Origin of the sequence: Micromonospora inyonensis (assembly GCF_900091415.1) — a bacterium.
Taxonomy (GTDB): Bacteria; Actinomycetota; Actinomycetes; order Mycobacteriales; family Micromonosporaceae; genus Micromonospora; species Micromonospora inyonensis.
The window spans coordinates 1,472,360-1,587,702 of sequence record NZ_FMHU01000001.1 but is presented as its reverse complement, the minus strand read 5'-3'; the positions used below and the strand labels follow the sequence as shown (position 1 = coordinate 1,587,702).

The following is a 115,343-nucleotide window of genomic DNA, read 5'->3' as shown; positions in this document are numbered from 1 at the left end:
CACCTCCCAGCTCGGCACGGCTGCCGTCGCGTCGCTGCGCGGGCCCGCGTACTCCATCAGGACCAGGGCGATGTCGTCGTCCAGCCGGCCATTCACCCACTCGACCAGGGCGGTCTCCAGCGAGGCCAGCCCGTCCGCCACCGTTCCGTGCCCGAGCAGCCGCCAGGCCCGGTCGGCGGTGGGGAAGAACTCGCCGTCCCGGCGGGCCTCGCCGAGACCGTCGGTGAAGAGCAGCAACCGGTCGCCCGGTTCCAGCCGCTCCACCCGGGGCTGCACCACGGGCATGAAGCCGAGCGGGGGCGCGGGGGCGGGTGGTTCGAGCGGGATCACGCATCCCCGGCGCAGCAGCAGCGGCGACGGGTGCCCGCAGTTGACGATGGTGAGCGTCCCGCCCCGCTCCTCGACCACCGCGGCGGTCACGAAGTCCTCGTCGCCGACGCTGCGCGCCACCGCGCGGTCCAGGTCGGACACGACCGCCCGCAGGTCAGCCCGCTCGTGTGCCACGTGCCGGTACGAGCCGAGCACGATGCTGGCCAGCCGGACCGCGTCCAGGCCCTTGCCCCGCACGTCTCCGATGATCATTCGCACGCCGTACGGGGTGTCGATCGCCTCGTACAGGTCGCCGCCGATCTCGGCGGTGGCCGTGGAGGAGATGTAGCGGGCCGCCACGGCCAACGTCCCGACCTGCGGGCCGAGCGGACGCAGTACCGCCTGCTGGGCGACCGACGCCAGTTTGGACAACTCGGCGATCTGCCTGGCCTGCCGTTGCCGCACCCCGGCCACCACCGCCACCAGCGCGGTCACCAGCGCGATCGCGGCGACGTTGGTGGCGGTGTCCAGCGAGACGCGCGGCTCGGAGAACGCGAACGCCACCGCGCCGGCGGTGGCCGCCGCACCCACCGCGAGCACCACCCGCCAGGTGGCGAAGACCGCCGCGAGCACCGGCGCGGCGGCCATCAGCCCGAGGTAGTGCGCCCCGTTGCCGTCGGCCGCCTCGACCGCCCAGATGAACCCGAGCAGAACGAGAGCCGCGCCGAGACCGGCGCGGGATCCGGGGCTCAGCGGACTACGGAGCCGCTGGAAGGGATGCGTGAGTACGCAGCACAGCATGCCCTATGGAGGTTGATCAGCGCATGATCCTGGCCCGTCGTCCGAGCCGTTTCTGACCGCACGGACCGCGGTGACCAGCCGATACGCGAGCCGACTCAGCCGAGCACCGCGTAGGAGACGGTGAGGTGGCCGAGGTCGAGGGGGGCGATCGCGCCGAACGCCGCCCGGGACAGATCGATGCAACGACCGTCGATGTACGGCCCCCGGTCGTTGATCCGTACGGTCACCGAGGCCCCGGTGGCGGGGTTGGTCACCCGTACCCGGGTGCCGAACGGCAGCGTCTTGTGCGCGGCGGTCATCGCCGACGGGTCGAACGTCTCGCCGTTCGCGGTCATCTGCCCCTCGGCGTAGAAGGACGCGCCGCAGGTCCCGCTCTCGACCACCGTCGGGGCGGCCCGCTTCGGCGCGGCCGGCTTCGCGGTGGCCCGCTTCGACGGCGTCGAGGTCACCCGGGCCCGCGGCTTACCCCGCGAGGCGGCGGTCGGGCGGGTGGGTGTGGGGCCGACGGTCGGCGACGCGGCGGTCTCCGGAGACGGGCTGACCGACGACGAGGACGGAGCGGGGCTCTCCGGCGACGGCGGAGCCGGCGTCGCCACCACCGGTCCCGACCCGGCGAGATCCGGTTCCGCCGAGGTCAGGTGCACCGCCCCGACCGTTCCACCGACGGCCACCGCCACGGCGACGGCCGCCGAGGCCGCGATGCCTGCGGGCGAGGAGAACATCCGGATCCGAGGGTGCCTGCCAGCCATCGACCAGTCCTTCCGGTTACTTACAAAACGGTTCGTACCGTAGCGAGAGAAGCACTTCGGAAGTCAACCTGATCATAGGTATATGTCATATTTCGCGGGGATACGTATGGCCGATCATCCGAGGCAGAGTCGCACCGCCGGGCCCCGACAGCAGACGGGCAGGATAGTGCGATGTCCACCGAGCTGAGCCAGCGCCTCGTCCAGCTGTTCCGCTGGTCGGACCCCGGTCCGGAGAGCAGCCATCTGGTCAGCGACATCTCCGGCTGGTGGCGCGACCCGTCCGTCCTCGCCGAGATCGGCCCGGCGCTGGTGGCACCGTTCCGCGCCGCCGCACCCACCGTCGTCGTCTCGCCCGCCGTCACCGGCCTGCTCCTCGGTCCGCTCGCCGCCACCGCACTCGGGGTGGGTTTCGTCCCGGCGCACAAGCCCACGGACGGACAGCAGCCGCCCGGCCCGACCACCTGGGCGCAGAGCACACCCGACTTCCGGGGCCGTCGGGTCACCCTCGGCGTCCGCGACCGCCACCTCGGGCCGGGCGACCGGGTGCTGGTGGTCGACGACTGGCTCGCCACCGGGGCGCAGGTCCGGGCGCTCTACCAGCTCTGCGCGGCCCGGGGCGCGGAGCCGGTCGGCACCGCCGTGGTGGTCACCGACTGCCCGTCGCAGGTCAACGCCGAACTGCGCGTCCGGGCCCTGCTCGACGCCGACCGTCTCGGGAGCTGACCTCCCGGCCGGCCTCCACGTCCGCCGGGACGGGCTGCCGGCACGGGCTGCCGCAATTCCCGCGACGGCCGGGCGGTGGGTCGCGTAGCCTCGGCGGAATGTGGCCAAGGATCGGTGACCTGCGCAGTCTCGCCCTCGGCACGCCCGGCCCCATGCGGAGCGACCTCAACAGCCTCGTGCTGGCCGGAGTGAAGACCGCCACGACCGGGCTGCTCAGCGAGTACGCCACGGAGGGCGAGGAACTGGAGTACGTCGGCGAACGGCTGGCCCTGGTCGACGACCACGACGCACTGGTCGGCGTCGTCGAGGTCACCGCTGTGGACGTGGTCCGCTTCGCGGACGTGAAATGGGACTTCGCCCGCTCAGAGGGCGAGGGCCACCGGGACCTCGACGAGTGGCGCGCCGGTCACCTCCGCTTCTGGGCCGGCGAGGGGAGCACGGTCACCGACGACACGCCCGTCGTCTGCGTCCGCCTGCGGCTGGTGTCGGCCGGGACGGGTGGCATCGCCACCGGCGACCTGGGCACCTGACCGGTCCCGCCGGCTGGCCCGGCCGGGCGTCAACGGCCGGTTGCCCTCACGGGCTGACCAACGGGTGGCTCAGATCCGGCGCAGCTCCGGCAGGCGTTCCGCGACCTCGGCGAGCACGTTCTCGTCCCCGGCGTACCAGCTGCTCAGCCGGGGCCAGTGGGTCACCACGTCGGTGAACCCGAGCCGGGCGGCCCGCTCGACCGCTTCGGCGAAGAAGTCCGCGCTGGTCATGGAGAAGACCGGGGCAGCGTCCAGCGACAGGTACCGGTCGAGGGTGGCCGGGTCACGTCCGGCCTCGTCCAGGGTCGCGTCCATCCGGGCGCAGAGCGCCGCCACCGACTCCCACCAGGTGTCCAGGTCGTCTCCGCCGGTGCCGGTGGTGACCCAGCCCTGACCGAACCGGGCGACCAACCGCATCGAGCGCGGACCGTTGGCGGCGACCACGAACGGCACCCTCGGCATCTGCACGCAGCCGGGATTGTTCCGGGCGTCCACGGCCGAGAACCACTCGCCGCGCCAGGTCACGCCGTCCTGCCGGAGCACCAGGTCGAGCAGTTCGGTGAACTCGCCGAACCGGTCCACCCGACGCCGGGGCGGCAGGGTGTCCCCGCCGAGCACGGTGGCGTCGAACCCGATGCCACCCGCGCCGATGCCCAGCAGCAGTCGCCCGCCGGAGATGTCGTCCAGCGTGGTCACCTGCCGGGCGAAGGCGGCCGGGTGCCGGAAGTTGGGCGAGGCGACCAGCGTACCCAGCCGGATCCGCGAGGTCACCAACGCGGCGGCGGTCAGCGTCGACATCGAATCGAACCAGGGGCCGTCCACCAGGTCACGCCAGCCGAGGTGGTCGTACGTCCAGGCGTGGTCGAAACCCCAGTCCTCGGCCTGCCGCCAGCGCCGCTGCGCCTCGGACCAACGCTGGTCGGGGAGGATCACGATGCCGATGCGCATGATCACACCCTACGGCCTGCGATTTCCGGCCGACCTGCCGCCCGGCAGCTCCGAAAGGGGGTCACCCGACGGCGAGGACGACCTGGCGTGGCTGGTGGAACTCGTGGACGACTTCGATCAGGCCCACGATGTGCGCGTTGAACTCGTCCAGTTCCTCGGCCGGTACCCACAGTTCGAGGATGGTCTTCCCGCCGGCCTGCCGCACCGGGTAGCGACTCACGAACTGCGCGTCCACCCGGAAACGGGTGACGTAGCCGGCACCGGACGCCGGCACGTTCCAGTCCCGCGCGATCATGATCGCGTAGTCCTCGTTCAGGACGGGGTAGAAGATCGGCTGTTCCGGCAGGCGTGGAGGCCAGCAACGCCACCCCGACCCGCGTATGAGGGCCAACTCCTCCGGGCCGGTCGGACGCCACAGCACCATCGTGCCGTCACCGCTGCTCATGTCGACCTCACCACTCGGAATCCTCGTGAGGCCGAACGGTACCGACGGATCGACCAGCGGCACCACCGCATTCACCGCACCGGGGTGGGCCGATGATGGCTCCGGCCCGGCCTCGAACCGGTCGACCAGGAAAAAAGCTAGAGCCAGGATCGGACACGCAGCGGGCACGCGCGCGCCGGAAGCCGCAGCAACGACCGAGGCCCGCCCAGGAAACGTGTCCTGAGCTGGGGCCTCGTGGTGGAGCGGGTGACGGGAATCGAACCCGCACTGTCAGCTTGGGAAGCTGATGTTCTGCCATTGAACTACACCCGCAGGCGGCACCACTGTACCTGAGCGGCTCGCCGTCCGCACCAAGGTACCCCTCCTTTACCCGCCCTCCCTCCGACCGAAGCTGCGGGGAAGTCGCACGGCCGCTTCACGCGAACGGGACCGGGCGGGCTGAGAGAGCCACCTACCGAAGACTTCGCTGTCCGCCGATCATCGACACGCCCGACATCAGGTCCGACGATCGCCACGTCTGAAGAACGGCCTTGAGCAACGCCTCAGCAGCGGTTGTTCACTGGAAGCTACGACGGTCCCTGGCTGCCGGGACTTCCGGCCCTGTCACACCCGTCGATGGCCTGGTCGGATGCAGCTATGACCGGGTACCTGCGACGGCTTGCGCGGCAAAGGCCGATCGGCTGTTTCGTCGTGCTGGCCTACCTGCTGTCGTGGAGTTGGTGGCTGCCGATCGCGCTGCGCGGCGGCGTGGTCCGCCCCGGCGACGCGTGGCCGACGCACCTGCCGGGGCTGCTCGGCCGCTGCTGGCGGCCCTCGCCATCACGGCGGCCATCGGAGGTGGACCGGCCCTGCGCCGCTACGGCCACCGCCTGCTGCTCTGGCGGGGAGGCTGGCGGACCGTGCTGCTGGTCCTCAGTCCGCTCATCCTGCTCGCAGCGGTCCTGCTCGGCCAGCGAATCGCCGGGAGCGACTGGCCCGCCGGCGGAGCTCTGTTCGCGATCAGCGGCACGGCTGCTGGGGCACTGCCGGTCCTCGCCGCGCTGGTCCTGGTCAACGGGCTCGGCGAGGAGGCTGGCTGGCTCGGGTTCCTCCAAGAGCGGCTCCAACGGCGGTTCGGGCCGACCCGGGCCGCTCTGCTGACCGCGCTGGTATGGGCGGGGTGGCACGCGCCGCTCTTCGTGATCCTGGAGAGTTTCCGCGGCTTCGACCTCGTCACCCTGGTCGGGTTCTTCCTCGGCATGGCGGCGGGTGCGCTCGTGCTCGCCTACGTCTACAACCGGGCCGGCGGCAGCGTCATCGCCGCAGCCTGCTGGCACGCGGGGTACAACCTGGCGTCCGCGACCCCGGCCGCGCAGGGCCTGGTGGCGGCGGTGGTGACCACCGGCGTCATGACCGCCGCCGTCATACTGCTCGTCGCTGGCTTGCGTTCGACCCGCCACGGCACCCCACCGCCGTTGCTCGGTGGCCGGCCGTCGGCCCCCGACCCGGCATCCGCACAACGCCCGGTCCACGGCGAAGGGCCAGTCCATCAGGCGAGCTGACCGTCGCTGCGGGCCGGGCCGGCGGAGGCGGTCGCACCCACAACCGCCGGCCGTGGCTGGCCCTGCTCGCCGTCCCAGACGGGGCACTTCCGGCCTCCGCCGGTATTGGCCAACATGGACGGACGCCGACACCCTCTCGGCCACCACCCTCAGGGGATGCCCGCGCCCTGCACTGCATCGGTGGGGATCCGTTCGTTGTCTTCAAAAGGCCCACGGCGTGACGCTGAAGGCTTCACCGACCGGACGCGCCAAACCGTTACCGCGCGGCAACAGATGGCCATTCTCAAATGTGTCTATCAGCTGTAACCTCTGCCACACGTTCTCAGCCGCGGTGTGACAGACCCCACGTCACGCCGGCAGAAAGAGGTGGACACATGGGACTTCGTCCCAACCTGCTGACCCGGCGTGTGGCCGGAGTCGCAACCACGACCCTCGCCCTGCTGCTCAGCACGGCGGCGGTCGGCGTCGCCCCTGCGGCGGCTCACGCGGGCCACCCGGGCCACGCGGACGAGGCCTGCGCCGAGCCGGCCGACACCCACTCCGACGCAAAGATCAAGGCCGGTGGCGTCGCCAAGCACGAGCCGAACGAGCTGACCGCGACGCAGGTCCGTGAGCGCGAGGCCGACCTGGCCGCCGCGCTGGCCGCACGGGCCAAGCGGACCGACCTGAAGCAGGGTCCGGCGGCGACGGCCTCGATCACGATCCCGGTCGTGGTACACGTGATCCAGCGGGACAGCACCCGGGCCGGGGGTAACATCCCGGACTCGATGGTCAGCTCCCAGATCAGCGTGCTGAACCAGTCCTTCAGCGGCGCGACCGGCGGTACGGCCACCGCGTTCGCCTTCCAGCTCCAGAAGATCAACCGGGTGACCAACCCGTCGTGGTACCCGATCGTGCAGGGCTCCTCGGCCGAGCGCTCGATGAAGACCTCGCTCCGCGAGGGCGGCAAGGACACCCTGAACATCTATCTGGGTGAGCTCAGCGACGACCTGCTCGGCTGGGCGACCTTCCCGACCCGTCGGCTCAGCAGCATGGACGGCGTCGTCGTGCTGAGCGAGTCACTGCCGGGCGGTACCGCCACCAACTACAACCAGGGCGACACCGGCACCCACGAGGTGGGCCACTGGCTGAACCTGTACCACACCTTCCAGGGCGGCTGCGCCAGCTCGGGCGACAGTGTCTCGGACACGCCGGCGGAGGCGTCGCCGGCGTTCGAATGCCCGACCGGCCGGGACACCTGCTCCACCGCCGGCCTGGACCCGATCACCAACTTCATGGACTACACGTACGACTCGTGCATGTACCAGTTCACCCCGGGGCAGGCCAGCCGCATGCTGACCGCGTGGAACGCGTACCGCGCCGCCTGACGTGCCCGACGCACCCGATGCCGGCTCCGTCCCGCGGAGCCGGCATCGGCGTGTCCGGGCTCAGGCCGCGGCCCGGTGCGCGGCCCGTCGTCGCCCGGTCCGTCCCGGTACGGCCGGCTGACCGGCCGCCGAAGTGTCACTCGCCCGGGGATCCAGCCAGACCTGCACCGCCGGGCCGCCCTGCCGCGCACCGGGAGCCTCCACCCCGACGTGATCGCGCCGGGCGAGCATGGCCACGTCGACGGTGAACTCGAACAGCCGCCAGTCCGCCCGGGGCTCGGCCCGGAAGTTCTCCGCCAGCCGGGCCACCCGGGCGTGGTCGGTGACCGGACGGGCGTGTCCGGCCACGTACGCCTCGTCGTCGCTCTCCTCCGGCGGGAACGAGTGCAGCGCGTACCGCCCGTCGCGCTCCAGGTCGCGGCGCTTGGGCGAGTCGATGACGAAGCAGAAGAGCCCCTCGTCGGTGATGACCGGGGAGACCGGATGGACCCGGGGGCCACCGTCGGCCCGGACCGTGGCCAGGTAGCCGAAGCCCGGGCCGTACTGCTGCATGAGAAGGCGGATCGCGTCGGCGAGGCGGGGCTCGTCGGCGGCGAACTCGGACCAGGAAGCCATACCGACATCCTATCGAACACGCGTACGAAAACGCAGCCCGACGCGCTGGTCACCCGCCGGATCGTGGGGCCGATGGTCCTCGCTATGGTGGTGCGATGCTGCTCTCCGACCGCGACCTCGTCAGCGAGATCAAGGCTGGCACGCTGGCGCTGGAACCGTTCGAGGCGAGTCTGGTGCAGCCCTCCAGCATCGACGTACGCCTGGACCGGCTCTTCCGGGTCTTCAACAACCACCTCTACACCCACATCGACCCGGCGCGGCAGCAGGACGACCTCACCTCGCTGGTGGAGGTCCCCGAGGGGGAGCCCTTCGTGCTGCACCCCGGCGAGTTCGTGCTCGCCTCCACGCTGGAGGTCATCTCGCTCGGCGACCAACTCGCGGGCCGGTTGGAGGGCAAGTCGAGCCTGGGCCGGCTCGGCCTGCTGACCCACTCCACCGCCGGTTTCATCGACCCGGGCTTCTCCGGTCACGTGACGTTGGAACTCTCCAACGTGGCCAATCTGCCGATCACCCTCTGGCCCGGCATGAAGGTCGGTCAGCTCTGCATCTTCCGGCTCTCCTCGCCGGCCGAGCATCCGTACGGCTCCGCCGTCTACGGCTCGCGCTACCAGGGGCAGCGTGGGCCCACCCCGAGCCGGGCCTGGCGGAACTGGCGTACCTGGCCCACCCGCTGAACGTCGCGCCCCCCGCCACCCCTCGGTCCGGTGCTGGCGATGGTGTTCGCTCCGCTTCGTCAGGTGCCTGCAGGGGACCCCTGCTACACAAAAAGCGGTAACAGGGGTCCCCTGCTACCACCTCAGCCCGGCCGACCGTAACTGTGCACCGGGCCGTCGTCGACGCGCTTCATCTTCACCGGCGCGCCGGCCCGGGAGGCGTGCACCAGCCAGCCGTTGCCGACGTACATGCCGACGTGGTGCAGGTCGGCGTAGTAGAAGACGAGGTCGCCGGGGCGTAGCTCGTTCCGGCTCACCGGGGCGGTCGCCCGCCGCTGCTGGGCGGCGTTGTGCGGCAGTCTGACCCCGGCCCGCGCCCAGGCGGCGAGGGTGAGCCCGGAACAGTCGTACGCGTTCGGCCCCTCGGCCCCCCAGACGTAGGGCTTGCCGATCTGGGCGCAGGCGAAGCCGACGGCCCGGCCGGCGGCGCCGCCCGGGTAGACGGCAGGGCAGGGGGCGGGGCGCAGGCTGGTGCCACCACCGTCACCGTACGCCTTCAGGCGCATTTTCTGCAGGCGGGCGATGTCAGCGTCGATCTGCCGCCGCTTGGCGTCCAGTTGGCGTTCGGCCTGACCGAGCTGTGCGATCAGCCGGTCGAGCGGCGCTTTGCGGGCGCTGAGCTGGTCTCGCAACCCGACCACGTGCCGGATGTCGTCCTGCTGCCGGCGGGCGAACTGGTCGAGCAGTTCGAGCTGGTGGACGACGGTGGCTGGCGACGGGTTGGCCAGCATGGCGTTCAGGGCGGAAGCGTTCTCCCCCTTGTACGCCCGCACCGCGAGCCCGCCGACCTTGCTCATCGCCTGGTCGATCTGGCGTCGCAGCGGCTCGATCCGGGCGGTGAGGGCCGCCGCCTGCCGCCGTTTGGCGGCGAGCGCCTGCCGGGTGGCGTTGTGCTGTTCGATGACCGGCTCGAGGGCGTTCCACTCCCGGTCGATCTGGCGTTCGATCTCGGCTACCGAGGGTTCGGCGCGGGCCGCGCCGGCACCGCCCGTCACGAGGACGGCGGCTCCGGCGAGGACGGTGATGACGGTGGTGAAGCGGGACCAGCATGGACGCGGCGCAGCCGTCGTCCGGGCAGCCGTGGCCGACCGGGCGGACGGTGGCCGCGGGGCATGGTGTGCCACCGGGCTCCGTACTCCTTCTTCCGTTGACCGCCTACCGGGTTAGCTGACGGGTTCGGGCGGGAAGGGAGCGCCCTACCTGGCGTACGGATTCACCCCGATGGTGCTGGTGGTTCCCCGGCTCGCTCTGCTGTGGTGACGTTTCTCGTTGTGGCGACGTGCGTCGTGCGACTCGGCGGTGTCGAGCCGTCGCCGCCTCCGAATGGCGGACCTGTCACCGGCTCGGCAAGTGCCGAGACTAGGGACGGCCGTCGTCGATCCGCAACACGCTTCGCGGGAGTGCCACCTGCCGATTTCCGACAGTAACCACTGTGGGTGCCGTTCGTTGGCCCATCGCGACGGGGGTCCTCGGCCACTGGCCGGGGACCCCCGTCGTCAGGATGGATCGGTCAGTACGGGCGGCGGAAGCCCGCGACCGGCATGTGGTTGATGCTGGCCACCTGCACCGGCTTACCGGCCCGGGGGGCGTGCACCATGATGCCGTTGCCCAGGTAGAGCCCGACGTGATGCAGGTCGCTGAAGAAGAAGACCAGGTCACCGGGGCGGGCCTCGGAGCGGCTGATCGACTTGGTCTCGCGCCACTGCGCGCCGGTGAAGTGGGTCAGGTGGATGCCTGCGGCCTGGTAGGCGTACTGCGTGAGCCCGGAGCAGTCGAACGAGTTGGGCCCGGTGGCGCCCCAGACGTACGGGTCACCGACCTGGGCGCAGGCGGTCCTGATGGCGGTGTTGGCCTTGCTGCTGACAACGCCCTTGATCAGCGGGCAGCCGGGGGCGCTGACCGCAGTTTTCGGCATGGACGCCCGGAGCCGCTTGATCTCCGTATCGATCTTGATCTTCTTCGCCGCCAGGTCCTTCTCCTGCTGGGTCTGGCTGGTGATGAGGGCGTCGAGCTTCTGCTTCTCGGCTTCGTACCTCGCCTGGATCGCCAGCACGCCCTGGAGCTCCTTGCGCTGGTGGGCGGCGAGTCGGTCGAGCATGCCCATCTGCTCCGCCAGGGTGCCCGGCTTCGCGCTGACCAGCAGCGCGCCGATCTCCTGCGATGGGCCGGTCATGTAGTGCCGGGAGGCCAGGGCGCCGATCCGGTTCATGGCCACGTCGCTCTGCAGCGCGAGCGGCTGGATCTTCTTCTCCAGGTCGGCCGACTTCTTCACGTTGACCTTGAGCTGGCTGCGGACCTCGTTGTACTTCTCGATCGTGGGCTCCAGCTGCTCCCACTGCTTGTCGATCTGCGCCTCGATCTCCTCGGGAGTGGGCGCGGCGTGCGCGGGAGCAGCGAGCAGTCCGGTGCCGACCACGACGGCGGCGGACAGGGTGACCAGGGTACGAACGAACCGACGGAGCCCACCCGGACGAGTGGGGAGTCGATCCGGTGCGTGACGCTGAGGGGGCAGGGTTGCCACCGGCACGAACTCCTTTGGCGACCAGACCACCGGGCGCCCCGCGAGGGAGAGGATGGCGGGGCAGACGATCCACAGCGGCCGGTGCCCCACATTAGGGAAGCCGCGGGGCGATATCAAGGCGAGGGGGTCTCGTTTCATGCTCCGGCGACCACGCGGGCACCCTTCGTACCGATTCCGCCGACGATGGCGGCCAGGACATCGTCGAGGGTCACCACACCGAGCGGTCGCCGTCCGTCGCTGACCAGCACCATGTGCCGTCCCTCGCGGCGCATCGAGAGCAGCAGGTCGGCCAGGGTACGGTCCAGCGGCACCACGGCCAGCGGCCGGTACACCTCGGCGGGCACCGGGGCACGGCGGCTCGCGCCGACGTACCCGAGCACGTCCTTGACGTGCACGAAGCCGCGCACCCGCCGGCGCTGCACCACCGGGAAGCGCGACCGTCCGGTACGGGTGGCCAGCACCTCCAGAGAGGCCGGTGAGACGTCCTCGGTGACGGTGGTCACGTGGACCACGGCTGAAAACGTCGGTGGCGGTACGGGCGTGCAGGGCGAGCGCCCCGGTGATCCGGGCGTGTGCCGTGGACCCGCGAACGGTCTCGGCTCAGCCGGCGACCGGCTCGGCCTGCTGGCCGTCGCGGTTCTGCTCCGGCCTCACCGAGCGGAGCAGCACGCTCGCCACGTCGACGACCTCGACCTGCTCCCCGGCCCCCTTGCCGTTGACCCCGTCGTTCAGCATCGTCGAGCAGAACGGGCAACCGACCGCGATGGTCTTCGCGCCGGTGGACATCGCCTCCTCGACGCGGTCCACGTTGATCCGCTTACCGATCCGCTCCTCCATCCACATCCGCGCCCCACCGGCACCGCAGCAGAAGGAGCGCTCGCTGTTGCGCGGCATCTCGGTGACGCCCTCCGAGGCGGAGGAACCGAGCACCTCGCGCGGCGGGGCGAAGACCCGGTTGTGCCGGCCCAGGTAGCACGGGTCGTGGTAGGTGACCCCGCCGTCGACGGGCTGGACCGGGGTGAGCTTGCCGGTGGCGACCAGGTGGGCCAGGAGCTGCGTGTGGTGCACCACCTCGAACTCGCCGCCGAGCTGACCGTACTCGTTGCCGAGCGTGTTGAAGCAGTGCGGACAGGTCGCGACGATCTTGCGCCTGCTCTTCTCGCGGCCGTCGAACGCCTCGTTCAGGGTCTCCACGTTCTGCTGGGCGAGCATCTGGAAGACGAACTCGTTGCCGATCCGGCGGGCCGGGTCACCGGTGCAGGTCTCCCCCTCGCCGAGGATGGCGAAGGAGACGCCGGCCTCGTGCAGCAGCGTGGCGACGGCACGGGTCGTCTTCTTGGCCCGGTCCTCGAACGCGCCGGCACAGCCGACCCAGAACAGGTACTCGAAGTCCTCCGCCTCGCCGACCCGGGGCACCTCGAAGTCGAGGCCCTTGGTCCAGTCCTCCCGGGTGTTCTGCGGAGCGCCCCAGGGGTTGCCCTTGTTCTCCAGGTTGCGCAGCATCACGCCGGCCTCGGAGGGGAAGCTCGACTCGATCAGCACCTGGTAGCGCCGCATGTCGACGATGTGGTCGACGTGCTCGATGTCGACCGGGCACTGCTCGACGCAGGCCCCGCAGGTGGTGCAGGACCAGAGCACGTCCGGGTCGATGATCCCGCCCTCCTCGGCCCCGCCGATCAGCGGCTTCTCCGCCTCGGCGAGGGCGAGCACGTCGACGTGGGCGAGTTGGGCCGCGGTGGCCTTCTCCTCGCCGGTGAGGTCCTTGCCGCCCCCGGCCAGCAGGTACGGCGCCTTCGCGTACGCGTGGTCGCGCAGGCTGAGCACGAGCAGCTTCGGTGAGAGGGGCTTGCCGGTGTTCCACGCCGGGCACTGCGACTGGCAGCGACCGCACTCGGTGCAGGTGCTGAAGTCGAGCAGGCCCTTCCAGGTGAACTGCTCGACCTGGGCCACCCCGAACTGGTCGGACTCGGGGTCGGCCTCCTCGAAGTCCAGCGGCTTGCCGTTGCTCGTCATGGGGCGGAGCGCGCCGAGACCGGAACCGGCCCGGCCCGGGTCACGCTTGAAGAAGATGTTGAAGAAGGCCAGGAAGCGGTGCCAGGCCACCCCCATGGTCACGTTCAGCGCGATCACGATGAGCCAGGTCATCGAAATCATGATCTTGATGAGGGCCGCGACGCTGACCCCGGCCTCCCAGTTCGGCAGCAGCGCGCCGACGGCGTGGCTGACCGGGGTGGCCCAGGTCGGGTACTCGAAGTGGTCGGTGGCGACCTTGAAGCCCCGGATCAGGAAACCCATGATCAGGACGGCGAGAACCACCGCCTCGACGAAGTAGCCCTGCCACATGGTCGAGCCGGTGAACCGGGAACGTCCGCCAGTCCGGCTGGGCCGGTTGCGGATCCGGATCGCGATCAGCACCACGATGCCGACCACACCGAAGATGGCGATCAGCTCGGTGACCAGCCCGTAGACCGTCCAGCCACCGATCAGCGGCAGGCCGCCGGTGGGCGAGACCACCTCGAAGTACGCCTCGAGGACCAGCAGCGACAGGACGACGAAGGCGACCATGACGAACCAGTGCGCGGCACCGACCACGCTCCAGCGCAACATGCGGGTGTGCCCGGCCGTCTCGGCCAGCATCGTCCTCGTCCGGGTGACCGGGTCACCGAACCGTCCGGGGTCCGGCTGCCCGAGCCGGACGACTGCCACGATGCGCAGCACCGCCTGTACGGCCACCCACACCGCCAGAGCGGTGATGGCGGCGGCGAGGATCGTCGTGACGAGCTGGACGCTGCCCATAGCGTTGGCCTCCACGGTCTGCTGCCTGGCGAGCGGTTCGGCGACCGGCGTCGGGATGTCGCGCCGCCGGCTGCCCACCGCGACCCTGACCTGACCGGTCGATGACCTCGCTCCGCTCGGTCATGCAGTGCAGCCTACGCTCAAGGTTACCCGGTAGTAACGTGAGGAACCTCGCACCGGGCTGCGCTGCCCTGCGGACACCTTAGAAGGGCCGTCCGACCTGCGCAGATCGGGGGTTCCGCGTGGTGACATGTCGCGCCCGCGCACCACGGTCGGGCCACGGCGGAGACGCCATGGTCAGGCCACGGCGTGGTCCCGGCCACGCCGGAACCTTCGGGGGCGCGGACCGGGACGCCGAGGACCGCTGGCGCTCAGCGCCAGCGGGAGAGCACGATCAGCGAGGCGACCATGGCGCCGAAGCCGACTGCGAGGTTCCAGTAGCCCCACGTGGCGACCGGGTAGGCCTGCTCGGAGAGGTAGTAGACCACCAGCCAGCCGATCCCGAAGACGATCAGCGCGATCGCCAGGAGCGGCAGCCAGACCGGGCTGGGCTTGCGCGTCGCCGCGGTGGTCGTCGGACGCACGTCCGTCGGCGGGGTGTACACCTTCTTCTTGCGGACCTGTGACTTGGGCACGACGCTCTCCAGAGGGAATACGACCTCGTCCGGCCTGACAACCGGGCGCGGGGGCGACGGTCCATGGCCAATAATGTTTCGAAAGCTAGCGTAGTCCGGAAGACCCGTTGAGGCCATGAACGGGGTCGATCGAATGCAGGTAGTGACCGAAAAGAGCGGAACTGGTCGGGTGCCGAGCCCGTCCTGACGGGTGACCACGGGAAGGAGCGCGCGGTGGAGTACACATCCGGCGCGGCGTCCTGGCAGAAGGTGCTCCGGCGGGCCGTGGCCGGACTGCTGCCCCGACGACCGCGCCAGCGACGTCCGGGGTGGTCGCTCGGCGTACCCCTGATCGCCGCCGCGGCCGGGCTGCTCTTCACCACCACCGCCACCACCGCCGGGGGCACCGCCCTGCGCGAGGACCGCCGGCCGCAGCTCACCCAGCTCATCGACGACACCCGGGAACGGGTGGCGGCGCGGGAAACGGAGGCGGCGCGACTCCGGGCGGACGTGGAACGGCAGACCGAGGCGCTCGCCGACACCGACCAGCCGATCGCGGCGGAACGTGGCCGGGCGGCGGCCGGCCGGCAGTCCGCCGGGTTCACCGCGCTCACCGGCCCGGGGGTCACCGTCGAACTCGACGACGCCCGGCGGCTCGAGAGCCTGCCCGAAGGGGCGAGCAACGACGACCTGGTCGTCCACCAGGGGGACGTCCAAGCGGTCGTGAACGCGCTCTGGGCCGGCGGCGCGGAGGCCATGTCAATCATGAACGTCCGCGTCCTGACCACCAGCGCGGTACGCTGCGTAGGTAACACCCTGCTCTTGCACGGCCGGGTGTACTCCCCTCCATTCAAGATCGTAGCAATCGGCGACCCCGCTGCGCTCCAGCAGGCCCTCGCCGCTTCTGAGGGAGTCCGGTTGTTCAAGGACGCGGTCGACCACTACCAGCTCGGCTACCGCGAGACCGTCTCCACGGTCAGCGTGCCGGCCTTCGAGGGTTCGACAACGCTCCGCTCGGCGAAGGTGCCCCGGTGACCGGGACGTCCGACGACCGGCGGGGGGAGCGCCCGGGTTGGCACCAGGCCGGTCACCCGGAGGAGCCCACCGCCGTCCTCCCCCGGGTGGACCGCCCCAGCGGCCCGCGAGAGCCCGCCGCCGGGCGCTGGCCGGACCCGGTTCCGCCGCGGCCCAGCGCCCCGCCCGTGTCCACGGCTCCGCCCGCCGCTCCACCCCGATCCGCCCGGCCACCGGTGCCGCCGCCGTGGGCACCGCCGACCTCCCCGCCGCCGGCCCACCCGTCCGCGCCGCCACGCTGGCCCGGTAACCCGTCCGCTCGCCCCGCCGCTCCCGGCCCCGGCCGACGTCCGGACCCGGCCGGTACGACGGCGCCGGCCAACGACCGGCCGCCAGCCGGCACGGCCGCGCCGGCCAGCCACCGGCGACCGGGCGGCGACATCGAGGGGCCGACCGTGGTCATCACGGCGCTCGGCCGGCGCGCAGCAGCCCCGGGTCCCGACACGACGGCCCTGATGGGCGCCGTTCCGCCTCTCCCGGCCCGCGACGACGAGCCGGCCACCACCGGACCCGACACCGCCCCACCGCAGCCCCGCCGGGGTGAGCGGGTGGTGCAGCTGCGCCCGGAGCAGACCGACGGGGGCTACCGCAGCGTCTACTCGGAGCTGACCCGTCCCACGGTCTGGTCCCGGCTGCGCGGCGGCATCCGGGTCAGTGGTGAGGTCCTCATCACCTTCGGCCTGGTGGTGCTCCTCTTCGCCGGGTACGAGGTGTGGGGCAAGTCCGCCATCGTCGACGCCCACCAGAACGACCTCAGCCAGCAGCTGGAACAGTCGTGGGGCCCGCAGGGCGACCCCACCGTGGCACCGTCGGCGACCCCGAGTCCCCGCACGACGCCGGCACCGGTGAACGGCAAGCCGATCGCCGGGCTCCACATCCCCAGCCTCGACAAGAACTGGATCGTGGTGGAGGGCGTCACCCAGAAGGACATCCGGTACGCGCCGGGGCACTACCCGAAGAGCGCCATGCCCGGTGAGCTGGGCAACTTCTCCGTCGCCGGCCACCGCAACCGGGCCACCTTCTGGCGGCTGGACGAGCTGGACGACGGTGACGCGATCGTGGTCGAGACCAAGGAGAAGTGGTACGTGTACCGCGTCTCCCAGACCCGGATCGTCAAGCCGTCGCAGGTCGAGGTGGTCGCACCCGTCCCCGGCAGGCCGGGGGCCAAGCCGACCAGGCGGATGCTCACCCTCACCACCTGCAACCCGAAGTTCGACAACTACGAACGGCTGATCATCCACGCCGAGATGGAACGCTCACAGGACAAGTCGGCGGGTCGCCCGGCCGAACTGGGGGGCTGAGGTCGTGTACGCGTGGATCTGGCGGAAACTCCCGTTCGGCCTCCCCGGCAAGCTGGTCGGCTCGGTGCTGCTCGCCTCGGCGACGGTCGCGCTGCTCTGGTACGTCGTCTTCCCCTGGGCCGAACCGCTGCTCCCCTTCGACGACGTGCAGGTCACCCAGGACGCCGAGGTGCCCGGCGGCCCGGCCGGGGGAGACCCCGGGGTGCCCGGTGGCGAGCCGCCCGGTGACGAGCACGACCTGCCGTACGACACGGAGCAGAACAACACCCCACCCCCCTCTCCGGACAGGTGAGTCGATGCGCGTACTGGTGATCGACAACTACGACTCGTTCGTCTTCAACCTGGTGCAGTACCTCGGCCAACTCGGCGTGGACTGCGAGGTGCGCCGCAACGACGAGATCGACATCGACGAGGTGGGTCGGATCGGCGCGGCCGGCATCCTGCTCTCCCCCGGTCCGGGCAGCCCGGACCGGGCCGGCATCTGCCTGGACGTCGTCCACCGGTACGCCGGTGAGCTGCCGATCTTCGGTGTCTGCCTCGGCCATCAGGCCATCGGCGAGGCGTTCGGTGCCACCGTGGCCCGCGCCCCGGAGCTGCTGCACGGCAAGACCTCGCTGGTACGGCACTCCTCGACCGGTGTCCTGGCCGGGCTGCCCGACCCGTTCACCGCCACGCGGTACCACTCGCTGGCGGTGCTCCCCGAGACCCTGCCGGACGAGCTGGAGGTGACCGGCTGGACCGGTTCCGGGGTGGTGATGGCGATGCGCCACCGCACCCTGCCCGTGGAGGGGGTCCAGTTCCACCCGGAGTCGGTGCTCACCGAGGGCGGCCACCTGATGCTGGCCAACTGGCTCGCCACCTGCGGCTTCACCGCAGCCCGGGAGCGTGCGCCGGAGCTGGCCGCCGAGGTCGATGCCCGCCGCCTGGCCGCCTTCGCCACCGTCTGACGGCCCGGTGGGCCCGGCCCGGCCGGGTCGGTCCGGGGAGGGTTCTCCCGTCTCGCCGGGCCGGTGTCAGCTCCAGGAGGAGTCGTCGCGGGGCGGCATGGTCGGGAACGGCAGGCTGCCGCCCCGCCCACCGTCGGTCGGCGTCGGGGTCGGGGTCGTCCCGTCCGTCGGCGGCGTGCCACTCGGGTCGGGTTCGGGCGCCGGCTGGCTGACCGTGATGGTCACCGTCTGCCCCCGGGCCAGCGACGACCCGCCCTTCGGGGTCTGGTTGGTCACCCGCCCCGCCTGGTCCTTCGGCACCTCGTCGCCCTTGCGCACCTTGACCTCGTAGCCGGCCTCGCGCAGCTCCTCCTTGGCGTCCTCCTCGCTCTCGCCGACCACGTCCGGCACCTGGCGGACGTTGCCCCGGGAGACCTCGACGACGACCTTGCTGCCCTCCGGGACGCTCTTCCCTGAGGTCGGGGTGAGCTTGACGACCAGCCCCTCGGGCTCGTCGCTGTTGACGTCCTTGCGCTCCGGAACGAGCTTCAGTGCCTTGAGCTGCGCCTCGACGTTCTCGTAGCGGGATCCCTCCAGGTTGCCCGGGATGGTGACGACCGGCTTGCCGCCGCACATGTGCAGCGTGACCGTCTCGTTCTCGTTGATCTTCTCGTCGGCCGGCGGATCCTGCTCGGCGACGGTGTCCTTCTTGCAGTCGCTGCTGAGCACCGGCGTGCCCACCTCGTACCGCAGCTTCGCGGCCGTCAGGTCGGCGATCGCCGCCTGCTGGCTCTTGCCGAGCAGGGTGGGCACCTGGACGGTGGTCTCCCGGTTCTGGAGCAGGAGCAGGCCGGCGACCAGGGCGATCACCGCGAGCACGCCGAGGCCGGCGAGGGTGGCGATCACCCAGGACGAGGCGCGGCGTCGGCGCGGGTCGCCCACCCGGGCGGGAATCTGCCGGGTCTGCGGGGCGGTCGCCGCAGCCGGGAAGGCGGCTGCCGCAGGTGCGGGCCCCATCGCTGCCGTCTCGTCCTCGCGGAGCACCGGCGTGGCGGCCACCGGACGCCCGGCGGCGGCCCGGAGGAGGTCGGCCCGCATCTCCCCGGCGCTCTGGTACCGGTTGAGCGGGTTCTTCGACAGCGCCTTCAGCACGATCGCGTCGATCGGGGGGGTGACGTCCGGGTTGATGTCGCTCGGCGTCGGCGGAGCCTCCCGGACGTGCTGGTAGGCGACGCTGACCGGGCTGTCCCCGACGAACGGCGGATGGCCACAGACCAGCTCGAACAGGACGCAGCCGGCGGCGTAGACGTCCGACCGGGCGTCCACCGCCTCGCCCCGGGCCTGCTCCGGGGAGAGGTACTGGGCGGTGCCGATCACGGCGCTGGTCTGGGTCATCGTGGTGGCACCGCTGGCCAGCGCCCGGGCGATACCGAAGTCCATCACCTTGACCTGGCCGGTCAGGGTGAGCATCACGTTGCCGGGCTTGATGTCCCGGTGGATGATGCCGTGCCGGTGGCTGAACTCCAGCGCCGCACACATGTCGGCGGTGATCTCCAACGCCCGGCGGGGCTGGAGGCGGCCCTCCGCGCCCAGCACCTCCTTGAGCGTCCGTCCGTTGACGAACTCCATGACGATGAAGGGCAGGGTCTCGCCGGTGGGGGCGGTCTCCTCGCCGGTGTCGTAGACGGCGACGATCGCGGGGTGGTTGAGCGAGGCGGCGTTCTGCGCCTCCCGGCGGAACCGCATCTGGAAGGTCGCGTCGCGAGCCAGGTCCGCCCGGAGCATCTTGATCGCGACGTCCCGGCCGAGCCGCAGGTCGCGACCGCGGTGCACCTCGGCCATACCGCCGTAGCCGAGGAGCTCGCCGACCTGGTACCTGCCACCCAGCAGGCGGGCCTGCGCAGTCATCGCGTCTGTCGTCCTTCGCTCGTCGTCGTCCCGTCGCCAGCCGGCACGGGCAGTCCCACCCGACGGTACGACGACGGGGTGCCGCCGTCATCTCCGCTCTCCGTCGGTGCTGCAGACGTCACGTTCGGTGACGGGAGCAGGCCGGCCGAGCTGGCCGTCGAGTCGTCGCCGTCCTGCATGCTGTAGGAAATCACGCCGGAACAGATCAGGACCAGCACGGCGAGCGCGATGACGACCAGGACGGTCCGGGCGCGCGGCCCGCTGTCCGGCGGAAGCGGCGGACCGGGCTGGTGAGCGTAGCCGACCTGGCGCGGCGGAGCCGACGGGACGGAGGCCGCGCCCCGGGGGTAGCCGGGGTGCGCCACCGGCGGACGCGACGGGGTGACCGGATGCGCAGCGACCGGGCGGTGCGTGACCGGCGGCGCGGGGCGGGGCGGGGACACCGGGACCGAGGCGACCGGACGCGCCGCCGCCGGCGGCCGGGCCTGCGGCTGCGGCTGCGGCTGCGGCCGGGCCTGCGGTACGACCGGCGGCCGGGGCTGCTGCCGCTGCGGGGGCGGGACCTGCGCCCGCGCCTGCGAGGTGGCCGGCGGGGTCGCCGGCGACGAAGGAGCGACGGAGACCGGCCGGGCCCGACCACCCGGGCGGTTCTGGTGGGCGAGGGCAGCCTTGACCTGCCGGGCCGCACCGGCCAGGGCGGCGGCGCTCGGCCAGCGGGCCGTCGGGTCCTTGGCCATCGCCCGGTCGACGAGCGCGCGGACCGGCGGCGGGATGTCCCCCGGCAGCGGACGCGGGGTCTCCCGGACGTGCCGCATCGCGATCTCCAGGGGGTTGTCCCCCTCGAACGGCCGACGACCGGCGAGGCACTGGTAGGCGACCACCCCGAGGGCATAGACGTCGGAGGCCGCGGTGGCCACCGCGCCCGCCGCCTGCTCCGGGGAGATGTACGAGGCGGTGCCGAGCACCGATCCGGCGGCGGTGAGCTGGCCGACCAGCTCGGACCGGGCGATGCCGAAGTCGGTCAGCACCAGCGTGCCGTTCGGACGGACCAGCAGGTTCCCGGGCTTCACGTCACGGTGCACGATGCCCTTGCCGTGGGCGGCGTGCAGGGCATCCGCGGCCTGGGCCACCAGCGCCATCGTCCGGGCGGGGGTGAGCCGGCCGACCCGGTTGAGGGTCGCCGAGAGGGCGTCCCCCTCGACGTACTCCATGATCAGGAAGGCGATCTGCTGGTCACTGCCGAAGTCGTAGATGTCGACCACACCGGGGTGGTTGATGGTCGCCATGGTGCGCGCCTCACCGCGGAACCGCTCGGCGAACCCCGGCTCGTCCAGCAACGCGGGAAGCAGACTCTTGACCGCGACGACCCGGCCGAGCACCTGGTCGGTGCCGCGCCAGACGTCGCCCATGCCACCACTGGCGATCCGCTCGTCGAGACGGTAGCGGTTGCCGAGCTGGACGCCGGGGCTGAGCATGTGTCACCGCCCTCCGGGATCCGCGATGGCCGCCCGCATGATCTGCCCGGCGATCCGGGCCGCCTCGGCGCTGCCGCCCTGGCCCGCCGACTCCAGCATGACGCAGACCGCGGAGACCGGCTTGCCGTCCTTGTCGAGGGCGAAGCCGATGAACCAGCCGTGGTCGTCGGTGTTCTCCCCGGCCTGCGCGGTGCCGGTCTTGCCGCCGACGGTATACCCGTCGATCCGGGCTTTGCGGCCGGTGCCCTCGGTCACCACGTTGACCATCATGTCCCGCAGGTCGTTGGCGACCTGACCGCTGATCGGCTGCCGGAGCTGCTTCGGGTCGGCGGTGTAGTAGTTGGTCGTCCGGTCCGGGCCGAGCAGCTGCTGGACCAGGTAGGGCCGCATCTGGGTGCCGTTGTTCGCCACCGCGGCGGCGATCAGGGCACCCTGCAACGGGGTCATCCGGACGTCGAACTGGCCGATCGACGACTGCGCCAGCCCGGCCGGGTCGTCCCCGCCGTCCGGGTTCTTCATCTCCCCGGTACGGCTGGGGGCCACCGGCAGACCGGCTTCGTCGAGGTGGCCGATGGTCAGGTCCTCCTGCTCGAAGCCGAACTGGCGGGCCTTCTCCTTGACCGTGTCGGCCCCGAGCCGGACGCCGAGCTGGGCGAAGCCGGTGTTGCACGACTCGGTGACCGCGTTCATCAGGGTCACCTCGTCCTCCGGGCAGATCGACGGGACGGCGTTGCGGATCGGCGTACCGGAGGTCGGGGCGGTGTAGCTGGGGCCCGCCGGGATCATGGTCTGCTTGCCGACGCCGTTCTCGAGTGCGGCGGCGGCCACCACGATCTTGAAGGTCGATCCGGGTGGCAGCGTCTCGCCCAGCGCCCGGTTCCGCAGCGGACCGGCCGGGTCGCCCTCCAGCTTGTTGTACGCCGCCGACGCCGCGCTGGTTTCGTGGCTGGCCAGCGGGTTCGGGTCGAAGCTGGGCATGGAGACCAGCGCCTGGACCGCCCCGGTACGCGGGTCCAGCGCGATCGCCGCCCCCCTGGTCGCGCCCAGTTCGTTGTTGGCCAACTGGGTGTACGCCGTGTCCTGCGCCCGCTTCGAGATGGAGAGCAGCACGTTCCCGCCACCGGACGGCTCGCCGGTGACCCGGAGCATGTCCCGGAACCGGTCGGCGAAGAGCTGGTCGCTGGTGCCGGCGAGGAAGTCGTCCTCGGCCCGCTCGATGCCGGTGTCCCCGAGGTTGACCGGCTTGAAGCCGAGCACGTGCGCGTACTTCGGCCCGGCCGGGTAGGTCCGCAGGTACCTGAGGCTGCCGTTGGTCTCCTTGCTGGTGGCCACCGGAGTACCGCCGGCCTCGATGTTGCCGCGCTTGCGGTCGTACTCGGCAACCTGGACCCGGCCGTTGTAGTCGCTGGTGCGGTACTCGTCGGCCTTGTACGCCTGAATCCAGTTCAGGTTCATGAAGAGCAGGCCGAACAGGACCAGGACGACCACGCCGACCCGACGGAGCGGTGCGTTCACGGGCGGATCACCTCCGTAGGGGCACCGTGGAGCTGCTCGGGTGGACCGGCGCTGCCCGGTCGGGCGGCCGACCCACCGGAGACCGGACGCCGGCCGGCGTCCGAGATACGCAGCAGGACGCCGACCAGCAGCCAGTTCGCCATCAGGGAGGAACCACCGGCGGAGAGGAACGGCGTGGTCTGGCCGGTGAGCGGGATGAGCCCGCTGATCCCGCCGACGATCACGAAGACCTGGAGGCCGAGGGTGAAGGCGAGACCGCCGGCGAGCAGCTTGCCGAACGAGTCCCGGACGGTGAGGGCGGCCCGCAGCCCGCGCTGGACGATCAACAGGTAGACCACCAGGAGGGCGGAGAGGCCGAAGAGTCCGATCTCCTCACCGATGCCGGCGAAGATGAAGTCGTTCTGCACCTCGGGCAGGACGTCCGGGGCCCCGCCGCCCGGACCGGCCCCGAACAGGCCGCCGGTGCCGAGCGCGAGCAACCCCTGCACCAGCTGGTAGCCGTCGTTGAGCGGGTCGGCGAACGGGTCCAGCCAGATCTCGGCCCGGAGGTAGAAGTTGGCGAACGGTCCGCCGACCGTGCTGCCCAGGAAGTAGGCGAGGTAGGCCCCGCCGAAGAAGAGCAACAGACCGATCAACAGCCAGCTCACCCGCTCGGTGGCGATGTAGAGCGTGACCACGAACATGCCGAAGTAGAGCAGCGAGGTGCCGAGGTCCTTCTCGAAGACCAGCACCATGAGGCTGATCAGCCAGACCACGACCACCGGGCCGAGATCCCGTCCCCGGGGGAAGTCGATGCCGAGGAACCGGCGGCTGGCCAGCGACAGGACCTCGCGCTTGCGCACCAGGTAGTAGGCGAAGAAGACCAGCAGCGCGAGCTTGGCGAACTCGCCGGGCTGGATGGAGAAGCTGCCGACCCGGATCCAGAGCTTGGCACCGTTGATCTCGGAGAACCGGTTGGGCAGCACGGCGGGGATCATCACCAGCACGATGCCGGCGAGGCCCAGCGTGTACGCGTACCGGGACACCGCGCGGTGGTCCCGCATGAGCACCAGCAAGCCCGCCGCGAGCATCACCGAGACCAGCGTCCAGGCCAGCTGCCGACCACCCGTGCCGGCGAAGATCGCCAGGTCGGCCCGCTCGGCGGCCGGCGCGTCGGCCAGGTCGAGCCGGCGCAGGAAGCCGACGCCGATGCCGTTGAGCAGGGCCACGGCGGGAAGCAGGGCCGGGTCGGCGAAGGGCGCGAGATACCGGATCACCACGTGCAGGCCGAGGAAGACGGCGGAGAGCGCGACGGCCGGGATCCAGAAGTCGCCGGTGACCTTGTCGAGCACGTTCGCCTCGACCATGCCCCCGTACGCGGCGACCAGCACCATGGCCACCGCGAGCAGGGACAGCTCGGCGTTGCGCCGGGATCGGGCCAGGCGTACGCCGGGCTGCTCGCCCGTCGTGCCGGGCGAGGCTGCCGGGGTGGCCTGGGCGGTCACGGTCGGATCCTCGGGGTCGGGCCGGCGCTCACTCGGGCGACCGGCAGCCCGCCGGTTCGAGGACCGGCGGAACCGTATCGGTGGGCAGGGCGTCCGGGGTCGGGGTGACGCTCGGCGCGGCCGAGGGCGTCGGGGTCACCCGGCCACCGGCGGCCGGGGTCGCCGTGGGCACCGGCGTGGTCACGGTGGGGCTGGTGGTGGGGCTCGGCGGGCAGATCGGCTTCAGGTTCGGGTTGGCCGGGTCGTCGTCGGTCAGCTCGGCCAGCCGCCGGGTGGCGTCCGACTCGCTCTTGGCCTGGATGCCCTGCTTCACCCGCTCCTGGGCGGCCGGGGTGAGGTCCTCCAGGTCGGCGGCGCTGGTGCGGTGGACGTTGGAGAGGTCGAGGCCGGCGATCTGCCCGGGGACGCCCTGGAAGACGGCGAGCTGGCCGTCGTCCGTGGCGCCGACGTAGTACTGCCGCTGGGTGTAGCTCCAGCCGGCGAAGAGACCGCCGCCGAGGAGGGCGAGCAGGACGACCAGCAGCAGGGCCGTACGCAGCGGCCGGTGCCGGCGGCGCTCCGGCTCGTCGTCGCGGTTCGCCGAGGGCTCCTCGGGAACCGGCGGACGGGGCGCGTTCAGGGCCGAGGCGCGGGCCGCCGGGGTGGAGACGTCCGCCGAGGTGGCCATGCCCCGGTCGCGGGCGGCCGCGCCGCCGACGATCGGGCTGGCCTCGACGATGTCGTGGTCGGTCGCGTCGGCGATGATCACGGTGATGTTGTCCGGCCCACCGCCACGGAGCGCCAGCTGCACCAGCCGCTCGACGCACTGCTGCGGGTCGGTGTACTCACGCATCGTGTCCGCGATGGTCTCCGCGCTGACCACGCCGGAGAGGCCGTCGCTGCAGATGAGGTACCGGTCGCCGGGAAGGACCTGCCGGACGCTGTACTCCGGGTCGATGTCCCGGCCGTCCAGCGCGCGGGTGAGCAGCGAGCGCTGGGGGTGGCTACTCGCCTCCTCGGCGCTGATCCGGCCCTCGTCGACGAGCATCTGGACGTAGGTGTCGTCCTTGGTGACCTGGGCGAACTCGCCGTTACGGAGGAGATACGCCCGCGAGTCTCCGATGTGCACCATGCCGAGCTTGGTGCCGGAGAAGAGGATCGCGGTGAGCGTGGTTCCCATCCCCTCCAGCTGGGGATTGGCGTCCACCGTGTCACGGAGCTGCTGGTTGGCGGTGTCCACGGCCTGTCGCAACGCGTCGACGAGTGCGTCCCCCGGGACGTCCTCGTCGAGCGGCGCCATGGCACCGATGACGATGTTGCTGGCGACGTCACCGGCGGCCATGCCGCCCATGCCGTCGGCGACGGCGAGTAGCCGCGGTCCGGCGTAGACGGAGTCCTGGTTACCGTCTCGGATCAGACCGCGGTCGCTGTGGGCCGCATAGCGCAGGGTCAGAGTCATGGCCGTAATTCGAGAGAAGTGCGGCCGATACGGATCGGCACGCCGAGGGGGACGGGGGTTGGTCCGGTGACCTTAGCGCGATCCAGATAGGTGCCGTTAGTCGAGCCGAGGTCCTCGACGAACCACTGCCCGTCACGGGGCAGCAGCCGGGCGTGGCGTGCGGAGGCGTAGTCATCGGTGATGACCAGGGTGGAGTCCTCCGCCCGGCCGATGGTTATCGGCGCTTCGCCCAGGGTGATCCGGGTGCCGGCGAGTTGCCCGGCGGTGACCACGAGCTGGTGGGCGGCCCGCCCCCGCTTGACCTTGGCGGGTTTCGCCGCCGCCTGGTTGGTGGCGGCGCCGACCGAACGGGGGGCGGCCACCAGCCGGCCGGAGCGGGCACCTGCGAAGAGGTCCCGCCGGATCACCCCCACCACCGTGAACACGAAGATCCACAGGAGGATGAGGAACCCGAACCGGGCGACGGTGATGACGAGTTCGGGCAAGGCGGGTCAGCCGTCCACGCGGAAGGTCAGGGTGGTGGTACCGAGCTGGATCATGTCGCCCGGGCTTAGCGCGACGGCGGAGACCCGCTGACCGTTGACCATCGTGCCGTTGGTCGAACCAAGGTCGGTGAGCACGACCTGACCACCGTCGAAGTCCAGCCGGGCGTGTCGGCGGGAGATGCCGACGTCGGGCAGGCGCAGGTTGGCCTGGTCGCCCCGGCCGATCACCGTCGAGCCCATCTGGAGCGGGTAGGTGCGACCGTCGCCGGAAACCAGCCGGACGTTGCGCGCGCCACCGTGGCCGGGGGGCGGGCCGTAGCCGCCACCCTGGTCGTACGCGGGGTATCCGGGCGGCCCGGCGTCGTAGCCGGGAGCCGACACCGGGGCCACCTCGCCGCCGGTGTAGACCTCGGCCGTGACCCGGAACATGCCCGTGTCCAGCCCCTCGCCGCGCTCGATCTCGACGATCACGTCGCCGTAGACCGTCCACGCCTGCTCGCCGATGAACTCGGCCTGAGACTGGGCCAGCTCCTGGGCGAGCGCGGCGGCGTACGGCGCCAGCCGGCTGTGGTCGTACGGCGAGAGATCGATCACGTAGCGGTTGGGCACGAGAGTGCGCCCACCAGCCAGGATCGCCTTGTGCGCCTCAGCCTCCCGCTGCATGGCGTTCAGGATCTCCACGGGGTGGACAACACCCTTGAAGACCTTGGCGAAGGCTCCTTCGACCAGGCCTTCCAGACGCTTCTCGAAGCGTTGCAGCACGCTCACCGGCTCCTCCTCGGGTCCCGAGGACATGATGGTATCCGGCCGTCGCTCGCGCAGCTCACACGCCGCTCGGCCGCCTGCTCTCGGCCCGTTCGGACGGGCCCTGATCGTCGTGCTACTCTTCTCCCCGCCACGAACGGTAACCGATCGTGGCAACGGCCGGGAGCACGTACGATGTCCGGGCCACCCCCACTGGCGACAGCGAGGGCGGCACGCATTAGAGTGATCCGGGTCATGCCACGGGGAAGTGGCGGAATGGCAGACGCGCACGGTTCAGGTCCGTGTGCCCGAAAGGGCGTGAGGGTTCAACTCCCTCCTTCCCCACCAGAAGTCAAGGGCTCCGCAGTTGCGGGGCCCTTGCCGCGTCTACGGGACGGCACGGATCGTCACGTTATGCTCCGGTGGTTCCCTCTGCCCCCTAACGACCCGTGGAGTGGCGTGTGAGTGTCGCGGTGGTGACCGGTTCGGGCGGTCTGATCGGCTCGGAGGCGGTTCGGCACTTCGCCGGTCTCGGTCTCCAGGTGGTCGGCATCGACAACGACATGCGGCAGGAGTTCTTCGGCGCCGAGGCGTCCACCGCGTGGAACGTGCGCCGGCTCGCCGACGAGCTCGGCGCGGCGTACTCGCACCACGGCATCGACATCCGCGACCGGGACGCGCTGGCGGCGCTGTTCCGCCGCTACGGCCGGGACGTGGTCGTGGTGATCCACACCGCCGCTCAGCCCTCGCACGACTGGGCGGTGCGGGACCCGTTCACCGACTTCGACGTGAACGCGGCGGGCACCCTCAACGTGCTGCAGAACGTCCGGGAGCACTGCATCGACGCGGCGGTGATCCACTGCTCGACCAACAAGGTCTACGGCGACCGGCCGAACAGCCTGCCCCTGGTCGAGTTGGAGACGCGCTGGGAGATCGAGCCGGGGCACCCGTACGAGCAGGGCATCCGGGAGGACATGTCCATCGACTCCTGCCTGCACTCGATCTTCGGGGCCTCGAAGGTCGCCGCCGACGTCATGGTCCAGGAGTACGGGCGCTACTTCGACATGAGGACCGCCTGCTTCCGGGGCGGCACGCTCACCGGCCCCGCGCACTCGGCCACCGAGCTGCACGGCTTCCTGGCGTACGTGATGCGCTGCAACATGGAGCGCCGGACGTACAAGATCTTCGGGTACCAGGGCAAGATGGTCCGGGACGCCATCCACAGCTCGGACGTGGTCTCGGCGTTCGAGGCGTTCTTCCGCAACCCGCGCTCGGCGGCGGTGTACAACCTCGGCGGCGGCCGGCACTCCAACACCTCCCACCGCGAGGCCTTCGCGCTGGCCGAGCAGATCACCGGCCAGGAGATGACCACCGAGTACGTCGAGGCCAACCGGGTCGGCGACCACAAGTGGTGGATCGGGTCCAACGAGGCGTTCCAGCGGGACTACCCGGACTGGAAGCAGGTCTACGACGTACCGATGATCCTGCGGGAGATCTACGAGGCCAACGTGGAGAAGTGGGTGCCGCAGTCATGACCTCGCGCAAGCGCAACGTGCTCGGCGTCCTGGTGGACGCCACCGACTACGCCGCCGCCACCGAGGAGGTGGTCCTGGCCGCCCGCGAGCGGCGGCCGATGGCGCTGACCGCGTTGGCCGTGCACGGCGTGATGACCGGTGTCCTCGACCCGGCGCACAACGCCCGGCTGAACTCCTTCGACGTGGTCACCCCGGACGGTCAGCCGGTGCGCTGGGCGCTCAACCTGCTGCACTCCGCCGGACTGGACGACCGGGTGTACGGCCCGGAGCTGACCCTGCGGGTGCTCGCCCGGTTCGCCGACGAGGGCCTGCCGGTCTACCTCTACGGTTCCACGGAGGAGACGCTGAGCCGCCTGATCCCGGCGCTGGAGCGGATGTTCCCGGCCCTGAAGATCGCCGGGGTGGAGCCGTCGAAGTTCCGTCAGGTGCAGCCGGGCGAGGACGTCGAGATCGCCGACCGGATCCGGGCGAGCGGGGCGCGGCTCGTCCTGGTCGGGCTGGGCTGCCCGCGCCAGGAAGTCTTCACGTACGCCATGCGACCGCTGCTGGACATGCCGCTGATGGCGGTCGGGGCGGCCTTCGACTACCACGCCGGGCTGCTGCGCAACCCCCCGCCGTGGATGCAGCGGGCCGGACTGGAGTGGTTCTGGCGGCTCGGTCTGGAGCCGAAGCGGCTCTGGAAGCGGTACGTCATCCTCAACCCGGCCTACCTGGCCCGACTCGGCGCGCAGAAGACCGGCTTGTGGAAGGCCCGTCCGCCGGCACCGGCCGCCGAGCGCCTGTCGACCTTCGCCGTCTGACCCCGCCCCACACGCGAAGGGGCTCCTCCCGGAGGAGGAGCCCCGTGTGCTGTGGTTCTGTTACAGGTTCAGCGACCAGGTGTTGATGTTGCCCGTGTCGCCGCTGAAGACGTCCCGCACCTGGAGACGCCAGGTGCCGTCGGCCGCCTCACCGGCGAGGTTCGCCGGGTAGGTGGCGATGACGTTGTCCGCGCCGTCGAAGAGGGAGTAGTTCTTCAGGCGGTACGCGGTGCCGTCCGGGGCGATCAGGTCGATGACCAGGTCACCACGGTAGGTGTGCACGATGTTCACCGACACGGTCGAGGTGGCCGAGGCGGCCCGGCCGCAGCCGGAGATGGTGATCGAGCTGGTGGCGGTGCCCGGGTCCGGGATCGCCACGTCGGTGTCGTTGGTGCCGGAGCAGCTGCCGCCACCGTTGCCGGTCACCGTCAGCGAGTAGGTCGCGGTCCGGCTGCCCGAGGCCGCGGTGCCGGTCACGGTCACCGAGTAGGTGCCGGCCGGGGTGCTCTCCGAGGTCCTGATGGTCAGCGCCGAGGAGGCACCCGAGGTGACGGTGGCCGGGTTGAACGAGGCGGTCGCCCCGGAGGGCAGCCCGCTGGCCGAGAGGCTCACCGACTGGGCGGAACCGTTGGTGGTGGCGGTGTTGACGGTGGCGGTCACCGCACCGCCCGGCGCGGTCGAGCCGGAGGCCGGCGAGACCGAGACGGAGAAGTCGTTCGTCGGCGGGGTGTCGCTGTTGGCGACGTAGAGCAGCTTGTTCGGCGAACCCGTCCCGGGGTTGGTCACCACACCGCTCGTGGTGTCGTTGACCAGCTTGTCCCGGACCTGCTGCGGGGTCCAGGTCGGGTTGGCGCCGGCCACCAGGGCCGCCGCGCCGACCACGTGCGGCGTGGCCATCGAGGTGCCGCTGATGTTGTTGGTGGCGGTGTCGCTGGTGTTCCACGCCGAGACGATCGACGAGCCCGGCGCGAAGATGTCCAGGCAGCTGCCGAAGCTCGAGAAGGACGACCGGGCGTCGGTGTTGGTCGTCGCGCCGACCGTGATGCCCTCGGGGGTACGACCCGGCGAGCCGGTGCAGGCGTCGTTGTTGCTGTTGCCGGCGGCCAGACCGTAGGTCACACCCGAGGCGATGGAGTTGCGGACCGCGGTGTCGAGCGTCGCGTTGGCGCCACCGCCGAGGCTCATGTTGGCCACGGCCGGCTTCTGCGCGTTCGCGGTCACCCAGTCCACGCCGCCGATGACGCCGGCGTTGGTGCCGCTGCCCTGGCAGTTGAGCACCTTGACGGCGACCAGCTTGACACCCTTGGCGATACCGTACGCCGTACCGCCGACCGTGCCGGCGACGTGCGTGCCGTGCCCGTTGCAGTCGGTGTTGTTGGTGTCTGCCGTGTTGGTGCCCCAGACCGCCCGGCCACCGAAGTCGCTGTGGGTGGTCCGGATGCCGGTGTCGACGATGTAGGCGGTGACGTTGCTCGCCGTACCGGGGTACGTGTACGAGTTGTCCAGCGGCAGTGCCCGCTGGTCGGACCGGTCCAGACCCCACGAGGGCGTCGGGCTCTGGGTGGCGGCGATGCTGACCGTGTGGTTCTGCTCGACGTACGCGACGGCGGGGTCCGCCGCGATCCGGGCCGCGGTCTTGGCGTCGCCTTGGACCTCGAAGCCGCGCAGCGCGGCGCTGTAGGTCCGGGCGACCTGGCCGCCGTGCTTGTCGACCAGCCGCTTGGCGTTGTCGCTCACCTTGGTCCGGGCGACCGTGGTGTCCTTGAACACAACGATGTAGCTGTCGGCGACGGCGGTGGCACCGCCGGCTCTCAGGATGCTACCGACAGGCTCTGCGGCCAGCGCCGGCGTGGCGGTCGCCGCCATCGACACGGCGGCCACCCCAACCAGAATCGACCTGCGTGGGAGACGCATCTCCCTACCTCCCCTCCGACCGGCACACGGTCCCCCCACTCGGGAAAATCGAAGATCGCCGATCAAGCTGAGGCTAGGCCGCCATCTGTGTCCAACAAAACATACTAAAGTATCAATAACGCTGCGGGATGACCCGCGCGGGGCGGCGGTGGGATCAGCGCCCGCGACCGCCACCCTGCACGTACAGCAGTTCCAGGATGGCCCGGGTCGCCTCGAACCAGCGGTCCAGCCAGCCGGGCGGCGGCACGCTGCCCCGGGGCGGCAACTCCATCAGCAGGCCACGCAGGAGCGGATGGTCCGCCAACGCCTCGGTGGGCTCGACCGGCCACCCCGTCGGCGGGAACGACGGCTCGGTGAGCGGGTTGGTGTCCAGCGACGGCAGGGAGAGCGGCCCGGCCTGGTCGGGCGCGGTGACGCTGCCGCTCTCCCGGCTCCCGAGGTCGGAGTCGGTGGAGACCACCTCGGTCAGGACGGTGTCCCGGCGGGCACCGCGGTACTTGCCGCCGAACCGCTCCGGCTTGCCCGGCCCGTTGGTGAGGTTCTCTGATCCGATCGTCGTCATCCGTCCACCTGCCTCGCTCGGTTGCGGATCCGCCCTGGCCGACCGCTCGGCCGACCGATGACGAGAGGTACAACGAGGTGGGACGGAAGTGGCGACGGGTTCCGGGCCACCGTCACCGGACCCGCGTCGACGCCGGACACGACGAGGGCGCGGCCCCCGCCCCGGCCTCGCTGCCGGGACACGGGGACCGCGCCGCGCCGTCACACCGGCGGTGGAGGCTACGGGTACGGGACCGGCCTCCACCGCCGTCACGCCGTCCGGTCCGCCGGCGGCTCAGCCGCGGCCGAACGCCTCCCGCCTGGTGCCGCCGACGAAGGCGAGCCAGTCACCGGGGGCGAACACCAGGGCAGGCCCGGTCGGGTCCTTCGAGTCACGGACCCCGACCGCCCCGGTCACGAACGCCACCTCCACGCAGTTGTCGCAGTTCGGCCCGCTGCGCGAGCTCTTGAACCACGATGCGTGCGTCAGGTCCGCGAGGACCCTCTTGGTCGCCATTTCCACAACGGCTCCTCTGCCAGTTCTGCGATGTGTGCGATGGACGCCTCCGGTAGCATGGCCTGGGTTCGAATCTGGTCGAAGATGTAGTTGTAGCGCCGAAGCTCGTCGCTCTTCTCCAGGAAGAGCCCACCCGTGGCGTTTTCCGCATACACGACATCCGGATCACCGGGCTCGGGGAAGTCGAGGATCGTGAACGAGCCGTCCATGGCCGCATGAGCCCCGACGTGGAAGGGCAGCACCTGGATGGTGACGTTCGGCAGCTCGGCCAGTTCCACCAGCCGGGCCATCTGCGCACGCATCACCTCGTCACTGCCCACCGGCCGGCTCACCACCGCCTCATCGAGCACCACCCAAAGATCGATCGGAACGTCCTGGGTCAGTAACGACTGGCGGTTGGAACGGACACGCACCCTCTGGTCCACCTCGTCGGCCGGCATGTCCGGGCGGGCGAGCTCGATCATCGCCCGGGCGTAGTCGGCTGTCTGGAGCAGTCCCGGCACCACCTGCTGTTCGTACGCCCGCATCGAACCGGCGGCGTCCTCCAGCCCGACGTACGCCCCGGAGAGCACCGAATTGTACGGGTGCCACCATCCCCGCTGGCGCGCCTCCCGGGCGATCTGCACCAGCTCCTCGCTCTCGGCCTCCGGCACCCCGTAGATCGCGAGCATGTCCCGCACGTCGCGAGGGGTGACCGAGGTGTGGCCGGTCTCGATACGCGAGACCTTCGACGCCGAGCACTCCAACCGCTCGGCCACGGCCTCGATGGTGGTCCCGGCTGCCTCACGCAGCCGGCGCAGTTCCGCGCCGAGCCGGCGACGTCGGATCGTGGGGCTTCGGCGTTCACTCACCGGGTCGTCCCTCCCCCAGGACCCTGCGGCTTGCCGGCTCACTCCTTCCGCGTGTTGTCCCAGGCTCTGTCGTACGGCGGCGGGGGTCGCAAGCACTTCTCGCGCTCACCGGGGGTACCTCCGGTCGATCGCGCCCGTACTGACTCGCCCGCCGAGGGCGCGACCGTCGACCGGCGGGCGATCGTTCGCGGCGGGCTTGGTTGCGGTCATCAGCCGGCCGCGGCGGCAAGAAACCGGCGTCCAGTGTGCCGGTTCCCTGACCACGGCATCAAGCGTCGACGATAGAGGCGGTCCGGGGGCGGACCGTTCAGGTATCGGCAAAAGTCGACGTGCAACTTGCATGTGCCCTGCCACTCGTGCAGTCTGTCCGCATGGCTCGGGTTACTCACCGTTTCGATCTGGTTCCGCAGCGCGGTCGCGGCGTCACGGAAGATCAGGACGGCTCCTGCCCGAACAGGACAAACAGACCTGCCTCCGGGGTAAGGACTTCGCCGCTGGACGCCTGTCGGCTTCGGCGGTGGGAGCGGTAACCGGAAGCACCGGGTGCTGGTCGGGCGCGTCCCGCCACCGCGGGCGCGTCCCGACCAACACCACCTCACCATGCCGGTTCGCCCCAGCGGCACCACCGCTCCGGGCCGGTCTCCCGTTCACGCCTCCCGCCGGCCCGTCGCCGGCCGATCCCTCACAGGAGCCGATGTGCTTCCCCGCTCTGGTGACGTACTGCACGTGACTCGTGCGGCAAGTGTGCAGTTCCGCCGGTCGATTCTGTTCCGTGTGATCCGTGTGCTGGACTGGCCGGCCTTCGACGGCTGGCTCTGGATCGACGGCTACGAGCTGAACGCGGCAGGAGACGCGGTCAACCGAAGAACGATCTTCGTGCAACGCGCCGGTCTGGTGCGGGTGCAGGCCGCGCCGGAACCTCGGCCGCACACCGTCCGGACCACCCGACGACCGGCGGCCAGAACCCCCGTCCGCGTGGGCTGAGCTGGGCATTTCCCCGAATACGGGTGGGCGGTGCCCATAGACTGGGTGTGCCCACCCCGGCAGGTGACACCCCGCACGTCCCGGACCCTGACCCTGGGATGACCATGCTCAACCGCACCGCCGTCCGTCGGCGTTCCCTGTCCCGTGTCAGCTACGCCGCCGGCCTGCTCGTCCTGATCGGCGCCGCGACCGCGCTCGTGGTCGTGGTCCGGGTACCGGCCCACTCCACCACCCAACTGACCGTTCCGACCCCACCGAGCCCGTCCGCGTACGACGCGCCTCCGCCGGACGGCGGCTCCACGCCGCCCGGCACCGGGGGCCACCGGCCCGGAACGGGTGCGGGACAGCCGGAGGGCGCACTGCCGGAGCCGCCCGGTGGCACACCCATCGGCACCGGCCGTCCCGCTCCGGCGTGGGGCGCCGGACCCGGCGCGTCGGGCGGCACGGCGGAGGATCTCCACCAGTCCCTGATCCTCTCCGGCCTGCTCGGGCTGGCCGTCTCCCTGACCGGCCTCGTCATCGTGGGATCGCGCCGACGGATGTGGTGACGGCTCCTCCGGTCGCGCCGGTGGTCGGGGCGCGGGTGGCGGTCGGAGTGGGGGCCGACGTCCGATCCGGCGTCGTCGGCAAGGTGGACGGCCCGCTGCCCTCGGAGACGACCAGGGTGACGTCGGTGCCGAGCGGTACCCGCTCACCCGCCTGCGGCTCGGTCCCGATCACCGTCCCGGCCGGTCGTCCCGACCGGCGCAGTTCCGACCGGTACCCCAGTCCCAGCCGGTCCAACGCCGCCTCGGCCGCCGACCTGGGCAGCCCCACCAGGTCCGGCATGGGGACCCGGGCCGGTGTGGTCGCCGCCCCGGTGGTCGGCGGGCCGGCCGTCGGCGGAGCGGGGCTCGGCGAGGGCAGGGGTGCCCGGGGAGTCCCGTCCGATCCGGTTCGGACGACCAACCACAGGCCCAGACCCAGCGTGGCGAGGACGGTCAGCGCCACCGAGGCCACCAGGATCGGCATCCACCACCGTCGGTCGCCCTGCTCCTCCACGTACCACTCGCCCGGGGCCTCCTGCCGTACGGACCTCGGCGGCGGCACCTCCGCCCGGCCCGACCAGGAGGTGGTCGCGGGCCGCGCCCCCGGTCCGCCGGGCGACGCCGACGACTCCACCGTCGGCTCCCGACGTCCTGACGGTGCCCCCGGTGCGCCATCCCGACGCTCGGGAGGAGGGCGACCGCCCGGCGGCGGGACGTGACGGTTCCCGGGGACCCCTCCGGTCCACGGCTCCTGGCGATCGTCGCTCACGGCACGTCCTTCCCGACCGGGCTGCCATCCGGCCCGCAACACTCCGAACTACCCAGATAACGGCTGTCCGTCGCGAAAGGTCGGCACCGCCCGCCCTGTCGTCCGGATGACGTGCCGTGACCGTGGGGCGATCGGCGGTTCCCCCGGCCGACCTGCCCGCCCGTCCCCGTACCACCAGGTCGCCCGATGGGCCGCGGGAACGCTGCCCGGCATGGCCGTACGGGGCTGGGGAGGAGCGCTGGCGACCGCGGTCGGCATCGCCGCCGGAGCGGGTGCCACCCAACTCGGCTTCGGCTACGGGCTGGGCATCATCAGCTGGACACCCCCGGACCCGGGGGCCGGCGGCTCGCCCGACACGCTCTGGGCGACGAGCCTGGGCTGGGCCACCTGGATCGCGGCCACCTCGACCATCGCCGGGGCGGTGGGGGCGCAGCGCCTGGCCCGGCGGTCCACCGGAGGGGCCCACTCCCGGAGCCGTCCGAGCGGGATCCCGGCCGCCCTGGGGGCGACGTTCGGCGCGCTGGTGGCCGTACTGCTCGTGGCGGTGCCGGCCCGCGTGGCCGCTCCCACCGACACCGCCGCCCCGCAGACCATGGCCGCCGCGTACGCCGGGGCGGGCCTGTTGGTCGGCTTCCTCGTCGCGATCTGGGCCCAACGCTCGCCCCCGGCCGCGGCCAACATCGTCGCCAGCGTCGGCTGGCTCTGGGCGCTCGCGGTGGCCGCGGTCGTCGACGGGGTGCTCGTAGGTCGCGGCATGACCAGCGCCCAGCTCGGGTTCTGGCAGCTCGCCGACCGTCCGGGGATCCGGCTCGGTGACCACCTCTCCTGGCTGGCGGCGGTGCTGTCGCTCGGCTCCGCCCTGGTCATCGGCGCGCTCACGGCACGCCGGGCCGCCCGGTCGACGTACCGACGGGTCGGGGCGGCGGCCTCCGGGGCGGCGGGGCCGTTCCTGGTCGCCGTCGCCTGTCTGCTGACCGCGCCCCGGCTGCCCGGGATCGGCGCCGAGCAACTCTCCGCACAGCTCGTCGCCGCGTACGCGGTGGTCACCGGTGTCGCCGGCTCGGTCCTGGTCGCCGCCCTGGCCCAGCGACGGGACGAGGCGACCGCCGGTGCTGGTACCAGCGTCGGCGCGATCGGCCCCGAGGGCGACACCGCGACGGGCGACGCCGACCCGACCTCGGTCGGGGTCGGTACGACCGATGCCGCCGCGTCGTCTCCGGCCGGGCCCACCGGCCCGGACCCGACCGGCACCGACCCCGTCCTCCCTGGCGTCGGCCGGGGTCCGGTCGCCGACCCCGGTCGGGATGCCGACGCCGGTAACTCCGCCGGTCCGGCCGGCACCGCCACCACCGCCGGCACTGTCGACACCGACACCGACACCGACACCGGCACCGGCACCGCCGACACCGGCACGGCACGCCGTCGTGCCGCCAGGTCCACGTCGAGAGTTCCCCGGCCGCGTCGCGAGGAGCCGCCCGCCGGCACGTCGAGCCTCGGGACGGCCGGACCGACCGACGCCCCGGACGGCCCGGGTACCCCACCACCGGCCGCTCCGCCGCCGAGCCGGACCGGGTGGTGACGGACGACGTGCCCGGAACTCCGCCCACCGCCGAGCCGGCTCCGCAGCCTCGTCCGCGAGGCCGCGCCGCGACCCGGCGGCCCCGCGACTGACCGACGACCTCAGTCCACCGGCCAGGTGTGCACCGGTTCGTTGGTGCGTTGCAGCTCGGCGTAGCGCCGCACCATGTGGTGCAGTGCCGCGTCGCGGTCCATGCCCCGGTGCCGCTCCGCCGCCCAGACCGTCTCGGTCTGCCAGACCGCACCGTTACGGCCGGTGCGGCAGCGCTGCTCGATGATGCCGAGCAGACGGTCGCGCTCCGCCGGGTCGACGCCGAACCGGTCCAGCCCGGTCGCCGCCTTCGGCAGCAGCACGTCGAGCACCAGCTGGCTCACCGGCACGTCGCCCAGCCGGGGCCAGTGCAGCACCGCACCCAGGCCGCGCCGGGCGGCGACGTGGAAGTTCTCCTCGGCGGAGCTGAAGGTGAGCTGGCTCCAGATGGGACGGTCGGACTCGGCGAGGCCACGGGCGAGCCCGAAGTAGAAGGCGGCGTTGGCCAGCATGTCCACCACCGTGGGTCCGGCGGGCAGCACCCGGTTCTCGACCCGCAGGTGGGGGCGGCCGGCCATGATGTCGTAGACCGGCCGGTTCCAGCGGTAGACGGTGCCGTTGTGCAGCCGTAGCTCGCTCAACTCGGGGACCCCACCGGCGTGCAGCACGTCGACCGGGTCCTCGTCGTCGCAGATCGGCAGCAGCGGCGGGAAGTACCGGACGTTCTCCTCGAACAGGTCGAAGATCGAGGTCACCCACCGTTCGCCGAACCACACCCGGGGGCGTACCCCCTGAGCCTTCAGTTCGTCCGGCCGGGTGTCGGTGGCCTGCTCGAAGAGGGCGATCCGGGTCTCGGCCCAGAGCTGCCGGCCATAGAGGTACGGCGAGTTGGCCCCGACCGCGACCTGCACCCCGGCGATGGCCTGGGAGGCGTTCCAGTAGTCGGCGAAGCTGTCCGGGGCGACCTGGAGGTGGAACTGGAGGCTGGTACAGGCCGCCTCGGGGGCGATCGAGTCGGTGTGCGTCTGCAGCAGCTCCACGCCCCGGATGTCGAGTTCGATATCCTCGCCCCGGGCCCCCACGATCTGGTCGTTGAGCACCCGGTAGCGCTGGTTGGTGGAGAGGTTGTCGGCCACCAGGTGCCGCTCGGTCAGGGTCGGCAGGATACCGACCATGACGATGGTGGCGTCGGACCGCGCGGCCCGCTCGCCGGCCCGGCTCAGGCTGCCGCGCAGGTCCTCCTCGTACTCGGAAAAGCCCCGGCCGCCGATCAACCGGGGGTTGGCGTTGAGTTCGAGGTTGAACCGCCCCAGTTCGGTCTGGAACAGCGGGTCGGCGATGGCGGCGAGGATCTCGTCGTTCCGCATCGCCGGCTCGGCCGCGGGGTCGACCAGGTTGAGTTCGATCTCCAGTCCGGTCATCGGACGGTCCGCGTCGAAGCCGAAGTCGTCGAGCATCAGCGCGAACACGTCCAGACACCGTCGGACCTTCTGCCGATAGCGGACCCGGTCCTCTCGGGAGAAGGCGCCCTGCGCGACGTCCCTGCCCATCTGTCCTCCCGGCGCGAGGCGCAGTCGACGCGACCCGAGGGGACGGCAACGACGGCGCGTTGTGAGCTTCCACGTTAGTACTCCAACGTCACTTGATCCTTCGGCTGGCTTGGTGACTGAGTCTGCGCTGGTAGTGGGATCGTCGGGCTCGGGCTTGGGATGTTCGTCGCCATATCGACCAGTGCAGGGTGTGTTCTGGTGGAAGCGGCCGGGTGAGGACGAGGGCGTTCAGGAGCCGGCGGATCTCGGCGACGGTCAACGCGATGATCTTCGGGTCGGCGTCGGGCTGTTGAGCGGTGAGGATGGTCAGGACGGCCAGGGCGAGCATGGCCAGGGTGATGGACCGGTGTTAGAGGTCGCGCGGAATGGTTGTTGATCATCGGCGGCGGGCGGGTCGGTTGTTCCACCGGTAGAGGGTCCATGCACGCCGGATGAGGCTGCGGACGGTGATGATCGCGTCGGCGAGGTCGAAGAAGGCGTCGATGACCTTCTCTGTTCGTTCGTAGCAGCGTTGCAGCCGGTTGAACGCGTTGTGCCAGCTGTTCGTCCGTTCGACGTGCCACCGTTGGCTCGCCTGGATGGGCGCCTTGTCGCCCTTGTGGGCGATCTCACCGGTCAGGCCGCGCTCGGCCAGCAGGGCGCGGGTGACCTGGGAGTCGTATCCGGCGTCGAGGTGCACCGTGATGGCCTGGGGTAGTGGGCCGAGGTCGTCGAGGTGGTCGAGGGTGGGGCCGAGCAGGGGTGAGTCGTGTCGGTTCGCGCCGGCCAGGACCCGGCCGAGGGGGATGCCGTAGCCGTCGACCATCAACGAGCGTTTCATGCCCTGCTTGCCCCGGTCGACCGGTGAGCGTCCGGCGGCCTCGCCGCCGCCGGGAGCCTTGGTGATGCAGCCGTCCACGGCGATGTCGTCGAGGACCAGGCCGACGAGCCGGTCGTAGGCGTCCAGGGCGATCTGTTTGAGCTGGGCGAACACCCCAAGCTCTATCCACTCGTCACGGCGGCCGCGGATCGTGGTGGCCGAACAGGTGGCATCGGCGATCGCCTCGTAGGCGCAGCCGAACCGCAACACCTGGACCAGCTTGTCGAACACGATGCGGTCATCGATCCGCTTGCGGTGACAGCCCAGCGGATGTGTCGGTTGGTAGGTCGGCCGATCGGGGAGCAGCGCGGCGAACTGGACCCACAACGGCTCGATCAGCCATGCTGGGATGGCAGGCACAGAACCTCCCGTGATCACGGAGCGTCAGCAACTTCATGATCACCAGTTCTGTGTCTGCATCCGTTCAGGCGCGCCGATCAACCCACCATTCCGCGCGACCTCTTAGCCGGTCCAGCCGCGGACCTGGTATTGGTTCAGGCCGACCTGGTCTTTGCCGGTTTGGAACAGTTCTTCGATGCTCCAGCGGGAGCCGGCCACGGTCACGAGGGTGTGCAGTGGTACCGGTCGGGGTGACCAGCACAGGTAGAAGGCCAGCTCACCGGTGGTGCGGTTGCGGCGGATGAGTAGCCAGCGGTGCTCACCGGGCCGGGTGGCGGTGGTGATCCAGGCCCACAGGTAGTCGCGGGGTCCTTTCGCTCCCGGCCGGCAACTGTGCAGCTGCCACTCGGCGGTGGGGATCCGCTCGGCGACCTCGTCGACGCGTACGAGGGTGCCTTGGTTGATGTACTTGTGCAGGAGGTTCAGGCAGCCGGTGTAGCCGAGGGCCTTGATCTCTTCGAAGAGGTGCTTGACGGGGACGCCGGGGTCTTCGGCTCGGCGTTTGCGCAGGTGTTCGCGGTGGGGGTCGACGAGGCTGGCCCGGTACTTGGGGACGCGGAGCATCCGCTGGGGCCGGTCGGTGCGCGCGTAGCGTTTGACGGTGTTCAGGGCCAGCTGCAGGCGGCGGGCGCACTCCAGCAGGCCCACGCCCTGGTCGAGCAGGTCATGGACCTGGTGCCAGCGTTGCAGGGTCGTCCGCGCGCGGGGCCCGTCATACAGGGGCGCGTCCAGCACGGCGGCCCAGCAGGTGCTGTGTGCCTTCACCTCGCTCAGGGCGGCTTCGCACAGGTTGTGCCACAGGTGCCACCGGTCGGCGACCTGCACCGCGTCGGGCAGGGCGCGGCGGATGGCCTTGGCATAGGTGGCGGGGCCGTCACGGCACACGACCTGCACGCCCGGATGTTCGCGTAGCCACGCTTCGAGGGTGTGGGCGGTGCGGTCGGGCAGCACGTCGATCCGCTCGTGTTTCGGCGTCGATCAGCACGGTGGCGTAGCGGTGCCGCCGGCGCAGAGCGAAATCGTCCACGCTGATCACGCGGGGTGTCCGCCCGGTGGGCAACGGGATGCGTAGCAGGGCGCGCAGGGCCGTGTGACGGGACAGACCCATGGCGAGTGTCGCCAGCAGACGGGCTCCTGCCCGGCCCGCTAACTCCTTGACCGCGGCCTTGACGTGCCGGGACAGGCGGGCCGTGCGTCGCTGGTATCGCTCCAGCACCCCGGGAACCTGTTCGCGGAAGGTGTGGCGGCAGCCGCGCGTCGGGCACACCAGACGCCGCACCCGCACGCGGACCACCACCCGACGCCCGTCGACCGGAACGTCGGCCACCGTCCGCCAGTGATAGCCGTGGACCCGTTCCGACGAGGCCCCGCACGTCGGGCAGACCGCGGTGTCCTGCGGCGTCGGGGCCCGCACCACGATCCGCTCGCCCTCGTCGGCCACGTCCGCTACGACCAGCGGAGAAAGACCCGAAAACACCGTCCGCGCAAGCTCATCGACATCCTTCACGCCAGTGTCGACGACCCTCACGACTCTCCGTCACCACCGAATGTGAGACAGGGCCGAAATCCTACGCAGTCCCGGGTGGTGAACCCACTGCCAGGATTCAGTCGTGGGGTAACGGGGGGGTGGTGGGATGAGCGCGTTGAGTGATGAGGAGCTGTTGGTCGAGGTGTGTGCGGCCCTGGATTTCAGGGCGAGGCGGTGGGCCTCTGTCGTTGTGTCTGGGTGAAACGGAGGCCATCGGTTCCGAGCTGGTTGCGGACATGAGTGGCGGTGCGCGGGGCTGCTTCGCGTGGGAACGAGATGGCCGACGGCCGAGGCGTTGGTGCGCTGCTGGGTGATTGGCATTGAGTGCCCCTTGGTGGGGGTGGGGAGGGGGCGTTGGCGGTGGCTGAGGCTGCGGTTCCTTCCGTGGGTCTCAGTGAGTCGTCGAAGCGGGCGTTGGAGGCGTTCACCGGGATGCGGTTGCACCGGTCGAATCTGCCGGTGTTGGCGTATGACCTGAACGCGTTGGAGGTGCTGGCGGATCGGGTGCGGACCCTGTTGGTTCCGGAGCTGATCCAGGTGATCAAGGTGGTTGGGGCGGCGGGGGAGGGTGAGGTCTTCGACCGGTTCGTGGCGCAGACGGCTCCGTTCGTGGAGTTGTTGGACGGGGTCGCCGATGTGAAGGTCGGCGTGGCTCAGGCGATGCGGGGCTTCCTGAACCAGATGGAGCTGACGGATCGTCAGGCGCTGGTCATGTTCGTCTTCATGATGACGGAGTTGGCGGTCGCGTTCGCGATGGCGTTTGTCCTGCCGGTGGAGGCGGCGGCGCACATCGTGAAGGTTCGGACGATCATCCAGACGATCCTGCGGTCGTCGATGGTGCGGGCGGCGGCGAGCAGCACGGCGATCCAGATGTTGTTCATGCCGGGGTCGTCGTTGTTGGCGCAGATCAGCATGTTGGCTGATGGTCTGGTGCCGGGGGTCGACTGGGGGCAGGTCGGTAAGCAGGCGTTGTACGGGTTGGCGGTGGCGGGTGTGACCACGGCGGCCGGGCCGGCGTTGGGCCGGTTCGCCGGGGTCGTGGGTGGTGGTCTGGCGAAGTTCGAAGTGTCGGATGCCACGCGTGACCTGTTGACCAGCCTGTTGATGGTGCCGGTGTCGGAGGTCGGCCTGGAGGTGGTCGGCGACGTCGCCGCCAGCTACATCGTCGACGGGACCTACGACCCCGGTGGTCTCGGTATGGCCGTGATTTCCGGGGCGTTGTCGGGGTCGGGTGAGTTGGGCGCGTCCGGGGCCGGGGCCGCTGCGCGTCGCGTGGCTGTCGGTTTGGGGTTCAATCCGACCCGGCCCCGGTGGAACATGCCCGCCGGTACCGGTTTCACCGCCGACGGCAGGCCGGTCGCTCCGGTCACTCCGGCACCGTCCACGTATCAGCCGGAGGTCGACGATCCGGCGGGTGCGGGCTCTGGCGGGCAGGCCCCGGTGCCCGTCCCGCTGGTGTCGGCACCGTCGCTGTCGCCACCGGCGCCTGCGGCGCCTGAACCGATGCCGGTGCGGTCGTGGTCGGTGCCGGACCTGCCGGTGCCGTCGTGGTCCGTGCCGAGCTTCTCGGTGCCGCTGGTGCCGGTGCCGGAGTGGGTAGCGGTCGCTGGTGCGCTGGTGGTGGAGCAGTGGCAGCGGTTCCAGCGGGAACTGGTGGACCACTATGGTGGACTGCTGGCCGGGATGGGGCAGGCGCGGCAGTTCCTGGCCGCGCTTCCCGTGTCGGTTGAGCGGGTGTTCGCCGGGTGGGTCGACGCCCGGCGGGGTGATCGGGCTGTTGCGGCTTTCCTGTCCGCGGTCGGTCTGCCCGCTGCCGCGTTGACCGAGGGGTATCTGACGGGTGTCCGGCAGCGGGCGGTGGCCCGGGTGGTCGAGGCGTTGGCGTTCTCCGGTGGGCGGATCCCGGCCGAGGTGCGGGCGCGGCAGGTGATCGCCGGGCTGCCGGCGGAGTTCGACCGGCAGGCGCTGCGCTCGCTCGCGCACCTGGCCGTTCAACACCACATCGACCAGTACCTCGCCGCCGGCCTACCCACAGGCCCCGGCACGCCGACAGGCGCTGGGGCGGTGGTGCCGTCCGCTGGCGTGCTCAGGGCGGTCGAGGGCGGCGTGTGGAGCCAGGTGGGCCGTGGGGTCGATGTGATCCTCGGTGCCCCTGCCGTGCTGCCGGGTGTGGTGGCGGGTCCCGACGCCGGGCAGGTCAGTGCCGTGGCGGGGGTGGTCCGGCAGGCGGTTACCGACCTGTCCGCCCGTTTCTCGGCCGTGACGGTCCCCGGTGTCACCGGGGCGGCCGCCGGTGTGGCTACGGTCGATGTCGAGGAAGGCGGGCGTGTCGGCGGGCCGGCGGTGCCGGTGATGTCCGAGCGGCACACCGCGGCGGCGGCTGGTCTGGCGCAGGCCCAGTTCACCGCGTTGGCCCGCCGGTACGGTGTCGATCCGGCCGGTCATGCGGCGTTGGTCACCTCGTTCCAGCGGGAGTGGGTGGACGGGTACCACAAGGTGCTCGTGTCGGCCGGCGGGAGCGTGACGCCCGGGACGGCGGATGTGGTCGGGGCCCTCGGTACGGTGCCGGGTGGTGTCAGCTCCCGTGTCGGTGGCATGTCGATCGTCGACGTCGTCAGCGTCGGTGATACGGCGTCGGTCAGTGACGTGTCTGTGGCAAGCGGTGGAGTGTTCAGCCCCGATCTCGGCTCCCGGGACACGGATTCGACCGGTTTCAGGGACTCGGGTTCGATCAGTGGTGTGTCGTTGCTGGACGAGTCGATCAGTGCCGGCTCTGGCGGTCTCGGCGAGCGGGCCGTCGCGGCGACTGGGCCGGCCGTGGAACGAATCCACGATCTCGCCAGCGGCGGCTACGGCCGTGCCAGCGACGCTCAGCTGCGCCGGCTCGCTGCGGACCTCGGTATCCAGGCGGCGTCGCCGGACGGGGTCCTGCCGCGGCTGTTCGAGGTGTCCAGGGATGTCGTCATGGCGGACACGTTCAGCGGTGTGTACTTCGCCGACCCGGTGGTGGCGGATCTGGACGCGGCGGCGGATCGCACGGCGGCGCAGGCGCTGCCGTCGGTGGAGGGATGGTTCACCATCGCCGGGCACCGGAACCTGGCCGAGCGGCTGGCCGACGATCCGGTGCGTCAGGCCTTGTTCCTCCGGATGATCACCGCCTCGCCCGCCTGGCAACACGCCGTCGCGCAGGCGCGACAGCGCGGCGGCGGCATACCCGATATCTTGCTGGTCTGGTGCGACGCGGCATGGCGGGGACCGGGGCAGGCCACCTCCTTCGGTGAATGGTTGCGCACCCAGCTCCGTGCCCGGCGGCTGATGTCGTCCACGCACGAGGTGGACCAGATACCCGGCGAGCTGCGGCCACACGGGGACGAGCCGGTGCGGTCGGTGTTGTTCTCGGATGGTTCGGTGGAGTTGTTCGGGCCGGATCTGGTGGAGGCGGTACGGACTGCGGACATCGTCGAGAACGGTCAGGAACCCGGCGTGCGCTGGCCGGATCAGGAGGACTTCGTCGCCGCTGGCGGTCGGCACCGGTGGGCCGGTAACACCTCAGGCGGGCAGTCGCCCGATCCAGCGGAAGGCGGCGACCCGTCTGGTCCTGGCCCGGTGTCCGCTGCCCAGTGGGTGTGGGGCCCGTCGCGGGATCCAGGGGCGCAGTTGCCGGTGCCGGGCCCTGCCCTCGGACCGGACCGCCCGCAGGGTGAGGACCTGTCCTGGCTGGACGACTGGGGTATGTTGCCGATGTCCGGGCTGGTACCTGCCCCGCTGGCGGGCACGGGTCTGCCAGGGCTGCCCGGGCCGTTGGACGACCCGTACGCCCCCACCGCGTCGTCCTGGCCGGCGGGGTGGGCGGAACCGGGGTGGCCGGTACCCGGCATGGGCGTGACCGACGGGCACGGTGCGGCGATGTCCACCGACTTCGACCAGCCGAGCATCGACAATCAGGCCAGCGACGGCGGGAACCTCGGCGACTGGGCCGGAGACGGCGGGAACCCCGGCGACTGGGCCACCTACCAGGGGCCGGACATGGACTGGCAACCATCCCTCGCACCCTCCCCAGCGGTGGCCCGCACCGACGCCGGCACTGTCCACGCCGGCGACACCCTCCATCACCCGGCCGACGAGCCACCCACCACGCCCGCCTCGCCGCAACCCGACCAACCCCAACCCCAACCCCAACCCCAACCCCAACCCGCTGCGGGCAGCCGGCGGGTGCGCGACCCGGGCGAGGCCCGGGCGCTGTTCGACCAGCACGCCGGCCACATCGCCACCACAACACGGCAGCGGGAACAGCTGCGGCAGTTGTGGAACACGCTGATCGACCGGATGGACGACAACGGGATCATCACCGCCAGCGAGCCAGACCTCGCCGAGGCGACATCCGCACCGCAGCCGACGGTGCATCACCGGATCGGGGTATTGCGCGACCGTGGTCTGCTGCAGCTGGTGCAGGAAGGTCGCGGTGGCGTGGCGGCACGGTACGGGGTGAGCGATCCGGGTCAGCCCCGGCAAGCACCACTGCCGGCCCTTCCCGAAGGCAGCCAGTGGCTGCGCGACCCGGATGAGGCCCGGGCGCTGTTCGACCAGCACGCCGGCCACATCGCCCCCACAACACCGCAGCGGGAACAGCTGCGGCAGTTGTGGAACGCCCTGATCGACCGGATGGACGACAACGGGATCATCACCGCCAGCGAGTCAGACCTCGCCGAGGCGACATCCGCGCAGCAGTCGACGGTGCATCGCCGGATCGGGGTATTGCTGCGCGGCAGTGCTCTGCTGCAGTTGGTCCGGGAAGGTCACGGTCGCGGGGCGGCGCGGTACGGGGTGAGCGATCCGGGTCAGCCCCGGCAAGCACCGCTGCCGGCCCTTCCCGAAGGCAGCCGATGGCTGCGCGACCCGGGCGGGGCCCGGGCGCTGTTCGACCAGCACGCCGGCCACATCGCCACCACAACACGGCAGCGGGAACAGCTGCGGCAGTTGTGGAACGCCCTGATCGACCGTATGGACGGCGACGGGATCATCACCGCCAGCGTGTCAGCCCTCGCCGAGGCGACATCCGCACCGCGGCAGACGGTGCATGACCGGATCGGGGCATTGCTGCGCGGCAGTGCTCTGCTGCATCTGGTGCAGGAAGGTCGCGGTGGCGGGGCGGCGCGGTACGGGGTGAGCGATCCGGGTCAGCCCCGGCAAGCACCACTGCCGGCCCCTCCCGAAGGCAGCCAGTGGCTGCGCGACCCGGGCGGGGCCCGGACGCTGTTCGACCAGCACGCCGACCACATCGCCCCCACAACACCGCAGCGGGAACAGCTGCGGCAGTTGTGGAACGCCCTGATCGACCGGATGGACGACAACGGGATCATCACCGCCAGCGGGTCAGACCTCGCCGAGGCGACATCCGCACCGCAGCCGACGGTGCATGCCCGGATCGGGGTATTGCGCGACCGTGGTCTGCTGCAGCGGGTCCGGGAAGGTCGCGGTCGCGTGGCGGCGCGGTACGGGGTGAGCGATCCGGGTCAGCCCCGGCAAGCACCGCTGCCGGGCCCTGCCCTCGGACCGGACCGCCCGCAGGGTGAGGACCTGTCCTGGCTGGACCCCGGGGCTACGGTGCCGATGTCCGGGCTGGTACCTGCCCCGCCGGCGGGCACGGGTCTGCCAGGGCTGCCCGGGCCGTTGGACGACCCGGACGCCCCCACCGCGTCGTCCTGGCCGGCGGGGTGGGCGCAACCGGGGTGGCCGGTACCCGGCATGGGCGTGACCGACGGGCACGGTGCGGCGATGTCCACCGACTTCGACCAGCCGGGCATCGACGATCAGGCCAGCGACGGCGGGAACCTCGGCGACTGGGCCGGCGAGGGCGGGAACCTCGGCGACTGGGCCACCTACGAGGTGGACCCAGCCGGTTCGCTCGATGTGGACCCGGCCGATCTGCTCTATCCGTTTGAGGCCGTGGGCACGGAACCCGACCCCGCGCCGCAACCGATGGATCCGCCCCGGCCGCAGGCCCCGCCCGGCCCGACATCATGGTCGCCGCCCAACGGCGACCAGCCCAGCCAGTTCCCAGGGACTCAGTCGTTCCCGCCCGGACCGGGCATGCAGGATCCGGCACCTCAGTCGCCGATGTCCGGGCTGGTACCTGCCCCGCCGGCGGGCACGGGTCTGCCAGGGCTGCCCGGGCCGTTGGACGACCCGGACGCCCCCACCGCGTCGTCCTGGCCGGCGGGGTGGGCGCAACCGGGGTGGCCGGTACCCGGCATGGGCGTGACCGACGGGCACGGTGCGGCGATGTCCACCGACTTCGACCAACCGGGCATCGACGATCAGGCCAGCGACGGCGGGAACCTCGGCGACTGGGCCGGCGAGGGCGGGAACCTCGGCGACTGGGCCACCTACCAGGGGCCGGACATGGACTGGCAGCCATCCCTCGCGTCCTCTCCAGCGGTGGCCCGCACCGACGCCGGCACTGTCCACGCCGGCGACACCCTCCATCACCCGGCCGACGAGCCACCCACCACGCCCGCCTCGCCGCAACCCGACCAACCCCAACCCCAACCCGCTGCGGGCAGCCGGTGGGTGCGCGACCCGGGCGAGGCCCGGGCGCTGTTCGACCAGCACGCCGGCCACATCGCCACCACAACACGGCAGCGGGAACAGCTGCGGCAGTTGTGGAACGCCCTGATCGACCGGATGGACGACAACGGGATCATCACCGCCAGCGAGTCAGACCTCGCCGAGGCGACATCCGCACCGCAGTCGACGGTGCATGACCGGATCGGGGCATTGCGCGGCAGTGCTCTGCTGCAGCTGGTCCGGGAAAGTCGCGGTGGCGGGGCGGCACGGTACGGGGTGAGCGATCCGGGTCAGCCCCAGCAAGCACCACTGCCGGCCCTTCCCGAAGGCAGCCAGTGGCTGCGCGACCCGGGCGGGGCCCGGGCGCTGTTCGACCAGCACGCCGGCCACATCGCCACCACAACGCCGCAGCGGGAACAGCTGCGGCAGTTGTGGAACGCCCTGATCGACCGGATGGACGACAACGGGATCATCACCGCCAGCGGGTCAGACCTCGCCGAGGCGACATCCGCACCGCGGCCGACGGTGCATGACCGGATCGGGGTATTGCGCGACCGTGGTCTGCTGCAGCTGGTCCGGGAAGGTCGCGGTCGCGTGGCGGCGCGGTACGGGGTGAGCGATCCGGGTCAGCCCCGGCAAGCACCGCTGCCGGGCCCTGCCCTCGGACCGGACCGCCCGCAGGGTGAGGACCTGTCCTGGCTGGACCCCGGGGCTACGGTGCCGATGTCCGGGCTGGTACCTGCCCCGCCGGCGGGCACGGGTCTGCCAGGGCTGCCCGGGCCGTTGGACGACCCGGACGCCCCCACCGCGTCGTCCTGGCCGGCGGGGTGGGCGGAACCGGGGTGGCCGGTACCCGGCATGGGCGTGACCGACGGGCACGGTGCGGCGATGTCCACCGACTTCGACCAGCCGGGCATCGACGATCAGGCCAGCGACGGCGGGAACCTCGGCGACTGGGCCACCTACGAGGTGGACCCAGCCCGTTCGCTCGATGTGGACCCGGCCGATCTGCTCTATCCGTTTGAGGCCGTGGGCACGGAACCCGACCCCGCGCCGCAACCGATGGATCCGCCCCGGCCGCAGGCCCCGCCCGGCCCGACATCATGGTCGCCGCCCAACGGCGACCAGCCCAGCCAGTCCCCAGGAACTCAGTCGTTCCCGCCCGGACCGGGCATGCAGGATCCGGCACCTCAGTCGCCGATGTCCGGGCTGGTACCTGCCCCGCCGGCGGGCACGGGTCTGCCAGGGCTGCCCGGGCCGTTGGACGACCCGGACGCCCCCACCGCGTCGTCCTGGCCGGCGGTGGCCCGCACCGACGCCGGCACTGTTCACGCCGGCGACACCCTCCATCACCCGGCCGACGAGCCACCCACCACGCCCGCCTCGCTGCACCCCGACCAACCCCAACCCCAACCCCAACCCGCTGCGGGCAGCCGGTGGGTGCGCGACCCGGGCGGGGCCCGGGCGCTGTTCGACCAGCACGCCGGCCACATCGCCACCACAACGCGGCAGCGGGAACAGCTGCGGCAGTTGTGGAACGCCCTGATCGACCGGATGGACGACAACGGGATCATCACCGCCAGCGGGTCAGACCTCGCCGAGGCGACATTCACACTGCGGCCGACGGTGCATGACCGGATCGGGGTATTGCGCGACCGTGGTCTGCTGCAGCGGGTCCAGGAAAGTCGCGGTGGCGTGGCGGCACGGTACGGGGTGAGCGATCCGGGTCAGCCCCGGCAAGCACCACTGCCGGCCCCTCCCGAAGGCAGCCAGTGGCTGCGCGACCCGGATGAGGCCCGGGCGCTGTTCGACCAGCACGCCGGCCACATCGCCACCACAACACCGCAGCGGGAACAGCTGCGGCAGTTGTGGAACGCCCTCATCGACCGGATGGACGACAACGGGATCATCACCGCCAGCGGGTCAGACCTCGCCGAGGCGACATCCACACCGCAGCCGACGGTGCATCACCGGATCGGGGTATTGCTGCGCGGCAGTGCTCTGCTGCAGTTGGTCCGGGAAAGTCGCGGTCGCGTGGCGGCGCGGTACGGGGTGAGCGATCCGGGTCAGCCCCGGCAAGCACCGCTGCCGGGCCCTGCCCTCGGACCGGACCGCCCGCAGGGTGAGGACCTGTCCTGGCTGGACCACGGGGCTACGGTGCCGATGTCCGGGCCTGCACCTGCCCCGCCGGCGGGCACGGGTCTGCCAGGGCTGCCCGGGCCGTTGGACGACCCGGACGCCCCCACCGCGTCGTCCTGGCCGGCGGGGTGGGCGCAACCGGGGTGGCCGGTACCCGGCATGGGCGTGACCGACGGGCACGGTGCGGCGATGTCCACCGACTTCGACCAGCCGGGCATCGACGATCAGGCCAGCGACGGCGGGAACCTCGGCGACTGGGCCACCTACGAGGTGGACCCAGCCGGTTCGCTCGATGTGGACCCGGCCGATCTGCTCTATCCGTTTGAGGCCGTGGGCGCGGAACCCGACCCCGCGCCGCAACCGATGGATCCGCCCCGGCCGCAGGCCCCGCCCGGCCCGACATCATGGTCGCCGCCCAACGGCGACCAGCCCAGCCAGTTCCCAGGGACTCAGTCGTTCCCGCCCGGACCGGGCATGCAGGATCCGGCACCTCAGTCGCCGATGTCCGGGCTGGTACCTGCCCCGCCGGCGGGCACGGGTCTGCCAGGGCTGCCCGGGCCGTTGGACGACCCGGACGCCCCCACCGCGTCGTCCTGGCCGGCGGTGGCCCGCACCGACGCCGGCACTGTTCACGCCGGCGACACCCTCCATCACCCGGCCGACGAGCCACCCACCACGCCCGCCTCGCCGCAACCCGACCAACCCCAACCCCAACCCGCTGCGGGCAGCCGGCGGGTGCGCGACCCGGGCGAGGCCCGGGCGCTGTTCGACCAGCACGCCGGCCACATCGCCACCACAACACGGCAGCGGGAACAGCTGCGGCAGTTGTGGAACGCCCTCATCGACCGTATGGACGACAACGGGATCATCACCGCCAGCGAGTCAGCCCTCGCCGAGGCGACATCCACACTGCAGCAGACGGTGCATCGCCGGATCGGGGTATTGCGCGACCGTGGTCTGCTGCAGCGGGTCCAGGAAAGTCACGGTGGCGTGGCGGCACGGTACGGGGTGAGCGATCCGGGTCAGCCCCGGCAAGCACCACTGCCGGCCCCTCCCGAAGGCAGCCGATGGCTGCGCGACCCGGGCGAGGCCCGGGCGCTGTTCGACCAGCACGCCGACCACATCGCCACCACAACACCGCAGCGGGAACAGCTGCGGCAGTTGTGGAACGCCCTGATCGACCGGATGGACGACAACGGGATCATCACCGCCCGCCTGTCAGACCTCGCCGAGGCGACATCCACACCGCAGCCGACGGTGCATCACCGGATCGGGGCATTGCTGCGCGGCAGTGCTCTGCTGCAGCTGGTCCGGGAAAGTCGCGGTCGCGGGGCGGCGCGGTACGGGGTGAGCGATCCGGGTCAGCCCCGGCAAGCACCGCTGCCGGGCCCTGCCCTCGGACCGGACCGCCCGCAGGGTGAGGACCTGTCCTGGCTGGACCACGGGGCTACGGTGCCGATGTCCGGGCCTGCACCTGCCCCGCCGGCGGGCACGGGTCTGCCAGGGCTGCCCGGGCCGTTGGACGACCCGGACGCCCCCACCGCGTCGTCCTGGCCGGCGGGGTGGGCGCAACCGGGGTGGCCGGTACCCGGCATGGGCGTGACCGACGGGCACGGTGCGGCGATGTCCACCGACTTCGACCAGCCGGGCATCGACGATCAGGCCAGCGACGGCGGGAACCTCGGCGACTGGGCCGGCGAGGGCGGGAACCTCGGCGACTGGGCCACCTACGAGGTGGACCCAGCCCGTTCGCTCGATGTGGACCCGGCCGATCTGCTCTATCCGTTTGAGGCCGTGGGCACGGAACCCGACCCCGCGCCGCAACCGATGGATCCGCCCCGGCCGCAGGCCCCGCCCGGCCCGGCATCATGGTCGCCGCCCAACGGCGACCAGCCCAGCCAGTCCCCAGGGACTCAGTCGTTCCCGCCCGGACCGGGCATGCAGGATCCGGCACCTCAGTCGCCGATGTCCGGGCTGGTACCTGCCTCGCCGGCGGGCACGGGTCTGCCAGGGCTGCCCGGGCCGTTGGACGACCCGGACGCCCCCACCGCGTCGTCCTGGCCGGCGGGGTGGGCGCAACCGGGGTGGCCGGTACCCGGCATGGGCGTGACCGACGGGCACGGTGCGGCGATGTCCACCGACTTCGACCAGCCGGGCATCGACGATCAGGCCAGCGACGGCGGGAACCTCGGCGACTGGGCCGGCGAGGGCGGGAACCTCGGCGACTGGGCCGGCGAGGGCGGGAACCTCGGCGACTGGGCCACCTACGAGGTGGACCCAGCCGGTTCGCTCGTTGTGGGCCCGGCCGATCTGCTCTATCCGTTTGAGGCCGTGGGCACGGAACCCGACCCCGCGCCGCAACCGATGGATCCGCCCCGGCCGCAGGCCCCGCCCGGCCCGGCATCATGGTCGCCGCCCAACGGCGACCAGCCCAGCCAGTTCCCAGGGACTCAGTCGTTCCCGCCCGGACCGGGCATGCAGGATCCGGCACCTCAGTCGCCGATGTCCGGGCTGGTACCTGCCTCGCCGGCGGGCACGGGTCTGCCAGGGCTGCCCGGGCCGTTGGACGACCCGGACGCCCCCACCGCGTCGTCCTGGCCGGCGGGGTGGGCGCAACCGGGGTGGCCGGTACCCGGCATGGGCGTGACCGACGGGCACGGTGCGGCGATGTCCACCGACTTCGACCAGCCGGGCATCGACGATCAGGCCAGCGACGGCGGGAACCTCGGCGACTGGGCCGGCGAGGGCGGGAACCTCGGCGACTGGGCCACCTACGAGGTGGACGCAGCCCGTTCGCTCGATGTGGACCCGGCCGATCTGCTCTACCTGCTTGAGGCCGTGGGCACGGAACCCGACCCCGCGCCGCAACCGATGGATCCGCCCCGGCCGCAGGCCCCGCCCGGCCCGACATCATGGTCGCCGCCCAACGGCGACCAGCCCAGCCAGTTCCCAGGGACTCAGTCGTTCCCGCCCGGACCGGGCATGCAGGATCCGGCACCTCAGTCGCCGATGTCCGGGCTGGTACCTGCCCCGCCGGCGGGCACGGGTCTGCCAGGGCTGCCCGGGCCGTTGGACGACCCGGACGCCCCCACCGCGTCGTCCTGGCCGGCGGTGGCCCGCACCGACGCCGGCACTGTTCACGCCGGCGACACCCTCCATCACCCGGCCGACGAGCCACCCACCACGCCCGCCTCGCTGCACCCCGACCAACCCCAACCCCAACCCCAACCCGCTGCGGGCAGCCGGTGGGTGCGCGACCCGGGCGGGGCCCGGGCGCTGTTCGACCAGCACGCCGGCCACATCGCCACCACAACGCGGCAGCGGGAACAGCTGCGGCAGTTGTGGAACGCCCTGATCGACCGGATGGACGACAACGGGATCATCACCGCCAGCGGGTCAGACCTCGCCGAGGCGACATTCACACTGCGGCCGACGGTGCATGACCGGATCGGGGTATTGCGCGACCGTGGTCTGCTGCAGCGGGTCCAGGAAAGTCGCGGTGGCGTGGCGGCACGGTACGGGGTGAGCGATCCGGGTCAGCCCCGGCAAGCACCACTGCCGGCCCCTCCCGAAGGCAGCCAGTGGCTGCGCGACCCGGATGAGGCCCGGGCGCTGTTCGACCAGCACGCCGACCACATCGCCACCACAACACCGCAGCGGGAACAGCTGCGGCAGTTGTGGAACGCCCTGATCGACCGGATGGACGACAACGGGATCATCACCGCCAGCGGGTCAGACCTCGCCGAGGCGACATTCACACTGCAGCAGACGGTGCATAACCGGATCGGGGCATTGCGCGACCGTGGTCTGCTGCAGCTGGTGCAGGAAGGTCGCGGTGGCGGGGCGGCGCGGTACGGGGTGAGCGATCCGGGTCAGCCCCGGCAAGCACCACTGCCGGCCCCTCCCGAAGGCAGCCAGTGGCTGCGCGACCCGGGCGGGGCCCGGACGCTGTTCGACCAGCACGCCGACCACATCGCCACCACAACACCGCAGCGGGAACAGCTGCGGCAGTTGTGGAACGCCCTCATCGACCGGATGGACGACAACGGGATCATCACCGCCAGCGAGTCAGACCTCGCCGAGGCGACATCCGCGCAGCAGCCGACGGTGCATCACCGGATCGGGGTATTGCGCGACCGTGGTCTGCTGCAGCGGGTCCAGGAAAGTCGCGGTGGCGGGGCGGCGCGGTACGGGGTGAGCGATCCGGGTCAGCCCCGGCAAGCACCACTGCCGGCCCTTCCCGAAGGCAGCCAGTGGCTGCGCGACCCGGATGAGGCCCGGGCGCTGTTCGACCAGCACGCCGGCCGCATCGCCACCACAACACCGCAGCGGGAACAGCTGCGGCAGTTGTGGAACGCCCTGATCGACCGGATGGACGACAACGGGATCATCACCGCCAGCGAGTCAGACCTCGCCGAGGCGACATCCGCGCAGCAGTCGACGGTGCATCGCCGGATCGGGGCATTGCTGCGCGGCAGTGCTCTGCTGCAGCTGGTCCAGGAAGGTCACGGTCGCGGGGCGGCGCGGTACGGGGTGAGCGATCCGGGTCAGCCCCGGCAAGCACCGCTGCCGGCCCCTCCCGAAGGCAGCCGATGGCTGCGCGACCCGGGCGAGGCCCGGGCGCTGTTCGACCAGCACGCCGACCACATCGCCACCACAACACCGCAGCGGGAACAGCTGCGGCAGTTGTGGAACGCCCTGATCGACCGGATGGACGACAACGGGATCATCACCGCCAGCGAGCCAGACCTCGCCGAGGCGACATCCACACTGCAGCCGACGGTGCATGCCCGGATCGGGGTATTGCGCGGCAGTGGTCTGCTGCAGCGGGTCCAAAAAGGTCGCGGTGGCGTGGCGGCGCGGTACGGGGTGAGCGATCCGGGTCAGCCCCGGCGGAACGTGTCAAGGGATTGAGGCCAGCGGGAGTTGATACTCCAACGTCACTTGGCTTCGCTGTGGGCGTGGCGTGGGCATGAGGACGGCCACCGCGCTGATCATCGATGGTTTGTGAGGACAACCGAAGATCGCGCGATGGCCGTGGGCCACAGCCTAGACGAGTAGTTCCGAAACCCGGTCAGTGGTCGTAAGCGATCAGTGACCGGGTGACGGGGGCGCCGGTCTTGTTGTTGTGCCAGATCGCGGCGGCCATGGCGAGCAGGCGTTGGGCGACACGGACAGCAACACCGGCGAAGGTCCGTCCGCCGTGTTGTTCCAGGTCAAGCTGACCCTTGAGGGTGTCGTTGACCGACTCGATCAGTTGTCGGACCTTCTTGAGCATCGGCTCGCCGTAGCGGGCCTTCTCCCGCTTGCGCGACGGGCGCAGCAGTTCGATGCCCTGCTCGGCCAACTGCCGCTCGAACGGCTTGGAGGCGAAGCCCTTGTCGCTGATCAGCAGGATCCCGTCGTGCTCGGCGACCACGCCGGCCTCGACGTCCAGCATCGCGGCGAGGACCTCGCGTTCGCCGATCTTCGGGTTGGCCAGGGCCCACAGGATCGGCATGCCGGTCGGGGTGCACACCAGGTAGAGCCGCAGGCCCCAGAAGAAGCGGGAGTGTGAGGCGCAGTAGCCGTATCCGGCCCAGCCGGCCAGGTCGGAGCGTTGCACGGTGGGGCGGGACAAACCGCAGGGTATCGGCGTGGAGTCGACGATCCAGTGGTTGTCGAACCAGAAGTCACTGTCGCGGGCCAGGTCCCGGATCGCCTTCTTGATCAGTGGGAGGGCGGCGCGGAGCCGTTTGTTGTAGCCCGATCGCTGCGGCAGGTAGGGGAACATGCCGGCCAGGTGGATACGGGCGTAGCGGATCCAGTGGGCCTCCGAACGGGCACCGAGCAGGACCTGCGCCACGGCCAGGCAGACCAGCTCGGAGTCGGTGAGCAGCGGTGGCCGGCCTCGCCACCGGGGCGTCCGGATGGTGTCGTCGATCTTCACGTAGAGTGCGGTCAAGAGGGTGTCCAAATCTTGCGTCACAACACGATCTTGGACGCCCTCTCTTCATGCCCAGACATCGACCCCTGACATCGGAACTACTCGTCTAGTGCCAACGCCGCTCGGTTAAGGCGTTGTGGTGGCTGTCGAGGGGTGTGTCGTTCGGGCATGAGGAAGCGGAGTTCCGGTATTGAGGTGAGTCACTCCAAGACACCCTCGAGACCAGGAACTCCGCTTTGGTTGATCAGATTGCCATAACCCGTACGGTGAGGGTAGCCGCGGGTGTGTTCGCACCGGGTCATCTGGGTGAGTTGACCCAGTTCATACCCTTCGAGATGGTCGATGAGATCCTCGCTGCGACCCGCCGTACGCAGCAGCGGATCCGACTGCTGCCGGCCCGGGTGGTGGTCTATCTCGTTCTGGCAGGTTGTCTGTTCGCCGAACTCGGCTACGGGCAGGTGTGGCAGAAACTGACCGCCGGTCTGGCCGGGCTGGGCCTGGCCGAGCCGTCCTCGGGGACGTTACGTGAGGCACGGCAGCGGCTCGGGTCCGCGCCGCTGCGGGCGTTGTTTGATCTGCTCCGTGGCCCGGCCGTCACCACGGCGAACCATGCCGTGCGCTGGCGGGGGCTGCTGGTGACCGCGATCGACGGGACCATGATGTCGGTAGCCGACGCCGAGGCGGTCCGGGACCGTTACCGCAAACAACGGGGTAACCACGGCGGGGCCGGCTACCCGGCAGTGAGGCTGAGTGTCCTGCTGACCTGCGGCACCCGCTCGATCATCGACGCCGTGTTCGGCCCGGTCAGCACCGGTGAACTCGACCAGGCCCGCACCCTGGCCCGTAGCCTGCGGGCCGGGATGCTGTTGCTGGCCGACCGTAACTATGCCGCCGCCGACCTCATCACCACACTCGCCGCGACCAGGGCCGACCTGCTGATCCGCTGCAAGAACGGCCGCCGCCTGCCCGTGATCACCCGCTACCGCGACGGGTCCTGGCTCTCGACGATCGGCACGGTACGGGTGCGGGTCATCGACGCCCAGATCAGCGTCACCACCACCGACGGCATCCGCACCGGTGGCTACCGGCTGATCACCACCCTGCTCGACCCGCACACCCATCCCGCCGGCGAATTGATGAAGCTGTATCACCGCAGATGGGAGATCGAAACCGCCTATCTGGAGCTGAAATCCAGCATCCTCGGCGGCCGGGTCCTGCGTGCCCGCACCCCCGGCGGCATCGACCAGGAGATCTACGCCCTGCTCACCGTCTACCAGGTCCTCCGCACCGCTATGACCGATGCCACCGACAGCCAGCCCGCCACCAGCCCCGACCGGGCCAGCTTCACCATCGCCCTGAACACCGCCCGCGACCAGATCACCAACGCCGCCGGCGTCATCGCTGACACGGTCATCGACCTGGTCGGCGCCATCGGCCGCGTGGTCCTGGCCCACCTGCTACCCGACCGCCGGATCCGGGTGAAAACCCGGATGATCAAACGCTCGAACTCCAAGTACCAAGCCCGCGGACCCAACATAGACCGGCGCAGCTACAAAGCCACCATCGCAATCGACATCATCACAAACCATTGCGAAACACCCGCCGGACCTTAACCGAGCGGCGTTGCGTCTAGTGCAGCAGATCGCAAGTCCTGTTCCGGTTGCTGGTGACGCTGTGTGACGGTCATGCGGCCTTGGCTAGGTCGTCCCGGGTGGGCTTTTGGTGCTGGGGGTGGCGTGCGAGGTAGCGGGCGTGCTCGGCGTCGGCGTCGTAGCGCCAACGGTAGGGGCGGGCGGTGCGGTTGTAGCGGATGGTGAACGCGGTGATCTTGGCTTCGAGGTCGTCGCGGGATGTGAAGTCGCCGCCGCGCAGGACGCGGCGGGTCAGGGCGGAGAACCACTGCTCGATCATGTTCAGCCAGCTGGCGTGCTTGGGAGTGTGGGTCACGCTGAAACGGGGGTGGGCGGCGAGCCAGGCGCGGGTGGCCTTGGACGTGTGGGAGGAGCCGTTGTCCATGACCAGGTGGATGCGCAGGGCGGGGTCGGTGTTGCGGTCGAGCATGGCCAGGAAGCGGATGAAGTGCGCGGAGTCGTTGCGCTCGATGCGCTCGGCGACCACCTGGCCGGTGGCCACGTCCATGGCGGCGACGATGGAGACGGTCCCGTGGCGCTTGTACTCGAACTCCACGCGCCGGTCACGGCCGGGCAGCGGGCTCTGGGTGGGGCGGATGCGAGAGCGGGCCTGGATGCCGGTCTTCTCGTCAACGCTGACGAGGAGAGTGTCAGCGGGGATGTCGAGGTAGAGGCGGCACACAGCGCCGGCCTTGGCCCAGAACGCGTCATCGTCGGCACGGTTGAGCCAGCCGCGGACCTTGTGTGGGCGCACCCTGGCCTCGGTCAGGGTGCGGCGCACGGTCGCGCGCGAGAGCGCCATGCCTCGTTCGGCCAGATGCTCGGCGATCAGCGTCTGAGTCCAGCGGGCGGCCCCCTCGGGAGGCAGGGAGGTGGCCACGGCGATGACGGCCAAGCGCTCGCTGGGCCCGTACCGTTCGGGCCGCCCGCTGCGCGGGCGGTCGAACAGGCCCGGCACGCCGCGGCGTACGAAGCGCAGCCGCCACCGGCGCACGGCCGGCTCGCTGCAGCCCACTTCGACGGCAATCGCGCTGTTGGCCAGACCGTCGGCGGCCAGCAGCACGATCCTTGCGCGCAGCGCGACTGCCTGCGGGCAACTCGCGGCGCCGACCATGGCCAGCAGCTTGCGCCGCCGACGGGCGCTCAGATGCAGCGCGGCGGCGGGCGGATGGGCCATCGGGGACACTCCGGGACGAGAGAGGACAGGGGTAGCAGCCATCATGCCGCGCGCGTCCCCGGACCCGGCCGGACCGGCAGTGCGCGACACTCTCCCCGTGCCCGTTCCGCCACGCCCGCTCAAGGAAGAGGTCGACGACCACGTCGACCACCGCGCCATCACCAGCGGCCGCTGGCCCGCCCTCACCGAAGTCGACACCCGCTGGCGCGGCTCCTTCGGCTACTTCGCGGCTCTGATCGGCCCAGAGGAAAAGCAGGAGCGCATCCCGCTGTGCCGCATCGAGTACCTCGGCGGCAACCGGTGGGCCTTCGCCCTCTACGACCCCGCCTCCAACTCCTACACCCCCCAACACCTGCACACCGGCCAGTGGGAGGGCAGCCCCGACGACGCCTTCGACACGGCCGCCCTCGTCCACCTCGCCGACTACGAAGCGTAAGCAAACACAGGACACTCATCCCGAACAGGACTTGCGACCTGCTGCACTAGACCTTGACCGGTACCGGATCATCCTCGACGAGGCGGTGGCGCGTGTCGCCGGCCGGTTCGTGCGGGCGGAGCCACGCGCGACCGCCGGGCAGTTCGTGGAAGGGCTGCTGTCGGGCGTGGAACGCAAAACCTGCTGGTCCCTTGCTGAACGGGCAGGCCACGCCGATCCGCAGGTGATGCAGCGGCTGCTGCGCACAGCGGTGTGGGACGTCGACGCCGTCCGCGATGACATACGGGACTGGCTGGTCGAGCAACTCGGCCACCCCGACGCAGTGTTGGTCACCGACGAGACGGGCTTCCTCAAGAAGGGCGTGTGTTCGGTCGGGGTCCAGCGGCAATACACCGGCACCGCCGGACGGGTCGAGAACAGCCAGGTCGGGGTGTTCCTGGCCTACGTGACCCCCGCGGGCCGGGCGCTGATCGACCGCAGGCTCTACCTACCCGAGACGACCTGGTGCGGTCGCCCCGACCGCCTCACCGCCGCCGGCGTGCCGAACGACGTCGGTTTCGCCACGAAACCGGCCCTGGCCCGACAGATGATCGCCGCCGCCTTCGACGCTGGTGCCCCGGCCTCCTGGGTCACCGCGGACGAGGTCTACGGCGCTGACCCCGGCCTACGCGCCGACCTCGAACACCGCAGGATCGGCTACGTCCTGGCCGTCGGCTGCGACCGACGCGTGCACGTCAACGACGACCGCACCCTCGTACGCGTCGACGAGGTCGCCGAGCGGATCCCCACCGAGTGGCAGCTGCACAGTTGCCGGCCGGGAGCGAAAGGACCCCGCGACTACCTGTGGGCCTGGATCACCACCGCCACCCGGCCCGGTGAGCACCGCTGGCTACTCATCCGCCGCAACCGCACCACCGGTGAGCTGGCCTTCTACCTGTGCTGGTCACCCCGACCGGTACCACTGCACACCCTCGTGACCGTGGCCGGCTCCCGCTGGAGCATCGAAGAACTGTTCCAAACCGGCAAAGACCAGGTCGGCCTGGACCACTACCAGGTCCGCGGCTGGACCGGCTGGCACCGGTCCATCACCCTGGCCATGCTCGCCCTGGCCGTCCTGACCATCCTCACCGCTCAACAGCCCGACGCCGACCCGAAGATCATCGCGTTGACCGTCGCCGAGATCCGCCGGCTCCTGAACGCCCTCGTACTCACCCGGCCGCTTCCACCAGAACACACCCTGCACTGGTCGATATGGCGACGAACATCCCAAGCCCGAGCCCGACGATCCCACTACCAGCGCAGACTCAGAGGTCGCGCGGAATGGTGGGTTGATCGGCGCGCCTGAACGGATGCAGACACAGAACTGGTGATCATGAAGTTGCTGACGCTCCGTGATCACGGGAGGTTCTGTGCCTGCCATCCCAGCATGGCTGATCGAGCCGTTGTGGGTCCAGTTCGCCGCGCTGCTCCCCGATCGGCCGACCTACCAACCGACACATCCGCTGGGCTGTCACCGCAAGCGGATCGATGACCGCATCGTGTTCGACAAGCTGGTCCAGGTGTTGCGGTTCGGCTGCGCCTACGAGGCGATCGCCGATGCCACCTGTTCGGCCACCACGATCCGCGGCCGCCGTGACGAGTGGATAGAGCTTGGGGTGTTCGCCCAGCTCAAACAGATCGCCCTGGACGCCTACGACCGGCTCGTCGGCCTGGTCCTCGACGACATCGCCGTGGACGGCTGCATCACCAAGGCTCCCGGCGGCGGCGAGGCCGCCGGACGCTCACCGGTCGACCGGGGCAAGCAGGGCATGAAACGCTCGTTGATGGTCGACGGCTACGGCATCCCCCTCGGCCGGGTCCTGGCCGGCGCGAACCGACACGACTCACCCCTGCTCGGCCCCACCCTCGACCACCTCGACGACCTCGGCCCACTACCCCAGGCCATCACGGTGCACCTCGACGCCGGATACGACTCCCAGGTCACCCGCGCCCTGCTGGCCGAGCGCGGCCTGACCGGTGAGATCGCCCACAAGGGCGACAAGGCGCCCATCCAGGCGAGCCAACGGTGGCACGTCGAACGGACGAACAGCTGGCACAACGCGTTCAACCGGCTGCAACGCTGCTACGAACGAACAGAGAAGGTCATCGACGCCTTCTTCGACCTCGCCGACGCGATCATCACCGTCCGCAGCCTCATCCGGCGTGCATGGACCCTCTACCGGTGGAACAACCGACCCGCCCGCCGCCGATGATCAACAACCATTCCGCGCGACCTCTCAGTCACCAAGCCAGCCGAAGGATCAAGTGACGTTGGAGTATTAGGAGCGCCGTCCCCGCCGGGACCAGCGGCCGCGGCCCGTGGTCGACACGGGTCGCCTCCGTGGTCCGGCGGAGCGGCGTCCGCCGTATCCCTACCCGGTCGCGGCCGGCACGGCACAGGACGTTCAACGAGCAACCCGTGACAAATCGCACCCGTCCCGCCGCACACGATCCATCCCTCCGGTACGGGCACCCTACCTTCTATCCACATTCGTTGATGAGCGGGAGACGCCCGGGGCGTTCCGCCCAGCGACCTTCGGCCAGCAAGAACCAACCCACTTGTGACCTTGGTCCAGCATGGGGGTGCCACGCGACGACATGGCCGCCCTCGGGCGTCCAACGGGTATCACGACCGGGCCGTCACCCTGGCCGACCACAGTTGTTTGTATTAACAGATATCCTCCGAACAAAATCTTCCTAGTCAATGACTGATAGGATGCCCGAGTGACCAAGAACGTCTTCGACGACCCCCGGATCACCGCCGTCGGCCTGCTTGTCGAGGCGCATGCCGGCCTGTCGGCCCGATTCGCCTCGCAATATGAGGAAAATGGCCTTTCCGCTGTCGAATTCGAAGTGCTCACCCGACTCGCCCGTTCCCCGGGAAACCAACTGCGGATGACCGACCTGGCCTCCCAGACCTCGCTCTCCACCAGCGGTGTGACCCGGGTGGTCGACCGGATGGAACGGGACGGGCTGCTCTGCCGCCGGGCCTGCCCCTCCGACCGTCGCAGCTCGTACGCCGTCGTGACCCGGTCGGGCCTGGACCGGCTCAACGACACCCTGCCCGGGCACCTGACGATCATCGAGCAGTGGTTCACCGGCCAGCTCGAACCGCACGAACTGGAGGCGCTGCTGCACGCACTCCGCAAGGTCCGCGACTCGGTGCACCCGGGCGCCACGGCGGGCAGCCAGGTCTCTGCCCCGGACAATGAGGAGCTGGCGAAACCGGACCATTCCGTGGTCCGTTCCGGACGGCGGCGCTAGCGGAACCGCATCGGGTCGGACGGTCGGTGGCAGCGGGGCGCACCGGCAGAACGACCGGCAGAATTGACCGACGCCCCATCATCATCCCGGAGGAAATGGACAAGAACTTCCAAGGGCCCCCGCTAATCTTCCCCCCAGCGGGGATACCGGGGGGGTGACGGCGCGAGCGATGAGCGAGGGGTAGCACCACAAAGGGGGCTTCTTCGCTCGCGCCTTCCCGCAGCACGACCACCCCGGCTGCCGGTCTAACACTCACCAGCTGCCGGTCGACAGACCAGCGGCTTCCGGTGTTCCGCCGGTCGACTTCGCCGGCATCCGCCCGATGATGGGCGCCGCTTCAGGAACGGGCCGCCGTCAGGGCGTAGAGCAGCGCCTCCTCCTGGGGCAGCAGCCGGATCCCGTTCTCCTGGCAGACCTTGTGCAACCGGTCGAGCAGCGTGCCGTCCCCCGTGCTGGCGGCCAGTCCAACCAGCGCCTCCACGGCGCTGCGCCGGCCCCGACCGACCGCCTCCGACGCCGCCGCAAACCACTCCGCGGCCATCTCCCGGTCCCCCCGGTGCAGCGCGATGGTCGCCTCCAGCAGCGCGGACACGCCGTCCTCGACGCGGCCGGCACCCCACTGCGCCGGTACGGTCGCCCGGAGTTCCGCCAGCACCTCACCCGCCTCGGCGAACCGCCCGTCCTGCGCGAGCGCGAGTCCGACCGTGCCCAGTGCCCGGCGGCGGTGCCCCGGCTCGCCGAGTTCGACGAGTGCCGCGAGGGCGCGTCGCCCGTGCCCGACCGCGTCGGCGTACCGGCCCTCCAGGCGGGTCACCTCGGCCAGGTCCACCCGGGCCAGCACCCGGATCCGCTGCTCCCCGCACTGACCTGCCAGCCGGTCGGCGGCGGCCAGCCGCCGCCGTGCCGCGGTCAGGTCGCCGGCCCGGGCGTCGTGCCAGGCCAGGCCGCGCTGGGCCACCGCCATGTCACGCGGCCGGTCGTGCCGCCGGGCCATCGCCAGCGTGGCCTCCGCCTGCTCGCGAGCCTCGTCGTGCGCGCCGCCCCAGATCAGGAGCGTGCAGAGGACGCCCCGCGCGTCGAGTTCCCCCGCCACGTCCCCGAGGCGGCGGAAGACCGCGAGCGCGTCCCGGGCCGCCAGGACGTCCACCGGGTCGACGTCGTACACCGCGGTGAGCCGGGCCAGCCCGAGCGCTGCCGAGGCGCGTACCGCCGGACCGGCGTCGGCGGTACGCGGATCGGCCAGGAGCCGGCGCAGCCACTGCCGCCCGGCGCCGTCCCGCCCGCGCAGCCGTAGCCAGCGGGACAGGGCCGCCGCCAGGCGCAGGGCGGTGTGCGGGTCGTCGCCGGAGGCGTGGGTGAGGGCGGCCACGATGTCACCGGTCAGCTCGTCGAGCCGGTGCAGGGCCCCGATCATCCTGGGGCCGGTCAGCTCCGGTTCGGTACGGACCACCAGCCGCAGGACGATCTGCGCGTGCCGGCGTCGGACACAGGTCTCCTCGCCGGCCGCCACCAGCTGCTCGGTGGCGAAGTCCCGTACCGCGTCGAGCAGCCGGAACCGGAACGACCCGGTGCCCCGGACGCTCAGCAGCCCCAGCTCCAGGAGGCGGTCGAGCAACGGCACCGGGTCGACGGCCGCCTCCGGCCCGTCCCCGGCGAGCATCTCCTCGGCCAGGCCGACGGACCAACGGTTGCGGAAGGCGGCCAGGCGGCGCAACGCCGCGCGCTCGTCCGACGCCAGCAGGCGGTAGCTGGTGGCGACCGCCTCCCGCAGGGTCACCGCGACCGCCTCTCCGGGGTACGGCGGTGGAGCCAGGTCGAGGACCCGGTCGCCGTACCGGTCGAGCAGCTCGTTGAGGTCGAGGATCCGGCCCCGGGCCGCCATCAGCTCGATGGCCAGCGGCAGCCCGCCCAGTCGGCGGACCAGCGCGGCGAGGGCGGGCAGTTCCTCCGGAGCGGGCGGTTCCCGGCGTACCTGCGCCAGGCGGGCGGTGAAGAGCCGCACCGCCGGATATCCGGCGAGGGCCTGGGGGTCCGGGTCGGTCTTGTCCTCCGGTGGCACGTCGAGCGGGGGCACCGGCCAGACCCGCTCACCGGGCAGACCGACCGGTTGCCGGCCGGCGGTGAGTACCCGCAGCTCGGGCAGGACCCGGGTCAACCGGTCCAGGGCCTCGGCCACCGCCTCCGGCGCCCGCTCCACCGCGTCGACGAGGAGCAGGGCCGGTACGCCGGTGAGCCGGGCGACGAGTTCGGTCGGACCGGTGACGCCGAAGACCGTCGCCGCCGCGGAGAGCACGCAGACGGCGTCGGACCCCTCACCCACCAGTACGCCGGCGATACCGCCGGGATACCGGTCGGCCACCTGCCGGGTGACCGCCAGGGCGAGCGCCGACTTCCCGACTCCGGCCAGTCCGACCAGACTCACCACGGGCGTGCTCCGGCCGCGCCGCAGCAGCCGGGTCAACTCGGTGAGGTCGTGGTCCCGACCGATCAGGTCGACCGGGGGTGGCAGGTCCACGGAGAGTCCGCAGAGCGGATCGGTCTCCTCGGATCCGGATCGGGCGACCGGCACGGTGGCCGTCGCGGCGACCACGGCCGGAGCGACCCCGGCCGGCAGGAGCGCGGCCGGCGGGGCCGCCTCCTCGGGCAGGTCGGTCGCCACCCGGCCACGGGCGGCTTCCCGGAAGGCGGCGCGGTCCGGGCCGTTCAGCCCGAGGGCGTCGGCGAGCAGATCGACGGTGGTCCGTTGTGGTCGCGACGAACGGCCCCGCTCCAGGTCACGGACGGTCCGTACGCCGATCCCGGCCCGCGTCGCCAACTCGGCCTGGGTGAGGCCGGCGGCGAGCCGGTGCCCGCGCAGCAGTGCCGGCAGGACGGCACCACCGGCCGAACTCCGCGAACGACCATGATCGGGAGTCATGGGCAGGAAGCGTACGGACAGGGTACGACGTTCCGCAGCCGAACGTCGCACTGCCGACGGTGCGCTGAGGGATATCCGACAGTAGGCACCGCCCCGGTCGGCGGAGGTGCCCATCCGACCACTTGTGGATCAATGAGCCACGACCGCACAGAATCTTCCCGCAAGGTGATCGACGACCGGGCGGACCGACGCAGCCTCCCGGCCCGCCGTCCGACGTGGACGTGGCCGGTCGGCCCGACCCCGGACGCACGGTCAGCGCGCGCCGGGGACCTCGTCACATGCCCAGGTCGCGGGCGATGATCATGCGCTGGACCTCGCTGGTGCCCTCACCGATCTCCAGGATCTTGCTGTCCCGCCAGAACCGGGCGACCGGGTACTCGTTCATGAAGCCGTACCCACCGTGGATCTGGGTGGCCTCCCGCGCGTTGTCCACCGCGACCGTGCTGGCGTGCAGCTTGGCGATCGCCGCGTGCCGCTTGAACAGCTCGCCGGCGAGCATCCGCGCCGCCGCGTCGTAGTACGCCAGCCGGGCGGTGTGCGCCTTCAATTCCATGTCGGCGATCTTGAACTGGATCGCCTGGTAGTTGCCGATCGGCTGGCCGAACGCCTGGCGCTCCTTCGCGTACTTGATCGACTCGTCGACGCAGCCCTGGGCGAGGCCGACGGCGAGCGCGGCGATGGCGATCCGCCCCTCGTCGAGGATCCGCAGGAACTGGGCGAAGCCACGGCCCCGCTCGCCGAGCAGGTTCTCTGCCGGCACCCGGCAGTCGTCGAAGGTCAGCTCGTGGGTGTCCGAGGCGTTCCAACCGACCTTGGAGTACCCGGGCGCGACGGTGAAGCCCGGCGTACCGGACGGGACGATGATCGTCGACAGTTCCTTGGCGCCGTCCGGCCGGATGCCCGTCACGGCGGTGACGGTGACCAGCGCGGTGATGTCGGTGCCCGAGTTGGTGATGAACGCCTTCGAGCCGTTGATCACCCACTCGTTGGTGCTCTCGTCGAGGACCGCCCGGGTCTGGGTGCCCCCGGCGTCCGAACCGGTGCCCGGCTCGGTCAGGCCGAAGCCGGCCAGCGCCTCGCCGCTGAGCAGCTTCGGCAGCCACCTGCGCTTCTGCTCCTCGGTGCCGAACCGGTGGATCGGCATCGCGCCGAGCGAGACCGCCGCCTCAAGGGTGATCGCCACACTGGAGTCGACCCGGGCCAGCTCCTCCAGGGCGAGGCAGAGCGCGAAGTAGTCGCCGCCCATGCCGCCGTGGTCCTCGGGGAAGGGGAGCCCGAAGAGCCCCATCTTGCCCATCTGGCGGATCACCTCGTACGGGAAGGTGTGCCGCTCGTAGTGCTCGGCGATGACCGGCGCGACCACGTCCCGGGCGAAGTCCCGGACGCTTTCCCGCAGCGCCTCTTGCTCCTCGGTGAGCCGGAAGTCCATGGGTTCCTCCTGGTGGACGGGCTGCCCCCGGCCGCTCGTGACGCCGGGTGCAGCGAGGTCGTACCGACGTCGTGGCTCAGACCGGGGTGACGCCGTGCCGACGCCGGGAGAAGTGGCGGTCCTTGCTCCGCGCGGCGGTGAACCGGCGGATCAGCTCGGCCCGCAGGTCGTGCGGCTCGACGATCGCGTCGACGACCAGTTCGCTGGCGAGCCGGACGACGTCGATGTCCCGCTCGTACTCCTCACGCTTCGCGGCGACGAAGGCGGCCCGCTCGGCCTCGTCCCCGATGGCGGCGATCTTGTTGGCGTAGACCGCGTTGACCGCCGCCTCCGCGCCCATCACCGCGATCTTCGCGGTGGGCAGGGCGATCGTCGCGTCCGGCTCGAACCCGGGGCCGGCCATCGCGTAGAGGCCCGCGCCGTACGCCTTGCGGACCACCACGCAGATCTTCGGTACGGTCGCCTCGGAGATCGCCGTGACCATCTTCGCGCCGTGCCGGATGATGCCCTGCTTCTCCACCGCGCTGCCGACCATGAACCCGGGCACGTCGGAGAGGAAGAGCAGCGGCACGTTGAACGCGTCGCAGAGCTGCACGAACCGGGTCGCCTTGTCGGCCGAGTCGACGAAGAGCACCCCGCCCTTGAACATCGAGTTGTTGCCGACCACGCCGACGACCTCGCCGTTCAGCCGGCCGAAGCCGATGGTCAGCTCCCTGGCCCAGAGCGCCTGGATCTCGAAGAACGAGCCGTCGTCGAGCAGGCCCTTGACGTACCGCCGCATGTCGAACGCCTGCCGCTCGCTCGCCGGCACCAGCGCGGCCAGGTCGGCCTTGGCCGGTGCCTCGACGGCGGGTGCGGCCGGCGGAGCCTGCGTCCAGTTCGCCGGCAGGTACGACAGGTAGCGCTTGACCACGTCGAGCGCCTCGGCCTCGGACTTGCAGAGGAAGTGGCCGACACCGGACTCGGCGCAGTGCACCTTTGCCCCGCCCATCGCCTCCAGCGTGGTCTTCTCCCCGGTGACCATCTCGACCATCCGGTCGGAGCCGAGGTACATGCTGGCGTTGCCCTCGACCATCGCGACCACGTCGCAGAACGCCGGAATGTACGCCCCGCCGGCGGCGCTCGGCCCGAACAGCGCGCAGACCTGCGGGATCGCCCCGGAGGCGCGGACCTGGTTCCAGAAGATCTTGCCGGCGCCCCGCCGGCCGGGGAAGAGGTCGACCTGGTCGGTGATCCGCGCGCCGGCCGAGTCGACCAGGTAGACCATGGGGACACTGGTGTCGTACGCCCGCTCGATGATCCGGATGATCTTCTCGACGGTACGCGCGCCCCAGCTCCCGGCCTTGACCGTGGAGTCGTTCGCCATCAGGCAGACCTGCCGCCCGTCGATGGTGGCGGTGCCGGTGACCACACCGTCCGCCGGCAGGCCGTCGGCCATCGCGTTGGCGTAGAGGCCGTCCTCGACGAAGGACCCCTCGTCCACCAGGAGCGCGACCCGCTCCCGGGCGAAGAGCTTGCCCTTGGCCGCGTTGGCCGCGTGGTACTTGTCCGCGCCCCCGGCGCGGGCCCGCTTCCGGAGCTGCTCCAGTGCCTCACCGTCGAGCGTCACGCCGACCACCTCGCCGCGTCTGCGGGCCTGGGGGCCCCACCCACCTGAACGATCGTTAGGTTACCGCACACCCGCTCCTCCGGCGACCACACCCCCGCCCGGCCCTCCCGTCCCGGGCGGGGCGACACGAGACGGAGAGCGGACGGGGGTGGGAAACGGGATCAGGGGGTGGGGAGGGGAGTGAGGCGGCTGCGGGGGCCGGCGCGGAGGACCCCGGAGGGAAGCTGCCGACCGACGAGTCGCTCGGCCAGCTCCGCCACCTCCAGCAGGGCGTCCAGGTCGATGCCGGTTTCGACGCCCATGTCGTGGAGCATGTGCACGGCCTCCTCGGTCGCCAGGTTGCCGCTCGCCCCCGGCGCGTACGGACACCCGCCCAGACCGCCGATGCTGGTGTCGAACTCGGTGACCCCGAGTTCCAGCGCGGTCAGCATGTTCGCCAGCGCCGTGCCCCGGGTGTTGTGGAAGTGCAGCAGCACCGGGATGTGCGCGTTGCGGTCGCGTACCTCGGTCAGCAGCTCGCGGACCCGGCGAGGGGTCGCCATGCCGGTGGTGTCACCGAAGCCCACCCGGTCCGCACCGTCGCGGACCACCCGGTCGACGATGCCGGCGACCCGGCTCGGGTCGATGTCCCCCTCGTACGGGCAGCCGAAGCTGGTCGCGACGATCACCTCGGCCTGCGCGCCCGCACCGTGCAGCAGGTCGATCAGCTCGGCGATGTCGTCCAGCGACTCGTCGGTGGCGCGGTTGACATTGCGCCGGTTGTGCGTGTCGCTCGCCGAGACCACCACCTCGATCTCGGTGAACCCGGCGGCGAGGGCACGCTGCGCTCCCCGGATGTTCGGGACCAGGGCGGAGTAGCGCACCTGCGGTGCCCTCGTGATCCGTCGCCACACCTCGTCGGCGTCGGCCATCTGCGGAATCGCCCCCGGCCGCACGAACGACACCGCCTCGATGCGCCGTACGCCGGTGCCGGAGAGGGCGTCGAGCAGTCGCACCTTGGCATCGGTCGGGATCGGCTCCTCGTTCTGGAGGCCGTCGCGCGGCCCGACCTCGCGGATCGACACGGAGTCTGGCATCTGGCTCAACGGTCACCTCACTGTGACATGGGTCGGTGGACCTGTTCCCGCCGACCGCTGCTCTGCTGCACCGGTGCTGCCGACGTCCGGTGGCCGGACGTCGGTGTCGTCTCCCAGGGAAGCAGAGCGGCGGGGTCGGATGCCAGCGGGGCACGGCCCGATCACGGGTGGTTCCGAACACGTCAACGACGGGCGGCTCCCTCCCGCCACTCCGCGACGGACCTGAGCACGACCGAGAGGACACCGGCGCAGGTGGCCACGTCCTGCCGGCCCATGAGCACGGCCACCACCCCCGCGCCGTCGACGCAGAGCGACGCCCGGCGCAGCATCCCGACCACGCGCCGACCGTCGTCCGACCGACGCCTGCCACTGCCATCCATCAGTTTCCTCCCGGGACCGGTTCCGCCACGGCGGGATCGACAGCCGCCGTCACGGCGACCGGGATCCGCACGCGTTCCTGCGGTGCGCGACCGGGACAACGAGCGGCCCGGAAGATCCGTCCGGGGTTCTGGCCGGGTCCCCGCCCGCCGCGCCCGGCCAGCGGAGCGCGCCCCGGGCCGGACATGACGGGCACCCGGTCCGGTAGCGGACCGCCGTTCCGCCGGCCGTCCTACCCGGACAGTCGCCCGGCCAGAAACTGACCGGTTACGCAGCACAACGCCCCCGACCGTCGATCGGAAAGGGTAGAAATACGGGTCCGGGCCACGAGTCCTGGGAAGAGGACCGATCGTGGGGAGAGGACCGACTTGACCATCGACAACGATGCGGCGTCGCGGTTCCGGGGGTGGCCCCGACGACGGCTCGTCCCACGGGGGGAACTCGCGGCGGACTACCTCGCCACCTACGGCTCCGCCACCGTCGCGGAGTACGCCCTGGCCGTACGGGACGTCGTCGAGAGCTGCCCGGGGATCGGGCCGGTCGACACCTGGCGCAGGCTGGCGGAGCGGATCTGCCGCGACCATCCGTACCGCGACCCGGGCAGGTGGCGGCGGGACCTCTCCCGACACTTCACCACCGAGTCGAAGGGACCGCCGTGGCGGACCGTGGTCCTGGTGGTGGAGCACACGCTTCCGCAACCGGAACGGGCAGCCGCCCTGCACCGGTTCGCGGACCTCTACGAGGCCGCCCGGGGCGAGCGACCACCGACGGGCGACGGCCCCCACCCGTCCGGGGACGGGGCGACCACGCCGGGTTCCGCCGTCCTGGACCAACGGGTGCTGGCCCGGCTGCGCCACGAGAACGCCCGGCTCCGACGGCAGCTCGCGATCGTCCAGGAGCGGCTGGCGGCGCGCGAGGCCGAGAACGGCCGGCTTCGGGCGGCCCTCGACCGCCGGGGGTCAGGACACGGGCAGCCGCCGGACGGCCGCTCCGTCGAGCAGCAACGCGGGAGCCGCAACGACGGGCACTTCCCGGCCGGAAGCGCCGAACCCGGGCCGGCACGGACCGGCCGACGGCACGTGCCCCGGCCGGACGCCGTGGCGCTGGAACGGCCGGGAACGGTCTCCGACGAGGCGACCTGGTGGATCGAGGGGGTCTGGCACCGGACCGACGCGGATCCGGCGGTGGGCCGGCCAGGGCGTACGCCGGGCGTGCCGGAGCGGTTCCCCGCACCGGCTCCGCCCTGGCAGCCGTCGCCCTGACCGGCCCCCGCGGTCGGCGTCGGACGGTCAGCGCATACGGCCGACGATGCCGGTGTCGTAGTCGCCGGAGACGAACTCGGCGTGCTCCAGCAGCTCGGCGAAGAAGGGCAGGTTGCACTTCGGGCCGACGACCTCGAAGCCCGCCACCGCGGTGCGCGCCCGCTCGATCGCCTCGTCCCGGTCCGCGCCGAAGACGATCAGCTTCGCCATCAGGGAGTCGTAGAACGGGGTGACCGTGTTGCCGGCGACGTAGCCGGAGTCGACCCGGACGCCCTCGCCGGCCGGCTCGGTCCAGGTGGCGATCACGCCCGGGCCGGGCAGGAAACGCTTCGGGTCCTCGGCGTTGATCCGCAGCTCGATGGCGTGCCCGCGCGGGGTGAGCGCGTCCGGGTCGAAGGTCGGCGCGAGACCGGCGGCGACCCGGATCTGCTCCTCGACCAGGTCGACCCCGTGGACCAGCTCGGTCACCGGGTGCTCGACCTGGAGCCGGGTGTTCATCTCCAGGAAGAAGAACTCGTTCGTCGCGGGATCGAGCAGGCACTCGACCGTGCCCGCGTTGCGGTAGCCGACCGCCTCACCGGCCCGGACGGCCGCCGCGAGGAAGCGCTCGCGCAGCTCGGGCGAGACCGCCGGGGAGGGGGACTCCTCGACCAGCTTCTGGTTGCGCCGCTGCACCGAGCACTCCCGCTCGCCGAGCGCCACCACCCGGCCGTCGGCCAGGCCGAGGATCTGCACCTCGACGTGGCGTACCCGGGGGAAGTACCGCTCGATGAGCACCGAGCCGTCGCCGAACATCCGCTCGGCGAAGCTCCGCACCTTGTCGTACTCGGTGCGCAGCGCGGCCTCGTCGGGCGCCACGCCCATGCCCATGCCGCCGCCACCGGCCGCGGCCTTGACCATCACCGGGTAGCCGATCTCCGCCGCCGCGACCACCGCCGCGTCGAGGTCGTCCGCCGGGTCGGTGGTGCCGGGCGCGACCGGAACCCCGGCCGCCGCCATCAGGTTCCGGGCGTTGATCTTGTCACCCATCGCGGTGATCGCGTCCGCGCCGGGTCCGACCCAGATCAGCCCGTTGTCCTCGACGGTACGGGCGAAGTCCGCGTTCTCCGACAGGAAGCCGTAACCGGGGTGGATCGCCTGGGCTCCGGTGGACTTCGCGGCGGCGATGATCGCCTCGGCGTTACGGTAGCTCTGGGCCGGGTTCGCCGGCCCCACGCACACCGCCTCGTCCGCCTCGGCGACGAACGGGAGTCCCGCGTCCGCCTCCGAGTGGACCGCCACCGTCCGGATCCCGAGCCGGTTCGCGGTACGGATGATCCGACGGGCGATCTCGCCGCGGTTGGCGACCAGCAGCGACTCGATCATGTTTCCTCCAACGTCCTGGGGTGGTGGACGATGTCAGGAAACCACGCGCCAGGCGTCTCCTACGAGTCGGTCGGCGCGAGCAGGGCGGCGAGTGTCGCGCCGCGCAGCAGCTCGGCCCGGCGCTGCCGGTCCACCTCGCCGCCGAGGAAGGGCGTCGAGTTCATCAGACCGAACGCCGCGTGGGCGAGCACCCGCGCCTCGCCGTCCGGCAGCCCGGGGTGCAGGGCGGTCAGCATGGTCACCCACTCCTCCACGTAGAGGCGCTGCAACCGGCGGATCGTCCGGCGGGGCTCGTCGGGAAGGCGGTCCAGCTCGTGCAGGTGCAGGGCGATCACCGCCGGATGCGCCAACGCGAAGTCGACGTGGAAGTCGATCAGCGACTCCAACGCGCCGCGCGGGTCGTCGGGGTGCGCTGCGGCGCGCTCCCGACCACCGGCGAGCAGCCCCTCGCTGACCGGGATCAGCGCCGCCGCCAGCATCGCCTCCTTGCCGGCGAAGTGGTGGTAGAGGGCCGGGCCGGTCACTCCGGCCGCCGCGCCGATGTCGTCCATCGAAACGCCGTGGTACCCCCGGGCGGCGAAGAGGCCGACCGCGATGTCGAGGATCTCGTCCCGGCGGGACCGTCGCCGACCCGTGCCCGTCGTACCGTTGGCCCCGCCCCGTGCCGCCTGTTGCTCCACCGTCACCCGGCAAGCGTAATCCGATGTCAACCGCCCCGCCCCGGCCGGCTTACCGGCGCGGGTCCAGCCCACCCGGCGGCGCATCCGGGCGGGCGGGCACGGTCACGGGTTGAGGCCGCCGGGCTGGTCGCCTCGGACGACGGGAGCCCGGACCAGGTTGCCCCACTCCGTCCACGAGCCGTCGTAGTTGCGTACCTGCGGATAGCCGAGCAGGTGCCGCAGGACGAACCAGGTGTGGCTGGACCGCTCGCCGATCCGGCAGTACGCGATCACGTCGTCGTCCGGGCTCAGCCCCAGCTGGTCGGCGTAGATCGCGCGCAGCTCCGCCGCCGAGCGGAACGTCCCGTCGGAGTTCGCCGCCGACTTCCACGGCTTGTTCACCGCCCCGGGAACGTGCCCACCGCGCAGCGCGCCCTCCTGCGGGTAGTCCGGCATGTGCAGCATCTCGCCGGTGTACTCGCCGGGGGACCGGACGTCGACCAGCGGCCGACCGGCCGCCACGTGTGCCATCACCTGCTCGCGGAACGCCCGGACCGGCGCGTCGTCGCGGGTGGGCACCGGGTACTCGGCGCGCGGGCGGGTCACCTTCTCCCGGGTCGTCTCCCGTCCCTCGGCGATCCACTTCTGGCGTCCGCCGTCGAGCAGGCGCAGGTCCCGGTGACCGAAGAGGGAGAACACCCAGAGGGCGTACGCGGCCCACCAGTTGAAGTTGTCCCCGTAGAAGACCACGGTGTCGTCCCGGCCGATGCCCTTGGCGGCGCACAGCTCGGCGAAGCTCTTCGCGTCGAGGTAGTCCCGGGTGACCTGGTCGTTCAGCTCCAGGTGCCAGTCGATCTTGACTGCTCCGGGAATGTGGCCGGTGTCGTAGAGCAGCACGTCCTCGTCGGACTCCACCACCACCAGACCCTCCGTGCCGAGGCGCTCGGCGAGCCACTCGGTGGTGACGAGACGTTGCGGGTCGGCGTACGACTGGAGACGGGGGTTCGGGTCGCTCGGCACAGCCATGAGCCCCAAGGTACGCCCGATCGGCGCGCCCGGCGCGGGAACCGGATCGGCACGGACGGCGTACCCGGTTCAGGCGCGACGGTGCACCAGCCGCCCGGCCACCACGGTGGCGACGCAGCGTCCGTCGTCGGCCAGGACGGCCAGGTCGGCCCGCCCGCCGGGAGCCAGCGGCACCGATCCGGGAACGGCGAGCACGGCCACCTCGCTCCGCTCGACCACGGCCCGCAGGCCGGGCTCGTCGATTTGGGCCGCCAGCACGGCGGTCGCGCCGACCCGGAAGAGCGCGTGCACCCGCTCCCGTGGGGTCGGGGCTGGCGGCAGTGGACCGTCGTGCACCCGCCCCGGGCCGAGCGTGCCGGCCCACCGCCGTACCCGGGCTCGCGGGTGCGCCCCGAGCAGGTCGTCGACCGGCCCGACGGCGGCGATCCGGTCCCCGGTCACCACGACGCCCCACCCGGGCACCGGTTCGCCGTCGTGTCGCTGTCGCAGCAGGGTGGCCGCGTGGACGGTGGTCGCCACGGCGTCAGTCCGAGACCGGGCCGAGCTGCGGCCGTTTCGGGGTGACGAGGTCGCCCGAGGACCGGCCGGTCAGCCGCCGTTTGAGCCAGGGGGCCAGGTGCCGCCCGGCCCACCGCAGGTCGGCCGCGCGGGCCGCCAACCACGGCGTCGGCTCCGGGTGCGGGGGCACGAGCAGCCACTCCTCGTCGCAGCCCACCCCGAGCGCGGTCAGCACCTGCCCGGCCACCCGCCGGTGCCCGGCCGCCGACAGGTGCAACCGGTCGGTGCTCCACAGCAGCGGGTTGAGGTAGGCGTCGTCCGCGTACAGGTCGACCAGGATCGCACCGTGCCGCTCGGCGGTCTCGCCGACCGCCCGGTTGAGCAGCTGCACGCGGGGCGCCACCATGCGCTGGCCGGGCAACCGGGCCATCACGTCGGCGAACCGGAACAGCAGCACGTCCGCGCCGTCGGCCCGCAGCCGCCGGACCGTGTCGTCGAAGCGGCTGACCAGCGTCTCCGGGTCGAACCCGCGACGCAGCACGTCGTTGCCGCCGGCCGCGAAGCTGATCAGATCCGGGCGCATCGCCAGCGCGGCGGGCACCTGGTCCGCCACCACCTGCGGGAAGAGCTTGCCCCGGACGGCGAGATTCGCGTACCGGAAGTCGGGGCCGGCCCCGGCGGCGAGCCGGGTGGCCACCAGGTCCGCCCAGCCCCGGTAGGTGCCGTCCGGGTACGCGTCGTCCATGCCCTCGGTGAAGCTGTCCCCCACCGCCACGAAGCTGCGCCAGCGCACGCCGCCCCTCCCGTCGAGTTCCGGTGCGGGCACCAGTCTCCCACCGGGCACCGCCGCGACGACGCGCACCGGCTCCGACGTGTGCCACCGCACCCCGCGACAAACCGGATGGACGGGCCGCGCTCCCGTCGTACGCTGCGCCCATGATGCTGAGGATGTCGACGCTGCTGCTGCGGACCCTTCGGGAGGACCCGGCGGACGCGGAGGTGCCGAGCCACCGGCTGCTGCTGCGCGCCGGGTACGTCCGCCGGGCCGCTCCGGGCGGCTACACCTGGCTGCCGCTGGGCAAGCTCGTGCTGGACCGGGTCACCGAGGTCGTCCGGTCGGAGATGACGGCGATCGGTGGTCAGGAGGTGCAATTCCCGGCGCTGCTGCCGGCCGAGCCGTACCAGACCAGCGGACGGTGGACGGAGTACGGCGACGACATCTTCACCCTGGCCGACCGGCGCGGCGCACCGCACCTGCTCGGCCCGACCCACGAGGAACTTGCCGCGCTGCTGGTCAAGGACCTGTTCACCTCGTACCGGGACCTTCCGGTGACGCTCTTCCAGGTCCAGACCAAGTTCCGGGACGAGGCCCGCCCCCGGGCCGGCCTGCTGCGCGGGCGCGAGTTCCTGATGAAGGACGCCTACTCGTTCGACCTGGACGGGGCGGGACTGGCCGAGGCGTACGCCCGGCACCGCGCCGCGTACCAGCGCATCTTCGACCGCCTGGGGCTGGAGTACACGGTGGTCACCGCGATGTCCGGGGCGATGGGCGGCTCGGTCTCCGAGGAGTTCCTCGCCACCACCGAGGTCGGCGAGGACACCTACGTCGCCTGCACCGCCTGCGACTACGCCGCCAACACCGAGGCGGTGACCACGCCCGCCCCGCCGGCCGGCGCCCCGGACGCGCACCCGGCCGCCACCGTGCACGACACCCCGGACACCCCCACCATCGCCTCGCTGGTCGAACTGGCCAACGCCCGCCGCCTCGGCGGCCGGGACGACTGGACCGCAGGCGACACGTTGAAGAACGTCGTGCTCGCCGTCCGCCGGCCGGGTGCGGAGGAGACGGAACCGCTGGTCGTCGGGGTGCCCGGCGACCGGGAGGTGGACCTGAAGCGGGTCGGCACGGCGCTGCACCCGGCTACGGTCACCGTCTTCGACGGCTTCGCCGACCGGCCGGAGCTGGTCCGCGGCTACATCGGTCCGCAGGTCATGGCGAAGCTCGGCATCCGTTACCTGGTCGACCCCCGGGTGGTGCCCGGCACCGCCTGGCTGACCGGGGCCAACGAGCCGGGTCGGCACGCGGTCGACGTCGTCTGTGGACGCGACTTCGCCCCCGACGGCACGATCGAGGCGGCCGACGTACGCCCCGGCGATCCCTGCCCGGCCTGCCCGGACGGGCAACTGACCATGCGCCGGGGCATCGAGATCGGGCACGTCTTCCAGCTCGGCCGCCGGTTCACCGACGCGTTCACGGTGGACGTGCTCGGTCCGGCCGGCAAGCCGGTCCGGCCGCTGATGGGTTGCTACGGCATCGGCATCTCCCGGCTGGTCGCCACGATCGCCGAGCAGCACCACGACGATCGGGGGCTGTGCTGGCCGGCGGTGGTCGCGCCGTGCGATGTACACCTGGTGGCGGCGGGGAAGGGGCCGCAGCTCGACGCGGCGCTCGACCTCGGCGCACGCCTCGCCGCCGCCGGCCTGCGGGTGCTGGTCGACGACCGCACGCACGTCTCGGCCGGGGTGAAGTTCACCGACGCCGAGCTGATCGGCATCCCCCGCACCGTCGTGGTCGGTCGCCGTCACGCCGACGGGTACGTGGAGTTGCGCGACCGCGCCCGTGGCGACCGTACGGAGCTGCCGGTCGTCGAGCTGACCAGTGCGCTCACCGGACTTTCGGCAGTGCCGTCCGACCTGGTGTAGCGATGTCGCCACTGGGTACCGCTGTCACATCTGCTGGGTCGACCCTCGGAGGCTCTCGAAATGTCCGGTTACCGGGTCAGTGACGTGATGACCCGACAGGTGGTCTACCTGTCGACGGAGACACCCCTGGACGAGGCGGCCAGGGTGATGAAGGAGGCGGACATCGGCGACGTGGTCGTCACCGACGGCGCCACCCTCGCCGGCATGCTCACCGACCGGGACATCGTGGTCCGGGCGGTGGCCGAACGCAGCGACCCGGCGACCACCACGATCGGCTCGATCGTCACCCGTGAGGTGGTGATGATCGACCAGCACTGTTCGACGGCCGAGGCGGCGGCCCTGATGCGCGAGCGTGGCGTCCGGCGGATTCTGGTCTGCGACGCCGACCGCAAACTGGTCGGGATCGTCTCCCTCGGTGATCTGGCGACACAGTTGGATCCGAACTCGGCCCTCGGCGAGATCAGCGAGAAGGCACCGACGGCGTGAGGTGTTTGCAGGGGGCCCTTCCTACCGTTTTCTGTCGAGGAGGGGCCCCCTGCAAACACGCCGGTAGCCTGGCGACATGCCCGAGATGCCGTCCAAGCTGGCCGAGATCGTCGATGAGTTCGCCGCTGCCCCACGCGAACTGGTGCTCGAGATGCTGTTGGAGTTCGCCGACGTCATTCCGCCGCTCCCGCCCGGGCAGGTCGACCGCGAGGGCATGGAACAGGTGCCGGAGTGCCAGACGGCGTTCTTCCTCCGCGCCCGGGTCGCCCCGGACCGGACGGTGACCACCCTCTTCGACTGCCCTCCGGAGGCCCCGACCACCCGGGCCTTCGCCGGCATCCTGGCCGAGGGACTGGCCGGCGCCAGCGCCGATCAGGTGCTCGCCGTACCCGACGACCTGTACCAGCGGATGGGTCTCGCCCAGGCGATCAGCCCGTTGCGGGTACGCGGCGGCACGGCGATCCTGGCCCGACTCAAGCGGCAGGTACGCGAGCAGGTCTCCTGAGGTGACCCACCGCGCGGGGTGTGACCGCCCGCGCCGGGAACACATCCACCGGAGGGCGGGTTGATCCGGGGCATGGAGATCGAGGTCTACGCCGACGTGGTCTGTCCCTGGTGCTACGTCGGAAAGCGCCGGTTGGAGCAGGCGCTGGCGGCGTACGACGGTGACGTGACCCTCCGCTACCGGCCGTTCCAGCTCGACCCGAGCCCGGTGCCCGAGCCCCGTCCGCTGCTCGACGGGTTGGCCGCGAAGTTCGGCGGAGTGGAACAGGCCCGGCAGATGGCCGACCACGTCGCCGGGGTGGCCGCCGGTGTCGGACTGAAACTGGACTTCGACCGGGCGGTCACCGCGAACACGTTCGACGCGCACCGACTGATCCGGTTCGCCGACGCGCGGGGCCGGGCCGCCGAGACGATCGAGGGTCTCTTCAAGGCCCACTTCACCGACGGCGTCGACATCGGCTCACGCTCCGCTCTCGCCTCGGTGGCCGCCAGCGTCGGCCTGGACGCCCCCGAAGTCCGCGCCTTCCTCGACTCGGACGCCGGGGTCGCCGAACTTCAGGCGGAACTGGCCGAGGCCCGGAGTATCGGGGTGACCAGCGTGCCGACCTTCGTCCTGGCCGGCAGGTACGCGGTCAGCGGCGCCCAGGAGCCGGAGACACTCCTCGCCGCCCTGGCCGAAGTGGAGCGCCGCGAGTCGTCGGACGGTTGACGGGCCACACCCGCCGCCCGCCATTCGGGTGGCCGATGTTTCACGTGCAACAACATCGACGCACGTTCATATTCGACGGCCCTGGCAGGCCGAAGGTCGGCCAGCGGGAACCGACCTCCGTGGCCCGACACCGTCAGTTGCCGGCAAGGAAATTCTCCGGCACGAAGGGTCGCTCCTGCGGTGGGCCGGGGCGCAGCGTCTCCGCCCGGCGGACCTCCAGGTCCTCCAGAGCGTGCCGAACGGCCACCCGGATCACGCCGTAGAGGAAAACGAACCCGGCGACGTACAGAATCATGGTGACGACCAGTGTGAGCATGCGGCCACGGTAGGGCGAACATGAGCCACTGACGGGTTCATCCCGGCGGCTTCCCCCGGACGGGTGTCAGCCGGCGGCCGGCACGACCCGTCCGGCGATCAGCGCGCCGAGCAGCGCCAACCCTGCGGAGACCACCAGGGCGACCAGGTAGGTCGCCGGATCCGGCCCCGAGCTGGCGGCGAGCAGCGCACCGGTCAGCGCCAGCACGGCGGCGGCGCAGAGCGCATCGCCGAGTTGCAGGGAGGAACTGTTGCGACCCTGCTCACCGGGATCGGACAACTCCAGGGTGAGCACCGACAACGACGGGTAGACCAGCCCCATGCCGAGGCCGGCCAGGCTCCAGCCGAGGAGAGCGACCGGCACCGGGACGGCCGGCCACACCGCGAGCGCGAAGCCCGCGATGCCGGCGGCGATGCAGACGAGCCCGGCGCGCGGCAGGGTCGCTCGGGAAGGCGGTTCGGGCAGCCGTCCCTGCAACCACGAGCCCACTGACCAGGAGACCGCCCCGACGGTCAGGGCGACCCCGGCGGCGGTCGGCGAGAGCCCACGCTCACGGGACAGCAACAGCGGCATCACCACCTCCGCACCGACGAACGCCGCCGAGGCCAGCCCGCGCAGCCCGACCACGGTGGGCAGCCCTCGACCGGCCCGCAGGACACCGGCCGGCAGCAGGCGTGGTGCACAGCCGGCGAGCGCGACCAGCGCGGCGACCACGAGACCGACGGCGAGCGGACCGCGCTGCTGCCCCCCGTAGTGCAGCAGTGCGGCGCTCGCCGCGGCCCCGCAGGCCCAGCCGATCCGGGCCCCCGCGTCCCGGGGCGGTCGGGAACCGACCGGCACGCCCACCGCCCGCAACCCCGGGTGGACCAGCAGCACCGCCGGAACAGCCACGGCCGGGACCGCCAGGAAGACCCAGCGCCAGCCGAGGTGTTCCACCACCAGCCCGGCCAGGGCCGGTCCGACCAGCGACGGTACGACCCACGCGGCGGCGAACACAGCGAATATCCGCCGGTGCAACGACTCGGGGTACACCCGGCCGACGATCACGTAGAGCGCGACCGAGAGCAGCCCGGAGCCAAAGCCCTGCACCACCCGCCCGACGACCAGCACGCCCATCGCCGGCGCGGTGCCGGCGAGCAGCAACCCGGTGACGAACCAGACGAACCCGTGCCACATCGGCAGCCGCGGACCCCGGGCGTCGCACCAGATGCCGGAGAGCACCATGGCGAGCACCCCGGAGGCGAACGGCCCGCCGAAGGCCAGCGCGTAGAGGGCCAGGCCGTCGAGGCTGCGGGTGACCGTCGGCATGGCGGTCCCGACGGCCAACGCCTCGAAGGCGAGCAGCGAGATCAACGCCACGCTGCCCACCGTCATCGCCCGCAGGGGCGCGGAGAGCAGCCGATCCGGCACGGCGGGCGGCGCGGATTCGATGAGCATGCGCCCACCCTGCGTCCTCAACCCGACTTCAGGTCAACCGCCGGTGACCCGGATCTCGTACCCCGGTCCCGTCGGGACCGTCGGCCACATCCGGGGTGGCGTGGACCTTGACGTCGAACCCGCCCGGGGCCCGCCGGTACGCCCCCATCGACTTCCACGTGCCCCCCGCGCGGAGCGTCAGGCCGCCTCCAGCGCCTCGCCCACGCCCCGCGCCAGCCCGGATAGGTGCTGGTCGGCTAGGAGGTGACCGGCGGTGACGAGCAGGGCCAGCGGCCACTCGATCACCTGGAGCGCCGCGAGCACACCCACGCCCGCGTAGTAGGCGACCTTGTCCGGCGGTAGCGTCACCTCCCCGAGCAGCGGAACGTCCACCCGCCGCTCGTACGGACGGACCCGCTCGCGTGCCTCGTGCCGGGCTGGTGCCTCCATCTCGCCTCCCCGCGTCGGCTGTGCTGTCACCGTTGCTTTCCACCCCCGCCCGGGTTCATGCCGCCGCGTCGGCAACGGACGGCACCGGCGGTTCAGCCAGGGGGTCACGCCCCCGGAACCCGGCCCGCCGGAAAAACCTCCCGTCACCGGGCATGACCGGCCCGGGGTGGGGAAGCCACGCCGCGCGGAGCGAGGTGTGGGAGGCGAGATGGCGTACGACCTGCACGAGGGCGACGGAGGACCGGACCGGCTCCTGGCCGGTCGTACCGTCGGATGATCCCGCTGGGCAGGATCGCCGGCCGGATCGTCCCGTCCGCCGTGCCACGGCTCGTGGGCGACGCCTCCCGTGGTGCGGGCGCGGCGGCCGTACACCTGGCCCGGAGCGCCGGGCTCACCCGTCGGCGGGTCTGGTCCCGGCCCGGACGGCACCACATCGAGGTGCACGGAGTCTGCCAGGACGGCGGCGACCGTCTGGCCCGCCAGGTCGAGAAGGCCCTGGAGAAGCTCCCCGGGGTGGGCTGGGCCCGGGTCAACGCGCCGTCCGGCCGGGTGGTGGTGGCCGTCGAGACGCCCGAACCCCGCCTCCGTGACCTGGTCCGGACGATCGAGCGGGTGGAGCGCCGCTGCGACCACGAACCCGACCCGGACATCCCGCCGCCGCACCCGCCCGAGGAGGGCCCGCAGACCCCGCGCACGCTCGGCGCGCTCGCCTCCGACGTCCTCGGGCTGACCCTCTCCGCCGCCACCCGGATCCTGCCGTTCACCCCGCTGCCGGGGGAGGTCGCCGGGCTCCTCGGCGCGATCGACCTGCACCCCAAACTGCACGCACTGGCCGACCGGGGGCTCCGCGCGGATCCCCGGGCCGACCTGCTCTTCCCGCTCGCCGAGGCGGTGACGCAGGGACTCTCCGGTGGCTGGACCGGCCTGGTGCTCGACGGCACGCAGCGGATCGTGCAGTGGGGTGAGGCCCGCGCCCAGCAGAGCGCCTGGAAGCGTGCCGAGCCGCAGCTCACCGGCGACCCGGACCGCGCCGTGGCCCGCGCGCCCACGCACGGCCGCCCACGCGCCAAGCCCGACGGGCCGGTCGAGCGGTACATCAACCGGATCCTCCTCACCGGCGCGGCGTCCGGCGCGGCGGCCCTGCCGGCGGTGGGGGCGAAGCGGGCCGCCGCACTCGCCCTCGCCACGCTGCCGAAGGCCCCCGGGTCCGGCCGTGAGGGGTACGCCGCCCAGCTGGGCCGGATCCTGGCCCGCCGGGGTGTCATCGCGATGGATCGCGGGGTGCTGCGGGAACTCGACCGGATCGACACGCTCGTCCTGGACGCGGCCGTGCTCGGCTCCGACCGGGGGTCGCTGGTCGACCTGGCTCCGCTGGCCGACGCGGACACGGAGGAGATCACCGCCCGCGCCTTCGCCCTCTTCGACCCCGACGCGCCGCGACGGCGACGGGAGGCGGAGGGCTGGCGACTCGCCCCGCTGGACCGGCTCGACGCACGCGATCCGGGGGACACCGCGGCCAGCCGGCGGCTCCGGGACGGCGGTGGCCTGCTGCTCGGGCTGGCCGAGGGGGAGACCCTGACGGCGGTGCTGCGGGTCGAGCCCGAGCCGGCGCCGGGCGCGGACGCGCTGTCGGTCGCCGCCCGGCAGGCCGGCCTGCGGCTGGTGGTGGCCGGCGACACCGACCAGCGGTACGGATTCACCGACGCCGTCCTCCCCGGCGGCCCCCGGGTCGCCGAGACGGTACGGGCCCTTCAACTCGACGGCGCGGTGGTGATGCTGGTCTCCGCCGACCGGGCGGCCCTCGGTGTCTCCGACTGCGGACTCGGCGTCGGCGGACCCGACGACCCGCCCCCGTGGGGCGCGCACCTGCTCGTCGGCACCGACCTGCGCACCTGTGCGCTGGTGGTCGAGGCGACCGGCGTGGCCCGCCGGATGAGCCGGCAGAACATCCGCCTCGCCGAGGCGGGTGCCGGGCTGGGAGCACTGGCGGCGTTCACCGCCGATCGGGAGCGCCTTCCCGGCCAGGCCCTCTCCGCCGTGAACGGTGCTGCGGCGCTGGCCTTCGCGCACGGGGTCTGGCGGGCCCGTCGACTACCCGACCGGACCGACACCCCGACCCCGCCCGTCACGGCCTGGCACCTGATGCCGGTCGACGTGGTCCTCAGCCGCCTCGGCACCACCCCGGACGGGCTCGGTGCGACCGAGGTGGCCGAGCGGCGGCGCCGGGGCACCGGCGGCGGCGCCGACGACGGCAGCCTGCTCCGGGCCCTGCTCGACGAACTCGCCAACCCACTCACCCCGGTCCTCGCCGCCGGGGCGGCCCTCTCCGCCGCGTTCGGCTCGGTCGTCGACGCCGCCCTGGTCGGCGGGGTGGTCGGCGGCTCGGCTCTGATCGGGGCGGTTCACCAACGCAACACCGAACGGTCCCTGGCGAAGCTGCTCTCCCGCACGGCGGTGACCGCGCGGGTCCGGCGCGACGGCACCGAAGACGTGGTGGCCGCCGACGACCTGGTGGTCGGCGACGTGGTCCTGCTCGAACCGGGGGACGCGGTACCCGCCGACTGCCGGGTGCTGGAGTCGGTGGGGCTGGAGGCCGATGAGTCGTCGCTGACCGGTGAGTCGCTGCCGGTGACCAAGACCGACCGACCGGTGGTGGCCGCCGCCGTCGCCGACCGGCGCTCCATGCTCTACGAGGGCAGCACGGTCGCCGCCGGGTACGGCACCGCCGTGGTGGTCGCCACCGGGGCCGACACCGAGGCGGGACGGAGCCTGGCCCTGGCCCGCCAGGCACCACCGGCCGGCGGGGTGGAGGCCCGGCTCGGCAGGTTGACCCGGGCAGCGCTTCCGCTGGCCGCAGCCTCGGCGCTCTCGGTGGCCGGGGCGGGGTTGCTGCGGGGCGTACCGCTTGCGGAAACGGCGGCGACCGCCGCGAACCTGGCCGTCGCCTCGGTGCCGGAGGGGCTGCCCTTCCTGGTCAGTGCCGCGCAGCTCGCGGCGGCCCGGCGGCTCGCCGAGCACGGCGCGCTGGTCCGCAACCCCCGCACCATCGAGGCGCTGGGCCGGGTGGACGTGCTCTGCTTCGACAAGACCGGCACGCTGACCGAGGGACACCTCCGCCTCGCCGGTGTCGGCGACGGTGACCGGTACGCCCCCACGGACCGGCTGGACGGATCGCGTTCCCTCCGGATCACCCTCGCGGCGGCGCTGCGGGCCACCCCGGACGCGACCGACCCGACGGAACTGCCGGAGCAGACCGACCGGGCGATCCGCACCGGCGCCCGGACCGTCGACGGGATCACCGAGCGGATCGGGGCCGGCGGCTGGCGATCCGTCGGTGGGCTGCCGTTCGAGCCGTCCCGGGGCTACCACGCCACGCTGGGCGAGACCGACGACGGGCTGCTGCTCAGCGTGAAGGGCGCTCCGGAGCGGGTGCTGCCCCGCTGCACCGGCCGCCGGGACGCCGACGGCGGCGAGCGGCCCCTGGACGACCAGGGCCGGGACCGGCTGCACGAGGTCCTGGCCGAGCGGGCCGGGGCCGGGCACCGCGTGCTGGCCGTCGCCGAGCGGCGGGTGACCGGCCGGGAGGTCACCGACGACGAGGTAGGCGACCTGGTGTTCGTGGGCTACCTGACGCTCGCCGACGGGGTGCGGGAGAGTGCCGCGCCGGCGGTCCGTCGGATCCGGCAGGCCGGCGTGCACACCATCATGATCACCGGCGACCACCCGGCGACCGCCGAGGCGATCGCCTCGATCATCAGCACCGACAGCGACCAGCGGGTGGTCACCGCCACCGAGCTGGACCAGCTCGACGACGAGGCGCTCGCCGACCGCCTCGCCCGCACCGACGTGGTCGCCCGCTGCACCCCGACCCACAAGGTACGGATCATCCAGGCGCTCCAGAAGTGCGGCCGGGTCGTCGCGATGACCGGGGACGGCGCCAACGACGCACCGGCGATCCGGCTGGCCGACGTCGGGATCGCCCTCGGCCAACGGGGCACCCCGGCCGCCAAGGCCGCCGCCGACCTGGTGGTCACCGACGACCGGCTGGAGACCATCATCGCCACCCTGGTCGAGGGACGCGCCATGTGGTCCTCGGCCCGCCACGCGCTGAGCATCCTGGTCGGCGGCAACCTCGGGGAGATCGCGTTCAGCGTGCTCACCGCCGCCGCGACCGGCCGCTCCGCGCTCACCGGGCGGCAACTGCTCCTGGTCAACCTCCTCACCGACCTGGTGCCGGCGATGGCCATCGCGATCCGGCCGCCCGGCGCGCACCACGGCGACCACCTGCTGCGCGAGGGCCCGGACACGTCCCTCGGGGAGACCCTGACCAGGGAGATCGGATTGCGGGCCGCCGCCACCACCCTCGGCGCGACCGCCGGATGGACGCTCGCCCGCTGGACGGGCAGCCAACGGCGGGCCGGCACCGTGGCCCTCGCCTCCCTGGTCGGCACGCAGCTCGGGCAGACCGTGCTCGCCGGAGGCACCAGCCCGGCGGTGCTCGCCTCCACCGTCGCCTCGGTCGGCGCGCTGGTGGCGGTGGTGCAGACCCCCGGGGTCAGCCAGTTCTTCGGCTGCACGCCGCTCGGACCGGTCGGCTGGACCATCGCCACCGGCTCCGCGCTCGGCGCCACCCTGGGCAACGGCGCGCTCAGCAGTCTGGTGGACCGGCTGCCCCGACCACCGTCCTGACGTCCTCGCCCTCACGCCGCAGGGGCTCCCGCCGAGCGGCCCTCACGGCGCGGGGCCTCCCGCCGAGCGGAAGGCCCCGATGGACGCGTCGAATGCGGTCAGCCGCGCTCGGAGATGGCCTCGATCAGGTCACCCACCTTCAGGCGGTTGTCCGCGCCGCAGATCGCCAACGAGCCGACCCCCAGCTCGGCCATCCTGCGCGCGGCGAACTTGAGATCATCCTGCTCACGGACGCAGCTGACGTCGCTGGTCATGAGATCACGTGCGGTCGGCATGGCAATCACACCTCACTTTCCGGGGGTTGGTATCTGTTCCGGTACCCCGCTCGCGGCGGGCCATGCACGATGTACCGGACCTGCTCCGTGAACAACTCGGTACGGCCGGGCCGGCCACCGCTCGTACCGTGACGGGATGCAGCCACCACTGGGAGGTCCGCACCGTCCACGGTGACCGGGTCGGCCTGGCGCTCTATCCGCACGTCGAGGACGAACGCCCACGGCGACCCTTACGTCGATCCCGGGCAGGAGCACCAGCGGTGGTGACCCGGCCACCCCGCCGCGGATGGCCCGGTCACTTGACGTGTGCGGCGACACTCGACCGATGAACCACCCCTCGTACCCGACCGGCACACCGGCCGCAGCCGGCCGGGAACGGCGCCGCCGTCCCCTACGGACGGCGATCGTCGTGGCCCTCGTCTGCGGCGTCGTGGCCGCCGCCGTCCTCCTGTGGTGGCCCCGGACGACCGTCGTCCGGGTCGTCGACCAACCGCCGGGGATCGGGTACGCCGACGGTTCGGCACACTTCGCCGTGCTGACCCACGTCCGCGCGCCGATCGCGGCGATCCTGCTGTCCGAGGGCGGCTCATCCGCCGTCGACCACCACGCGGTCGTCCTGGGCCGCGACCGGAGCGGCGGCTACGGACACCGCGTCCGTTTCGACGCGACCGGCATGGACCCGGCCGACCTGACCGTCGAGTGGACCGCCGAGGGCGTCTGGCATGGCCGCCGACGCCGTGCGGGAGCAGTTCGGTGCACTGCCGGCGCCGCAGCGCGAGTGGGAGCTCCCTTGTGACAGCGCGCGATGGTTCGACGTCGACCGCCCCTACGTCATGCAGGGCGTCTGGGAGCTACCGCTGCTGCCGGAAGACCACGAGCAGACCCTGCTCGCGCTGTACCGGGGCTCGGGACGGGTCGACAGCGACTTCACCGCACTCGGCGACGGCCGATTCACGGTGCACGGGTACGACCCGGAGAAATCGATCGGGTAGACCGTGACGAGCAGCGAGCCGCCGGCCTCGGTGCAGTTGTGGGTCAGCTCGTCCTGCCTCCTGGCCCCGAAAGTGACACACCACCGGTCGGGCGATACGGACACCACACAGTGGTGGGCACCGGGACCGGGACGGCAACCGTCGGTCTGCCGGTGAGTCCCGGACTCAGCTCAGTGCCGGCGGTGCCGGGACGGGTACCAGGTCTCACCGACCGGCTCACCCGCCATGTTCCAGCTCCACGATTCGGTCGGAACGATCCGCACGTACCAGCCGGGTCCGGTGATGCCGGTGCGCTCGATCGGGTCCTCGGCCGTGCCGTAAACGCGCACACCGCGGGCAACGAACGGGGCGAACGACGGCATGTCGTCGAAGACGAGAGCGACTCGGCGCCGCCCGGCGACGATGTTGCGCACCTTGCGCGTCTGCAGGAACGTCTCGCCGCCGCCGACCCAGAACGCCGCGCCGTCGAATTCAAAGGCAAGCGGCACCACGTCCGGTTGTCCATCGTCGCCGAGTGTCGCCATCCGTACCAGCGGCTGGGAACGGACGAAATCCATCTCGTCGTCGGCGAAGCCCATGATTCACCCTTCTGTCATCGTGCCTCCGCAGCGCGCCAGCACCACCCGACGCCGGAAGGGCGAGAGCATCCGGACCTCCGTCGTCACGAGCGACGGCGCTACTGCGGCACGTCTTCGCAACGTGTGGGCTGGGCGAGGAAAGGACCGGTGAGCCGCTTGGCTGTGCAAATGACTGCACTCGGGCTGCAGTCAACCACGTTCGTACTGGTGGGCCGGAGGTATCACCGTGCGAACCACACCGCCACGGTCGCCGGCGACCGGCTACCCCTGCCACCACAGGAGCGATGGCAGGTAGGGCTGCGTCGTGACGGACGCGCGGCGCGTCGGAGGGCGCCACTCAGACCGCTCGGCCGCAACACTTTTTGTACTTGGCTGTCGATCCGCACCAGCATGGGGAGTTGCGCGGTGGCGGCCAGGCGATCGTGTGCTCCTCCGGAAGGGTCTCGCTGTAGCGGGCCTTGACCGCCGGATCGAGAGGGGACTCGCCGGCCCGGCCGACGGACCTCACGACGGCCGCGAATCATCACCGAGGACATCCGTGTCCAACCATCCGGGCCGCTCAGCGCACGCAACTCGTCGGTCGACAGCCGGGCCACCGCCCGGTCGTACCAGCGCAATGCGGCGCGCAGATCGCCGCGCTCGGCGAGCAGTTCGGCGACCAGCGTGCAGTGACCGTCGTTCGTCGCTGCGTCGTGGGCCAGCCGATCCAGCACATCATGCGCCTCATCGATGTCGCCTTGCTCGAATCGCACCTCGGCGAGCTGCACCATCGCGTAGCAGCCGTCCTCGCCGCCGTCAGTGATCAGTCTGCTCAGCAGGTCGGCTGCTCGGTCGAGCCGCCCCGCCCGACGCCATGCGTCGGCAGCCTCGAGCAGGATCTCACCTCGCTCGTCCGGATACTGCTCCATTTCGGCCTCAAGGGCTGCAGCCTCGTCAGACACGTTCATCGACACGGTGCTCACGATACTGAATGCCCTGGCACCATCAAGCAGAAAAGACCAGGGGTGTCAGGAGCGGTAAACATCCCTTCGGTGATCAATATCCACGACCGTCACGGTGCGGTTGTGGTCGTCGACGCGGTAAATGATCCGGTAGGTGCCTCGCCGGGCGGTGAACCGATCCGCCAATGGCGGCAGCAAGCGCTTCCCGACCCGGTAGGGCTCCTGCCCAAGGTCCCGGTCATGAACTCGTACGCGGCAACCGCGACGGCCTCTGGCAAACGTTCGGCCAGCGCTCGGCGGACGGTCGGAGTGGTGCGAAGCGTGTACGGATCTTCCGGCAGCCGCCGGTTCACGCGGCCGAGGCGCGACGGGCGCGAATGGTCTCGGCGAGCTGGTCGGCGGAGACCTCTTCACCTCGGGCCAGTTCCGCATCGGAGTCGGCCAGCCGTCGCAGGGTGCCCGCATCTCCAAGAACCGCGACGGTCTCCTCCAGACGCTCCAGGTCCTCGACCGAAACCAGCACGGCAGACGGCCTACCATGCACCGTCACGGTCACCCGCTCGTGGTGGTCGTGCACCCGACCTACAAGTTCAGAGAGACGGGTTTTCACTTCCCCCAACGGTAGCGTTGTCATGGTCACAAGCATGACCAAAAGTCGCCTCGGTGTCCACCGTTCCGACACACGCCGCGCCGATGGTTCGCATGCTGACCACCTCCGGCCACGAACCAGCAGCTCACAGAATTGCGTGGAGCCCAGGGGACTCGAACCCCTAACCCCTGCCTTGCAAAGGCAGTGCTCTGCCAGTTGAGCTAGGGCCCCGAACGGACGGAGAGTGACCGCCCTGGGTCGAACCTTACCGGAGGTCGGGGGCGGTGGTCGCCTCGTGCCACAGGGCGCGCTCGTCGTTCGACGCCTTGATCCGCTGGGCAACGACAACCGCCACGCCGACGACGCCGACCAGCAACAGAAGCTTCTTCACCATGGGGCGTCCCCTCGCTCGACTGCCGTCGGACGGTATGCGGTGGGGCTAGCTGGAATCGAACCAGCGACCTCAGAGTTATCAGCTCTGCGCTCTAACCGACTGAGCTATAGCCCCGTGCGCGACGAGCAACATTAACCCATCCGTGCGTCGGGCCCCAAATCGGGGTCGGACCTCGCGCACCGTCTGCTGACGAACCTACCTGCATGACCAACGCCGGGGCGACCGCTTTCGCGGCGCCCCGGCGTGACCAGCCCTTCGGGCCGACTCAGTCCCGCTCGGCGAGGGTGAGTTCGACCCCGCCGACCAGGTCGGCGCAGACGTTGTAGACGAACGCCCCCAGCGTGGCGAGCGCCGTGAACAGGACGACGTTGACCAGCCCGAGCAGCGCCGAGCTGAGGATCACGCCCTTGGCGGTGATCTGGAAACCGTCCGTGCCCTGTCCACCGCCGGCGCTGACCAGGTCGGTCAGGCTCTCGTTGACGCTCTGGAACACACCCATCGCATCGAGGGCGAGGTAGAGCACCGACGTGGCGACCACGACGACGATGAAGAGCACCACGGAGACCGCGAAGGTGAACTTCATGACGGACCACGGGTCGATCCGCTTGAGGTTCAGCCGGGCCCGACGGGGACCACGCGAGGCTGCGGAGCTGACCGAGCTGCGCGCGGCGCGTACCGCGTCGTTGACCCGGGCAGCCCCGACCGCCGCGGCACCGCCGACCCCCGGCGGCAGCCCGCCGCCGTTGGGCCGGGCCACCCCCGGCCGCGCGGTGTCCAGCGGGGTGCCGGCCCCGACCCGCGGTTGGGTACCCGTGGCCGCGGCCTGTGCCGCCTTCACGGCGATCGGCTGTGTCGTCGTGGCCGGACGGGCCGCACCGGGGGCCGTTGTCATCCCGGCCGATGTCGGCGCGTCGACGTCGATCGCCTCGGTCCGGTCGCCCTTGCCCGAGTCGGCGGCGGGCTTGTCCGGCGGTGGTGTCATGCCGGGAGCCCGGGTGAACTTCGGGGCAGGCGCGTCGGCGGGAACCGTCGCCCGACCTACGGCGGCGCGTCCGGACGCGGACGCACCGCCCTTCGCGGCATCCTCGTCGACCGGGTTGGCCGAGGTCCCCTTGTTCCCCGACTTCGCCTGTGTCTCCGTCATCAACTAGTCCTGTTCGTCAGGCTCGTCGGCATTGCGAGCAATCGCCACGATGGTTACGCCGTCCGGGAGGTCCATCAGCTTGACCCCCATTGTGTTCCGATCCCGCGTACGGCGTACAGGCTTCACCGGAGTCCGGATGACGCCACCGTTGCTGGTGATCGCGAGGAGCTCGTCGTCCGGACTGATCACGACCGCGCCGACAAGACCCCCGCGGCGCTCTGTGATCTTCGCGGTCAACACGCCCTTACCTCCCCGGCCCTGCACCGGGTATTCCTCGATGGGGGTCCGTTTCGCATATCCCCCGTTGGTGGCCACCAGGACGTCCATGCCCTCCCGGACGACCTCCATGGCCAGCAGTTCGTCTTCGTCACTGAAGCGCATGCCGATCACGCCCGTGGTCGCCCGCCCCATCGGTCGCAGCGTCTCGTCACCCGCGTTGAACCGGATGGCCTGGGCGTTCTTCGAAACGAGCAGCAGGTCGTCGTCCGGCGCGCACAGGGCAGCGCCGACCAGCTCGTCCTCGTCGCGCAGGTTGATCGCGATGATGCCGCCCGAGCGGTTGGAGTCGAACTCCTCGAGCTTCGTCTTCTTCACCAGGCCGTTCTTCGTGGCCAGTACCAGATAGGGGGCTACCTGGTAGTTCGGGATCTCGATGATCTGTGCGATCTGCTCCTCCGGTTGGAAGGCGAGCAGATTGGCCACGTGCTGGCCCTTGGCCACCCTACTGGCCTCCGGAAGCTCGTACGCCTTGGCCCGGTAGACCCGACCCTTGTTGGTGAAGAACAGGATCCAGTCGTGGGTGGAGCAGACGAAGAAGTGGCTGACGATGTCGTCCTGCCGCAGCGTGGCGCCGCTGACGCCCTTGCCGCCCCGGCGCTGGGAGCGGTAGAGGTCGACCTTGGTCCGCTTGGCGTACCCGGTCCGGGTGATGGTTACCACGACGTCCTCGCGGGCGATCAGGTCCTCCATGGAGACCTCGCCGTCGAACGGCACGATCTTCGTACGCCGCTCGTCGCCCCACTTGGCGACGATCTCGCCCAGCTCCTCGGAGACGATCTTCCGCTGCCGCTCCGGCTTCGCCAGGATGTCCTTCAGGTCGGCGATCTCGATCTCGAGCTTCGCCAGGTCGTCCAGGATCCGCTGCCGCTCCAGAGCGGCGAGACGACGCAGCTGCATGTCCAGGATCGCGGTCGCCTGGATCTCGTCGATCGTCAGCAGCTGGATCAGGCCCTGCCGGGCGTCCTCGACGGTGGGCGAGCGCCGGATCAGGGCGATCACCTCGTCCAGCGCGTCCAGCGCCTTGGACAGACCGCGCAGGATGTGCGCCCGCTCCTCGGCCTTGCGCAGCCGGAACGCCGTCCGTCGCCGGATGACCTCGATCTGGTGCTCGACGTAGTAGCGGATGAACTGCGCGAGGTTGAGCGTGCGCGGCACGCCGTCGACCAGCGCCAGCATGTTGGCGCCGAAGGTCTCCTGGAGCTGGGTGTGCTTGTAGAGGTTGTTCAGCACCACCTTGGCGACCGCGTCGCGCTTGAGCACCAGCACGATCCGCATGCCGGTACGCCCGGAGGACTCGTCCCGGATGTCGGCGATGCCGCCGAGCTTCCCCTCCTTGATCAGCTCGGCGATCCGCTCGGCGAGGTTGTCCGGGTTGACCTGATAGGGCAGCTCGCTGACGACCAGGCAGGGACGACCCCGCTTGTCCTCCTCGACCTCCACCACGGCGCGCATCCGGATCGAGCCGCGGCCGGTCCGGTACGCGTCCTGGATGGCGGTGGTGCCGACGATCAGGCCGTGGGTCGGGAAGTCCGGGCCCTTGACGATCTCCAGCAGCGCGTCGAGGGTGGTGGCCTCGTCCTCCTCCGGGTTCTCCAGGCACCACTGCACCGCCGCGCCGATCTCGCGCAGGTTGTGCGGAGGGATCTTGGTGGCCATGCCGACCGCGATGCCCTCGGACCCGTTGATCAGCAGGTTCGGGATCCGCGACGGCAGGATGGTGGGCTCCTTGGCCCGGCCGTCGTAGTTGTCCTGGAGGTCGACGGTGTCCTCGTCGATGTCCCGCAGCATCTCCATCGCCAGCGGGTCCAGCTTGCACTCGGTGTTGTGGCTGACGAAGCCGTCGGAGACGAACGAGTGGTCGTCGGTGTCGACCCGGATGCTGTAGACCGCCTGGACGCCGGCGTCCTCGACCTCCGCCACCTCGGCGTAGTAGAAGCGCCCGTCCACCAGCGGCTCGACCACATCGAGCACGTCGGCCTCGGTGATCCTGGAGGCGACCTCCTCGCGGTCGCGTTCCCAGCGCTCGATCCGGTCGACGTTGTGCCGGCGCAGCCAGTCCCGCTCGGTCCAGCGGGTGGCACCGTGCGCCCGGACGAAGTCGGCCACGAAGGGCACGTGGTCGGCGGAGAGAGCGGTGCTGGTCTGCGGCACCGAGGCCAGCTCGGATTCCAGCTTGGCCTGCTTACGGCCGAGGAAGCCGACCTGCTGGGCGAAGATCCGGGCGTCGCGGCGGTTGGTCACCACGACCTTGATCTCGCCGTGGTCGTACCGACACTGCCTGCTCACCACGCCGAACTCCAGCAGCAGCTGCTGGACCTCGCGGGCCATGCGGTCGCTGCGGGTCGAGTACGAGATCTGGATGCTGTTGCGCGGCAGCAACGAGGAGGAACCGTCCCCCTCGAAGAGCGCCTGGAGGAAGGCCCGCTTGATTGCAGCTGGCCCCTGCCAGACGAACTCCGGTACGAACTTCGCCGCGCTCCGCGCCCCGACCAGCTCGCCGAGGATGCTCGCCCGCAGGGCGGTCAGGTCCTGGACGTCGAGTTCGTGCAGGAGGCTGCCGGAGGCGATGGTGCGCTGGGCGACGTACCGGGGGCCACCGACGGCGAGGTCGTAGGCGGCGAGCACCCGGACGAAGAACTCCCGGTCGGTGTTGTTGAAGCCGGCTCGCCCCTCGGAGACCCAGCCCTCGCTGACGAAGGCACCGGCGAGGACAGCGGCCTCGACGTGCTCCAGCATCGGGTAGCCGATCTCGTCCGGAACGGACCGCTGGAGCACCACCCGGTCGCCTGCGGCAACCTCCGCGAGCAGCTTCCAGAGCAGGGTGGGCACGCCGGCCACGTCCACCAGGCAGAGCACCGGGTGGTTGTGGGTGCCGGTCAGCTCGTACCCCTCGCGGGTGCGCAGCCGCAGCGTGGGGTGCTCACCGGAGTGGAAGAACCGGGTGGCGCGGACCAAGTCGCCGTTGCGGTCGCGGACCTTCAGGTCGATCTCGGTCTCGCTGCTCGGTGCCGCGCCGGGCACGACCTGGTCGATCCGGACCGACCCGTCAGCGGTACGGATCCGGGCATCTCCTGTCAAACAGTAGCGCATGGCGGCGGCCGGATCGTTTCCGGGCGACCCGAAGTTGCCGTTGCCGTCGACCAGCGGGTACCGCAGTGACCAGGGCTGCGCCATCCGGACCAGCGCGTCGTAGATCGCCGAGTCGCCGTGCGGGTGGAACTGCCCCATCACGTCGCCGACGACGCGGGAGCACTTCACGTAACCGCGGTCCGGCCGGTAGCCGGAGTCGAACATGGCGTAGAGGATCTTGCGGTGGACCGGCTTGAGCCCGTCCCGCACGTCCGGCAGCGCCCGCCCGACGATGACGCTCATCGCGTAGTCGAGGTAGGAGCGCTGCATCTCCACCTCGAGGCCGACCGGCTCGATCCGGTCGTGCGCCACTACCGTGGCGGCGGCCTCCGGGGTCTCCGGCTCGTTAGGGGTGGACTCGGGAGTATCGGTCACTGTTAACCCTTATCAGACTCAGAGTCGTTTTCGTGCTGTGGATAACGGCTGTGGATACCGTCGAAGCTGTGGATAACCCTGTGGACCGGTGAACCGCCGGGGGCTTCCCGGCGGTCCGCCGGCAACCGTCAGATGTCCAGGAAGCGCACGTCCTTGGCGTTACGTTGAATGAACGAGCGGCGTGCCTCGACGTCCTCACCCATCAGGACGCTGAACAACTCGTCCGCGACCGCGGCATCGTCGAGGGTGACCTGACGCAGGGTCCGGGTCGCCGGGTTCATGGTGGTTTCCCACAGCTCGGGATAGTTCATCTCGCCGAGGCCCTTGAAGCGCTGGATGTCGTCCGGCCTGGCGTTCGGCTTCTTCTGCTGCCGCAGGGCGATCAGCCCGTCCCGCTCCCGGTCGGAGTAGGCGTACTGGGCGTCGTCGCCCCGCTTGTTCCACTTGATCTTGTAAAGCGGCGGGGCGGCCAGGTAGACGTGCCCCAGCTCGACCAGCGGACGCATGAAGCGGAACAGGAGGGTGAGCAGCAGGGTCTGGATGTGCTGGCCGTCCACGTCCGCGTCGGCCATCAGCACCACCTTGTGGTAGCGCAGCTTCTCCATGTCGAAGTCGTCGTGGATGCCGGTGCCGAGCGCGGTGATCAGCGCCTGGACCTCGTTGTTCTTCAACACCCGGTCGATCCGGGCCTTCTCCACGTTCAAGATCTTGCCCCGGATCGGCAGGATCGCCTGGGTCCGTGGGTCCCGCCCCTGCTTGGCCGAGCCGCCGGCCGAGTCGCCCTCGACGATGAAGACCTCCGACTCGCGCGGGTCGGTGGACTGGCAGTCGGCCAGCTTGCCCGGCATCGAGCCGGACTCCAGCAGCGACTTGCGGCGGGCCAGCTTCCGGGCCTGCTGGGCGGCGATCCGGGCGCGGGCGGCCTGGGACGCCTTGGTGATGATGACCTTCGCCTCGGCCGGGTTCCGGTCGAACCAGTCGACCAGCCACTCGTTGCAGACCCGCTGCACGAAGCTCTTCACCGGGGTGTTGCCGAGCTTGGTCTTGGTCTGCCCCTCGAACTGCGGGTTGGCCAGCTTGACCGAGATGATCGCGGCGAGTCCTTCACGGATGTCCTCGCCGGAGAGCTTCTCGTCGGCCTTCAGCAGCTTCTTCTCCGCGCCGTACTTGTTGACGAGGCCGGTCAGCGCGGCCCGGAAGCCCTCCTCGTGGGTACCGCCCTCGTGCGTGTTGATGGTGTTGGCGAAGGTGTAGACCGACTCGCCGTAGGACTCGTTCCACTGCATGGCGATCTCGACGGACATGCCCTCCTCCTCGCCGAAGAACTCGACCACCGTCTTGTGGATCGGGTTCTTCGAGGCGTTCAGGTGCCGGACGAAGTCGGCGATGCCGCCCTTGTAACAGAAGGTGACCTCGCGCTGGCGGCCGTCCTCGTCCTCGGGCACCCGCTCGTCGAGGAGGTGGATGGTGAGGCCCCGGTTGAGGAAGGCCATCTCCTGGAGCCGCCGGTAGATGGTCTGGAAGTCGAAGTCGACCGTCTCGAAGACGTCCGGGTCGGGCCAGAAGGCGACCGCCGAGCCGGTGCGGTCGGTGGTCTCGCCCTTGTCCAGCGGGCTCGGCTTGGAGGCGGTGTACTTCTGCCGCCAGACGAAGCCGTCCTTGTGGATCTCCACGGCCATCCGCGTGGAGAGCGCGTTCACGACGGACACGCCGACGCCGTGCAGACCGCCGGAGACCGCGTACGCCTTGCCGTCGAACTTGCCGCCGGCGTGCAGCACGGTCAGCGCGACCTCGACGCCGGGCTTCTTCAGCTTGGGGTGCAGGTCGACCGGGAAGCCACGGCCGTTGTCGGTGACCTGTACGCCACCGTCGGCCAGCAGCACCACGTCGATGGTGTCGCAGTGACCCGCCAGCGCCTCGTCGACCGCGTTGTCGACGACCTCCCAGACGAGGTGGTGCAGACCACGTTCCCCGGTGGACCCGATGTACATGCCGGGCCGCTTCCGGACCGCCTCGAGCCCTTCGAGGACGGTGATCGACTCGGCGCCGTACTCCTGCTTGTTCTGCGCTGCCACCCTCGGCCACTTTCTCGCGCCGTCCGCTCCCCTCAGAGGGCGCGTCGGGCGCGGGTTCGGCGGACAGGACGCGACGTCGGGCGCATGGACCGGCACCGGGTATGTTCCGGGGTACGGGCCGAACGCGCCGGTCGCCGCGGTTGCCCGCGGATCGCGATCAACTCGATGCGACACGGGCGCGTCGGGGCCCGGCGGGGTCCGTGGCGTCGCTCCGCGTCAGATCTTCGTCTCACCTCCAATCCTACTGTGCGCAGCCGACATAACCACCACTCGGCACCCCTTGAAGGCGGCTCAGACCTCCGCTGCGGCCCGAATCGCGCCACCCGCAACTCCCCCTACACGAGCGGCCCTGATCGTGGGCGCGGTTGCCGACGGTCGGCCCACCGACACCACCCGCGACGAGTACGCCGCGGGGTCGCGCCGAGTACGCACGGTGCCGTACCTTGGGGCGCCGCCCGGGGTGCCGCACTTGATCTTTAGACGGCAGAATCGGACGATCGGACCGACTGGCTCGACACGTGCGCTTAAGAGGTGACGCCCGATGGGGCTGGACAACGTCGCGGTGGTCTGGCCGCGGACCGGCCGGTTCTACGACCCGGTGGCACCGGCCGGGTTCGTGGATTTCGGCGAGATCGTGGAGATGCCCCGGATCTCCGCGCCGACCGCGGCTCTCGCCGAGCTGATCGCCAAGACCGGCACGGTCCGGGCGACGGCCTACACGGAACTCGTGGATCTCCTGCTCGGCCTGGAGAATGTGCTCTACGCCACCGAGAACGCCGCCGAGGACGAGGACCCGGTGATCGACCCGGACGGCTGCGCCTGGATCGCCGACGGGCTGGAGCGGTTCGTCGTCCGGCACCGCGAGCACGGGGAGGCGGTCACCTTCGAGTCGGTCAGCACCGTGCTGCGCGAACTGCTGGGCGACGGTCGCCTCGCCGAGCAGCAGCTCCGCTGGCTCGACGCCCGGCTCGACGGCCTCCGCGACGAGGCCGGCGACCCGCCGCAGTGGAGCTTCACCTGCGCCGAGCTGGCCGTCCTGGCCGCCTTCTACCGCCGCTGCGCGGACCGCGGCTACGCCGTCTACGCCGCCACCTGACCGTTCCACTCCCACCCTTCGTACAACGTCCCGGGCCGGGGTCGGTTGCCCGGGCGACGGCTGCGCGCCCGGGACGCGGGCGCGCGGTCAGCCGTAGGTGTCGCGGGGTCCACGACCACGTACGCGTCGGGGACCTCGCGACCAGGACGGCGCGGCGGGGCCGTGGATGTGCAGCTTGCGGACCACGTTGTGACCGACCTCACGGGCGATCTTCTGGAGCAGTGAACCGGCCAACAGGCGGAGCTGGGTGGCCCACGCCGTCGACCTCGCCTCGACGGTGAGTTCGCCGTCCTCCAGCTTCACCGGCCGGCTGTGCTGGGCGATCTCCGGCCCGACAACCCGTTCCCACGCGCCGAAGACGGTGGCCTCCGCCGCTGGCTGCTCCCAGCCCCGGGCCTTCACCAGCCGGCTGAGGACCGCGCCGAGCAGCTGCGGATCCCGGGGGTCCGGTCCCGGCCCCGAGTAGCCGCGCAGTCGTCGCTGCCCGTCCCCGCCGCCACCCACCACGCTGCGCCGTCGAGGGGCGGCTGCCTCGCGGCGGGCCTTCGCCGCGTCCAGCACCGCCCGTGCCAACTGCGGGCCGGACGTTTCGCCCGGCAGGTCCACGCCAGTGCTCCCGCCTGTTCCCGCAGGGCGTCCGCCGGAGGCGGTTTGGTCCCCGCCGGCCCGGTCGGGCGCGGGGGCTCGGGATCCGCCGGACCCGTCCCCGGAACCGTCGGTCCGCCGGCCCCCGGTTCCGGCCGCCCGGGCACGACCGGCGGCACTCCGGGCCGCACCGGCGGCGGGACGGGGCAGGATCGGGTCATCCGACACGGCGTACCGTCCCCTCGCCGACGTGATAGCGGGCACCCCGCAGGGCCACCGGCACGTCGTCGTCGACGGCACAGGTCACCAGGAGCTGGGCGGCCCCGCCGACCAGGCCCGCCAGCCGCTCCCGGCGGCCGGCGTCCAGCTCGGCGAAGACGTCGTCGAGCACCAGCACCGGCTCGATCCCGTCCGAGCGGAGCAGGTCGTACGCGGCCAGCCGCAGGGCGAGCGCGAACGACCACGACTCGCCGTGGCTGGCGTACCCCTTGGCGGGCAGCGGCCCGAGGGTGAGCGCGAGGTCGTCCCGGTGCGGACCCACCAGGGTGGTGCCGCGATCCACCTCAGCGGTACGTGCCTCGGCCAGCGCGACGGTCAACGCCTCGGTAAGGGTCGCCCGGTCCGGCACCGTCTCGCCCAGCTCGACCGACGGCCGGTACGCGATCCCCGCGGACGCCCGCCCGGCGGCGACCGCGTCGTACGCCTTGGTCACGTGTGGCGTGAGCGCGGCGACCAGCTCCAGCCGCCCGGCGAGGAGTTCCGCCCCGTGCCGGGCCAGGTGGGTGTCCCACACCGCCAGGGTGGAGAGGTCCCCACCCCGCGAGCCGCCGGTCTTGCGGGCGAGGTACGCGGTACGCAGCAGGGCGTTGCGCTGCTTGACCACCCGCTCGTAGTCGGCGCGCACCCCGGCGTACCGGGGTTGGCGGAGCACCAGCAGGTCGTCGAGGTAGCGGCGGCGTTCGGCCGGGTCGCCCCGGACGAGTTCCAGGTCCTCCGGGGCGAACAGCACCAGCCGCAGCGCGCCGAGCACGTCCCGCGCCCGGCGGGCCGGCGACCGCCCCAGCCGGGCCCGGTTGGCCTTGCCGGGGACGATCTCCAACTCGATCAGGAGTTCCCGGCCCTCGTGCACCACCGCGCAGCGGATCACCGCCGACTCCGCACCGAGCCGTACCAGCGGAGCGTCGGTGGCGACCCGGTAACTGTCCAGGGTCGCCACGTAGCCGAGCGCCTCGACGAGGTTGGTCTTGCCGACCCCGTTCGCCCCGACCAGGACGTTCGCCCCCGGTTCGAGGTCGACGCCGACCCGCTCGTACGAGCGGAAGTCGACCAGTTCGAGCCGGCGGACGTACACGGCGGAGCGGATGCCGGTCAGCGCTTGCGGACGGCGTGCCCGCCGAACTGCTGGCGCAGCGCGGCGACGGCCTTCATCGCGGGCGAGTCGTCCTGCCGGGAGGCGAACCGGGCGAAGAGCGAGGCGGTGATGACGTTCAGCGGCACGGCGAGCCGGACCGCTTCGTCGACCGTCCAACGGCCCTCGCCGGTGTCCTCGGTGTAGCCGCTCAGCTCGGCCAGCTCCGGGTCCTCGTCGAGTGCCCGGTCGAGCAGGTCGAGCAGCCAGGAGCGGACCACGGTGCCCTCCCGCCAGGACTTGAAGACCCCCGGCACGTTGGTCACCAGCTCGGAGGCGGCGAGCAGCTCGTAGCCCTCGGCGTAGGCGTGCATCAGGCCGTACTCGATGCCGTTGTGCACCATCTTGGCGTAGTGCCCGGCACCGACCGGCCCGGCGTGCACGAAGCCGAACTCACCCTCCGGCTTGAGCGCCTCGAAGATCGGCATCAGCTGTCCGACGTGTTCCTCGGAGCCGCCCACCATCAGCGCGTAGCCGTTCTGCCGGCCCCACACCCCGCCGGAGACGCCGACGTCGAGGTAGCCGATGCCGTGCTCGTTCAGCCGCTCGGCGCGGGGGGCGTCGTCGCTGAAGCGGGAGTTGCCGCCGTCGATGATGATGTCGCCGGAGTCGAGCAGGGCGGCCAGCTCGTCGATGGTGGCGTCGGTGACCCCGGCGGGCACCATCACCCAGACCGCGCGGGGGGCCGACAGCTTCTCGACCAGCTCCGGCAGGGAAGCGACGTCGCTCAGCTCCGCGTTGTGGTCGAAGCCGACCACCTCGTGCCCGGCGGCACGCAGCCGCTCGCGCATGTTGCCGCCCATGCGGCCGAGTCCTACCAGGCCGAGCTGCATCTGTACCTACCTCCGGTGGTTCTGGGTCGGGGTGCGTGCGCGATCAGCGGGAGACCCGGATCGGCATGATCAGGTATCGGTACCCCGGAACGACCTCGCCATCCTCACCGGCCGGGGAAATCACGGCGGGCTTCAGCGCGTCGACGAAGGAGAGCATCGCGGTCTGCGCACCCAGGTTCGCCAGGCCGTCGATCAGGTACTGCGGGTTGAAGCCGACGGTCAGCGCGTCCCCGGTGAAGGTCGCGTCCATGGCCTCGCTGGCCCGCGCCTCCTCGGTGCCGCCGGCCTCGACGACCAGACCGTCGGAGCTGAAGCTGAGCAGCACCGGGGTGGTCCGCTCGGCGACCAGGGCGACCCGCTTGACCACCTCGATCAGGGTGCTCACCGACACCCGGGCCTCGGCGTTGTGGCTCGGCGGGAAGAGCGACCGGACCGGCGGGTAGTTCGCGCCGTCGAGCAGCCGGCTGGTGGTCCGGCGGGTGCCACCGGAGAAGCCGATCATGCCTTCGCCGGCCGCGCCCTGCGACAGGGCCAGGGTCACCTCGCCGCCGAGCGGACCGAGCGCCTTGGCGGTGTCGTGCAGCGTCCGGGCGGGCACCAGGGCGTTGATGCTGACGCTGGCGTCGTCCGGTCGCCACTGCATCTCGCGCAGGGCGAGGCGGTAGCGGTCGGTGGCGAGCATGGCGAGGGTGTCGCCGTTCAGCTCCAGCCGTACGCCGGTCATCATCGGCAGGGTCTCGTCCCGGCCGGCGGCCACCGCGACCTGGGCGACCGCGGCGGCGAAGGCGGCGGCGTCCACGGTGCCGGCGCTCTCCGGCATCTCCGGCAGGGTCGGGTAGTCCTCCACCGGCATGGTCGGCAGGGTGAACCGGGCACTGCCGCAGACCAGTTCGAGATGCGCGCCGACGGCGGCGATGTCGACGGGCTTGCCCGGCAGGGCCTTGGTGATCTCGGCGAGCAGGCGACCGGAGACCAGCGCGGCACCGTCGGCGTCACCCTGCACCTCGACGGTGACCTGGCTGGAGACCTCGTAGTCGAAGCCGGAGACCTGCAGGTTGCCGTCGGTCACCCGGAGCATCACCCCGGCGAGCACCGGTACGGACGGCCGGTTGGGGAGGCTCTTCGCGGTCCACGCCACAGCCTCGGCGAGCGCGTCGCGCTCCACTCGGAACTTCATCAATGCCTCCGCGTCGACGTCAGCGACAACTCTCTCATGCCGACCGCTGCCCACCGTCCCGCCCGACCGTGCGGGTACCCATCGCACCTTAGGGCGCGTGGGCATCGGCTGTGCGCCCGACCCCGTGGATCGGGTCGTGAGCCTGCTCCGGCCGGAGGCCGACGACCCCATCCACAGGAAGTCCAACGGTGATGATTGGTTTTTGTTCTCTTCTAAAGAGATAACCCATCGTCTTCATCGCACCTGTGCAAACTGTGGACAAGTCGCATTTTCGCAGGTCAGACACATTATCCACCGGTGGTTTACCTGTGGAGAACCATGGGTACAACTCGCGTACTTGTCCACAGCCGCCGTGTCGGGCCGAGTTGTCCACCGCCATCCACCGGTTATCCACAGGTTATCCACGGACTTTCTCCCCAGGCCTGTGGACAGGCGCACCACCCCGGACGGCGGTTTTCCCCAGAACCTTCAACAGGTCGTACACAGGCAGCCGGCGACCGGTGGATAACCGAGCGACTGTCCACAGTCATCCACAGTGTCGTCCCCAGGGTTTTTCCACAACCTGTGGGTAACCGGGTCGGGGCGGACCGTAGTTATCCACTACCTGTGGATAACTTGTTGTGGACAAGTCCCTCCGGCTGTGGACAGCTGGGTGGGCTTGTGGGTACGCCGAACCGCCCCGAGCCGTCTTCCACAGCCCGTGGGCGGGTGTCCGGGACGACGTTCCGACGGCCGGCAGCACACGGAAACGCCCGGCCGTCGGGCCGGGCGTTTCCGTCGGTGTGGTTTCTCGCGGGGCGGGCGGGGGCCGCCGGGCCGCCCGCTTCAGCAGTCGGCCGCCCCGGCCCGGTTTCAGGAGTTCTGCTTGATCCGGTTGGTCAGCTCGGCGATCTGGTTGTAGAGCGACCGGCGTTCGGCCATCTGCTGGCGGATCTTGCGGTCCGCGTGCATGACCGTGGTGTGGTCCCGGCCGCCGAACGCCTGTCCGATCCGGGGCAGCGAGAGGTCGGTCAGCTCACGGCAGAGGTACATGGCCACCTGCCGGGCGTTGACCAGCACCCGGGACCGGGAGTGCCCGCGCAGGTCCTCCAGGCTGACGCCGAAGTAGTCGGCGGTGGAGACCATGATCTGATCGGCGGTGATCTCCGGACCGGCACCGTCCGGGATGAAGTCCCGCAGCACCTCCTCGGCGAGCGAGAGCTCGACCGTGGAGCGGGTGAGACTGGCGAACGCGGTGACCCGGATCAGCGCGCCCTCCAACTCGCGGATCGAGTTCGACACCCGCGAGGCGATGAACTCCAGCACGTCCGGTGGCGCGTACAGGCGCTCCTGGGCGGCCTTCTTCTGGAGGATGGCGATCCGGGTCTCCAGGTCCGGCGGCTGGATGTCGGCCAGCAGCCCCCACTCGAACCGGGTCCGCAGCCGGTCCTCCAGGGTCGCGAGCTGCTTCGGCGACCGGTCCGAGGTGATCACGATCTGCTTGTTGGCGTTGTGCAACGTGTTGAAGGTGTGGAAGAACTCCTCCTGGGTCCGCTCCCGGTTCTCCAGGAACTGGATGTCGTCGATCAGGAGGATGTCCACGTCCCGGTAGCGGCGCTGGAACGCGCTGGTCTTGTCGTCGCGCAGCGAGTTGATGAAGTCGTTGGTGAACTCCTCGGTCGAGACGTACCGGACCGAGCGGGCATTGCCCAGCGTCGTGGCGTAGTGCCCGATCGCGTGCAACAGGTGGGTCTTGCCCAGCCCCGAGCTGCCGTAGATGAACAGTGGGTTGTACGCCTTGGCCGGCGACTCGGCCACCGCCACACTGGCCGCGTGCGCGAACCGGTTGGACGAGCCGATGACGAACGTCTCGAACATGTACTTCGGGTTGAGCCGGTTCCCACCGGTATCCGCACCGCCGGGGAGCCGCCGGTCGTCCCGGCCGCCCGGCCGGTGATCCACGCCACCACGTCCCGGTCCGCTGTCCGTCGCGCCGTCGCGGGGCAGCCTGTCCCGTACCGGACCGGCGTTGTCGCGGTAGCGCTGGTCGTACGGGCGGCCCTGGTCGGGCCCACTGTCGCGTCGGTCGTCGTAACCCCGCCGGTCCGCCCCGGGCGGTCCGCCCCCCGGAGGTTCGGTGAAGCTGGCGGTGAAGAGGGGTTCCTGACTGCCCCGGCTGGTGGGGATCAGCCGCCGTGGGTCGTCGCCGGCCGGTCCGCCCCGGGCCGGGTCGACCTGAGCGCCGGGGCCGCCCTCTTCGTCCGGGTGGAACGCGGGCGGCGCGGCCTCCCGGAACGGGGCCGGCGCTTCGGGGTGGGCGGGGTTGGCGTCGTAGCCGGGGAAGGGCAGTTCGGGCACGTCGGCCTCGGGCACGCTGCGGTACACCGTGCCCGCCGGACGGCCAGTGCCGTCCTCAGCGACCCGGACGGTGACCGCCACCTGGATCGGGCGGCCCAGCCGGCGGGTGAGCGCCTCGGTGATCGCCGGGCGGAGCCGGGACTCGATCACGTCCCGGGTGAAGGCGTCGGGCACGGAGAGCAGCGCGGTGTCCTCGACGATCGCGCGCAACCGGGTCAGCCGCAGGTAGGCACGTTGCTGAGCCGAAATGATCTCGTCGGCGAGCTCGTCCGTCGTCGCGGTCCACACCGCGGCAAGGTCGGTCGTTCCGGCCACCGTCGTGCCACCCCCTCGCCTCTGCTCCCGGCCGCCGCTGTTCCCAGTCGGCCGTCCCGGGCCCGCCACCACGTCTGAGCGGCTGGAACACCATCCGCCCGGACGGCTGACCGGTCGCCATCCACAAGTTATCCACAGGCTGTGTACCGACCGATTGTGGCTGCCCGCCGAATGCGGGTGGGACCTGCCCCCTGCCTGAACGGGTGCTGAAGCGGGTTCACCGTGCCGAACGATCCACCGCCCGGTCCGGTCTTGCCTGTCAGCGGCACCGGATCCCGAACCCGATCTCCGACGCTGACCGCAAGCGCGCACGCTAACAGCGTTGTCCGCGCCGCTTCAACCGGCCGGGCGGGTGCCCCTTGGCGGCATCAGCGAAAACCACCGCTTCGACCCGGGCGCGTCGCGTCGCCCGACGCCCCCGGCCACGGGTGCTGCGTGGTGCAACGGGGCTGTTTGACGGTCATTGCCGCCCTGCGTAGGGTGGAATAGCTGCTCTGTCGCCCTCTGCTAGGGTGATGGGTGCCTGCTGTCCGCGGTCGTGGTGCCCGCATCGTCGAGGTGCCGGATCGTCGGGCAGCGCCGATCGTAGGCCACCAACCGGCCTGGACCACCACACACCCCGAGCGATCCCCCGCGCGGGGCGTACGGAAAACGGAGAGCCTGACGTGAGCAAGCGCACCTTCCAGCCGAACAACCGCCGGCGCGCGAAGACCCACGGCTTCCGGCTGCGCATGCGTACCCGCGCCGGCCGCGCCATCATCTCGACCCGTCGCGCCAAGGGCCGCGCCCGCCTGTCGGCCTGACGTCGGCCGGGCCCGTTCGGAGGACGTAGGCAGTCGTGCTGGCAGCCGCGCAGCGACTGCGGCGCAGCACCGATTTCGCCGCAGCGATCCGTGGTGGGCGTCGCGCCGGCCGTGGTGCCGTCGTCGTCCACCTGGCTCTGCCACCGACACCAAGGCCCGGGGCACCGTCTTCGCCGGAGCCGGCGCGGGCAGTCGGTTCGGAGGAATCCTCCGCACCGACCCGCGCCGGCTTCGTCGTGTCCAAGGCGGTCGGGCCGGCGGTGGTCCGCAACCGGGTCCGCCGTCAGTTGCGGCATCTGGTCCGGGAGCGGCTCGCCGCGCTGCCGGAGGGCAGCACACTCGTGGTACGCGCACTTCCCGCAGCGGCGGGGGCGAGTTACGCCCGGCTCGGTGCCGACCTGGACGCGGCCGTCGCCTCGGCGCGGATGCCCCGGAGCCGGCGGTCCCGGTGAACAGCGGATCCGCCACGCCCCGGCCCTCGACACTCGGTGCCCGGATGCTGGTCGGGCCCATCATCGCGTACCGTCGTTGGATAAGCCCGGCACTGCCGGCCCGCTGTCGGTTCCACCCGTCGTGCAGTGCGTACGGTCTGGAGGCCGTCACCCGGCACGGCGCGTTCCGGGGAACCGTCCTGACGATCCGGCGGCTTTCGCGCTGCCACCCTTTCCACCCCGGTGGGTATGACCCGGTGCCGCCGCCGGGTGGCCGCCGCGCCGATGAGACTGGAGCCTGAGAATTGAGTCTCGACTGGGTCTACTACGCGATCTCGTGGATCCTGCTGGCCTGGCACTCGGCGTGGGACGCCATCGGGGTGCCGGACGGCGCGGTCGCGGGGACGAACTGGGCCTGGATCCTGGCCATCGTCTTCCTGGTGGTCACCGTCCGGGTGATCCTCTTCCCGGTCTTCGTCAAGCAGATCAAGTCGCAGCGGGCCATGCAGGCGTTGCAGCCGCAGGTCAAGGCGCTCCAGGAGAAGCACAAGGGTGACCGGGAGACGCTCCAGAAGGAGATGATGGAGCTCTATCGGAAGGAAAAGGCCAACCCGCTCATGGGCTGCCTTCCGATGTTCCTCCAGATCCCCGTCTTCCTCGGCCTCTTCCACGTGCTCCGCCGCCTCGACCCGTTCAAGACCGAAGACAAGAAGACCCTGTACGGCTGGACGGTCGACCAGTTCGAGAGCGCCTCCGCAGCATCGATCTTCACCGCGCCGATCGCCGGCAAGTTCGGCTCGACCGCCGAGGAGTTGTCCCGGCTCGGCGCGAACGGCACCACCGTCAAGGTGATCGCCGGCGTCCTGGTCCTGGTGATGATGGGCACGACCTACCTGACCAGCCGTCAGATGATCCTCAAGACCGGCTGGGCGGAGGACCCGCAGCAGCGGATGATCCAGCGACTCATGCTCTACGGCATCCCGTTGTCGCTGCTGATCTCCGGCGCGATCTTCCCGATCGGTGTGATCATCTACTGGGTCACCAACAACCTCTTCACCCTCGGCCAGCAGCAGTGGGTGCTCCGCAAGTACCCGCCGCCGCCGAGCATGACCGCCAAGGCGGGCACCAGCGGCCGCACCACGGCGCCGCCGGCCAAGGCCGGCGGCCTCCTGGGCCGGGTCAAGCCCGCGCCGGCCCCGGTGAAGCCCGCCGCCCCCAAGGTCGTCGGCCCGAAGCCGGGCGCCAAGCCGGCCAACCCGAAGAAGAACCGGCCCGCCAAGCGGCAGGGCTGACCGATCCACGCGCCGCCGCCGGGCCCGCCCGGCGGCGGCCGGATCCGTACCACCGGCTGACGGCCGATGCCGGGCGGATCCGCCGCGCGACCGCGCGGTCACGGGCGACACTGCCCGTACAGACGTGCCCGGTGGCACCGGCGAGACCTCCCGCCACCGCCGGGAAACCATCGGACCCGACGGTCCGGCCGAACGAAGTACGGAGATGAACCGTGACCGACACCAGCATCCCCCGCGCTGACCAGTCCCCGGACGAGGACGCTGCTCCGATCGCGAAGACCGGGACCGAGGAGACCGAGGCCGAGGAGCGTGGGAAGAAGGCCCCGGCGGAGAGCGACCTGTTCCGGCAGAGCGAGATCGCGGCGGACTACGTCGAGGGTCTGCTCGACATCCTCGACTACGACGGGGACATCGACGAGCTGGTGTCGGGTGGCCGGCCGGTCGTCGAGGTGGTCGGTGCCCGTCTGCAGAACCTGGTCGGCCAGCGCGGCGCGACCCTGGAGGCGCTCCAGGAGCTGGCCCGGCTGGCGGTGTTCCGGCAGACCGGTACGCCCAGCCGGCTGCTGCTGGACGTCGGCGGCTACCGGGCCAACCGCCGCAAGGAACTGGCCGCCGTCGCCAAGAACGCGGTGGAGAAGGTCAAGGAGTACGGCGAGCCGGTCCGCCTGGAGCCGATGTCCGCGTTCGAGCGTAAGTGCGTGCACGACGTGGTGAACGCGATGGCCGGTGTGGAGAGCGAGTCCGAGGGCGTCGAGCCCAACCGGCGTATCGTCGTCCGGCCGGCGGACTGAACGGGTGACCTACGACGCCACGGCTGGCGTTTCCGGCCCGGGTGGTACGCCACCCGGGCCGTCGCCTGTCGACCCATCCACCCTCCCCTCCGCCCAGGACGCGGCGCTCCCTCCGGAGTTGGCGGAGGCGGCACGGACCCTCTTCGGCGATCGGCTCGACCTGGCCGCCGCGTACGCCGAACTGCTCGCCACCGACGGCGTGGTGCGCGGCCTGATCGGCCCTCGGGAGGCCCCCCGGATATGGGACCGGCATCTGCTCAACTGTGCGGCGGTGGCGGAGCGGATTCCCGACGGCGCGACGGTCATCGACGTCGGTTCCGGCGCGGGGCTGCCCGGTCTGGTGCTCGCCATCGCCCGCCCGGATCTGCACCTGACGCTGGTCGAACCGCTCGCCCGCCGGACCGCCTTCCTGATCGAAGCGGTCCAGGGGCTCGGACTGACCCGAACGGTCCGGGTGTTCCGGGGCCGGGCCGAGGAGGCCGCCGCCGGCCCCGGTGGTGGCGACCCGCTCAGCGCCGACGTGGTCACCGCACGGGCGGTGGCCCCCCTCGACCGGTTGGCCTCCTGGTGCCTGCCGTTGACCGTCCGAGGTGGACGGCTCGTCGCGCTGAAGGGTTCCTCCGTTGCCGACGAGATCGCCGAGCACGCGGCGACGGTGGAGCGGCTCGGCGGTGGTGAGCCGACCGTGTACCGGTGCGGTGTCGACGTGATCGACCCGCCGACGACCGTGGTGGAGATCGTGCGGGAACGTGTGGTCGGCCCGGCACGCGGACCACGTCGGGCGAAACGCCGGGGTGGGCGGTCACGGGGACGTTGATGTCGGTGGCTCCTGCCGGCGTATGGGTGCCGGTGGGGTCGCCGGGTCTAGCCGGAGTGCCGGGACGTTCTCGTCCGGTCGGAGTCGGGGCCCGCGTCGGATCGTTGAACCTGTGCGAGACCTTCGACCGCTGAGATCCTCGGCATGGACCTTGTGTGCCTGTCCGCCGTAGGCTGGCCGCGCGTCGATAGTGTGGGGCGGACGACGGCGCCGGTGTCACGGGTCCCGGCCGCCCCCGCCGGGCCGTACGCTTCGTGGAGCGGGCACGTGCGGCAGCGACGGTGTGCGGACCGACCATCCGAAGCGGGCAGGGATGACAGGTGCATGACGACGGCAGGTACGACGATCCCGGCGGAACCGGACGACGGGCTGATCCCGCCACGGCCGCCCCTGTTTCACGTGAAACCGAGCCAGTGACCTGGCCGGTCTCCGACCGGTACGCCGACGATCCGGTGGACCGCTCTCCGGTTCCATCCCGGGACAGAACGGTCCACGGCGGACGGTCCGACTCCACCCGCGGCGGTGGGCGGTCCACAGCCGACCATCGACCCGCGCCGCGCCGGCCGGAAGGCAGGCGTACCCGGGGGGGCCGAACCGACGCCGCGACAGTCGACGAACCGGTTCGTCGGGTCGTGGAAGCCGTCATCCCTCCCGATTCCGCTCCCATACCTGTCGTACCGCAGCAACCCGCTCCGGCGGCGGTTTCCGGGCCGCCAGTTGGCACCATCGACACGCCCAGGTCGTCGGCCCGTTCTCCGTACGGGGAAGCGGTCGGCGACGCGTACGTTTCACGTGAAACTCCGACGCTCGAAGAGGATGACCCACCGTTGGCTATGGAGGCTATGCGCGCCGTGCAGATCCTGAATCCCAGTGGCGAGGTCACCATGCCGCGCCCCGAGCGGACCCGGATCATGTGCGTCGCGAACCAGAAGGGTGGCGTGGGGAAGACCACGACCACGGTGAACCTGGCGGTGGCACTCGCCCTGCATGGGAACCGGGTCCTCGTGGTCGACCTGGACCCGCAGGGCAACGCCTCGACCGGGCTGAACGTCCCGCACCACACCGGGGTGCCGGACGTCTACGACTGCCTGATCGACAGCGTGCCCCTGGAAGAGGTCGCCCAGGGGGTGGAGGGCATCCCGAACCTGTGGTGCGTGCCAGCCACCATCGACCTCGCGGGTGCCGAGATCGAGCTGGTGTCGGTGGTGGCCCGGGAGTCGAGGCTGTCCCGTGCCATCGCCGCCTACCCGGGGCACTTCGACTACGTCTTCATCGACTGCCCGCCGTCGCTCGGCCTGCTCACGGTGAACGCGTTGGTCGCCGCGCAGGAGGTGCTCATTCCGATCCAGTGCGAGTACTACGCGCTGGAGGGGCTGAACCAGCTCATCAACAACATCAACCTGGTCCGTAAGCACCTGAACCCGATGCTGGAGGTCTCCACGATCCTGCTCACCATGTACGACCGGCGTACCCGGCTGGCGGACGCGGTCGAGCAGGACGTCCGGAACCACTTCGGCGACAAGGTGCTCCAAGCGGTCATTCCCCGGAACGTACGGGTCTCCGAGGCCCCGAGTTACGGCCAGTCGGTGATGACCTACGATCCCGGTTCACGAGGTGCCACCAGTTACTTCGCAGCCGCGCAGGAGATCGCCGAGCGTGGGGTCAAGGAGCCGGTGAGTCGGAATGGGTAGTGCGGGCAAGTCGCTGGGAGGCGTCGCATGAAGAACCGGCCGCGTGGCGGACTGGGTCGAGGGCTGGGGGCGCTCATCCCCACCGGTCCCGTGGAGACGCTGGAGACCACGACACCGCCGCCCTCCCCGGAGGTCGACACTGCCAGCGGCACGGCCGCGCCGACCGGGACCCCACCGGCCCCCGGCCCGGCACTGGAGGTGGCACCAACGGCAGTGCCCCTCTCCCCGGTTCCCGGGGCACGGTTCGCGGAGATTCCGGTCGACGCGATCCTCCCCAACCCGAAACAGCCCCGACAGGTCTTCGACGAGGAGGCGCTGGAGGAGCTGAAAACCTCTATCGAGCAGGTCGGCTTCCTTCAGCCCATCGTGGTGCGCCAGCTCGACGGCGAGAAGTACGAGCTGGTGATGGGCGAGCGGCGGTGGCGGGCCGCCCAGGCGGTGGGCCGGGAGAACATCCCGGCGATCGTCCGGGACACCCGGGACGACGCGATGCTCCGGGACGCGCTGCTGGAGAACATCCACCGGGCCAACCTGAACCCGCTCGAAGAGGCGGCCGCGTACCAGCAGCTGCTGGAGGAGTTCGGGGCCACCCACGAAGAACTGGCCCGCCGCATCGGGCGGAGCCGTCCACAGATCTCGAACACCATCCGGCTGCTCAACCTGCCGCCCCAGGTGCAGCGCCGGGTCGCAGCCGGGGTGCTCTCCGCCGGGCATGCGCGCGCCCTCCTGAGCCTCGACGAGGCCGAGGCCCAGGAGGAGCTCGCGCTCCGCATCGTGGCCGAGGGCCTCTCGGTGCGGGCGACCGAGGAGATTGTCTCCCTCGCACTGAGCGAGGAGGGTACGACGAGGGCGCCGGCCGCCCGGCGGCGACCCAAGCCGCACGCACCCGCCCTCACGGATCTCGCCGACCGACTCTCCGACCGGTTCGACACCCGGGTGAAGGTGGACATCGGCCGGAACAAGGGCAAGATCACGATTGAGTTCGCGACGGTGGACGACCTGGAACGGATCGTCGGGCTCATCGGTGTCGGGCAGGAGGAACCGGAAGCCTGACCCCTCGACGAACGACCCGGGAGGCGTACCGCCTCCGCGCCAGGAATCGACCGCGACCCGGAACCCGACCCGGCTCGCGGTCGTTCTATATTTCGTCGCCGCCCGCCGCCCGCCGCCCGCCGCCCGCCGCCCGCCGCCCGCCGCCCGCCGCCCGCCGCCCGCCGCCCGCCGCCCGCCGCCCGCCGCCCGCCGTTTCACGTGAAACGCGGCAGCAGCCGAGCACGGCACCTGCCGGAGCCGGCAATGGCGATTCGGGCAGGGCGCGACGGAGCGGGCGGCGGCTGCCGAAGCGGTGCGTGGTCGTCCACAACCCACCCGAGGCGTCGTAGTTATCCACAGAAGTTATCCACAGGTAGTGCCGTTTCACGTGAAACCGCGCGTGGAACGGCGTCCGAGCCTGTGGATGACGGGTGTGATGCGCGACTCAGTCGCCAGGAGGTCGGCGGTCAGGTCGCGCCGGGAAGTCGCGTTCCGTGACCGGGGAGGGCGGGCCTGAGGGGGCGGTGATCGACGTACGCGATCCCTGACGACCAGTGCCGACAGGACCACGGATTCGGGTAAGGACAGGGGTCGCCGACTCGGTTAGGGTCAGCCTCGTGCCCCACACGCCTCCTGCGGTCCCGGACTTCACCCAATGGCCCTCCTTCCCCTTCGAGGGCGACCTCCGCGTCAAGCAGCTCGACGATCCGGTCCCGGTCGAGCCTTCCCGCAGGGGCGAGGGGGACCGGGAGTGCACGGCCTGCAGTGCGCCGGACGAGGCGTACATCTGGGTGGGGGAACGCTGGCGGGTCCGGGCGATGGACCGGCCGACGGGTCTGCCGATGGTGTTGATCCTGGAGTCCCGTTCCCACCTCGACCTGGGGGACCTGCCGAACCTGCTCGCGGCCGAACTGGGCGTGATGACGGTGCGTCTGGAGCGGGCGATCCGGTCGTTGGACGGGGTGGCCCGGGTGCACGTCAACCGGTGGGGTGACGGGTCGTCGCACTTTCACCTGTGGTTCCTGGCCCGCCCGTACGGCCGGCTGCAACTGCGCGGGACGTTCCTCTCCCTGTGGGGCTCGATCCTTCCACCGATCTCCGAGGAGCAGTGGCGGGAGAACCTGGCCCTGGTGGCGGCCTGGCTCGGAGAGTTCGGTGGGCGACCGATGACCGAGCCGTCCCGGATCCAGTGGCAGGCTCCGGCGAGTTTCAGCGACTCCTTCCGCGTGGAGGAGGAACGGACGGAGACCGAGGGCGGTTCGGTGATCGAGGCAGCCGACGAGACCGACGACGCAGCCGCTCGGATTCCGGCCCCCCGGACCGACCCGGACCGACCCGCTACGGCGGCCCCGGCCCACGTCGACGAGGCGGATCGACTGGGGGCGGCCTGACCCGGCCGGAGACGAACATCAGGGCCGGACGGGAGACCGTCCGGCCCTGATGCAGTGGTACTGAAGCTGGGCTGCTACGGGCGGCGGGCGGCGGCCTGCACCACCAGTGATTCGAGCACGCGCCCGAAGTCGAGCCCGGCAGCCTGGACCGCCAGCGGCAGCAGCGAGGTCTCGGTCATGCCCGGCGAGACGTTCACCTCCAGGACGTGCGGGTGCCCCGGTTCGTCCACGATGAGGTCGACCCGGGAGACGTCCCGCAGCCCGAGGGCGGTGTGCGCGGCGACGGCCACCTCGGCCACCCGGGCGGCCACGTCGTCCGCCAGCCGTGCCGGGGCGTGCCAGGTCGTCCGCCCGGCGGTGTAGCGGGCGGCGTAGTCGTAGACGCCGTTGCGCGGCACGATCTCCACTGCCGGCAGTGCCCGGGGGCCTTCCCCGAGGTCGATCACGGTGACCGCCACGTCCATCCCGGGGACGTATCGCTCGACCAGAGCGGTCGAGTCGTACGCGAAACAGCCCACCATCGCGGCGGGCAGCGCGGCGGCGTCCCGGACGACGGCGGCACCCAGCCCGGAGCCGCCCTGAGCCGGCTTCACCATCACCGGCAGCCCGATCCGGTCGACGATCCGGTCCAGTACCGCCACCGCGCCCAACTCCGAGAAACGGTCGTGCGGCAGGGCCACCCAGTCGGGAGTCGGTATGCCCGCCTCGCGGAGCACCGTCTTGGCGGAGGGCTTGTCCCACGCCAGGCGGGCGGATCGGGCGTCGCAGCCGACGTACGGGATCCCGCAGAGGTCCAGTACGCCCCGGAGCGACCCGTCCTCACCGGTCGCGCCGTGCAGTGCGATCACCACCGCGTCCGGAGGGTCGGCCGCCAGCGCGGGCAGCAGGGCCACGTCGGCGTCCCGGAGGTCCGCCTCCACCCCGGCCGCGCGGAGCGCGTCGAGCACTCGACGGCCGGACTTCAGCGAGACCTCGCGTTCGTACGACAGGCCGCCGGCGAGGACGAGGACCCGCAGCTCCCCGACGGCCGGGTCGGGCGACGGGGAGCTGGTGGAACCGGAGTGGTCGGTCAGGCTGGCAGACATGCCGAGATCATGCCAAGTCGGGGCCGGGTGTGTCCGCACCGGCCTGCCCGCGTCGTCCCGGCTGGCTGACCTGGCCGAAGACCCGCCGCATGGCGATGTCCTGCTCCATGACGCCGGCCAGCCGTCGGACGCCCTCCCGGATCCGCTCCGGGGCGGGGAACGAGAAGTTGAGCCGCATGTGGCTGCTGCCGGAGCCGTCGGCGTAGAAGCCGGTGCCGGGCACGTACGCCACCCGGGCGGCGATCGCCCTGGGCATCATCGCCTTGGAGTCGAGCCCTTCGGGCAGGGTCGCCCAGACGAAGAGACCCCCGGCCGGCCGGGTCCAGGTGGTGCCGGCCGGCATCAGGTCGGCCAGGGCGGTGAGCATGGCGTCCCGGCGCTCCCGGTAGACCTCCCGGTAGACCTTGAGCTGCTCCTGCCAGGGCATCGTGCGCAGGTAGGCGGAGACGGCGGCCTGGGCGTACCCGCTGGGACAGAGGATCTGCGCCTCGCTGGCGATGACCAGCTTGTCGCGGACCGCGTGCGGGGCGAGGATCCAGCCGACCCGCAGCCCGGGGGCGAAGGTCTTGGAGAACGTGCTGAGGTAGAAGACGCCGTCGCGGCGGCGGGCGCGCAGCGGTGCGGGGGCCTCCGACTCGAAGCCGAGCTGTCCGTACGGGTCGTCCTCGACCACCAGGAGACCGGCCCGCTCGCAGATGTCGAGTACCCGTTCCCGCCGCTCCTCGCTGAGCGTCACGCCGGCCGGGTTCTGGTAGGTGGGGATGGTGTAGAGGAACTTGACCCGCTGGCCGGCGCGGGCGCAGTCGGCGACGGCCGCCTCCAGCGCCTCCGGGATCAGCCCCTCGTCGTCCATCGGGACGTGCACGACCTGGGCCTGGGCGGCCTGGAAGACACCGAGCGCGCCGACGTAGGTGGGCCCCTCGGCGAGCACCACGTCACCGGGGTCGAGGAAGAGCCGGGCGACCAGGTCGAGGGCCTGCTGCCCGCCGACGGTCACCACCACGTCCTCCGGTGACGCTCCGCACGAGGCGTCGATGCCGGAGAGGGCCATCACCTCGCAGATCCGCTCGCGCAGCTCCGGCAGGCCCTGCCCGATGCCGTACTGGAGGGTGGTGGTCCCGTGCTCGGCCCCGAGCTGGCCGAGCATCTCGCCCACCGCGTCGAGCGGCAGTGCGGCGATGTACGGTGCGCCCCCGGCGAGCGACACCACCTCCGGACGGCTGGCGACGGCGAAGAGCGCGCGGATCTCCGACGCGGTCATGCCCCGCACGCGCCGCGCGTACCGGTCGGTGTAGTCGTCGAGCGTCGTGCCGGTCATGACATCACCCCATCGGCTCCTCGGGTGGATCCCGCCCCGGCTGCGGACCGCCGCGGCGACACCCTGTCCGGCGCCGGACGGACGGCCCGTGGCGA

The 115,343-nt window shown here is 71.4% G+C and carries 91 protein-coding genes, 4 tRNA genes, 4 pseudogenes and 1 riboswitch (1 of these 100 cut by a window edge); of the genes and pseudogenes, 39 read left to right on the top strand and 60 right to left on the bottom strand.

Annotation, left to right across the window (positions count from 1 at the left end; all coding sequences use genetic code 11):
* Window positions 1-1,110 carry the 5' portion of a PP2C family protein-serine/threonine phosphatase gene (locus GA0074694_RS07185; RefSeq protein WP_091454297.1) on the bottom strand. It extends 18 nt beyond the left edge of the window, so the window shows 1,110 of its 1,128 coding nt (coding positions 1-1,110); the start codon lies at window positions 1,108-1,110; its stop codon lies beyond the left edge, outside the window.
* 95 nt (window positions 1,111-1,205) lie between these two features.
* A complete protein-coding gene (locus GA0074694_RS07180; protein ID WP_091454294.1) occupies window positions 1,206-1,859 on the bottom strand; it encodes a septal ring lytic transglycosylase RlpA family protein in 654 nt (217 codons plus the stop codon).
* 171 nt (window positions 1,860-2,030) lie between these two features.
* On the opposite strand from GA0074694_RS07180, the gene GA0074694_RS07175 reads away from it, so the two are divergent.
* Both GA0074694_RS07175 and GA0074694_RS07170 read left to right on the top strand, forming a co-directional pair.
* Window positions 2,031-2,582, top strand: coding sequence for a phosphoribosyltransferase family protein (locus tag GA0074694_RS07175; protein WP_091454292.1), 552 nt, complete (start codon window positions 2,031-2,033; stop codon window positions 2,580-2,582).
* Window positions 2,583-2,680: 98 nt separating this feature from the next.
* Window positions 2,681-3,112, top strand: coding sequence for an ASCH domain-containing protein (locus GA0074694_RS07170; RefSeq protein WP_091454289.1), 432 nt, complete (start codon window positions 2,681-2,683; stop codon window positions 3,110-3,112).
* A gap of 69 nt (window positions 3,113-3,181) precedes the next feature.
* Here GA0074694_RS07170 and GA0074694_RS07165 read toward each other — a convergent pair whose 3' ends face one another.
* The 3 genes from GA0074694_RS07165 to GA0074694_RS07155 all read right to left on the bottom strand — a co-directional run bounded on the left by GA0074694_RS07165 (window position 3,182) and on the right by GA0074694_RS07155 (window position 4,817).
* Complete coding sequence (locus GA0074694_RS07165) at window positions 3,182-4,066, bottom strand: LLM class flavin-dependent oxidoreductase (protein ID WP_176737810.1); 885 nt, start codon at window positions 4,064-4,066, stop codon at window positions 3,182-3,184.
* A 55-nt stretch (window positions 4,067-4,121) separates the two neighbouring features.
* Complete coding sequence (locus GA0074694_RS07160; protein WP_176737809.1) at window positions 4,122-4,505, bottom strand: hypothetical protein; 384 nt, start codon at window positions 4,503-4,505, stop codon at window positions 4,122-4,124.
* Window positions 4,506-4,743: 238 nt separating this feature from the next.
* Window positions 4,744-4,817 (bottom strand) — tRNA-Gly (locus GA0074694_RS07155).
* 407 nt (window positions 4,818-5,224) lie between these two features.
* Here GA0074694_RS07155 and GA0074694_RS07150 point away from each other — a divergent pair.
* Both GA0074694_RS07150 and GA0074694_RS07145 read left to right on the top strand, forming a co-directional pair.
* Window positions 5,225-6,046, top strand: coding sequence for a CPBP family intramembrane glutamic endopeptidase (locus tag GA0074694_RS07150; protein WP_176737808.1), 822 nt, complete (start codon window positions 5,225-5,227; stop codon window positions 6,044-6,046).
* Window positions 6,047-6,420: 374 nt separating this feature from the next.
* On the top strand, window positions 6,421-7,413 hold the full coding sequence (locus GA0074694_RS07145) for a zinc metalloprotease (RefSeq protein ID WP_091454285.1): 993 nt from the start codon (window positions 6,421-6,423) through the stop codon (window positions 7,411-7,413).
* Between the two features lie 60 nt (window positions 7,414-7,473).
* Here GA0074694_RS07145 and GA0074694_RS07140 read toward each other — a convergent pair whose 3' ends face one another.
* Window positions 7,474-8,028: a pyridoxamine 5'-phosphate oxidase family protein gene (locus GA0074694_RS07140; protein WP_091454283.1), complete on the bottom strand. Its 555-nt coding sequence runs from the start codon at window positions 8,026-8,028 to the stop codon at window positions 7,474-7,476.
* A 95-nt stretch (window positions 8,029-8,123) separates the two neighbouring features.
* Here GA0074694_RS07140 and dcd point away from each other — a divergent pair, with 95 nt between their 5' ends.
* Window positions 8,124-8,702 carry a dCTP deaminase gene (dcd, locus tag GA0074694_RS07135; RefSeq protein ID WP_091454280.1) on the top strand — a complete coding sequence of 193 codons (579 nt, stop codon included), beginning with the start codon at window positions 8,124-8,126 and terminating at the stop codon, window positions 8,700-8,702.
* Between the two features lie 122 nt (window positions 8,703-8,824).
* Here the strand turns inward: dcd and GA0074694_RS07130 are convergent, their stop codons facing one another.
* The 5 genes and pseudogenes from GA0074694_RS07130 to GA0074694_RS07110 all read right to left on the bottom strand — a co-directional run bounded on the left by GA0074694_RS07130 (window position 8,825) and on the right by GA0074694_RS07110 (window position 14,693).
* On the bottom strand, window positions 8,825-9,865 hold the full coding sequence (locus GA0074694_RS07130; protein ID WP_091454278.1) for a C40 family peptidase: 1,041 nt from the start codon (window positions 9,863-9,865) through the stop codon (window positions 8,825-8,827).
* A 13-nt stretch (window positions 9,866-9,878) separates the two neighbouring features.
* Window positions 9,879-10,028: riboswitch (cyclic di-AMP (ydaO/yuaA leader) on the bottom strand.
* 223 nt (window positions 10,029-10,251) lie between these two features.
* A complete protein-coding gene (locus GA0074694_RS07125; protein ID WP_245714577.1) occupies window positions 10,252-11,268 on the bottom strand; it encodes a C40 family peptidase in 1,017 nt (338 codons plus the stop codon).
* Window positions 11,269-11,396: 128 nt separating this feature from the next.
* A pseudogene (locus tag GA0074694_RS07120) lies at window positions 11,397-11,835 on the bottom strand (CBS domain-containing protein); the annotation flags it as partial.
* A 27-nt stretch (window positions 11,836-11,862) separates the two neighbouring features.
* Window positions 11,863-14,058, bottom strand: a complete 2,196-nt coding sequence (locus GA0074694_RS07115) for a (Fe-S)-binding protein (protein ID WP_091458780.1) — start codon at window positions 14,056-14,058, stop codon at window positions 11,863-11,865.
* A gap of 371 nt (window positions 14,059-14,429) precedes the next feature.
* Window positions 14,430-14,693: a cell division protein CrgA gene (locus GA0074694_RS07110; protein WP_091454273.1), complete on the bottom strand. Its 264-nt coding sequence runs from the start codon at window positions 14,691-14,693 to the stop codon at window positions 14,430-14,432.
* Between the two features lie 213 nt (window positions 14,694-14,906).
* Here GA0074694_RS07110 and GA0074694_RS07105 point away from each other — a divergent pair, with 213 nt between their 5' ends.
* From GA0074694_RS07105 to GA0074694_RS07090, 4 genes are all read left to right on the top strand, one after another.
* Window positions 14,907-15,707: a DUF881 domain-containing protein gene (locus GA0074694_RS07105; protein WP_091454270.1), complete on the top strand. Its 801-nt coding sequence runs from the start codon at window positions 14,907-14,909 to the stop codon at window positions 15,705-15,707.
* A 494-nt stretch (window positions 15,708-16,201) separates the two neighbouring features.
* Window positions 16,202-17,047, top strand: a complete 846-nt coding sequence (locus GA0074694_RS31495; RefSeq protein WP_091458778.1) for a class E sortase — start codon at window positions 16,202-16,204, stop codon at window positions 17,045-17,047.
* Window positions 17,048-17,051: 4 nt separating this feature from the next.
* Window positions 17,052-17,339 (top strand): hypothetical protein, encoded by a 288-nt coding sequence (locus GA0074694_RS07095; RefSeq protein ID WP_091454268.1) that lies wholly within the window; start codon window positions 17,052-17,054, stop codon window positions 17,337-17,339.
* A gap of 4 nt (window positions 17,340-17,343) precedes the next feature.
* Window positions 17,344-17,994: an aminodeoxychorismate/anthranilate synthase component II gene (locus GA0074694_RS07090; RefSeq protein ID WP_091454266.1), complete on the top strand. Its 651-nt coding sequence runs from the start codon at window positions 17,344-17,346 to the stop codon at window positions 17,992-17,994.
* Window positions 17,995-18,060: 66 nt separating this feature from the next.
* Here the strand turns inward: GA0074694_RS07090 and pknB are convergent, their stop codons facing one another.
* Genes pknB through GA0074694_RS07055 form a run of 7 tightly spaced genes read right to left on the bottom strand, consistent with a single transcriptional unit; the run spans window position 18,061 to window position 27,073 of the window.
* The gene (pknB, locus tag GA0074694_RS07085; RefSeq protein WP_091454263.1) at window positions 18,061-19,881 is read right to left on the bottom strand and encodes a Stk1 family PASTA domain-containing Ser/Thr kinase; all 1,821 of its coding nucleotides are present in this window, start codon (window positions 19,879-19,881) and stop codon (window positions 18,061-18,063) included.
* Window positions 19,878-21,356: a serine/threonine-protein kinase gene (locus GA0074694_RS07080; protein WP_091454261.1), complete on the bottom strand. Its 1,479-nt coding sequence runs from the start codon at window positions 21,354-21,356 to the stop codon at window positions 19,878-19,880. The genes pknB and GA0074694_RS07080 overlap by 4 nt, the downstream gene beginning before the upstream one ends.
* A 3-nt stretch (window positions 21,357-21,359) precedes the next feature.
* Window positions 21,360-22,871, bottom strand: a complete 1,512-nt coding sequence (locus GA0074694_RS07075; protein ID WP_091454258.1) for a peptidoglycan D,D-transpeptidase FtsI family protein — start codon at window positions 22,869-22,871, stop codon at window positions 21,360-21,362.
* Window positions 22,868-24,355 carry an FtsW/RodA/SpoVE family cell cycle protein gene (locus GA0074694_RS07070; protein WP_091454256.1) on the bottom strand — a complete coding sequence of 496 codons (1,488 nt, stop codon included), beginning with the start codon at window positions 24,353-24,355 and terminating at the stop codon, window positions 22,868-22,870. Before GA0074694_RS07070 ends, GA0074694_RS07075 begins: the two co-directional genes overlap by 4 nt.
* A gap of 28 nt (window positions 24,356-24,383) precedes the next feature.
* The gene (locus GA0074694_RS07065) at window positions 24,384-25,793 is read right to left on the bottom strand and encodes a PP2C family protein-serine/threonine phosphatase (RefSeq protein WP_091454253.1); all 1,410 of its coding nucleotides are present in this window, start codon (window positions 25,791-25,793) and stop codon (window positions 24,384-24,386) included.
* Window positions 25,790-26,278: an FHA domain-containing protein FhaB/FipA gene (locus tag GA0074694_RS07060; RefSeq protein ID WP_091454250.1), complete on the bottom strand. Its 489-nt coding sequence runs from the start codon at window positions 26,276-26,278 to the stop codon at window positions 25,790-25,792. The genes GA0074694_RS07065 and GA0074694_RS07060 overlap by 4 nt, the downstream gene beginning before the upstream one ends.
* A gap of 6 nt (window positions 26,279-26,284) precedes the next feature.
* On the bottom strand, window positions 26,285-27,073 hold the full coding sequence (locus GA0074694_RS07055; protein ID WP_091454247.1) for an FHA domain-containing protein: 789 nt from the start codon (window positions 27,071-27,073) through the stop codon (window positions 26,285-26,287).
* A gap of 211 nt (window positions 27,074-27,284) precedes the next feature.
* On the opposite strand from GA0074694_RS07055, the gene GA0074694_RS07050 reads away from it, so the two are divergent.
* The 3 genes from GA0074694_RS07050 to GA0074694_RS07040 all read left to right on the top strand — a co-directional run bounded on the left by GA0074694_RS07050 (window position 27,285) and on the right by GA0074694_RS07040 (window position 29,357).
* A tRNA-Leu gene (locus GA0074694_RS07050) sits at window positions 27,285-27,370 on the top strand.
* A gap of 113 nt (window positions 27,371-27,483) precedes the next feature.
* Window positions 27,484-28,557 carry an NAD-dependent epimerase/dehydratase family protein gene (locus tag GA0074694_RS07045; protein ID WP_091454243.1) on the top strand — a complete coding sequence of 358 codons (1,074 nt, stop codon included), beginning with the start codon at window positions 27,484-27,486 and terminating at the stop codon, window positions 28,555-28,557.
* Window positions 28,554-29,357, top strand: coding sequence for a WecB/TagA/CpsF family glycosyltransferase (locus GA0074694_RS07040; RefSeq protein ID WP_091454239.1), 804 nt, complete (start codon window positions 28,554-28,556; stop codon window positions 29,355-29,357). Before GA0074694_RS07045 ends, GA0074694_RS07040 begins: the two co-directional genes overlap by 4 nt.
* 60 nt (window positions 29,358-29,417) lie before the next feature.
* Here GA0074694_RS07040 and GA0074694_RS07035 read toward each other — a convergent pair whose 3' ends face one another.
* The 4 genes from GA0074694_RS07035 to GA0074694_RS07020 form a co-directional block, all read right to left on the bottom strand.
* Window positions 29,418-31,271 (bottom strand): S8 family peptidase, encoded by a 1,854-nt coding sequence (locus tag GA0074694_RS07035; protein ID WP_091454236.1) that lies wholly within the window; start codon window positions 31,269-31,271, stop codon window positions 29,418-29,420.
* Window positions 31,272-31,425: 154 nt separating this feature from the next.
* Window positions 31,426-31,833, bottom strand: a complete 408-nt coding sequence (locus tag GA0074694_RS07030; RefSeq protein WP_091454232.1) for a hypothetical protein — start codon at window positions 31,831-31,833, stop codon at window positions 31,426-31,428.
* A gap of 273 nt (window positions 31,834-32,106) precedes the next feature.
* Window positions 32,107-32,328, bottom strand: coding sequence for a DUF397 domain-containing protein (locus GA0074694_RS07025; RefSeq protein ID WP_091454227.1), 222 nt, complete (start codon window positions 32,326-32,328; stop codon window positions 32,107-32,109).
* Window positions 32,298-33,179: a helix-turn-helix domain-containing protein gene (locus GA0074694_RS07020; protein ID WP_091454223.1), complete on the bottom strand. Its 882-nt coding sequence runs from the start codon at window positions 33,177-33,179 to the stop codon at window positions 32,298-32,300. Before GA0074694_RS07020 ends, GA0074694_RS07025 begins: the two co-directional genes overlap by 31 nt.
* Before the next feature lie 696 nt (window positions 33,180-33,875).
* Between GA0074694_RS07020 and GA0074694_RS07015 the strand changes: the two genes are divergently transcribed.
* Window positions 33,876-34,163 (top strand): hypothetical protein, encoded by a 288-nt coding sequence (locus GA0074694_RS07015; RefSeq protein WP_091454218.1) that lies wholly within the window; start codon window positions 33,876-33,878, stop codon window positions 34,161-34,163.
* A gap of 98 nt (window positions 34,164-34,261) precedes the next feature.
* Window positions 34,262-34,711, top strand: coding sequence for a hypothetical protein (locus GA0074694_RS07010; protein ID WP_091454214.1), 450 nt, complete (start codon window positions 34,262-34,264; stop codon window positions 34,709-34,711).
* Here GA0074694_RS07010 and GA0074694_RS07005 read toward each other — a convergent pair.
* Window positions 34,680-35,324 (bottom strand): PASTA domain-containing protein, encoded by a 645-nt coding sequence (locus tag GA0074694_RS07005; RefSeq protein WP_091454210.1) that lies wholly within the window; start codon window positions 35,322-35,324, stop codon window positions 34,680-34,682. The genes GA0074694_RS07010 and GA0074694_RS07005 overlap by 32 nt on opposite strands.
* Window positions 35,325-35,670: 346 nt before the next feature.
* Between GA0074694_RS07005 and GA0074694_RS07000 the strand changes: the two genes are divergently transcribed.
* Window positions 35,671-37,038 (top strand): hypothetical protein, encoded by a 1,368-nt coding sequence (locus GA0074694_RS07000; protein ID WP_245714575.1) that lies wholly within the window; start codon window positions 35,671-35,673, stop codon window positions 37,036-37,038.
* A 101-nt stretch (window positions 37,039-37,139) separates the two neighbouring features.
* On the opposite strand, the gene GA0074694_RS06995 is transcribed toward GA0074694_RS07000, so the two are convergent.
* The 4 genes and pseudogenes from GA0074694_RS06995 to GA0074694_RS06985 all read right to left on the bottom strand — a co-directional run.
* Entirely contained in the window at window positions 37,140-38,618 is a 1,479-nt protein-coding gene (locus GA0074694_RS06995) for a glutamate-cysteine ligase family protein (RefSeq protein WP_091454205.1), read from the bottom strand.
* A gap of 88 nt (window positions 38,619-38,706) precedes the next feature.
* Window positions 38,707-38,967 (bottom strand): annotated as a pseudogene (locus GA0074694_RS30755) (IS701 family transposase); the annotation flags it as partial.
* Window positions 38,968-38,994: 27 nt separating this feature from the next.
* Complete coding sequence (locus GA0074694_RS06990; RefSeq protein ID WP_091453604.1) at window positions 38,995-39,837, bottom strand: IS5 family transposase; 843 nt, start codon at window positions 39,835-39,837, stop codon at window positions 38,995-38,997.
* A 432-nt stretch (window positions 39,838-40,269) separates the two neighbouring features.
* A pseudogene (locus GA0074694_RS06985) lies at window positions 40,270-41,383 on the bottom strand (ISL3 family transposase); the annotation flags it as partial.
* A 405-nt stretch (window positions 41,384-41,788) separates the two neighbouring features.
* Between GA0074694_RS06985 and GA0074694_RS06980 the strand changes: the two are divergent.
* Window positions 41,789-55,024: a hypothetical protein gene (locus tag GA0074694_RS06980; RefSeq protein ID WP_091454202.1), complete on the top strand. Its 13,236-nt coding sequence runs from the start codon at window positions 41,789-41,791 to the stop codon at window positions 55,022-55,024.
* Between the two features lie 160 nt (window positions 55,025-55,184).
* On the opposite strand, the gene GA0074694_RS06975 is transcribed toward GA0074694_RS06980, so the two are convergent.
* Entirely contained in the window at window positions 55,185-56,078 is an 894-nt protein-coding gene (locus tag GA0074694_RS06975; protein WP_091454198.1) for an IS982 family transposase, read from the bottom strand.
* A gap of 224 nt (window positions 56,079-56,302) precedes the next feature.
* Between GA0074694_RS06975 and GA0074694_RS06970 the strand changes: the two genes are divergently transcribed.
* On the top strand, window positions 56,303-57,649 hold the full coding sequence (locus tag GA0074694_RS06970) for an IS4 family transposase (RefSeq protein ID WP_281189712.1): 1,347 nt from the start codon (window positions 56,303-56,305) through the stop codon (window positions 57,647-57,649).
* Window positions 57,650-57,719: 70 nt separating this feature from the next.
* Here the strand turns inward: GA0074694_RS06970 and GA0074694_RS06965 are convergent, their stop codons facing one another.
* A complete protein-coding gene (locus tag GA0074694_RS06965; RefSeq protein WP_245714574.1) occupies window positions 57,720-58,844 on the bottom strand; it encodes an IS630 family transposase in 1,125 nt (374 codons plus the stop codon).
* Window positions 58,845-58,941: 97 nt separating this feature from the next.
* Here GA0074694_RS06965 and GA0074694_RS06960 point away from each other — a divergent pair, with 97 nt between their 5' ends.
* From GA0074694_RS06960 to GA0074694_RS06945, 4 genes are all read left to right on the top strand, one after another.
* Window positions 58,942-59,280, top strand: a complete 339-nt coding sequence (locus tag GA0074694_RS06960) for a hypothetical protein (RefSeq protein ID WP_141713988.1) — start codon at window positions 58,942-58,944, stop codon at window positions 59,278-59,280.
* Window positions 59,281-59,311: 31 nt separating this feature from the next.
* On the top strand, window positions 59,312-60,625 hold the full coding sequence (locus GA0074694_RS06955; RefSeq protein WP_091454189.1) for an IS701 family transposase: 1,314 nt from the start codon (window positions 59,312-59,314) through the stop codon (window positions 60,623-60,625).
* Window positions 60,626-60,689: 64 nt separating this feature from the next.
* Window positions 60,690-61,532, top strand: coding sequence for an IS5 family transposase (locus tag GA0074694_RS06950; protein ID WP_091453604.1), 843 nt, complete (start codon window positions 60,690-60,692; stop codon window positions 61,530-61,532).
* A 511-nt stretch (window positions 61,533-62,043) separates the two neighbouring features.
* Window positions 62,044-62,583: a MarR family winged helix-turn-helix transcriptional regulator gene (locus tag GA0074694_RS06945; RefSeq protein WP_091454186.1), complete on the top strand. Its 540-nt coding sequence runs from the start codon at window positions 62,044-62,046 to the stop codon at window positions 62,581-62,583.
* A gap of 337 nt (window positions 62,584-62,920) precedes the next feature.
* Here the strand turns inward: GA0074694_RS06945 and GA0074694_RS06940 are convergent, their stop codons facing one another.
* The 5 genes from GA0074694_RS06940 to GA0074694_RS30750 form a co-directional block, all read right to left on the bottom strand.
* On the bottom strand, window positions 62,921-65,500 hold the full coding sequence (locus GA0074694_RS06940; protein WP_091454180.1) for an ATP-binding protein: 2,580 nt from the start codon (window positions 65,498-65,500) through the stop codon (window positions 62,921-62,923).
* 274 nt (window positions 65,501-65,774) lie between these two features.
* Window positions 65,775-66,929, bottom strand: a complete 1,155-nt coding sequence (locus GA0074694_RS06935; RefSeq protein ID WP_091454176.1) for an acyl-CoA dehydrogenase family protein — start codon at window positions 66,927-66,929, stop codon at window positions 65,775-65,777.
* 76 nt (window positions 66,930-67,005) lie between these two features.
* On the bottom strand, window positions 67,006-68,538 hold the full coding sequence (locus GA0074694_RS06930) for an acyl-CoA carboxylase subunit beta (RefSeq protein ID WP_091458774.1): 1,533 nt from the start codon (window positions 68,536-68,538) through the stop codon (window positions 67,006-67,008).
* Window positions 68,539-68,699: 161 nt separating this feature from the next.
* Complete coding sequence (locus tag GA0074694_RS06925) at window positions 68,700-69,614, bottom strand: hydroxymethylglutaryl-CoA lyase (RefSeq protein WP_091454173.1); 915 nt, start codon at window positions 69,612-69,614, stop codon at window positions 68,700-68,702.
* A 182-nt stretch (window positions 69,615-69,796) separates the two neighbouring features.
* Window positions 69,797-69,994: a hypothetical protein gene (locus GA0074694_RS30750; RefSeq protein ID WP_141713987.1), complete on the bottom strand. Its 198-nt coding sequence runs from the start codon at window positions 69,992-69,994 to the stop codon at window positions 69,797-69,799.
* 366 nt (window positions 69,995-70,360) lie between these two features.
* Here GA0074694_RS30750 and GA0074694_RS06920 point away from each other — a divergent pair, with 366 nt between their 5' ends.
* Window positions 70,361-71,254 (top strand): hypothetical protein, encoded by an 894-nt coding sequence (locus tag GA0074694_RS06920; RefSeq protein WP_091454170.1) that lies wholly within the window; start codon window positions 70,361-70,363, stop codon window positions 71,252-71,254.
* Between the two features lie 27 nt (window positions 71,255-71,281).
* On the opposite strand, the gene GA0074694_RS06915 is transcribed toward GA0074694_RS06920, so the two are convergent.
* From GA0074694_RS06915 to GA0074694_RS06895, 5 genes are all read right to left on the bottom strand, one after another.
* A complete protein-coding gene (locus GA0074694_RS06915; protein WP_091454167.1) occupies window positions 71,282-72,619 on the bottom strand; it encodes an acetyl-CoA carboxylase biotin carboxylase subunit in 1,338 nt (445 codons plus the stop codon).
* A gap of 59 nt (window positions 72,620-72,678) precedes the next feature.
* Entirely contained in the window at window positions 72,679-73,305 is a 627-nt protein-coding gene (locus GA0074694_RS06910; protein ID WP_176737806.1) for a TetR/AcrR family transcriptional regulator, read from the bottom strand.
* Window positions 73,306-73,401: 96 nt separating this feature from the next.
* Complete coding sequence (locus GA0074694_RS06905; RefSeq protein WP_091454163.1) at window positions 73,402-74,304, bottom strand: sulfurtransferase; 903 nt, start codon at window positions 74,302-74,304, stop codon at window positions 73,402-73,404.
* Between the two features lie 69 nt (window positions 74,305-74,373).
* Window positions 74,374-74,823 carry an imidazolonepropionase-like domain-containing protein gene (locus GA0074694_RS06900; RefSeq protein ID WP_091454159.1) on the bottom strand — a complete coding sequence of 150 codons (450 nt, stop codon included), beginning with the start codon at window positions 74,821-74,823 and terminating at the stop codon, window positions 74,374-74,376.
* A gap of 4 nt (window positions 74,824-74,827) precedes the next feature.
* Window positions 74,828-75,595, bottom strand: a complete 768-nt coding sequence (locus GA0074694_RS06895; RefSeq protein WP_091458770.1) for an SGNH/GDSL hydrolase family protein — start codon at window positions 75,593-75,595, stop codon at window positions 74,828-74,830.
* 143 nt (window positions 75,596-75,738) lie between these two features.
* On the opposite strand from GA0074694_RS06895, the gene GA0074694_RS06890 reads away from it, so the two are divergent.
* The 4 genes from GA0074694_RS06890 to GA0074694_RS06875 all read left to right on the top strand — a co-directional run bounded on the left by GA0074694_RS06890 (window position 75,739) and on the right by GA0074694_RS06875 (window position 79,204).
* On the top strand, window positions 75,739-77,505 hold the full coding sequence (locus tag GA0074694_RS06890; protein ID WP_091454155.1) for a proline--tRNA ligase: 1,767 nt from the start codon (window positions 75,739-75,741) through the stop codon (window positions 77,503-77,505).
* 60 nt (window positions 77,506-77,565) lie between these two features.
* Window positions 77,566-77,991, top strand: coding sequence for a CBS domain-containing protein (locus tag GA0074694_RS06885; RefSeq protein WP_091454151.1), 426 nt, complete (start codon window positions 77,566-77,568; stop codon window positions 77,989-77,991).
* 76 nt (window positions 77,992-78,067) lie between these two features.
* Window positions 78,068-78,496, top strand: coding sequence for a SufE family protein (locus GA0074694_RS06880; RefSeq protein ID WP_091454148.1), 429 nt, complete (start codon window positions 78,068-78,070; stop codon window positions 78,494-78,496).
* Window positions 78,497-78,568: 72 nt separating this feature from the next.
* Complete coding sequence (locus GA0074694_RS06875; protein ID WP_091454145.1) at window positions 78,569-79,204, top strand: DsbA family oxidoreductase; 636 nt, start codon at window positions 78,569-78,571, stop codon at window positions 79,202-79,204.
* Window positions 79,205-79,337: 133 nt separating this feature from the next.
* Here GA0074694_RS06875 and GA0074694_RS06870 read toward each other — a convergent pair whose 3' ends face one another.
* The 3 genes from GA0074694_RS06870 to GA0074694_RS06860 all read right to left on the bottom strand — a co-directional run bounded on the left by GA0074694_RS06870 (window position 79,338) and on the right by GA0074694_RS06860 (window position 81,386).
* Window positions 79,338-79,520, bottom strand: a complete 183-nt coding sequence (locus GA0074694_RS06870; protein WP_091454141.1) for a hypothetical protein — start codon at window positions 79,518-79,520, stop codon at window positions 79,338-79,340.
* A gap of 66 nt (window positions 79,521-79,586) precedes the next feature.
* Window positions 79,587-80,957 (bottom strand): MFS transporter, encoded by a 1,371-nt coding sequence (locus tag GA0074694_RS06865; protein ID WP_091454138.1) that lies wholly within the window; start codon window positions 80,955-80,957, stop codon window positions 79,587-79,589.
* 177 nt (window positions 80,958-81,134) lie between these two features.
* A complete protein-coding gene (locus GA0074694_RS06860; protein WP_091454135.1) occupies window positions 81,135-81,386 on the bottom strand; it encodes a hypothetical protein in 252 nt (83 codons plus the stop codon).
* Between the two features lie 273 nt (window positions 81,387-81,659).
* Here GA0074694_RS06860 and GA0074694_RS06855 point away from each other — a divergent pair, with 273 nt between their 5' ends.
* Window positions 81,660-86,075 (top strand): cation-translocating P-type ATPase, encoded by a 4,416-nt coding sequence (locus GA0074694_RS06855; protein ID WP_091454132.1) that lies wholly within the window; start codon window positions 81,660-81,662, stop codon window positions 86,073-86,075.
* Window positions 86,076-86,173: 98 nt separating this feature from the next.
* On the opposite strand, the gene GA0074694_RS06850 is transcribed toward GA0074694_RS06855, so the two are convergent.
* Complete coding sequence (locus GA0074694_RS06850; RefSeq protein WP_176737805.1) at window positions 86,174-86,350, bottom strand: CBS domain-containing protein; 177 nt, start codon at window positions 86,348-86,350, stop codon at window positions 86,174-86,176.
* A 325-nt stretch (window positions 86,351-86,675) separates the two neighbouring features.
* On the opposite strand from GA0074694_RS06850, the gene GA0074694_RS06845 reads away from it, so the two are divergent.
* Window positions 86,676-87,146, top strand: coding sequence for a hypothetical protein (locus GA0074694_RS06845; protein ID WP_091454129.1), 471 nt, complete (start codon window positions 86,676-86,678; stop codon window positions 87,144-87,146).
* Between the two features lie 37 nt (window positions 87,147-87,183).
* Window positions 87,184-87,342 carry a hypothetical protein gene (locus tag GA0074694_RS31485; protein WP_176737804.1) on the top strand — a complete coding sequence of 53 codons (159 nt, stop codon included), beginning with the start codon at window positions 87,184-87,186 and terminating at the stop codon, window positions 87,340-87,342.
* A gap of 170 nt (window positions 87,343-87,512) precedes the next feature.
* Here GA0074694_RS31485 and GA0074694_RS06840 read toward each other — a convergent pair whose 3' ends face one another.
* The 10 genes from GA0074694_RS06840 to gyrB form a co-directional block, all read right to left on the bottom strand.
* Window positions 87,513-87,920 carry a PPOX class F420-dependent oxidoreductase gene (locus tag GA0074694_RS06840; protein ID WP_091454125.1) on the bottom strand — a complete coding sequence of 136 codons (408 nt, stop codon included), beginning with the start codon at window positions 87,918-87,920 and terminating at the stop codon, window positions 87,513-87,515.
* Window positions 87,921-88,141: 221 nt separating this feature from the next.
* Complete coding sequence (locus GA0074694_RS32640; protein ID WP_245714573.1) at window positions 88,142-88,873, bottom strand: tetratricopeptide repeat protein; 732 nt, start codon at window positions 88,871-88,873, stop codon at window positions 88,142-88,144.
* A gap of 54 nt (window positions 88,874-88,927) precedes the next feature.
* Window positions 88,928-89,293 (bottom strand): type II toxin-antitoxin system RelE family toxin, encoded by a 366-nt coding sequence (locus tag GA0074694_RS32635; RefSeq protein WP_245714572.1) that lies wholly within the window; start codon window positions 89,291-89,293, stop codon window positions 88,928-88,930.
* Window positions 89,211-89,495: a type II toxin-antitoxin system Phd/YefM family antitoxin gene (locus tag GA0074694_RS06825; RefSeq protein WP_091614758.1), complete on the bottom strand. Its 285-nt coding sequence runs from the start codon at window positions 89,493-89,495 to the stop codon at window positions 89,211-89,213. The genes GA0074694_RS32635 and GA0074694_RS06825 overlap by 83 nt, the downstream gene beginning before the upstream one ends.
* A 113-nt stretch (window positions 89,496-89,608) precedes the next feature.
* A tRNA-Ala gene (locus GA0074694_RS06820) sits at window positions 89,609-89,681 on the bottom strand.
* A 34-nt stretch (window positions 89,682-89,715) separates the two neighbouring features.
* A complete protein-coding gene (locus GA0074694_RS32175; protein ID WP_211296303.1) occupies window positions 89,716-89,844 on the bottom strand; it encodes a DLW-39 family protein in 129 nt (42 codons plus the stop codon).
* Window positions 89,845-89,884: 40 nt separating this feature from the next.
* Window positions 89,885-89,958 (bottom strand) — tRNA-Ile (locus tag GA0074694_RS06815).
* Window positions 89,959-90,109: 151 nt separating this feature from the next.
* Window positions 90,110-90,988 (bottom strand): DUF3566 domain-containing protein, encoded by an 879-nt coding sequence (locus GA0074694_RS06810; protein ID WP_091454119.1) that lies wholly within the window; start codon window positions 90,986-90,988, stop codon window positions 90,110-90,112.
* A 3-nt stretch (window positions 90,989-90,991) separates the two neighbouring features.
* Complete coding sequence (gyrA, locus tag GA0074694_RS06805) at window positions 90,992-94,639, bottom strand: intein-containing DNA gyrase subunit A (protein WP_425413609.1); 3,648 nt, start codon at window positions 94,637-94,639, stop codon at window positions 90,992-90,994.
* A gap of 260 nt (window positions 94,640-94,899) precedes the next feature.
* The gene (gene gyrB / locus GA0074694_RS06800) at window positions 94,900-96,846 is read right to left on the bottom strand and encodes a DNA topoisomerase (ATP-hydrolyzing) subunit B (RefSeq protein ID WP_091454114.1); all 1,947 of its coding nucleotides are present in this window, start codon (window positions 96,844-96,846) and stop codon (window positions 94,900-94,902) included.
* 541 nt (window positions 96,847-97,387) lie between these two features.
* Between gyrB and GA0074694_RS06795 the strand changes: the two genes are divergently transcribed.
* Entirely contained in the window at window positions 97,388-97,942 is a 555-nt protein-coding gene (locus GA0074694_RS06795; RefSeq protein ID WP_091454112.1) for a hypothetical protein, read from the top strand.
* An 87-nt stretch (window positions 97,943-98,029) separates the two neighbouring features.
* On the opposite strand, the gene GA0074694_RS06790 is transcribed toward GA0074694_RS06795, so the two are convergent.
* The 5 genes from GA0074694_RS06790 to dnaA all read right to left on the bottom strand — a co-directional run bounded on the left by GA0074694_RS06790 (window position 98,030) and on the right by dnaA (window position 104,570).
* On the bottom strand, window positions 98,030-98,548 hold the full coding sequence (locus GA0074694_RS06790; RefSeq protein ID WP_091454109.1) for a DciA family protein: 519 nt from the start codon (window positions 98,546-98,548) through the stop codon (window positions 98,030-98,032).
* Window positions 98,549-98,744: 196 nt separating this feature from the next.
* Window positions 98,745-99,878 carry a DNA replication/repair protein RecF gene (gene recF, locus GA0074694_RS06785; protein WP_091454107.1) on the bottom strand — a complete coding sequence of 378 codons (1,134 nt, stop codon included), beginning with the start codon at window positions 99,876-99,878 and terminating at the stop codon, window positions 98,745-98,747.
* Window positions 99,879-99,895: 17 nt separating this feature from the next.
* Window positions 99,896-100,768: a phosphogluconate dehydrogenase (NAD(+)-dependent, decarboxylating) gene (gnd, locus tag GA0074694_RS06780; RefSeq protein ID WP_091454105.1), complete on the bottom strand. Its 873-nt coding sequence runs from the start codon at window positions 100,766-100,768 to the stop codon at window positions 99,896-99,898.
* Between the two features lie 43 nt (window positions 100,769-100,811).
* Complete coding sequence (gene dnaN, locus GA0074694_RS06775; RefSeq protein WP_091454103.1) at window positions 100,812-101,945, bottom strand: DNA polymerase III subunit beta; 1,134 nt, start codon at window positions 101,943-101,945, stop codon at window positions 100,812-100,814.
* 852 nt (window positions 101,946-102,797) lie between these two features.
* Window positions 102,798-104,570 carry a chromosomal replication initiator protein DnaA gene (gene dnaA / locus GA0074694_RS06770; RefSeq protein WP_245714722.1) on the bottom strand — a complete coding sequence of 591 codons (1,773 nt, stop codon included), beginning with the start codon at window positions 104,568-104,570 and terminating at the stop codon, window positions 102,798-102,800.
* 692 nt (window positions 104,571-105,262) lie between these two features.
* Here dnaA and rpmH point away from each other — a divergent pair.
* The 9 genes and pseudogenes from rpmH to GA0074694_RS06720 all read left to right on the top strand — a co-directional run.
* Window positions 105,263-105,400: a 50S ribosomal protein L34 gene (gene rpmH, locus GA0074694_RS06765; protein ID WP_091454096.1), complete on the top strand. Its 138-nt coding sequence runs from the start codon at window positions 105,263-105,265 to the stop codon at window positions 105,398-105,400.
* Between the two features lie 35 nt (window positions 105,401-105,435).
* Complete coding sequence (gene rnpA / locus GA0074694_RS06760) at window positions 105,436-105,852, top strand: ribonuclease P protein component (RefSeq protein ID WP_091454084.1); 417 nt, start codon at window positions 105,436-105,438, stop codon at window positions 105,850-105,852.
* A gap of 44 nt (window positions 105,853-105,896) precedes the next feature.
* Window positions 105,897-106,133: a membrane protein insertion efficiency factor YidD gene (gene yidD / locus GA0074694_RS06755; protein WP_218105646.1), complete on the top strand. Its 237-nt coding sequence runs from the start codon at window positions 105,897-105,899 to the stop codon at window positions 106,131-106,133.
* A 3-nt stretch (window positions 106,134-106,136) separates the two neighbouring features.
* Complete coding sequence (gene yidC / locus GA0074694_RS06750; protein WP_091454075.1) at window positions 106,137-107,123, top strand: membrane protein insertase YidC; 987 nt, start codon at window positions 106,137-106,139, stop codon at window positions 107,121-107,123.
* Window positions 107,124-107,335: 212 nt separating this feature from the next.
* Window positions 107,336-107,914 carry a Jag family protein gene (locus tag GA0074694_RS06745; RefSeq protein ID WP_091454073.1) on the top strand — a complete coding sequence of 193 codons (579 nt, stop codon included), beginning with the start codon at window positions 107,336-107,338 and terminating at the stop codon, window positions 107,912-107,914.
* A gap of 118 nt (window positions 107,915-108,032) precedes the next feature.
* Window positions 108,033-108,731 (top strand): 16S rRNA (guanine(527)-N(7))-methyltransferase RsmG, encoded by a 699-nt coding sequence (rsmG, locus tag GA0074694_RS06740; RefSeq protein ID WP_245714721.1) that lies wholly within the window; start codon window positions 108,033-108,035, stop codon window positions 108,729-108,731.
* Window positions 108,732-109,363: 632 nt separating this feature from the next.
* The gene (locus tag GA0074694_RS33555; protein ID WP_425413581.1) at window positions 109,364-110,422 is read left to right on the top strand and encodes a ParA family protein; all 1,059 of its coding nucleotides are present in this window, start codon (window positions 109,364-109,366) and stop codon (window positions 110,420-110,422) included.
* A gap of 27 nt (window positions 110,423-110,449) precedes the next feature.
* Complete coding sequence (locus GA0074694_RS06730) at window positions 110,450-111,475, top strand: ParB/RepB/Spo0J family partition protein (RefSeq protein WP_091454066.1); 1,026 nt, start codon at window positions 110,450-110,452, stop codon at window positions 111,473-111,475.
* Window positions 111,476-112,071: 596 nt separating this feature from the next.
* Window positions 112,072-112,665: pseudogene (locus tag GA0074694_RS06720) on the top strand (hypothetical protein); the annotation flags it as partial.
* A gap of 254 nt (window positions 112,666-112,919) precedes the next feature.
* Here the strand turns inward: GA0074694_RS06720 and GA0074694_RS06715 are convergent.
* Both GA0074694_RS06715 and GA0074694_RS06710 read right to left on the bottom strand, forming a co-directional pair.
* Window positions 112,920-113,930, bottom strand: a complete 1,011-nt coding sequence (locus GA0074694_RS06715) for a D-alanine--D-alanine ligase family protein (RefSeq protein ID WP_091454063.1) — start codon at window positions 113,928-113,930, stop codon at window positions 112,920-112,922.
* 7 nt (window positions 113,931-113,937) lie between these two features.
* Window positions 113,938-115,248: an aminotransferase-like domain-containing protein gene (locus GA0074694_RS06710; protein WP_091454062.1), complete on the bottom strand. Its 1,311-nt coding sequence runs from the start codon at window positions 115,246-115,248 to the stop codon at window positions 113,938-113,940.
* Between the last annotated feature and the right edge of the window lie 95 nt (window positions 115,249-115,343).

What these genes read in the sequence shown, in the direction of transcription:
- GA0074694_RS07180 (WP_091454294.1), bottom strand. Translation starts at nt 1,859, where the DNA reads ATGGCTGGCAGGCACCCTCGGATCCGGATGTTCTCCTCGCCCGCAGGC.
- GA0074694_RS07175 (WP_091454292.1), top strand. Translation starts at nt 2,031, where the DNA reads ATGTCCACCGAGCTGAGCCAGCGCCTCGTCCAGCTGTTCCGCTGGTCG.
- GA0074694_RS07170 (WP_091454289.1), top strand. Translation starts at nt 2,681, where the DNA reads ATGTGGCCAAGGATCGGTGACCTGCGCAGTCTCGCCCTCGGCACGCCC.
- GA0074694_RS07160 (WP_176737809.1), bottom strand. Translation starts at nt 4,505, where the DNA reads ATGAGCAGCGGTGACGGCACGATGGTGCTGTGGCGTCCGACCGGCCCG.
- GA0074694_RS07145 (WP_091454285.1), top strand. Translation starts at nt 6,421, where the DNA reads ATGGGACTTCGTCCCAACCTGCTGACCCGGCGTGTGGCCGGAGTCGCA.
- GA0074694_RS07140 (WP_091454283.1), bottom strand. Translation starts at nt 8,028, where the DNA reads ATGGCTTCCTGGTCCGAGTTCGCCGCCGACGAGCCCCGCCTCGCCGAC.
- dcd (WP_091454280.1), top strand. Translation starts at nt 8,124, where the DNA reads ATGCTGCTCTCCGACCGCGACCTCGTCAGCGAGATCAAGGCTGGCACG.
- GA0074694_RS07115 (WP_091458780.1), bottom strand. Translation starts at nt 14,058, where the DNA reads ATGGGCAGCGTCCAGCTCGTCACGACGATCCTCGCCGCCGCCATCACC.
- GA0074694_RS31495 (WP_091458778.1), top strand. Translation starts at nt 16,202, where the DNA reads ATGGGCGCCGTTCCGCCTCTCCCGGCCCGCGACGACGAGCCGGCCACC.
- GA0074694_RS07090 (WP_091454266.1), top strand. Translation starts at nt 17,344, where the DNA reads ATGCGCGTACTGGTGATCGACAACTACGACTCGTTCGTCTTCAACCTG.
- pknB (WP_091454263.1), bottom strand. Translation starts at nt 19,881, where the DNA reads ATGACTGCGCAGGCCCGCCTGCTGGGTGGCAGGTACCAGGTCGGCGAG.
- GA0074694_RS07080 (WP_091454261.1), bottom strand. Translation starts at nt 21,356, where the DNA reads ATGCTCAGCCCCGGCGTCCAGCTCGGCAACCGCTACCGTCTCGACGAG.
- GA0074694_RS07065 (WP_091454253.1), bottom strand. Translation starts at nt 25,793, where the DNA reads ATGACTCTGACCCTGCGCTATGCGGCCCACAGCGACCGCGGTCTGATC.
- GA0074694_RS07055 (WP_091454247.1), bottom strand. Translation starts at nt 27,073, where the DNA reads ATGTCCTCGGGACCCGAGGAGGAGCCGGTGAGCGTGCTGCAACGCTTC.
- GA0074694_RS07040 (WP_091454239.1), top strand. Translation starts at nt 28,554, where the DNA reads ATGACCTCGCGCAAGCGCAACGTGCTCGGCGTCCTGGTGGACGCCACC.
- GA0074694_RS07035 (WP_091454236.1), bottom strand. Translation starts at nt 31,271, where the DNA reads ATGCGTCTCCCACGCAGGTCGATTCTGGTTGGGGTGGCCGCCGTGTCG.
- GA0074694_RS07030 (WP_091454232.1), bottom strand. Translation starts at nt 31,833, where the DNA reads ATGACGACGATCGGATCAGAGAACCTCACCAACGGGCCGGGCAAGCCG.
- GA0074694_RS07025 (WP_091454227.1), bottom strand. Translation starts at nt 32,328, where the DNA reads ATGGCGACCAAGAGGGTCCTCGCGGACCTGACGCACGCATCGTGGTTC.
- GA0074694_RS07010 (WP_091454214.1), top strand. Translation starts at nt 34,262, where the DNA reads ATGACCATGCTCAACCGCACCGCCGTCCGTCGGCGTTCCCTGTCCCGT.
- GA0074694_RS07000 (WP_245714575.1), top strand. Translation starts at nt 35,671, where the DNA reads ATGGCCGTACGGGGCTGGGGAGGAGCGCTGGCGACCGCGGTCGGCATC.
- GA0074694_RS06995 (WP_091454205.1), bottom strand. Translation starts at nt 38,618, where the DNA reads ATGGGCAGGGACGTCGCGCAGGGCGCCTTCTCCCGAGAGGACCGGGTC.
- GA0074694_RS06965 (WP_245714574.1), bottom strand. Translation starts at nt 58,844, where the DNA reads ATGGCCCATCCGCCCGCCGCCGCGCTGCATCTGAGCGCCCGTCGGCGG.
- GA0074694_RS06940 (WP_091454180.1), bottom strand. Translation starts at nt 65,500, where the DNA reads ATGACTCCCGATCATGGTCGTTCGCGGAGTTCGGCCGGTGGTGCCGTC.
- GA0074694_RS06935 (WP_091454176.1), bottom strand. Translation starts at nt 66,929, where the DNA reads ATGGACTTCCGGCTCACCGAGGAGCAAGAGGCGCTGCGGGAAAGCGTC.
- GA0074694_RS06925 (WP_091454173.1), bottom strand. Translation starts at nt 69,614, where the DNA reads ATGCCAGACTCCGTGTCGATCCGCGAGGTCGGGCCGCGCGACGGCCTC.
- GA0074694_RS30750 (WP_141713987.1), bottom strand. Translation starts at nt 69,994, where the DNA reads ATGGATGGCAGTGGCAGGCGTCGGTCGGACGACGGTCGGCGCGTGGTC.
- GA0074694_RS06915 (WP_091454167.1), bottom strand. Translation starts at nt 72,619, where the DNA reads ATGATCGAGTCGCTGCTGGTCGCCAACCGCGGCGAGATCGCCCGTCGG.
- GA0074694_RS06905 (WP_091454163.1), bottom strand. Translation starts at nt 74,304, where the DNA reads ATGGCTGTGCCGAGCGACCCGAACCCCCGTCTCCAGTCGTACGCCGAC.
- GA0074694_RS06890 (WP_091454155.1), top strand. Translation starts at nt 75,739, where the DNA reads ATGATGCTGAGGATGTCGACGCTGCTGCTGCGGACCCTTCGGGAGGAC.
- GA0074694_RS06885 (WP_091454151.1), top strand. Translation starts at nt 77,566, where the DNA reads ATGTCCGGTTACCGGGTCAGTGACGTGATGACCCGACAGGTGGTCTAC.
- GA0074694_RS06880 (WP_091454148.1), top strand. Translation starts at nt 78,068, where the DNA reads ATGCCCGAGATGCCGTCCAAGCTGGCCGAGATCGTCGATGAGTTCGCC.
- GA0074694_RS06875 (WP_091454145.1), top strand. Translation starts at nt 78,569, where the DNA reads ATGGAGATCGAGGTCTACGCCGACGTGGTCTGTCCCTGGTGCTACGTC.
- GA0074694_RS06870 (WP_091454141.1), bottom strand. Translation starts at nt 79,520, where the DNA reads ATGCTCACACTGGTCGTCACCATGATTCTGTACGTCGCCGGGTTCGTT.
- GA0074694_RS06865 (WP_091454138.1), bottom strand. Translation starts at nt 80,957, where the DNA reads ATGCTCATCGAATCCGCGCCGCCCGCCGTGCCGGATCGGCTGCTCTCC.
- GA0074694_RS06860 (WP_091454135.1), bottom strand. Translation starts at nt 81,386, where the DNA reads ATGGAGGCACCAGCCCGGCACGAGGCACGCGAGCGGGTCCGTCCGTAC.
- GA0074694_RS06855 (WP_091454132.1), top strand. Translation starts at nt 81,660, where the DNA reads ATGATCCCGCTGGGCAGGATCGCCGGCCGGATCGTCCCGTCCGCCGTG.
- GA0074694_RS06850 (WP_176737805.1), bottom strand. Translation starts at nt 86,350, where the DNA reads ATGCCGACCGCACGTGATCTCATGACCAGCGACGTCAGCTGCGTCCGT.
- GA0074694_RS06845 (WP_091454129.1), top strand. Translation starts at nt 86,676, where the DNA reads ATGAACCACCCCTCGTACCCGACCGGCACACCGGCCGCAGCCGGCCGG.
- GA0074694_RS31485 (WP_176737804.1), top strand. Translation starts at nt 87,184, where the DNA reads ATGCAGGGCGTCTGGGAGCTACCGCTGCTGCCGGAAGACCACGAGCAG.
- GA0074694_RS06840 (WP_091454125.1), bottom strand. Translation starts at nt 87,920, where the DNA reads ATGGGCTTCGCCGACGACGAGATGGATTTCGTCCGTTCCCAGCCGCTG.
- GA0074694_RS32635 (WP_245714572.1), bottom strand. Translation starts at nt 89,293, where the DNA reads ATGCGGAACTGGCCCGAGGTGAAGAGGTCTCCGCCGACCAGCTCGCCG.
- GA0074694_RS06825 (WP_091614758.1), bottom strand. Translation starts at nt 89,495, where the DNA reads ATGACAACGCTACCGTTGGGGGAAGTGAAAACCCGTCTCTCTGAACTT.
- GA0074694_RS32175 (WP_211296303.1), bottom strand. Translation starts at nt 89,844, where the DNA reads ATGGTGAAGAAGCTTCTGTTGCTGGTCGGCGTCGTCGGCGTGGCGGTT.
- GA0074694_RS06810 (WP_091454119.1), bottom strand. Translation starts at nt 90,988, where the DNA reads ATGACGGAGACACAGGCGAAGTCGGGGAACAAGGGGACCTCGGCCAAC.
- gyrA (WP_425413609.1), bottom strand. Translation starts at nt 94,639, where the DNA reads ATGAGCGTCATCGTCGGGCGGGCGCTGCCGGACGTGCGGGACGGGCTC.
- GA0074694_RS06795 (WP_091454112.1), top strand. Translation starts at nt 97,388, where the DNA reads ATGGGGCTGGACAACGTCGCGGTGGTCTGGCCGCGGACCGGCCGGTTC.
- gnd (WP_091454105.1), bottom strand. Translation starts at nt 100,768, where the DNA reads ATGCAGCTCGGCCTGGTAGGACTCGGCCGCATGGGCGGCAACATGCGC.
- dnaN (WP_091454103.1), bottom strand. Translation starts at nt 101,945, where the DNA reads ATGAAGTTCCGAGTGGAGCGCGACGCGCTCGCCGAGGCTGTGGCGTGG.
- yidD (WP_218105646.1), top strand. Translation starts at nt 105,897, where the DNA reads ATGCTGGTCGGGCCCATCATCGCGTACCGTCGTTGGATAAGCCCGGCA.
- GA0074694_RS06730 (WP_091454066.1), top strand. Translation starts at nt 110,450, where the DNA reads ATGAAGAACCGGCCGCGTGGCGGACTGGGTCGAGGGCTGGGGGCGCTC.
- GA0074694_RS06715 (WP_091454063.1), bottom strand. Translation starts at nt 113,930, where the DNA reads ATGTCTGCCAGCCTGACCGACCACTCCGGTTCCACCAGCTCCCCGTCG.
- GA0074694_RS06710 (WP_091454062.1), bottom strand. Translation starts at nt 115,248, where the DNA reads ATGACCGGCACGACGCTCGACGACTACACCGACCGGTACGCGCGGCGC.